This is a genomic window from Haladaptatus sp. DYF46 (assembly GCF_021083305.1).
In the GTDB taxonomy this organism is placed as follows: Archaea; Halobacteriota; Halobacteria; order Halobacteriales; family Haladaptataceae; genus Haladaptatus.
In genome coordinates this window covers 57,672-170,471 of sequence record NZ_JAJFAY010000004.1, presented here as the reverse complement: position 1 = coordinate 170,471, position 112,800 = coordinate 57,672, and the positions used below count along the sequence as shown (strand labels likewise).

At 61.3% G+C, this 112,800-nt stretch carries 113 protein-coding genes and 1 pseudogene (2 of these 114 running past the window's edge); 46 read left to right on the top strand and 68 right to left on the bottom strand.

The window, feature by feature from the left end; translation table 11 throughout:
• Together tuf and LJF34_RS18875 are read left to right on the top strand one after the other, a co-directional pair.
• Positions 1-655, top strand: partial view of a translation elongation factor EF-1 subunit alpha gene (tuf, locus tag LJF34_RS18880; protein ID WP_231186865.1) — the 3' portion only. It extends 611 nt beyond the left edge of the window; 655 of the gene's 1,266 nt are visible here — the last part of the coding sequence; the start codon falls outside the window, past its left edge; it ends in the stop codon at positions 653-655.
• Between the two features lie 627 nt (positions 656-1,282).
• Complete coding sequence (locus LJF34_RS18875) at positions 1,283-1,879, top strand: uracil-DNA glycosylase family protein (RefSeq protein ID WP_231187244.1); 597 nt, start codon at positions 1,283-1,285, stop codon at positions 1,877-1,879.
• Here the strand turns inward: LJF34_RS18875 and LJF34_RS18870 are convergent.
• The 3 genes from LJF34_RS18870 to LJF34_RS18860 form a co-directional block, all read right to left on the bottom strand.
• On the bottom strand, positions 1,845-2,033 hold the full coding sequence (locus LJF34_RS18870) for a hypothetical protein (RefSeq protein ID WP_231186864.1): 189 nt from the start codon (positions 2,031-2,033) through the stop codon (positions 1,845-1,847). The genes LJF34_RS18875 and LJF34_RS18870 overlap by 35 nt on opposite strands.
• 78 nt (positions 2,034-2,111) lie before the next feature.
• Positions 2,112-2,300, bottom strand: coding sequence for a hypothetical protein (locus tag LJF34_RS18865; RefSeq protein WP_231186863.1), 189 nt, complete (start codon positions 2,298-2,300; stop codon positions 2,112-2,114).
• A 37-nt stretch (positions 2,301-2,337) separates the two neighbouring features.
• Positions 2,338-2,712 (bottom strand): hypothetical protein, encoded by a 375-nt coding sequence (locus LJF34_RS18860; RefSeq protein ID WP_231186862.1) that lies wholly within the window; start codon positions 2,710-2,712, stop codon positions 2,338-2,340.
• Between the two features lie 297 nt (positions 2,713-3,009).
• Between LJF34_RS18860 and LJF34_RS18855 the strand changes: the two genes are divergently transcribed.
• Together LJF34_RS18855 and LJF34_RS18850 are read left to right on the top strand one after the other, a co-directional pair.
• Positions 3,010-3,609 (top strand): hypothetical protein, encoded by a 600-nt coding sequence (locus tag LJF34_RS18855; RefSeq protein WP_231186861.1) that lies wholly within the window; start codon positions 3,010-3,012, stop codon positions 3,607-3,609.
• An 82-nt stretch (positions 3,610-3,691) separates the two neighbouring features.
• Complete coding sequence (locus tag LJF34_RS18850; RefSeq protein ID WP_231186860.1) at positions 3,692-4,684, top strand: MBL fold metallo-hydrolase; 993 nt, start codon at positions 3,692-3,694, stop codon at positions 4,682-4,684.
• Between the two features lie 428 nt (positions 4,685-5,112).
• Here the strand turns inward: LJF34_RS18850 and LJF34_RS18845 are convergent, their stop codons facing one another.
• The 3 genes from LJF34_RS18845 to LJF34_RS18835 all read right to left on the bottom strand — a co-directional run bounded on the left by LJF34_RS18845 (position 5,113) and on the right by LJF34_RS18835 (position 7,976).
• On the bottom strand, positions 5,113-5,859 hold the full coding sequence (locus LJF34_RS18845) for a ribonuclease H-like domain-containing protein (RefSeq protein WP_231186859.1): 747 nt from the start codon (positions 5,857-5,859) through the stop codon (positions 5,113-5,115).
• A gap of 276 nt (positions 5,860-6,135) precedes the next feature.
• Positions 6,136-6,504, bottom strand: coding sequence for a response regulator (locus tag LJF34_RS18840; protein ID WP_231186858.1), 369 nt, complete (start codon positions 6,502-6,504; stop codon positions 6,136-6,138).
• Positions 6,501-7,976 (bottom strand): ATPase domain-containing protein, encoded by a 1,476-nt coding sequence (locus LJF34_RS18835; RefSeq protein WP_231186857.1) that lies wholly within the window; start codon positions 7,974-7,976, stop codon positions 6,501-6,503. The genes LJF34_RS18840 and LJF34_RS18835 overlap by 4 nt, the downstream gene beginning before the upstream one ends.
• Positions 7,977-8,306: 330 nt before the next feature.
• Between LJF34_RS18835 and LJF34_RS18830 the strand changes: the two genes are divergently transcribed.
• Complete coding sequence (locus tag LJF34_RS18830; protein WP_231186856.1) at positions 8,307-9,167, top strand: Rieske 2Fe-2S domain-containing protein; 861 nt, start codon at positions 8,307-8,309, stop codon at positions 9,165-9,167.
• A gap of 7 nt (positions 9,168-9,174) precedes the next feature.
• On the opposite strand, the gene LJF34_RS18825 is transcribed toward LJF34_RS18830, so the two are convergent.
• Complete coding sequence (locus LJF34_RS18825; RefSeq protein WP_231186855.1) at positions 9,175-10,308, bottom strand: citrate synthase/methylcitrate synthase; 1,134 nt, start codon at positions 10,306-10,308, stop codon at positions 9,175-9,177.
• A 106-nt stretch (positions 10,309-10,414) separates the two neighbouring features.
• Here LJF34_RS18825 and LJF34_RS18820 point away from each other — a divergent pair, with 106 nt between their 5' ends.
• A complete protein-coding gene (locus LJF34_RS18820; protein ID WP_231186854.1) occupies positions 10,415-10,567 on the top strand; it encodes a hypothetical protein in 153 nt (50 codons plus the stop codon).
• A gap of 181 nt (positions 10,568-10,748) precedes the next feature.
• Entirely contained in the window at positions 10,749-11,741 is a 993-nt protein-coding gene (locus LJF34_RS18815) for a glutathione S-transferase family protein (protein WP_231186853.1), read from the top strand.
• A gap of 11 nt (positions 11,742-11,752) precedes the next feature.
• Here the strand turns inward: LJF34_RS18815 and LJF34_RS18810 are convergent, their stop codons facing one another.
• Both LJF34_RS18810 and LJF34_RS18805 read right to left on the bottom strand, forming a co-directional pair.
• Positions 11,753-12,652: an ABC transporter permease subunit gene (locus tag LJF34_RS18810; protein WP_231186852.1), complete on the bottom strand. Its 900-nt coding sequence runs from the start codon at positions 12,650-12,652 to the stop codon at positions 11,753-11,755.
• Positions 12,649-13,611: an ABC transporter ATP-binding protein gene (locus LJF34_RS18805; protein WP_231186851.1), complete on the bottom strand. Its 963-nt coding sequence runs from the start codon at positions 13,609-13,611 to the stop codon at positions 12,649-12,651. Before LJF34_RS18805 ends, LJF34_RS18810 begins: the two co-directional genes overlap by 4 nt.
• 155 nt (positions 13,612-13,766) lie before the next feature.
• On the opposite strand from LJF34_RS18805, the gene LJF34_RS18800 reads away from it, so the two are divergent.
• The 6 genes from LJF34_RS18800 to LJF34_RS18775 all read left to right on the top strand — a co-directional run bounded on the left by LJF34_RS18800 (position 13,767) and on the right by LJF34_RS18775 (position 19,340).
• A complete protein-coding gene (locus tag LJF34_RS18800) occupies positions 13,767-14,549 on the top strand; it encodes a class I SAM-dependent methyltransferase (protein ID WP_231186850.1) in 783 nt (260 codons plus the stop codon).
• A gap of 55 nt (positions 14,550-14,604) precedes the next feature.
• Positions 14,605-15,162, top strand: a complete 558-nt coding sequence (locus tag LJF34_RS18795; protein WP_231186849.1) for a thioredoxin family protein — start codon at positions 14,605-14,607, stop codon at positions 15,160-15,162.
• A 107-nt stretch (positions 15,163-15,269) separates the two neighbouring features.
• Complete coding sequence (locus tag LJF34_RS18790) at positions 15,270-15,743, top strand: DoxX family protein (RefSeq protein ID WP_231186848.1); 474 nt, start codon at positions 15,270-15,272, stop codon at positions 15,741-15,743.
• A gap of 81 nt (positions 15,744-15,824) precedes the next feature.
• Positions 15,825-17,180: an NADH:flavin oxidoreductase gene (locus LJF34_RS18785; RefSeq protein WP_231186847.1), complete on the top strand. Its 1,356-nt coding sequence runs from the start codon at positions 15,825-15,827 to the stop codon at positions 17,178-17,180.
• Positions 17,181-17,213: 33 nt separating this feature from the next.
• Complete coding sequence (locus LJF34_RS18780) at positions 17,214-19,013, top strand: DEAD/DEAH box helicase (RefSeq protein ID WP_231186846.1); 1,800 nt, start codon at positions 17,214-17,216, stop codon at positions 19,011-19,013.
• Between the two features lie 57 nt (positions 19,014-19,070).
• Entirely contained in the window at positions 19,071-19,340 is a 270-nt protein-coding gene (locus LJF34_RS18775; protein ID WP_231186845.1) for a CDGSH iron-sulfur domain-containing protein, read from the top strand.
• Between the two features lie 471 nt (positions 19,341-19,811).
• Here LJF34_RS18775 and LJF34_RS18770 read toward each other — a convergent pair whose 3' ends face one another.
• The 3 genes from LJF34_RS18770 to LJF34_RS18760 form a co-directional block, all read right to left on the bottom strand.
• Positions 19,812-20,273, bottom strand: coding sequence for an aldolase/citrate lyase family protein (locus LJF34_RS18770; protein ID WP_231186844.1), 462 nt, complete (start codon positions 20,271-20,273; stop codon positions 19,812-19,814).
• Positions 20,274-20,329: 56 nt separating this feature from the next.
• Positions 20,330-20,611, bottom strand: a complete 282-nt coding sequence (locus LJF34_RS18765) for a hypothetical protein (RefSeq protein WP_231186843.1) — start codon at positions 20,609-20,611, stop codon at positions 20,330-20,332.
• A gap of 160 nt (positions 20,612-20,771) precedes the next feature.
• Entirely contained in the window at positions 20,772-21,251 is a 480-nt protein-coding gene (locus LJF34_RS18760; RefSeq protein WP_231186842.1) for a DUF456 domain-containing protein, read from the bottom strand.
• Positions 21,252-21,332: 81 nt separating this feature from the next.
• Here LJF34_RS18760 and LJF34_RS18755 point away from each other — a divergent pair, with 81 nt between their 5' ends.
• The 4 genes from LJF34_RS18755 to LJF34_RS18740 are packed head-to-tail and all read left to right on the top strand — an operon-like array spanning position 21,333 to position 24,031.
• Positions 21,333-22,211 (top strand): NAD(P)H-binding protein, encoded by an 879-nt coding sequence (locus LJF34_RS18755; RefSeq protein ID WP_231186841.1) that lies wholly within the window; start codon positions 21,333-21,335, stop codon positions 22,209-22,211.
• Entirely contained in the window at positions 22,208-22,894 is a 687-nt protein-coding gene (locus tag LJF34_RS18750; protein ID WP_231186840.1) for a hypothetical protein, read from the top strand. Before LJF34_RS18755 ends, LJF34_RS18750 begins: the two co-directional genes overlap by 4 nt.
• 48 nt (positions 22,895-22,942) lie before the next feature.
• Entirely contained in the window at positions 22,943-23,329 is a 387-nt protein-coding gene (locus LJF34_RS18745; protein WP_231186839.1) for a hypothetical protein, read from the top strand.
• A gap of 54 nt (positions 23,330-23,383) precedes the next feature.
• Positions 23,384-24,031, top strand: a complete 648-nt coding sequence (locus LJF34_RS18740; protein WP_231186838.1) for a hypothetical protein — start codon at positions 23,384-23,386, stop codon at positions 24,029-24,031.
• Here the strand turns inward: LJF34_RS18740 and LJF34_RS18735 are convergent.
• Positions 24,028-24,327: a PadR family transcriptional regulator gene (locus LJF34_RS18735; RefSeq protein ID WP_231186837.1), complete on the bottom strand. Its 300-nt coding sequence runs from the start codon at positions 24,325-24,327 to the stop codon at positions 24,028-24,030. The two genes, LJF34_RS18740 and LJF34_RS18735, sit on opposite strands and share 4 nt — an antisense overlap.
• Positions 24,328-24,695: 368 nt before the next feature.
• Here LJF34_RS18735 and LJF34_RS18730 point away from each other — a divergent pair, with 368 nt between their 5' ends.
• A complete protein-coding gene (locus tag LJF34_RS18730; protein ID WP_231186836.1) occupies positions 24,696-27,677 on the top strand; it encodes an FAD-binding and (Fe-S)-binding domain-containing protein in 2,982 nt (993 codons plus the stop codon).
• Positions 27,678-27,715: 38 nt separating this feature from the next.
• Here the strand turns inward: LJF34_RS18730 and LJF34_RS29040 are convergent, their stop codons facing one another.
• Entirely contained in the window at positions 27,716-27,844 is a 129-nt protein-coding gene (locus LJF34_RS29040) for a hypothetical protein (RefSeq protein WP_255666265.1), read from the bottom strand.
• A 112-nt stretch (positions 27,845-27,956) separates the two neighbouring features.
• On the opposite strand from LJF34_RS29040, the gene LJF34_RS18725 reads away from it, so the two are divergent.
• The gene (locus LJF34_RS18725) at positions 27,957-28,964 is read left to right on the top strand and encodes an LLM class flavin-dependent oxidoreductase (RefSeq protein WP_231186835.1); all 1,008 of its coding nucleotides are present in this window, start codon (positions 27,957-27,959) and stop codon (positions 28,962-28,964) included.
• 44 nt (positions 28,965-29,008) lie between these two features.
• Here LJF34_RS18725 and LJF34_RS18720 read toward each other — a convergent pair whose 3' ends face one another.
• The 14 genes from LJF34_RS18720 to LJF34_RS18655 all read right to left on the bottom strand — a co-directional run bounded on the left by LJF34_RS18720 (position 29,009) and on the right by LJF34_RS18655 (position 43,926).
• A complete protein-coding gene (locus tag LJF34_RS18720; protein WP_342765888.1) occupies positions 29,009-29,317 on the bottom strand; it encodes a DUF6176 family protein in 309 nt (102 codons plus the stop codon).
• Between the two features lie 111 nt (positions 29,318-29,428).
• The gene (gdhB, locus tag LJF34_RS18715) at positions 29,429-30,730 is read right to left on the bottom strand and encodes a glutamate dehydrogenase GdhB (RefSeq protein ID WP_231186834.1); all 1,302 of its coding nucleotides are present in this window, start codon (positions 30,728-30,730) and stop codon (positions 29,429-29,431) included.
• Positions 30,731-30,737: 7 nt separating this feature from the next.
• Positions 30,738-30,881 (bottom strand): rubrerythrin-like domain-containing protein, encoded by a 144-nt coding sequence (locus LJF34_RS18710; protein ID WP_231186833.1) that lies wholly within the window; start codon positions 30,879-30,881, stop codon positions 30,738-30,740.
• A gap of 145 nt (positions 30,882-31,026) precedes the next feature.
• A complete protein-coding gene (locus LJF34_RS18705; protein WP_231186832.1) occupies positions 31,027-33,894 on the bottom strand; it encodes a bacterio-opsin activator domain-containing protein in 2,868 nt (955 codons plus the stop codon).
• Positions 33,895-33,924: 30 nt separating this feature from the next.
• Positions 33,925-34,071: a hypothetical protein gene (locus LJF34_RS18700; RefSeq protein ID WP_231186831.1), complete on the bottom strand. Its 147-nt coding sequence runs from the start codon at positions 34,069-34,071 to the stop codon at positions 33,925-33,927.
• 37 nt (positions 34,072-34,108) lie between these two features.
• On the bottom strand, positions 34,109-35,335 hold the full coding sequence (locus LJF34_RS18695; RefSeq protein ID WP_231186830.1) for an FAD-dependent monooxygenase: 1,227 nt from the start codon (positions 35,333-35,335) through the stop codon (positions 34,109-34,111).
• A gap of 264 nt (positions 35,336-35,599) precedes the next feature.
• On the bottom strand, positions 35,600-36,622 hold the full coding sequence (locus tag LJF34_RS18690; protein WP_231187239.1) for an ABC transporter substrate-binding protein: 1,023 nt from the start codon (positions 36,620-36,622) through the stop codon (positions 35,600-35,602).
• 260 nt (positions 36,623-36,882) lie between these two features.
• Positions 36,883-38,112 carry an ABC transporter substrate-binding protein gene (locus LJF34_RS18685; protein WP_231186829.1) on the bottom strand — a complete coding sequence of 410 codons (1,230 nt, stop codon included), beginning with the start codon at positions 38,110-38,112 and terminating at the stop codon, positions 36,883-36,885.
• A gap of 2 nt (positions 38,113-38,114) precedes the next feature.
• Positions 38,115-39,338 carry an ABC transporter substrate-binding protein gene (locus LJF34_RS18680; RefSeq protein ID WP_231186828.1) on the bottom strand — a complete coding sequence of 408 codons (1,224 nt, stop codon included), beginning with the start codon at positions 39,336-39,338 and terminating at the stop codon, positions 38,115-38,117.
• A 2-nt stretch (positions 39,339-39,340) separates the two neighbouring features.
• Positions 39,341-40,567: an ABC transporter substrate-binding protein gene (locus LJF34_RS18675; protein WP_231186827.1), complete on the bottom strand. Its 1,227-nt coding sequence runs from the start codon at positions 40,565-40,567 to the stop codon at positions 39,341-39,343.
• 216 nt (positions 40,568-40,783) lie between these two features.
• Complete coding sequence (locus tag LJF34_RS18670; RefSeq protein WP_231186826.1) at positions 40,784-41,689, bottom strand: ABC transporter ATP-binding protein; 906 nt, start codon at positions 41,687-41,689, stop codon at positions 40,784-40,786.
• The gene (locus LJF34_RS18665; protein WP_231186825.1) at positions 41,689-42,804 is read right to left on the bottom strand and encodes an iron ABC transporter permease; all 1,116 of its coding nucleotides are present in this window, start codon (positions 42,802-42,804) and stop codon (positions 41,689-41,691) included. The genes LJF34_RS18670 and LJF34_RS18665 overlap by 1 nt, the downstream gene beginning before the upstream one ends.
• A 4-nt stretch (positions 42,805-42,808) precedes the next feature.
• Positions 42,809-43,738, bottom strand: coding sequence for an NAD(P)/FAD-dependent oxidoreductase (locus LJF34_RS18660; RefSeq protein ID WP_231186824.1), 930 nt, complete (start codon positions 43,736-43,738; stop codon positions 42,809-42,811).
• A complete protein-coding gene (locus LJF34_RS18655; RefSeq protein ID WP_231186823.1) occupies positions 43,735-43,926 on the bottom strand; it encodes a hypothetical protein in 192 nt (63 codons plus the stop codon). The genes LJF34_RS18660 and LJF34_RS18655 overlap by 4 nt, the downstream gene beginning before the upstream one ends.
• 260 nt (positions 43,927-44,186) lie before the next feature.
• Between LJF34_RS18655 and LJF34_RS18650 the strand changes: the two genes are divergently transcribed.
• Positions 44,187-45,176: an alpha/beta hydrolase gene (locus LJF34_RS18650; RefSeq protein WP_231186822.1), complete on the top strand. Its 990-nt coding sequence runs from the start codon at positions 44,187-44,189 to the stop codon at positions 45,174-45,176.
• A 134-nt stretch (positions 45,177-45,310) separates the two neighbouring features.
• Here the strand turns inward: LJF34_RS18650 and LJF34_RS29035 are convergent, their stop codons facing one another.
• From LJF34_RS29035 to LJF34_RS18635, 4 genes are all read right to left on the bottom strand, one after another.
• A complete protein-coding gene (locus LJF34_RS29035) occupies positions 45,311-45,442 on the bottom strand; it encodes a hypothetical protein (RefSeq protein WP_255666264.1) in 132 nt (43 codons plus the stop codon).
• Positions 45,432-46,490 (bottom strand): dipeptide epimerase, encoded by a 1,059-nt coding sequence (locus LJF34_RS18645; RefSeq protein ID WP_231186821.1) that lies wholly within the window; start codon positions 46,488-46,490, stop codon positions 45,432-45,434. The genes LJF34_RS29035 and LJF34_RS18645 overlap by 11 nt, the downstream gene beginning before the upstream one ends.
• On the bottom strand, positions 46,487-46,666 hold the full coding sequence (locus tag LJF34_RS18640; protein ID WP_231186820.1) for a hypothetical protein: 180 nt from the start codon (positions 46,664-46,666) through the stop codon (positions 46,487-46,489). The genes LJF34_RS18645 and LJF34_RS18640 overlap by 4 nt, the downstream gene beginning before the upstream one ends.
• A gap of 227 nt (positions 46,667-46,893) precedes the next feature.
• A complete protein-coding gene (locus LJF34_RS18635) occupies positions 46,894-47,619 on the bottom strand; it encodes a helix-turn-helix domain-containing protein (RefSeq protein WP_231186819.1) in 726 nt (241 codons plus the stop codon).
• A gap of 242 nt (positions 47,620-47,861) precedes the next feature.
• Here LJF34_RS18635 and LJF34_RS18630 point away from each other — a divergent pair, with 242 nt between their 5' ends.
• Entirely contained in the window at positions 47,862-49,244 is a 1,383-nt protein-coding gene (locus LJF34_RS18630) for a serine hydrolase (protein WP_231186818.1), read from the top strand.
• A gap of 92 nt (positions 49,245-49,336) precedes the next feature.
• Positions 49,337-50,719, top strand: coding sequence for a serine hydrolase (locus LJF34_RS18625; protein ID WP_231186817.1), 1,383 nt, complete (start codon positions 49,337-49,339; stop codon positions 50,717-50,719).
• A 220-nt stretch (positions 50,720-50,939) separates the two neighbouring features.
• Here LJF34_RS18625 and LJF34_RS18620 read toward each other — a convergent pair whose 3' ends face one another.
• From LJF34_RS18620 to LJF34_RS18595, 6 genes are all read right to left on the bottom strand, one after another.
• Complete coding sequence (locus LJF34_RS18620; RefSeq protein ID WP_231186816.1) at positions 50,940-51,971, bottom strand: ABC transporter ATP-binding protein; 1,032 nt, start codon at positions 51,969-51,971, stop codon at positions 50,940-50,942.
• A complete protein-coding gene (locus LJF34_RS18615) occupies positions 51,968-52,972 on the bottom strand; it encodes an ABC transporter ATP-binding protein (RefSeq protein ID WP_231186815.1) in 1,005 nt (334 codons plus the stop codon). Before LJF34_RS18615 ends, LJF34_RS18620 begins: the two co-directional genes overlap by 4 nt.
• A 2-nt stretch (positions 52,973-52,974) precedes the next feature.
• Positions 52,975-53,874 carry an ABC transporter permease gene (locus LJF34_RS18610; RefSeq protein ID WP_231186814.1) on the bottom strand — a complete coding sequence of 300 codons (900 nt, stop codon included), beginning with the start codon at positions 53,872-53,874 and terminating at the stop codon, positions 52,975-52,977.
• The gene (locus LJF34_RS18605) at positions 53,871-54,836 is read right to left on the bottom strand and encodes an ABC transporter permease (protein WP_255666263.1); all 966 of its coding nucleotides are present in this window, start codon (positions 54,834-54,836) and stop codon (positions 53,871-53,873) included. The genes LJF34_RS18610 and LJF34_RS18605 overlap by 4 nt, the downstream gene beginning before the upstream one ends.
• Positions 54,829-56,529 carry an ABC transporter substrate-binding protein gene (locus LJF34_RS18600; RefSeq protein WP_231186812.1) on the bottom strand — a complete coding sequence of 567 codons (1,701 nt, stop codon included), beginning with the start codon at positions 56,527-56,529 and terminating at the stop codon, positions 54,829-54,831. The genes LJF34_RS18605 and LJF34_RS18600 overlap by 8 nt, the downstream gene beginning before the upstream one ends.
• Before the next feature lie 140 nt (positions 56,530-56,669).
• On the bottom strand, positions 56,670-57,050 hold the full coding sequence (locus tag LJF34_RS18595; RefSeq protein ID WP_231186811.1) for a cupin domain-containing protein: 381 nt from the start codon (positions 57,048-57,050) through the stop codon (positions 56,670-56,672).
• Here LJF34_RS18595 and LJF34_RS18590 point away from each other — a divergent pair.
• On the top strand, positions 57,030-57,323 hold the full coding sequence (locus LJF34_RS18590; RefSeq protein ID WP_231186810.1) for a helix-turn-helix domain-containing protein: 294 nt from the start codon (positions 57,030-57,032) through the stop codon (positions 57,321-57,323). The genes LJF34_RS18595 and LJF34_RS18590 overlap by 21 nt on opposite strands.
• A gap of 903 nt (positions 57,324-58,226) precedes the next feature.
• Here LJF34_RS18590 and LJF34_RS18585 read toward each other — a convergent pair.
• The 5 genes from LJF34_RS18585 to LJF34_RS18565 form a co-directional block, all read right to left on the bottom strand.
• Complete coding sequence (locus LJF34_RS18585) at positions 58,227-58,880, bottom strand: VTT domain-containing protein (RefSeq protein ID WP_231186809.1); 654 nt, start codon at positions 58,878-58,880, stop codon at positions 58,227-58,229.
• A complete protein-coding gene (locus tag LJF34_RS18580; RefSeq protein WP_231186808.1) occupies positions 58,877-60,061 on the bottom strand; it encodes a glycerophosphodiester phosphodiesterase in 1,185 nt (394 codons plus the stop codon). The genes LJF34_RS18585 and LJF34_RS18580 overlap by 4 nt, the downstream gene beginning before the upstream one ends.
• 559 nt (positions 60,062-60,620) lie before the next feature.
• Positions 60,621-61,649 carry a flippase-like domain-containing protein gene (locus LJF34_RS18575; protein WP_231186807.1) on the bottom strand — a complete coding sequence of 343 codons (1,029 nt, stop codon included), beginning with the start codon at positions 61,647-61,649 and terminating at the stop codon, positions 60,621-60,623.
• Positions 61,650-61,863: 214 nt separating this feature from the next.
• Positions 61,864-63,129 carry an ABC transporter permease gene (locus tag LJF34_RS18570; RefSeq protein ID WP_231186806.1) on the bottom strand — a complete coding sequence of 422 codons (1,266 nt, stop codon included), beginning with the start codon at positions 63,127-63,129 and terminating at the stop codon, positions 61,864-61,866.
• Positions 63,129-63,890, bottom strand: a complete 762-nt coding sequence (locus tag LJF34_RS18565; RefSeq protein ID WP_231187237.1) for an ABC transporter ATP-binding protein — start codon at positions 63,888-63,890, stop codon at positions 63,129-63,131. The genes LJF34_RS18570 and LJF34_RS18565 overlap by 1 nt, the downstream gene beginning before the upstream one ends.
• 436 nt (positions 63,891-64,326) lie before the next feature.
• Between LJF34_RS18565 and LJF34_RS18560 the strand changes: the two genes are divergently transcribed.
• Complete coding sequence (locus tag LJF34_RS18560) at positions 64,327-65,070, top strand: hypothetical protein (protein ID WP_231186805.1); 744 nt, start codon at positions 64,327-64,329, stop codon at positions 65,068-65,070.
• Between the two features lie 95 nt (positions 65,071-65,165).
• Here the strand turns inward: LJF34_RS18560 and LJF34_RS18555 are convergent, their stop codons facing one another.
• From LJF34_RS18555 to LJF34_RS18545, 3 genes are read right to left on the bottom strand one after another with little or no spacing between them, the layout of a single operon-like run.
• On the bottom strand, positions 65,166-65,996 hold the full coding sequence (locus tag LJF34_RS18555) for a class II glutamine amidotransferase (protein ID WP_231186804.1): 831 nt from the start codon (positions 65,994-65,996) through the stop codon (positions 65,166-65,168).
• Between the two features lie 14 nt (positions 65,997-66,010).
• Positions 66,011-66,709, bottom strand: coding sequence for a class I SAM-dependent methyltransferase (locus LJF34_RS18550; RefSeq protein ID WP_231186803.1), 699 nt, complete (start codon positions 66,707-66,709; stop codon positions 66,011-66,013).
• 2 nt (positions 66,710-66,711) lie between these two features.
• Positions 66,712-67,656 (bottom strand): NAD(P)/FAD-dependent oxidoreductase, encoded by a 945-nt coding sequence (locus tag LJF34_RS18545; RefSeq protein ID WP_231186802.1) that lies wholly within the window; start codon positions 67,654-67,656, stop codon positions 66,712-66,714.
• Between the two features lie 217 nt (positions 67,657-67,873).
• Between LJF34_RS18545 and LJF34_RS18540 the strand changes: the two genes are divergently transcribed.
• Positions 67,874-68,263, top strand: a complete 390-nt coding sequence (locus LJF34_RS18540; protein ID WP_231186801.1) for a helix-turn-helix domain-containing protein — start codon at positions 67,874-67,876, stop codon at positions 68,261-68,263.
• A 228-nt stretch (positions 68,264-68,491) separates the two neighbouring features.
• Here LJF34_RS18540 and LJF34_RS18535 read toward each other — a convergent pair whose 3' ends face one another.
• Positions 68,492-68,689 (bottom strand): hypothetical protein, encoded by a 198-nt coding sequence (locus tag LJF34_RS18535; protein WP_231186800.1) that lies wholly within the window; start codon positions 68,687-68,689, stop codon positions 68,492-68,494.
• A gap of 184 nt (positions 68,690-68,873) precedes the next feature.
• Between LJF34_RS18535 and LJF34_RS18530 the strand changes: the two genes are divergently transcribed.
• From LJF34_RS18530 to LJF34_RS18520, 3 genes are all read left to right on the top strand, one after another.
• Positions 68,874-70,202: a hypothetical protein gene (locus LJF34_RS18530; RefSeq protein ID WP_231186799.1), complete on the top strand. Its 1,329-nt coding sequence runs from the start codon at positions 68,874-68,876 to the stop codon at positions 70,200-70,202.
• Positions 70,203-70,398: 196 nt separating this feature from the next.
• Complete coding sequence (locus LJF34_RS18525; RefSeq protein ID WP_231186798.1) at positions 70,399-70,725, top strand: HalOD1 output domain-containing protein; 327 nt, start codon at positions 70,399-70,401, stop codon at positions 70,723-70,725.
• Between the two features lie 58 nt (positions 70,726-70,783).
• Entirely contained in the window at positions 70,784-71,020 is a 237-nt protein-coding gene (locus tag LJF34_RS18520) for a hypothetical protein (protein WP_231186797.1), read from the top strand.
• On the opposite strand, the gene LJF34_RS18515 is transcribed toward LJF34_RS18520, so the two are convergent.
• The 3 genes from LJF34_RS18515 to LJF34_RS18505 form a co-directional block, all read right to left on the bottom strand.
• Positions 71,017-71,433: an SPW repeat protein gene (locus LJF34_RS18515; protein ID WP_231186796.1), complete on the bottom strand. Its 417-nt coding sequence runs from the start codon at positions 71,431-71,433 to the stop codon at positions 71,017-71,019. The genes LJF34_RS18520 and LJF34_RS18515 overlap by 4 nt on opposite strands.
• Before the next feature lie 93 nt (positions 71,434-71,526).
• Entirely contained in the window at positions 71,527-73,575 is a 2,049-nt protein-coding gene (locus LJF34_RS18510; RefSeq protein ID WP_231186795.1) for a S9 family peptidase, read from the bottom strand.
• A 107-nt stretch (positions 73,576-73,682) separates the two neighbouring features.
• Complete coding sequence (locus LJF34_RS18505) at positions 73,683-74,828, bottom strand: FAD-dependent oxidoreductase (protein WP_231186794.1); 1,146 nt, start codon at positions 74,826-74,828, stop codon at positions 73,683-73,685.
• 72 nt (positions 74,829-74,900) lie between these two features.
• Between LJF34_RS18505 and LJF34_RS18500 the strand changes: the two genes are divergently transcribed.
• The 5 genes from LJF34_RS18500 (at position 74,901) to LJF34_RS18480 (ending at position 78,736) form a co-directional block, all read left to right on the top strand.
• On the top strand, positions 74,901-75,878 hold the full coding sequence (locus LJF34_RS18500) for an ornithine cyclodeaminase family protein (RefSeq protein ID WP_231186793.1): 978 nt from the start codon (positions 74,901-74,903) through the stop codon (positions 75,876-75,878).
• Between the two features lie 379 nt (positions 75,879-76,257).
• Entirely contained in the window at positions 76,258-77,094 is an 837-nt protein-coding gene (locus LJF34_RS18495; RefSeq protein ID WP_231186792.1) for a ParA family protein, read from the top strand.
• The gene (locus LJF34_RS18490) at positions 77,091-77,501 is read left to right on the top strand and encodes a hypothetical protein (RefSeq protein WP_231186791.1); all 411 of its coding nucleotides are present in this window, start codon (positions 77,091-77,093) and stop codon (positions 77,499-77,501) included. The genes LJF34_RS18495 and LJF34_RS18490 overlap by 4 nt, the downstream gene beginning before the upstream one ends.
• 229 nt (positions 77,502-77,730) lie before the next feature.
• Positions 77,731-78,129 carry a thioredoxin gene (trxA, locus tag LJF34_RS18485; RefSeq protein WP_231186790.1) on the top strand — a complete coding sequence of 133 codons (399 nt, stop codon included), beginning with the start codon at positions 77,731-77,733 and terminating at the stop codon, positions 78,127-78,129.
• Between the two features lie 40 nt (positions 78,130-78,169).
• Positions 78,170-78,736 carry a methyltransferase domain-containing protein gene (locus LJF34_RS18480; protein WP_231186789.1) on the top strand — a complete coding sequence of 189 codons (567 nt, stop codon included), beginning with the start codon at positions 78,170-78,172 and terminating at the stop codon, positions 78,734-78,736.
• A 77-nt stretch (positions 78,737-78,813) separates the two neighbouring features.
• On the opposite strand, the pseudogene LJF34_RS18475 reads toward LJF34_RS18480, so the two are convergent.
• A pseudogene (locus tag LJF34_RS18475) lies at positions 78,814-78,933 on the bottom strand (deacylase); the annotation flags it as partial.
• A gap of 51 nt (positions 78,934-78,984) precedes the next feature.
• Between LJF34_RS18475 and LJF34_RS18470 the strand changes: the two are divergent.
• Positions 78,985-79,581, top strand: a complete 597-nt coding sequence (locus LJF34_RS18470) for a nucleoside phosphorylase (protein WP_231186788.1) — start codon at positions 78,985-78,987, stop codon at positions 79,579-79,581.
• 202 nt (positions 79,582-79,783) lie between these two features.
• A complete protein-coding gene (locus tag LJF34_RS18465) occupies positions 79,784-80,914 on the top strand; it encodes a trypsin-like peptidase domain-containing protein (RefSeq protein WP_231186787.1) in 1,131 nt (376 codons plus the stop codon).
• 353 nt (positions 80,915-81,267) lie between these two features.
• Here LJF34_RS18465 and LJF34_RS18460 read toward each other — a convergent pair whose 3' ends face one another.
• The 5 genes from LJF34_RS18460 to LJF34_RS18440 all read right to left on the bottom strand — a co-directional run bounded on the left by LJF34_RS18460 (position 81,268) and on the right by LJF34_RS18440 (position 88,821).
• The gene (locus tag LJF34_RS18460) at positions 81,268-82,512 is read right to left on the bottom strand and encodes an orc1/cdc6 family replication initiation protein (RefSeq protein ID WP_231186786.1); all 1,245 of its coding nucleotides are present in this window, start codon (positions 82,510-82,512) and stop codon (positions 81,268-81,270) included.
• A 2,031-nt stretch (positions 82,513-84,543) separates the two neighbouring features.
• Complete coding sequence (locus tag LJF34_RS18455) at positions 84,544-85,266, bottom strand: hypothetical protein (protein WP_231186785.1); 723 nt, start codon at positions 85,264-85,266, stop codon at positions 84,544-84,546.
• Positions 85,267-85,541: 275 nt separating this feature from the next.
• The gene (locus tag LJF34_RS18450) at positions 85,542-87,140 is read right to left on the bottom strand and encodes a response regulator (protein ID WP_231186784.1); all 1,599 of its coding nucleotides are present in this window, start codon (positions 87,138-87,140) and stop codon (positions 85,542-85,544) included.
• 143 nt (positions 87,141-87,283) lie between these two features.
• Positions 87,284-88,006 carry a ThuA domain-containing protein gene (locus LJF34_RS18445; RefSeq protein ID WP_231186783.1) on the bottom strand — a complete coding sequence of 241 codons (723 nt, stop codon included), beginning with the start codon at positions 88,004-88,006 and terminating at the stop codon, positions 87,284-87,286.
• 74 nt (positions 88,007-88,080) lie between these two features.
• Positions 88,081-88,821, bottom strand: coding sequence for a phenol hydroxylase (locus LJF34_RS18440; protein WP_231186782.1), 741 nt, complete (start codon positions 88,819-88,821; stop codon positions 88,081-88,083).
• A gap of 95 nt (positions 88,822-88,916) precedes the next feature.
• On the opposite strand from LJF34_RS18440, the gene LJF34_RS18435 reads away from it, so the two are divergent.
• Entirely contained in the window at positions 88,917-89,288 is a 372-nt protein-coding gene (locus tag LJF34_RS18435; protein WP_231186781.1) for a DUF4112 domain-containing protein, read from the top strand.
• On the opposite strand, the gene LJF34_RS18430 is transcribed toward LJF34_RS18435, so the two are convergent.
• Both LJF34_RS18430 and LJF34_RS18425 read right to left on the bottom strand, forming a co-directional pair.
• A complete protein-coding gene (locus tag LJF34_RS18430; protein ID WP_231187234.1) occupies positions 89,282-90,340 on the bottom strand; it encodes a TrmB family transcriptional regulator sugar-binding domain-containing protein in 1,059 nt (352 codons plus the stop codon). The genes LJF34_RS18435 and LJF34_RS18430 overlap by 7 nt on opposite strands.
• 26 nt (positions 90,341-90,366) lie before the next feature.
• Positions 90,367-92,523: an alpha-amylase family glycosyl hydrolase gene (locus LJF34_RS18425; protein ID WP_231186780.1), complete on the bottom strand. Its 2,157-nt coding sequence runs from the start codon at positions 92,521-92,523 to the stop codon at positions 90,367-90,369.
• Positions 92,524-92,628: 105 nt separating this feature from the next.
• Here LJF34_RS18425 and LJF34_RS18420 point away from each other — a divergent pair, with 105 nt between their 5' ends.
• Positions 92,629-94,674, top strand: a complete 2,046-nt coding sequence (locus tag LJF34_RS18420) for a glycoside hydrolase family 15 protein (RefSeq protein ID WP_231186779.1) — start codon at positions 92,629-92,631, stop codon at positions 94,672-94,674.
• Positions 94,675-94,693: 19 nt separating this feature from the next.
• Here LJF34_RS18420 and LJF34_RS18415 read toward each other — a convergent pair whose 3' ends face one another.
• Positions 94,694-95,824 carry an ABC transporter ATP-binding protein gene (locus LJF34_RS18415; protein ID WP_231186778.1) on the bottom strand — a complete coding sequence of 377 codons (1,131 nt, stop codon included), beginning with the start codon at positions 95,822-95,824 and terminating at the stop codon, positions 94,694-94,696.
• A gap of 191 nt (positions 95,825-96,015) precedes the next feature.
• Between LJF34_RS18415 and LJF34_RS18410 the strand changes: the two genes are divergently transcribed.
• Genes LJF34_RS18410 through LJF34_RS18400 form a run of 3 tightly spaced genes read left to right on the top strand, consistent with a single transcriptional unit; the run spans position 96,016 to position 99,381 of the window.
• A complete protein-coding gene (locus tag LJF34_RS18410; RefSeq protein ID WP_231186777.1) occupies positions 96,016-97,317 on the top strand; it encodes an extracellular solute-binding protein in 1,302 nt (433 codons plus the stop codon).
• 7 nt (positions 97,318-97,324) lie between these two features.
• On the top strand, positions 97,325-98,317 hold the full coding sequence (locus tag LJF34_RS18405; RefSeq protein WP_231186776.1) for a sugar ABC transporter permease: 993 nt from the start codon (positions 97,325-97,327) through the stop codon (positions 98,315-98,317).
• Positions 98,314-99,381, top strand: coding sequence for an ABC transporter permease subunit (locus LJF34_RS18400; RefSeq protein WP_231186775.1), 1,068 nt, complete (start codon positions 98,314-98,316; stop codon positions 99,379-99,381). Before LJF34_RS18405 ends, LJF34_RS18400 begins: the two co-directional genes overlap by 4 nt.
• Positions 99,382-99,436: 55 nt before the next feature.
• Here the strand turns inward: LJF34_RS18400 and LJF34_RS18395 are convergent, their stop codons facing one another.
• Positions 99,437-99,658, bottom strand: coding sequence for a hypothetical protein (locus tag LJF34_RS18395; protein WP_231186774.1), 222 nt, complete (start codon positions 99,656-99,658; stop codon positions 99,437-99,439).
• 71 nt (positions 99,659-99,729) lie between these two features.
• The gene (locus LJF34_RS18390) at positions 99,730-100,374 is read right to left on the bottom strand and encodes a cyclase family protein (protein ID WP_231186773.1); all 645 of its coding nucleotides are present in this window, start codon (positions 100,372-100,374) and stop codon (positions 99,730-99,732) included.
• Positions 100,375-100,524: 150 nt separating this feature from the next.
• Here LJF34_RS18390 and LJF34_RS18385 point away from each other — a divergent pair, with 150 nt between their 5' ends.
• The 5 genes from LJF34_RS18385 to LJF34_RS18365 all read left to right on the top strand — a co-directional run bounded on the left by LJF34_RS18385 (position 100,525) and on the right by LJF34_RS18365 (position 104,286).
• Entirely contained in the window at positions 100,525-101,058 is a 534-nt protein-coding gene (locus LJF34_RS18385) for an ATPase domain-containing protein (RefSeq protein WP_231186772.1), read from the top strand.
• An 18-nt stretch (positions 101,059-101,076) separates the two neighbouring features.
• Positions 101,077-102,000, top strand: coding sequence for an ATPase domain-containing protein (locus tag LJF34_RS18380; protein ID WP_231186771.1), 924 nt, complete (start codon positions 101,077-101,079; stop codon positions 101,998-102,000).
• Positions 101,993-102,373, top strand: coding sequence for a response regulator (locus LJF34_RS18375; protein WP_231186770.1), 381 nt, complete (start codon positions 101,993-101,995; stop codon positions 102,371-102,373). The genes LJF34_RS18380 and LJF34_RS18375 overlap by 8 nt, the downstream gene beginning before the upstream one ends.
• Before the next feature lie 153 nt (positions 102,374-102,526).
• Positions 102,527-102,700, top strand: coding sequence for a hypothetical protein (locus LJF34_RS18370; protein ID WP_231186769.1), 174 nt, complete (start codon positions 102,527-102,529; stop codon positions 102,698-102,700).
• A gap of 308 nt (positions 102,701-103,008) precedes the next feature.
• Complete coding sequence (locus LJF34_RS18365) at positions 103,009-104,286, top strand: transposase (RefSeq protein ID WP_231186768.1); 1,278 nt, start codon at positions 103,009-103,011, stop codon at positions 104,284-104,286.
• A gap of 45 nt (positions 104,287-104,331) precedes the next feature.
• Here LJF34_RS18365 and LJF34_RS18360 read toward each other — a convergent pair whose 3' ends face one another.
• From LJF34_RS18360 to LJF34_RS29280, 6 genes are all read right to left on the bottom strand, one after another.
• Positions 104,332-105,072: a DUF6293 family protein gene (locus tag LJF34_RS18360; protein ID WP_231186767.1), complete on the bottom strand. Its 741-nt coding sequence runs from the start codon at positions 105,070-105,072 to the stop codon at positions 104,332-104,334.
• A 103-nt stretch (positions 105,073-105,175) separates the two neighbouring features.
• Complete coding sequence (locus LJF34_RS18355; RefSeq protein ID WP_231186766.1) at positions 105,176-105,829, bottom strand: hypothetical protein; 654 nt, start codon at positions 105,827-105,829, stop codon at positions 105,176-105,178.
• A 40-nt stretch (positions 105,830-105,869) separates the two neighbouring features.
• Complete coding sequence (locus tag LJF34_RS18350; RefSeq protein ID WP_231186765.1) at positions 105,870-107,354, bottom strand: hypothetical protein; 1,485 nt, start codon at positions 107,352-107,354, stop codon at positions 105,870-105,872.
• Entirely contained in the window at positions 107,351-108,625 is a 1,275-nt protein-coding gene (locus LJF34_RS18345) for a DUF58 domain-containing protein (RefSeq protein ID WP_231186764.1), read from the bottom strand. Before LJF34_RS18345 ends, LJF34_RS18350 begins: the two co-directional genes overlap by 4 nt.
• A complete protein-coding gene (locus LJF34_RS18340) occupies positions 108,622-109,296 on the bottom strand; it encodes a hypothetical protein (protein ID WP_231186763.1) in 675 nt (224 codons plus the stop codon). The genes LJF34_RS18345 and LJF34_RS18340 overlap by 4 nt, the downstream gene beginning before the upstream one ends.
• Entirely contained in the window at positions 109,293-110,351 is a 1,059-nt protein-coding gene (locus tag LJF34_RS29280; RefSeq protein WP_231186762.1) for a DUF4129 domain-containing protein, read from the bottom strand. The genes LJF34_RS18340 and LJF34_RS29280 overlap by 4 nt, the downstream gene beginning before the upstream one ends.
• A 101-nt stretch (positions 110,352-110,452) precedes the next feature.
• On the opposite strand from LJF34_RS29280, the gene LJF34_RS18330 reads away from it, so the two are divergent.
• Positions 110,453-111,484: a M48 family metalloprotease gene (locus LJF34_RS18330; protein WP_231186761.1), complete on the top strand. Its 1,032-nt coding sequence runs from the start codon at positions 110,453-110,455 to the stop codon at positions 111,482-111,484.
• A 93-nt stretch (positions 111,485-111,577) separates the two neighbouring features.
• Here the strand turns inward: LJF34_RS18330 and LJF34_RS18325 are convergent, their stop codons facing one another.
• On the bottom strand, positions 111,578-112,800 hold the 3' portion of the coding sequence (locus LJF34_RS18325; protein WP_231186760.1) for an arylsulfotransferase family protein. Its footprint extends 223 nt past the window's final position; 1,223 of the gene's 1,446 nt are visible here — the last part of the coding sequence; the start codon falls outside the window, past its right edge — the gene reads right to left on this strand; it ends in the stop codon at positions 111,578-111,580.

Sequence of the window (112,800 nt, the reverse complement as noted above, 5' to 3'; positions counted from 1 at the left end):
GACCATCCTCGAAGCGCTGAACGACCTGCCGATGCCGGAACCGCCGACCGACGCGCCGCTTCGTCTGCCGATTCAGGACGTGTACACGATTTCAGGCATCGGAACCGTTCCGGTCGGACGCGTCGAGACGGGCATGTTGAACATCGGTGAGTCGGTTTCCTTCCAACCGAGCGATGTGACCGGCGAGGTGAAGACCATCGAGATGCACCACGAGGAGGTTCCGGAGGCGGGACCGGGCGACAACGTGGGGTTCAACGTCCGCGGAGTCGGTAAAAACGACATCCGACGCGGGGACGTCGCGGGTCCGGCGGACGACCCGCCGAAGGTGGCGGACACCTTCACGGCCCAAATCGTCGTGATGCAACACCCGTCGGTCATCACCGCGGGGTACACGCCGGTGTTCCACGCGCACACCGCACAGGACGCCTGCACCATCGAATCCATCGACCAGAAGATAGACCCATCGAGCGGCGAAGTCGTGGAGGAGGAACCGGATTACATCCAGAGCGGCGATGCGGCCATCGTGACCGTCAGACCGCAGAAACCGCTCTCCATCGAACCCTCCTCGGAGATTCCCGAACTCGGTAGTTTCGCGGTTCGGGACATGGGCCAAACCATCGCCGCGGGACGCGTGTTGGAAGTGAACGAGCGGTAGCGGGAGACGACGGGCAGGATGCGGTTCGAACCGCTGTTTTTTCGAGGGACGATTCGAGTCGGAGCGGCGTCTCGGGTGAGAGCGAAGATACGCGAAGCGCGCGGAGTGTCGAAATCGTGCCCGTGCCAGCGACAGCGACCCACACTGCCCCGCGAAGAACCCGATATCGAATAAAGTAAAATTGGAAATTATTCTGGTCGTAGTTCGACGTTCGAACAGTTTTAGTAGAATGAGAACGGTAGATGAGATTCTCAGGGACGATTTTCACCACAAGAACTAAATAGTAACCAACCGTCGTAAAATATGCTATGACATACCAAAAGGGAGGGGAAGAATAAGGTTCGACGTCGCATCCGACATGATCACGGCTTTGCGCCTGTCAAAATCTACAGCTCTGTGTCTGGTTCGGTGCATCACTCAATGCATCTACCATTTTCGGTTACATCCATCAATTCCTGAGAAAGACTCGTTGAACCGTCAGCGAAGCGTTCGACGTACCGACGCGCTTTTTCATACGGGAATGCTATTGAGAATGTGAAGTGGCTCCACGAGGAAGAGCAGGCAAGCAATCCGTTCGGAATGCGACCACCCTGTCGGTGTAACGGTTCGCACGACGGGGACTGTGCAGTGTTCGGCTACGGCGACGCCAACGCGGATTTTCATCTCATCGGCGACCATCCGGGAGTGCACGGCGGTGCCGACTCGAACGTCCCGTTTACCGGCGGGGTCGTCGGCGAGCGTCTCCAACCGGTGTTGAACGAGGTGGGTCTCCTCGGCGACGTGTACAGCGACGAACCGGTCATCGCCAACCTGTTCATGAGCTATCTCCACATGTGTAGGCTTCCCGATGGGCGACAGCCAACGCAGAAGGAGTATGACGACATGGAGCGGTTCTTCGACGCCGAACTCAGGGCCATCGCGGCACACGTCCTGCTTCCGGTCGGCGAGACGGCGACGGAACACGTCTTCCGGGAGTTCACGGCGCAAGCCAACAAACACGGGATGGGTGCCGGCGGAGACGGTCTCGACATGGCGGCGCTCCACGCACAGGAGATCAAAGGACGCGGCTTCCTCGTCGTTCCGATTCGTGACCCCCGCGAGTGGGGACCGGACGACGGCGACCGACTGCGGGAACAGCTGAGCGGAATTCTGTCCACCGACTACCAGCAGACGGTAGATTTAGGACGCTTCATGCCGGGCGCCGATCCGTACGAGGTTCGGTGACGACGCGAACTATTCCGACCACGATTCCCGCGACGAACTCGACTGCGAGGAGCGCGACTGGAAGCACGACGAACGAGGCGGCGAAAAATCCGAGCGCGATGCCACCGATGATGGCGGCGCGTTTCCAGCGCGATTCCGGGCGTTCGAACTCCATGCGGCTGCCGACGGCGAGGAGGCGGGTAAAACACGCTGAGCGTTCGCCCGGTAAGGTGAGCTTACCGCGACCGTCGGATTACGGGAACGGACCGGTCCACTCGTCCAAACAGTCCTCGCTACAGAAGTGAAGCGTTAGGTTCTCCGTTTGGTTGGCGGTGACGCTGTGTCTGACGACCACCGTCGGATGGTACTCCGAGAGGTTCACAAGTTTACCACAGTTGGAACAGGAGACGAACTCCTCGTCCGGACGGGCGCTACTGGGCATGGAATCAACACGACACGGAAGCGCCTAAACGTGTCGCCTAATCGCTATATTCGGGGCGGTCGACTCCGATATTTAGGGCTTCCCGCTCGACGGAAACCGTGTTTTCGACCACGTCACGCACGTCCTGTTCGAGGACGGAAAACGCCATCGCGCGAACGAACACCTCGTAGTCGGCGTGCGTCTCCGTCGCGTCCTCGGCGACGATTTCGGTCACCATCTCGATTTCCGGTTCCCGCTCGGAGAGTTCACAGACGCGAAGCGACACGTCACGGTTCCAGAGGTCCCCCACGCATTCGCCGACCGACCGATAGAGAGCAGAGCGCATGCTCATTCCGGACCCAACTCGTTCCCGAACGTTGCCGGCGAGTCGCTGCACGACTCGCCTGTACTCCCTCCCGTCGAAATTTGCCATCGTCGTGGAAAGCTTCCATTTCGAGATATTAAAACCCCGGCAACGTCCCCTTGGCGAAACAAACATGGCGGGAAAGAACGTACCGTTCTGTGACCGGAAGATAAATTAGAGCTTTATCATCGACACAGACCCAATACCTTTATAAAATGGACAGGAGATATTGAACTACATGGCACGCGAGAAACGAAACGACCGATTACCGAGACGACGGGGAATCTCGGTGCGAAGTAACGGCGTAACTCCCCGATCGAGCGTTCGGGCACACGTGGAAAGCACCGCATACCAGGGCACGAAACGATGAGCGTTAGTTCCGACTCGACGGCGGTAGAGGAGTTCGACCACGCGTCCGACGAATCAGTCGAACCGCTCTCGCGCGACAAGATATTTCATATTCTCCAGACACAACGTCGCCGAGACGCGCTTCGGTTCCTGAAGGACACCGGCGGCACGGTCGAGATGCGCGACCTCGCAGAGCAGGTCGCGGCGTGGGAAAACGACACCACTGTCCAAGCGCTCACATCCGACGAGCGCCAGCGCGTCTACATCGCGCTGTATCAGTCCCACCTGCCGAAACTCGAAAGCGAGGGGATCATCCGATACAACAAGAGTCGCGGCATCGTCGAACGCGGGCCGCTGGCCGACCAGTTCGACCCGTATCTCGACGCTAACGGACGACCCACGGACGACGTGGAGACGACCGAAGAGTTCCAGAGCGAAGACGAAATCCCTTGGCTACGCTACTACCGGGTCCTCACCGCAGTCGGCGTCGCCCTCATGGCGGCGACGTGGATGGGCGTCTCACCGCTCACCGTCGTTCCGGACCTCGTCTGGAACGTCCTCATCGTCGCTTCGTTCGCGGCGCTGTCGCTCGCACAGCTGCTCACGAACGACGAATAACACGAGGTGTGACGCGAACGCAACCTATCGTTATCGAGATAAGCATAAAAAATATCATAAGCATCGGCTCTGAAAAACGGGTGTGAACCGAATTCGACTCGAAAACACGCAGTTCGAGGGGGAAAACAGCATCTACCTCCTCGGTTCCGACGCCGACGCCCCCACGACGCTCATCGATACGAGCGTCAGGAAGCCCGAAACGCTCGATTCGTTGGAGTCCGGGTTGGCCGACTACGACCGTTCGATCGGCGACATAGACGACGTGTTCATCACCCATTGGCATCCCGACCACGCCGGACTCGCGGGAACCATCCAAGAGCGAAGCGACGCCACCGTTTTCGTCCACGAGGAAGACGCCGCGCTCGTCGCCCAATCGGAGTCCGCGTGGGACGCCATCGAGGCCCGCCAACGACGTCTGCTCGACGAGTGGGGACTTCCCGAGCGAATACAAGCCCCGGTGTTCCAGCACGCACAGGACGTCGGTCGTCTCGACGGCCCCGAACCCACCGTCGAACCGTTCGCCGCGGGCGACACGTTCGACGTCGGCGACCTCGAACTCGAAGCCGTCCACCTTCCCGGCCACACCGCCGGCCTCGCCGGATTCGCCTTCGACGGCGACTCGGGTCGCGAACTGTTCTGCGGTGACGCCCTCCTCGAAAACTACACACCCAACGTCGGCGGCGCGGACGTCCGCCTCGAAAACCCGCTCGCCACCTACCTCGATACGCTTTCTCACTTCGTCTCGGAGGAATACACCCGCGCGTGGCCCGGCCACGGCGACTCGCTCGACCCGGCGGAGCGCGCCGACGAGATTTACGCCCACCACCGCGAACGCGCCGAGGACGTCATCGATGTGCTGGAGGACAACGGTCCCACCGACCCGTGGACCGTGGGGTCCCACCTGTTCGGCGAACTGGACGGCATCCACCTCCTCCACGGCCCCGGCGAGTCCTACGCCCACCTTCGGCACCTCGCGGAAGCGGGCTACGCCGAGCGCGTCGGCGACGAGTACGAACTGGTCGAATCCCCGGATTTGGACGACCTGTTCGAAGAACGGATGAAAGCGGGTCGGTGAGCAGGGAGTCCCTTTTCGAGACCGAGAGGGAACAGTGCAGTCATAGCAGTTTTCGGGTAGTCGAGGTCGCGACGCGTTTTCGTTGGAAGCGTTTGAGCCACTACCACTGAGAGACGGACTTCGAAAGCCACACCCTCCCCAACCGATTGCGTTTCTCGGCCTCCGAAAGAGCCCCGCTCTTTCGAGTTCCCCCTCGCTCGCAGGGGAAGACAAACCGCGTCTTCCCGCCCTCGCTCGCGGGAACTCCGGCCTCCGATACTCATCCCTCGCACGCTTCATCGAGGCGTTCCGGCCGAATGCTGGCCGGAACGCCTCGCCAGCGCGCGCCAAATTGGAGATACGAACACTCGGAACTGGAAACCGATTCCACGGAGTTGAAAAAGTCGAAATCGTTCCGAAACGAGCCGAAAATCGCGGTAGTATCGAATTCAGGGAAGGTGACGCGCGAACACGTCGTCGTGGAGCGTCTCGCAGGCGTAATCGAGGATCGTTTCGAGGTTCTGCGTGTCGTACTGGTTGTATCTGACGAGGGTGTCGAGGGCGTCCTCGTCGCCCGCTTCGTACTGGTGCCAGAGTCGAACCGCGTCCTCGCCGCCGATGTCCATGCCGCCGCGACCGATGTCGAGGTCTGCTTCCACCGCGCTGAGGCCGCCGGTGAGACCGAGGCGTTTGCAGACGTACATCAAATCGACGTGGGGCGTGTCGATTGACAAGTCGAACTCGTGTTCGAGGAACGGTTGGTCGAAGCGCTTGCCGTTGAACGAGACGACCAAATCCGACTCGCCGAGTTCGCGCCGGAGGGTCTCGGCGGTCAAATCGTCGCCGCGGACGAGCGTCTTCGTCTCGCCGTCCCGATGGAGGCTGACCGTGGTGACGACGCTCGAATAGTGGCTCAGGCCGGTCGTCTCGATGTCGAAAAAGCAGGTCGAAGAACGGAAATTCTCGTACAGTCGCCAACTCTCGCCGCTGGGAAACGCAGAGGAGAAGAACCCGGAGTTGCCGTCGTCCAAGTGCTCGCTCGCGGTGGCGATGAACGACTCGATGCGGTCGCCGGTCGCATCGCCGACGTGCGACGGGTCGAACTCGTCCCAGTGAGCGACGCCGTTTTGCCAGAGTTTCCGCTCCGTCTTCTCGCCCACCCCGCGGACGGGAATGAAACTGTTCTCGATTCGCATTTGCGAAAGGATACCGCGAGAGCGTTAAAGGCGTTGTCTCTCGCGGACGAGAAGCGTCAGCGCGATGAGCGAAACGAGCGAGACGAGGACGCCGAAACCGGCTGACCGTTGCTCTCGACATTCCCCGTAAGTGCTGGAAACGTGGAGTTCCCGGCCACGGGAGTCGATTCGGCCGTTCGTTCGACGACGTGGTGCGTAGCGTGTCGCCTGTAAATGGACAGCCTATGTCCGTGTTTCTACGTGTGTAGATCCCGATGTTATGAACGCATCAGTGTCTCAGTCCGTATTGAGCATGCCGCGTATCGTCGCGCGCAAGTCGGCCGTATCGACCGGTTTTTCGAGGATGGAGCGAACGCCGCGACTGATGGCTTCGCGTCTGAGGTGCGGCGGCGTCTCGGGAGTGAGAATCACGGTGGGAATTTCGCGTTCGTGGAGGTGCTCACAGCGCTTCCAGAGGTCGGCGGTGTACCCCTCGGTGTCGAGGACGGCGACGGCTATCGAGGCCTCGCCGCGTAACACGGCGTCGAACTCCACGACCGACGTGACCGGTTTCGTTTCACACCCCTCCTCGGAAACGAGGTCGGCAAGGAGCGAGAGGTTGCGCTCGTTCCTGCTCAAGACGAGCACGAATGATGGAGCGGTCATCCATCATCGGGTTCGGGTGCGGATTCGACCCACTCGGGAGCACCCGAGAGGACGCCGCGAAGGCCGATCAGCGGTTCGCCGACTTCGAGGCCGTGTTCGGTGATGCGGAACTCGCGGAGCGTGCGCTCGAAGTCGCTCGTCCGTTTTTTCAACACGCCGATGGCTTTGCGCATCTCGCCGGCAATTTCGAGGTGCCGGAGGAAGACGAGGTTGTCGGCGAGGTAGCTGATTCCCGCCTCCGTCGCCTTGAAATCGCCGGTCACGGTGCCGATTTCGTCGACGAGGATGACGGTCACGCCCATGCTCTTCAGGTACCGCGACAGGGTGTGGAGTTTCCGAACCAACGTCCGTTTGTCCTCGCTACTGACGGAGAGTTTGTACCCCTGTATCCCGTCTATCATCACGATACTGCTGTCGTTTTCCTCCACCTCGTGGCGCACCTTCCTCGCGAACTCCATCGCCGAGTGGTCGAGCGGTTCGACCTCCTCGACCGAGAGCGTCCCCTCGGCGATCATCTCCCCGACCGGGATGCCGATGGCTTTGTTGCGTTGCATGAACGTCTCGGTCGACTCCTCGAACATGTAGATTATCGACCGCTCGCCGCGGTTCGCGGCCTCCCTCATGAACTGCGTTCCGGCCGTCGTCTTGCCGACGCCGGTCGGACCGCTGAGGACCGATACCGTGCCGCGCTCCAAGCCGCCGTGCAGCAGTTCGTCGATTTCGCTGACGCCCGAGGGAATCGGTTCGGCGACGTACTCGCTTCCCTCCTCGTTCGTGATGAGTTCCGGATAGACGGCGAGACCGCCCTCCTCGATTCGCATCGAGTGTTTTCCCTCCCGGATGGACGACCCGCGGAACTTCGGCACCTCGATCGTCCGCCCGCGTTCCGACCGTTCGAGTTGGATGGTCCCGTCGGTCATGTACTGCAAGTCGTCGTCGGGCGAGGTTTCCGTGTTCTCCGACGTGACCAGCACGGTTGCACCCTGCTCTTTCAGGTATCGCATGAACGCAATGACCTGCTTTCTGAACTGGTACTCGCCCGAGGTCAGGTGGCGAAGTTTCGTGAGCGGGTCGATGAACACCCGGTCGGGGTCGGTGGATTCGACCCGGTCGGTTATCGCCTGCGTAAGCGGTTCCTGTTCGACTTCGCTCGGGGTGAAGATGTCGTAGGACTGGTCGTCGACGAACACGTCCGAGTCCGGACTCAAATCGAGAAAATGCACGCCCGAAAGGTCGATACCGAGTGTCGCCGCGTTCGCCCGGACCTCGTCCTTCGACTCCTCCAGATTCACGAACAACACCGTCTCGCCCGACTCGATATTCGCGGTAAGATAGTTGATGCCGAGAATCGTCTTCCCCGTTCCCGGATCGCCCCGAACGAGATAGCTCCGTCCCGGAATAAGTCCGTCGTGCAGTATCTCGTCCAGTCCAGAGACACCGGTCGAAATTCGCGTTGGTGGACCGAGAGTCATACTCTAGTACATAATCGCTCGAACACACATATATCTCTGTTGGGCGTGAAAACAACGAATCGCAAGCAAGCGACGCTGTAGTTCGGAATCCTGTCGCGAAGGAGGGCAAAAATAACAGTTCTTTGAAATTAGACGGCGAGAGGTAAGCCCCGCGAGGAAGGAGGGGAGTGGTGGAAAACCGACACTTACCCATCGGTGTCCGAGGGTAAGGACTGGGCAACGCACCGATTGGCTACCAATAACAAAGCACGGCGGGGACTTAGTCGCGACCGATAGCGTGAATCGCTCGTCCCGTGACCCTGACAGGAGCGAGCGACACGCAGGTGAAAAATGTCTGATTCGGACAAATATCCAGAGGAGTCCTCTCGTCGACGATTCGTCAAAGGCGTCGTCGGCAGCGCGGCGTTAGCGGGAATCGGCACGGGAACGGCGGCGATGATGAAAACCGCAACCGCTCCGTCGGGAGCGGGCGGTGGGACGGTCGAGTACTACGGCGTGGAGAACATCGCCGGACCCGCACCGCGCGGGATGCCCCAGATTCCGGTCGAAATCGACGCCAACGGCGACCTGAAAGGCGTCTGGCCCGAGGTGAAACAGGTCGAACAAGGCAGTAACACCGTCACCGTCGCCGAACAGCAGATGGGTGGAATCACCTACTCCTCGCAGTGGTTCCAGTACTGTGGCGTCCAGACGTATCCCGGCATCAAACCGGACGCGGATCAGGACAACTACTTCCGCTACACCGCCTCGCAGTACACGTGGCAGTCCGAGACGGCCTCGGAGGGAGACAAGGTCAACATCGACGATTTCGACGACTACAAAACGTGGGGCGACGGCATCGGGAAGTCCGGGCTCGGAAAACCCGCCTCCGCGACGTGGCGGTCACAGGACGTGCCGGCGAGCGGGACGATTCCCGTTCAGATAATCAGAAGTACGGCGATCGAAGAGAAGGCGAAGACGAACGAGTGGCTGAAAGCGAGCACGCAGGAAGGGTTCATCGCCATCCTCAACAAATGCACCCACTTCTGCTGCGTGCCGCTGTTCAAGGCCGACCCGGCGAGCGCGAAGTTCAACGCGCAAAACGACATCTACTGTCCGTGCCACCAGTCCGTCTACGATCCGTTCTCCATCGAACGACTGTCGTACGTCGCACTCCCGCGCCCGACGGATTCGACCAGTTCGGAGGTGTAGTCCCGAGTCAGCGCTCCTCGACCGGCACCCACGTTCGGTCGCGCTCCCCGACGTAGGCCGAGCGTGGGCGGATGATTCGGTTGTCCTCCAGTTGTTCCAGACAGTGTGCAGTCCACCCGCCGACGCGGGCGATGGCGAACGTCGTCGTGAACAGTTCCGACGGAATCCCGATGCCGTGGAGGAGGACGGCCGTGTAGAACTCGACGTTCGTCGCCAGACTCAGATCGGGCCGTCGCTCGGCCAACAGGTCGGTCGTGGTCGTCTCGACCGTTTTCGCCGTCTCGAAGAAGTCGCGTTCGCCGCCGGATTCGTAGAACGACTCGGCGGCCGAGGAGAGGACGGCGGCACGCGGGTCCCGGACGTTGTAGACGCGGTGGCCGAATCCCATGATTCGCTCCCCGGCGTCGAGTTTCTCCTCGACGTAGCCCTCGGTGTCACCGGACTCGTGGATGTCGAGGAGCATGTCCAGCACCGGACCGGGAGCGCCGCCGTGAAGCGGTCCCTTCAGCGCACCCACCGCGCCGGTGACGGCCGACACGAGGTCCGTCTCCGTCGAGACGATGGCCCGGCCGCTGAACGTCGAGGCGTTGAGGCCGTGGTCCACGACGGAGTTGAGGTAGGTTTCGAGGCCGCGCGTCTCGGCGTCGGTCGGTTGCTCGCCCGTGAGCATGTAGAGGTAGTTCGCGGCGTGGGAGAGGTCGCCGTCGGGGGCGACCGGTTCGTCGCCGTTCCGGAGTCGCCAGTACGCCGCCACGATGGTCGGCAGTTGCGCGACGAGGAGACAGGCCTCGTCCTCGGGGCCGTCGGTGTCGTGGCCGATGGTCGCCGCCGCGACGCCCATCCGAAGCGCGTCCATCGGGTCGGCGTCGTCCGCCGCGGCCGCCCTGAGAAGGTCGAGCGTGGCGGGGGAGAGGTCGCGGTACGCGGCGAGGTCGGCGCGAAACGACGTCAACTCGTCAGCGTCCGGAAGCCGGTCGTTCCAGAGGAGGTAGACGGTTTCCTCGAACGTCGCGTGTTCGGCGAGTTCTTCGAGCGGGTAGCCGCCGATTATCAGTTCGCCGACGTCGCCGTCGATGTAACTGCGACGCGTTTCCGCGACGGTGACGTTCTCCAGTCCCTCGTTCGTCGGTTGGTCGGTCATGCTTCGAATGAACTACGACCGCCGAGCCATATATACTCCCTATAGTTCCTATTACTGACCGTACTTTCGTGAGGTTTATGCAGTTTTCACGTCGAAAAGCGGTCAGTTGGTTCCCACGGACCGACCGGATTCGAACGGATCGGAAACGGAGCGAAAGAGCAGGACCGACCCGGCGGAAAGCCGGTTGACGATTCGACTTGCTGGTGACGAACTGACGCTCTCGCTGGACGGGGAGATGCGGGTTCGAGACGACGAGTGAAAACATCCGACAGGGGTAAAATCGATGTGTGAGCGAACATCTGACTAGATTTCTGGAAAGCATTCTAGAAAGCTTTCCGAATATATTTCGGGAGAGATAGTCCCGGTGGACCCGTCGGTGGAAACCGGAAGCAACGTGGGGAAACCGCACCGCTAAGGCCGAGAAAAACGTATCGGGCGACATGAACATGCTCGTGGACGGCGAGTGGCGAACCGGCGCGTACGAGAGTACGAACGAGGAGGGCGAGTTCGAGCGGCAAACGACCTCGTTCCGCGAGTGGGTCGAGGACGACCCGGAGAGCGAGTTCCCGGCGGAGTCGGGACGCTACCACCTCTACGTCTCCTACGCCTGCCCGTGGGCGCATCGGACGCTCCTCGTACGGGCGCTGAAGGGACTCGAAGACCACATTTCGGTGTCGGTCGTGGACCCCTACCGTCAAAACGACGGGTGGGAGTTCTCGCCCGACCGGTTAGGATGTACCGCCGACAGCGTGAACGGAGCGGCGTACCTCCGAGATGTGTACACGAAAGCGGATTCGGAGTTCACCGGGCGCGTGACCGTTCCCGTCCTGTGGGACAAGGAGCGGGACACCATCGTCAACAACGAGTCGGAGGAGATACTGCGGATGTTGGACACCGAGTTCGACGCGGTTGCGGACCGGGACGTAACTCTCTACCCCGAAGAGTACCGCGATGGGGTGGACGACACCATCGAGGCGATTTACGAACCCGTCAACAACGGCGTGTATCGGGCGGGATTCGCGGAGACGCAGACGGCCTACGAGGAGGCCGTGGGCGACCTGTTCGACGCGCTCGACCACTGGGAGGGAGTACTCGCCGACCGGCGGTATCTCTGCGGTCCGGAACTGACGGAGGCGGACCTCTGCCTGTTCACGACGTTGGTGCGCTTCGACGCGGTGTACGCGACGCATTTCAAATGTAACGTCCGGCGAATCGTGGACTACCCGAACCTCTGGAACTACCTGAAGGAACTGATGCAACTGCCCGACGTCGCCGAGACGGTCCGGATAGACCACATCAAGGAACACTACTATCGAAGCCACGCGGGAATCAACCCGTCCGGAATCGTCCCCGTCGGCCCGGAACTCGACTTCGAGTCGGACCACGACCGGGAGCGGTTGGTGGGCGGCCCCCCGGAGGAAGTTCGGCACTGAATCGCTCGGTTTTAGTTCAGATCCGCGCGTTGGAACGTTCGGTATCCGATGACCGCCGGAACGACTATCCAGAGGAGCAGTATCACCGGGGCGAACCAGTCCGAGAGGTAGAACGGGACGTGGCCCCCGAGACGGTTCGACAGCATGAGTTTGCTGGTGTCCTGCATCGCGCTCTTGGGGATGTTTTCGACGGTACCCTGCCACCCGAACAGGCCGTAGATGAACTGGTCGGAGATGGAACTCGCCGTTTCGGCGTACAGTTGGAGCGGATTCAGTCGGAGGAGGAAGAAGTACCACGCCGGCGCTTCGAGTCCGGCGAGCTTTCCGTTGACGGCGTAATAGATGCCCGCGACCAGCGGGTGCCAGAGCATGACGAACAGGACGTAGCTGCCGATGGCACCGCCCATGGCCGCCATCCGCGACTCCGTCATCGCGGAAATGCCGACGGCGATGGCGGTGAACGCCGCCCCGAGCAGGAGGGTGATGGCGATGAATCCGAGGAACGACGCGACCGGAAGCGTCCCGAACAGCCCGAGAGCCAACGTGACGGCGGCGGCGCAGGCGATGAGCGTCGCGAAGAGAATGACGCCGATGCGACTCACGAGCTTGCCGACGAAAACGTCGCGTCTGTTGTGCGTCAGCCCGAACAGGATGCGGAGACTCCCGGACTGTCGCTCCCCGACGATAGCCATGTAGCCGACCATCAGCGCGATTATCGGGACCAACAGTTCCCCGCCGATGTTCGTGAACATCACGATGATGTCCATCGGCGAACTGTCCGAGAGGTCGCCCAACGATGCAGAGAGGCCGACGATAGCCATCAGGAGGACGAAAATCCCGACCGCGGCCCACACCATCCGCGACCGGATGGAGTCCTCGAAATCCTTGCCCGCGACCAGCGACCACGTCATCGTCGAACCCCCGTCGGAGCGACGCCACCGTCCGTTGCGACTTTCGTTACGGCATCGTCCTCCGTTTCCGTGAACGCCGAGAAGAGGTCGCCGAGCGTCGCCTCCTCCGTTTCGAAGTCGAGGACTTTCGCGTCGGACTCGACGAGTCGGTGAACCACCGCGGCCTTGCTCTCCGGGGTGGCGTACCCCACTCGCATCCGACCGTCTTCGAATTCGACGTCGGTTACACCGTCGATGGCGGTCACGTCAACGTTCGGCCTCCCGCGGAGGGAGACGACGAGACTGGACCCGACCCCCGCCGTCTCCCGCAGTCCTTCGAGGGTATCGACGGTCACGAGTTCGCCGTCGTTCATGATTCCCACGCGGTCACAGACCGAGGCGACCTGTCCGAGGATGTGGCTCGAAAAGAAGACCGTCTTTCCCTTGTCGGCCTCCTCGCGCACGAGGTGTTGCATCCGCCGGATGCCGTGCGGGTCGAGACCCGAGGACGGTTCGTCCATGATTATCAGGTCGGGGTCGCCTGCGAGCGTCATCGCCATCGCGAGACGCTGGTACATCCCCTTGGAGTAGTCGCCGACCGGCCGGTCCGCATCCTCCCTTTCGAGTCCGACGCGGTCGAGGAGGGCGTCCGGGTCCTCGCTGCCGCCGACGGATTCGAGCGCGAATTCGAGGTGTCGATAGCCGGAGGAGCGACTCCAGAGGTCGAAGCCGTCCGGAAGGACGCCGACCCGGTCGCGAACCGCGTCGGTCTCCGTCTGCGTATCGTGCCCGAGGACGGTCGCGGACCCGGCCGTCGGGCGGATGAAATCGAGGAGGAGGTCGATGGTCGTCGTTTTTCCCGCACCGTTCGGTCCGAGAAAGCCGAACACTTCCCCCTCCGCGACGGTCAAATCGAGGTCGGAAAGTGCCGTCGTGTCGCCGTACCGCTTCGTCAGTCCGGATGTTTCGATACCTGCCATTAAGGGATAAGGGTTTATCGACAGATTATATATTATTTTTGGACTGGATTATCGATATACATTTTCCAGGATCCGTTCGGAAAGTCGGGTGGATGAAAGCGGAGACGGAAAACGGGTTTTTTATTCCAGTGTGAATTCACGGGAAGTGAGGTGTTATGACCGCCGACGATTCGATTCCCTTCGAGAGCACGGAACGACATTACGCCGAATACCGACCCGGATACGGCGAGGCGGCGTTGACGTATCTGGTGGACCGATTCGAGCTGGACGACTCGTCGCGCAGTCTCGACTTGGGATGCGGAGCGGGCCAAATCGCCGTTCCGCTCGCGGAACACGCGGGAGAAGTCGTGGCGATGGACCCGAACGAAACCATGCTCCGACAAGCGCGGCAACGGGCGGAGCGGGCGGGACGCGAAAACGTCGATTGCGTCGTCGGGTCCGATACGGACCTCGGCGAGGAACTCGGCACGTTCAGGCTGACGACCATGGGTCGCTCGTTTCACTGGATGAACGGAAAGTCGACGCTCGAAACGCTGTACCGCCTGACCGAATCCGGTGGCGGCGTCGCGCTCCTCACCGGCCAAGAGTGGCTGACGAAAGGGACCGAAGAATGGCAAGAAGAAGTCTACGAGGTTGCGGGCGAGTACGCTTCCCTCCCCGAACGAACCGGACCGGTCGAGGAGTACGATGATCCGTGGGACGAGTTGCTGGCCGAAGCGGGGTTCGAGGACGTAACGGTCGAGCGGTTCGCGTTCGAGCGCGAATGGGACGCGGACGGAATCGTCGGCTACCTTCGCTCGCTGTCGTTCTGCTCGCCGGACGTCTTGGGCGAGCGGGAAGCGGCGTTCACGTCGGAACTCACCGACCGACTGAACGCGATGGACGGGGAGCCGTTCACTCAAACGGGGACGATAACCGTGATATCCGGCCGGAAGTAGGCCGGACCCTGCGGGGCGGCGAACGTATTTTGAGGCTCGACGGGAATGATGGGATATGGTGATGAAAGAGTCCGAGGAGAAAATCGGACGCGACGACGCCGCACCGAACTTTGAACTCCGCGGAACCGACGAGGAGACGTACACGCTTTCGGATTTCGACGACTACGACGCCGTGTTGCTCGTGTTCACGTGCAACCACTGTCCGTACGCGCAGGCGAAGTTCGACCTGTTGAACGACATCGCGGACGAGTACGACGACGTGGCCGTGGTGGGCGTCAACTCGAACGACGCCGAGGAGTACCCCGACGACTCCTTCGAGGCCATGCAGGAGCGAGTCGAGGACGGAACGATCGGGTACGACGCCTATCTCCACGACGAATCGCAGGAGGTCGCACGGGCCTACGGCGCGGTCTGTACGCCCGACCCGTTCCTGCTCCGCAACGGGGGCGACGGCTTCACGCTTGCCTACCACGGGCGACTGGACGACGCGCTGAATCCCGACGCGGAAGCCACCGAGTTCTACGTCCGCGACGCCATCGACAGCGTCCTCTCGGGCGAGGACGTGGACTTGGATTTTATGCCGTCCCGCGGTTGTTCCATCAAGTGGAAGTGAGTTCGAAATTTGACGGCGGGCGGTAACACTCGTGTCACGCACAGACGTGAGCGTTACCGAATATTTTGGGAACCAGCTATAAGTGAGAAATCGTCGTGAGGTAAACCATGGCAGAACGTAGCGATACGGTGGTGAAATCGACGGGGTTCAGAGTGGCGAGATTGATTTACGGCGGTCTGCTCGCATACATGGGAATCTCCGGGCTCCGGAACATCGAAGCGCAGGCGGGATACGCGGAAGCGAAGGGTGTCCCGATGCCCGAGGCGTCCGTCGTGGCGTCGCACTGGCTCCTCGTGGTCGGCGGCGTCGGAATCAGCCTGTGGAAACTCCCGGGCCTCGCCGCCAGCGCCGCCATCGGCTTCCTCGTCGGCGTCACCCCGTTCACCCACGACTTCTGGAATCAGGAGGGACAGGAGCGACAGAACGAACAGAACCACTTCCTCAAGAACGCCGCCATGCTCGGTGCGGCGTTCGCCTTCCTCGGCATCGCGGAAAGCGAGAAAGAGAAGGCGAAGGAGGAGAAAGCGGAGAAGGAGACGACGAAGGAATCGAAGGGAACGAAGAAGGCGACGGCGAACTGACGGACGGGACGGCGCTTTTTTCGACCGAATTCGCCGAGCCCACGAAGCTTTACGGGCGAATCCGACGAACCCGTGAGCACCGTGGCCAACCTCGAAGACCCGCTCGAAATCGGGGGCGTCGAACTGCCGAATCGCCTCTACCGCGCTCCGCTGCTCGAATGTGCCGGCAACGACGAGGAGACGGTTGACGTCCTGATTCGGGAACTCGAACCCGCCGCCGAATCGGGCGTGGGGCTGATTTGTCAAGGTGCAACCATCGTTCGCGGCGAGGGTGGCTGTGCCGCGCCGGGGATGACGCGAGTACACGACCCGGCGTTCGTCTCGCGCTTGTCCCGCCTCACGGACGCGGTGCACGACCACGGGAGCCGGATTTTCGTCCAACTCGAACACGGCGGCCTGCGGAGCATGGAGACGTGGCACGCGGACTATCGCGCCGAACATCCCGACTTGCGGCAACTCGCGGTTTCGCGGCCACCCACCGTACTTCGATTGCTGGACAGCGTCGGGTTTCTCGACTACAATCCGCACGTCCTTTCGACGGCGGAGGTGTACGACCTCGCGGCCGATTTCGGCCGCTCGGCGGAGTACGCGGTCGATGCGGGCTACGACGGGATTCACATCGCCGGGGCGAACATGGGCATCGTCCAGCAGTTCCTTTCGCCGTTCTACAACCGCCGCGACGACGAGTTCGGCGGGTCGCTCGCCGCCCGTACCACATTCCTGGAAATCGTGTACGAGGAGATTCGCGAGCGCGTCGGTCCCGACGTTCCCATCGTGACCAAAGTACCAGCCGAAACGACCGCCCCGGCGTTCGTCCGGCGACACCTCTCGCTCGCCGACGGCGTTCGGGTCTGCGAGCGATTGGCCGACATGGGCTTCGATGCCCTCGTTCCGGTGCAAGCGTCGGTGTTCTGGGACGCGAGCATCATCCGCGGCGCGTTCCCGGCCCGCGCGTGGCGCGACGAGCGGTTCCGTGAGGGGTATTCGGAAGCGTTCGGGAGCAAACCGCGCGCCGCGCTCGTCGCCCTCCTCAACTGGCTTCAATCCCGGAAATACGACTTCGACCCGGCGTGGAATCGCCCGTTCACCCGCCGCGTCGGGTCGCGGGTGTCGGTTCCGGTGCTGGCCGAGGGCGGGATTCGAACCCGATCCCAAATCGACCGATTGTTGGCCGACGGGTCGTGTGACGCCGTGGGGATGGGGCGGCCGTTTTACGCGGAACCGCGGCTTCCGGCGCGGCTTCTCGGAACGAACTCGTGCGACGACGCGCGCGAAACCGCAGTCGTCTGCGAGAACTGCAACAACTGCACGGTGCCGCAGGCGGCGGGCGCACGCGGCGTCTGTCGCACACCCGGCGTCCTCGAAAAGCGCGGCGAACTCCGCAGGTCGGGGGCCTACGACGGACCGGGGGACCTAGACGGCCGCGAGGAGTCGTAACGGGTATTCGACCCGGGACCCAACAACGGAGCAGTGACCGACGACTACGAGATTTCCGACTTCTACGACGCCATCGAGGACGTCGGGCGGCCGGTGCTGACCGCGGACGAGGTGGCCCGCGCCCTCGACTGTTCGCACGAGGAAGCCAACCGCGTGCTGGAGCGCCTGACCGAGGAGCGCGACGTGACCCGCCTCGACGTGGAGAACGACCCGGTGGTCTGGTTTCCGACCGAGTGGGAGCGGTTGGCCGACCGCGAGCGAATCGTGGTGTTTCCGAAGCGTCGCGAAATCGTCGCGGACCAACCGGAGCAGTTCACGCGGGCCCAACTCTCGCAGTTCGCCCACCTCACCGACACGACGCGGGCGGGAAGCTACAGCTATCGGGTTCGGCAGGAGGACGTCTGGTCCGCCCCCTATGAGTCCCTGAATGACCTGATGCGTACCGTCCGGCAGGTGCTCCCGGAACCGTCGCCGGATTTGGAGTCGTTCATCGAGGCACAGTGGAAGCGCGCGAAGCAGTTCCGCCTCTACACCCACGAGGACGGGTACGTGGTCCTCCAAGCCGCCAGCGACGACCTGATGGGGAACGTCGCCCGGCAGAAGTTGGACGAGAGTCACCTCCGCGCCCCGATTGCGGACGACGAAAGCTGGGTCGCCGAGGACAAGGTGGCCGAAGTGAAGCGAATCCTCTACGAAGCGGGCTATCCGGTGCAGGACGACCGGGAACTGGAAACTGGCGACGAACTGCCCGTCGAGTGCGCCCTCGAATTGCGCGACTACCAGCGCGAGTGGGTCGAGGAGTTCGTTGACCTGAAATCCGGCGTCCTCGTCGGGCCGCCAGGAAGCGGGAAGACGGTGGCCGCGATGGGCGTCCTCGAAGCCGTCGCCGGCGAAACGCTGATTTTAGTTCCCGGCCGCGAACTCGCCGCACAGTGGCGCGACGAACTGCTCACCCACACGAACCTCACGCGGGAACAGATCGGCGAGTACCACGGCGGCGAGAAGAACGTCCGCCCGGTAACGATTGCGACCTACCAAACCGCCGGAATGGACCGCCATCGCCAACTGTTCGACCAACGTCGGTGGGGCCTCATCGTCTACGATGAATGCCAGCACATTCCGAGTCGGGTCTTCCGCCGGAGCGCGAACCTGCAATCGAAGCACCGCTTGGGGCTTAGTGCTACTCCTGTCAGGGAGGATGATAAAGAAAAAGACATCTTCACGCTCATCGGCCCGCCCATCGGCACCGATTGGGACGCGCTGTTCGAGGCCGGGTTCGTCGCGGAACCCGAAGTCGAAATCCGATACGTCGGGTGGGACGACGAGACGTATCACGGCGAATACGCCAGCGCCGACGGCCGCGGGAAGCGCCAAATCGCGGCGACGAACCCCGCGAAGTTGGACGAGATTCGATTCCTCCTCGCGGAACACCCCACGGCGAAGGCGCTGGTGTTCGTGGAGTACCTCGAACAGGGGAACGAAATCGCGGACGCCCTCGACGTCCCCTTCCTGAGCGGCGAGATGCGCCATCCCGAACGCGAGCGACACCTGCAAGCGTTCCGCGACGGGCGGGAGGATACGTTGGTCATCTCCCGGGTCGGCGACGAGGGAATCGACCTCCCGGACGCCGAAATCGCCATCGTCGCGTCCGGCTTGGGCGGGTCGCGGCGGCAGGGCGCACAGCGCGCGGGTCGGACCATGCGCCCCGCCGGACGCGCCCGGATGTACGTGCTGGCGACGCGCGGTACCCGCGAGGAGGAGTTCGCCCGCCAGCAGTTGCGTCACTTGGCGTCGAAGGGCATCCGGATTCAGGAAACCGTGCTGGACGAGTAGGCGGTCCGCCCGGCCGTCGGCAACGGGACTGAAGTGAGCGCGGACCCGAGTTCGAGTATGGTCCGCGAAGTTCGACACGACGCGACCGGCCCGCTCAAAGTGGACGAAGGCGACTTCGACGACGAGAAGGGAAACATCGCCATCTGCTTGTGCGGCCTGTCCGACGAGTACCCCTTCTGTGACGGGTCGCACCGCACGACGCGGGACGAGGAGGCCGACACTGTCTATCGATACGGAGACGGAGAACGGCGAATCATCGAGGAGATAGTGTACCGCGATAGTGGAAGCGACGACGGTAGCGTCAGTGGCGACGGTGACGACGAATAGTGGCGGCGGTAACGGCGAATAACGACGACTGACGGATCGCATCGGCAACAACGAATAACCGATTCCCCGGCGTGCCGACGGTATGCGATCCGGGGAAACCGCGGGGATACTGGGAACGGTGGGAACGCTCGCAGTGGTCGTGGTCGTGGTCGTCGTCGTCGCGGGTACCGGTGTAGTCACAGGCGGCAGCAGTCCGGAGCTCTCGGGAGCAGCGGGATACCAAGCGGTCGGCGTGAACGCCGACATCGACTACACGTGTCGGAACGTGACCGTCTCTGTCGAACCGAAGTGGGTTCGGTACGACCTCGTGGTGTTCTACGAGGACACCGTCACGGGAAAGCAGGGAAAGGCGCTCCTCGGTCCGATGCAGGGGAAAACGGTCGAACCGTACGGCAACGGCATCGTGTTCACGAGCGTCGAGGTGGTGGTCAACGGCGCGACGGTCGAAACCGACACGATTCTCGCGAGATGTTACCCGGACACCAGCGACGCGACGCGCCCCGGAAGGTCGGCAATCGGTACGGCGTCGGGGGTTGCCACATTCGAAGAACGTTCGCGGAATCCGGTTCCGGTCGCGACGCCGCGGACTCCCTCCGGCGGATAGCGCGTCGCGTCGGCGATTCCGCGGGCCTGTGCTTCCGTCTCGACCATCGGAACGATGACACCGGAAACGCCGGTGTCGAGGACGCGTTTGAGTCGAGCGGGGTCGTCGTCGGCCACGCGAACGAGCGGTTCCGTCTCCCCGCTCGCGGCGTCCACCGCACGGGCGAGAGTTTCGACGGTTTCGAGCGACATCGACGTGTGTTCGGCGTCGATGACCACGAAGTCGAAGCCGAGTTCGGCGCTCATCTCCGCGACGGCGGGGTGGCCGATGGATATCCACGACCCGACCACGGCCACACCCGTGCGAACGGCGGTAGCGAACGTACTCATGAAGAGGGCGATGGTCGGGAGGGAAAAATAGCACCGGTTCGGGGAAATACGCGTTCTCAGTCCGCGCCGGTGACGCTGTAGATGACGAACAGATATCCGACCGTCGAGACACCGTAGTTCACCGTGAGGAGCATCCGACTGTTTTCGAAGTCGGTGAGGAACGCGCTGAACGTGGTTGCAATCGCGGCCGCGACGAGAACCGAGAATCCGATCGACAGGGCGAGCATCGACTGACGGGACGTTTGGAGATACGCCCGCATTGCCAAGCCGACCATGGTGAGGCCGGTCGCGGCGAGAACGATGCTGAGTAGTATGTACGTGATTTCGATAGCTTGCATGGAGTGAATCGCCTACGATTTTCGTGAACTACAAATCAAGCAACTGACTTAAAATTATTCAATACTGTAATTCGGCAAACCGATACGGAAAACCGCATCCGATTTTTCGGTCGAAGTCGCCGTTCGTGACAACGAAATGTATTGATAGGAGGAGTCGCACTTAGAACACCGTCGCGGCGAGAAAGCCGACGAGGAGCGTGCCCGTCACGAGCAACTGGAACACCGCCGAGGCAAGCAGGCCGACAACGGCGAAGGCAGCGGTTCGTGCGCCGTGTTCGAAATCCCTCGTTCGTGCCAGTTCGACGGCGAACGTGGCGAGCGCGACGGCGAGAAGCATCCCCAACGGTCCCGTCGTTAGGAGGGCGACGAGGCCGACGATACCCGCGACGACGGCCGACCAGACGGACCCACCGCCCGCCCGTGCGGAAATCGCTCCACCGGCGTACTCGGCGAGGACGGCGGCGACCCCGAGGAGCGTCGCGATCACGACGAAGGGGAGTCCGGGGGTTCCGAACCCGGTCCACCACCAGTAGGCGTAGATGCCCGCGAGAGAGAGCGGAACGCCCGGAAGGAGCGGGACGACGCTCCCGAGGACGCCACCGAGAAGGAGGACGAGAGCGAGAAGGAAGGGCCAATCCATGTAGAACGGATGGCGTTAGTGCGGCATAACCCTTCAGGTTGCCCGATAGTTTTTGAACGATAGCGACCCGAGTTACGGGCGATGACGGTACTCGTGGCCGGAGCGACCGGGTTCGTCGGCCGCCACCTCGTTCCCGAACTCGTTGCGAACGGCAAGGACGTCGTGGCGATGACCCGGAACGCTTCGACGTACGACCCGCCGGACGGCGTCTCGGTCGTCGAGGCCGACCTGAACGACCGTGAGAGCCTTCGCGGCGTCTTCGACGGCGTGGACGCGGCGTACTACCTCGTCCACTCGATGGGCGAGAGCGAGGATTTCATGGCCCATGACAGGGTCGCCGCGCGGAACTTCGTCTCCGCTGCGCGCGAAGGGGACCCTTCTCGGGTCGTGTATCTCTCCGGACTGGGCGGCGAACGCGTCACCCTCTCGGACCACCTCAAATCGCGCCGCGAGGTGGAGTACATCCTCGGCACCGGCCCGTACGAACTGACCGTCCTCCGGGCGGCCATCGTGGTCGGCGGCGACAGCGCGAGTTTCCGCATGGTTCGACAACTGGCGGAACGCTTGCCGCTGATGATAACTCCGCGGTGGGTCGGAACGGACTGTCAACCCATCGCCGTCGAGGATGTGGTGGCCTACCTCGTCGGCGTCCTCGACGTTCCCGAGACGGCGGGGAAGACGTTCGAAATCGGCGGCCCGGACGTACTCACTTACGGCGAGATGGTGCTTCGAACGGGCGAACTGTTGGGTACCCGTTCCACCATGGTTCCCGTCCCCGTCCTCACGCCCAAGTTATCGGCCTACTGGGTCGATCTGGTGACGGACGTTCCGAAGGACGTCGCCCACCCGCTCATTCTCGGATTGAAGACGCGCACCGTCGTCGAGGACGACCGAATACGCTCGCTCGTCCCCGTCGAGTTGACGCCGTTCGACGACGCCGTCCGGCGCTCCATCGCATGAGTCGCCCCGTCTATCGGTGGACGTACGAGAGCATCGTCGATGCGATTCCGGGCGTCACGTTTCCCAACTGGGCCGCGCTCACGATTCAGTTCGTCCTCTTCGAGGGACTGATGGTGCTTCTCGCGTGGCGATACGGCCTCTGGCACGCCGTTCCGGCTGGGACTGCAGCCATCGTCGTCGCCACCGCGGGGAGCGCGCTGATGCTCCTCATCGGACGAAGGATGCGGGATCTGTCGGTTCCGATGGCGTACCGAAAGCTGTTGTTCGGTTCGAGCATCGAGGTGGTCCTCGGCGTCATCGCCTACGTCGCCCTCGTCACGTACCTGCTGGTGTACACCCCGCGGACCGGCGCGCCGCTCCTCGAATCACTTCTGGGGACTTCCCCACCGATTCCGGCGGTGTTTCTCACGCTCCTCGTCCTGTGGGACGTGTGCTATCGCATCGGCACCGCGTGGTGGGCGAGCGTCACCGGGTTCTGGGTCGCGGTTCGGTACCCGACCGAGAAAGCCACCCAGCGGAAACTCCTGCGCGTGGACGCCTTCGTCATCGGGTTCGCGCTGTTGCAACTCGTCCTCGTGCCGTTCGTGTGGGGGTACGACCTGCTGGTGTTCGCGCTGGTCGGACACGTCGTCGCCGTGTTCTGTGTGTCGGGGAGTGCGATTTTCATCCGCACCCGCGGCTGAACTATTTAACGGATGACGGTGTTATTCGGTGGTACAGGTATCACAGTCATGTCCGACAGCGACCCGTCGTTCTCGATTCCACACCGGCCGCGCCGGACGTATCCGCAACAAGGCGGCGTCCGCTACGAGGGAGAGACGTTCTTCCGCCTGTCGCCGAGTTCCGACTCCACCGAGCGCGACCTCCTGACACTCGTCAAGGACGTGCTAGACGGGGAGGCCTACACCTACGGCGATTGGTTCGACCTTCCCGTCCCGATGTACCTCGTCCGCGACCGAGAGCGCGACACCACGTTCCGCGTCGTCGTCAGATACGGGACTATCGAACTGCACGTCCTCCCGGACACGCGTTCGTCGGGTCTGCAGGCCATTTATCACCGACTGATCGCACGGTCCGACATCTCGTGGCGCGTTTCCTGTGAATCGAATCCAACCTGAGATATCGAATTGGAGTACAACCATTATATACCGTCGGCGGGTGAATGGAAACTAATGGTGCTCCAGGTAGACACACGCGATTGGACCCTCCGTACGACGAACAATCGAGACGAAATGTGGACGCTTGCGGACGAGGAAGGAATTCGGGCCGCACGGGCGGCATACCCGTCAGGGTGGCTCTTTCTGACCCGCGACACGGAGACTCGCGAACTGGTTCGACTCGCCGCAGCGACCGGTGGCGAATGGCAGGTAGACGAACTCGCGCGCGAACTCGACTGCGACGTCGATGCGGTCGAACGGAGTTTAGAGGACCTCGTTTCGCTTCGCGTGTTCCGTAAGGAAGAAGAGACGTATCGGCCCAACACCGAAAGCGTCGTCGCCAACGCCGTCGGAGAGTTGCGGAGCGCGGCGGACGAACGCGGCGCATCCGACGGCTTTCGCGACCTCGCACATCCCGAAGAAGTTCGCCTGCTCTTGGACGCCCTCCTCGCCATGGACGAAACGGAGGAGTTCACGCAGGACGACCTGCACGACCACGTCGGACTCTCCCGGAAAGCAGTGTGGATGCACGTCGAACAGTTGGAGGAACTCGACGTCCTCACACCGTCCGGTGATGGCTACAAAATAAACGAATCGAGTTCGGTCTTCGCTCACGTCAGAGCGCTCAACGCCGCCGTCCTCGGCACCGCTCTCTCTCCCTAAGCGGTCTGTGTTTGGCCGAGGTCCGGACCGACGTAGCGTTCTTCCCACTCACGGCGCGCTTCGATTTCGCGCGCACCTCTGCGCGTGAGCGTGTAGTAGTTCGTCCGACGGTCTCGCTGGCCCTTCTCCACCAATCCCTTGTCCACGAGGGAATCGAGATTCGGATACAGTCGCCCGTGATGAATCTCCTTCTCGTAGTACGCTTCGAGTTCTTCTTTGATCGCGAGGCCGTGCGGTTCGTCCAAACCAGCGATGACGTACAGCAAGTCCCGCTGGAAACCAGTCAGGTCGTGCATGGTTCTCCCTATCCCTACAGAATCATGCAACAGACAAAAGAGTGATGGCCGGGACGAGATATACCCGACGCCCGCTTGCGATTTTTTCGATACGCGTCTTTACCGGTCTCTCACCGGAGAGTATTGATAAATCGATACGAACCGGCTCTCCCCAAACTCTATAGATACTCCCGCGCCCGTCACGTCCCGGAGGAGGACACGTCGAAAAAAGGACCGCTCGAACCGCGTGTGACGACAGAAAACGTACGTTTTGGAACCGGTCTACTGTGTCCTCCGATACATCAGGAAGGCAACCGATATATTTCATCATATTACATGCTAACGGATTCAACCGCGGATTTATGTCCGTGTGAACGGTTGGATTTTTCATGGCAATTCGGGACGACCAACCCGACTTCGAGACGTACCGCACCGCTCTCGGACACGAACCCCCCGACGCCCACCCCTCCCTCGCGGACGACTTGCGCAGCGCTATCGACGGGGAGGTCCGGTTCGATCGATACACTCGCGTCCTGTACGCGACCGACGGGAGTATCTATCAGGCCCAACCCGCAGGCGTCGTCCTTCCCACGGATGTGGAGGACGTGCAGGCCGCCGTCAGCGTCGCGGCCGACCACGACATGCCCGTCCTCCCGCGCGGTGCCGGGTCCTCGCTCGCCGGGCAAACCGTCGGGCCGGGGTGTATCGTCCTCGACTGCTCGCGGCACATGGACTCGATTCTCGACGTGGACCCCGACGCCCGGCAGGCGGTCGTGGAACCCGGCGTCGTGCAGGACGATTTGGACGACCACCTCGAACAGTGGGGGCTGAAGTTCGCCCCAGACCCCGCCTCCTCCAATCGAGCGACGATCGGCGGCGGCATCGGCAACAACTCCACGGGCGCACACTCCGTCCGCTACGGCATCACCGACGCCTACACCGCCGAATTGGACGTCGTCCTCGCGGACGGGTCGCTGATTCACACCCGCGACGTCGAACTCGACGGCGAGGAGTGGGACGAAATCGTCGGGAAGGACGACCGGGAAGCCGAACTGTACCGCGCCGTCCGAAAACTCGTCGAGGAGAACGGGGAGGAAATCGAAGCGCGCTATCCGACGCTCAAGCGCTCCGTCAGCGGCTACAACCTCCACAAAGTGATTTTCGAACGGGACGGGACGCGCTACATCAACCTCTCCAAACTGTTCGTCGGCGCGGAGGGAACCTTGGGTGTCGTCGTCCGCGCGACGCTGGATTTGGTGTCGCGTCCCGACGAAACCGCGCTCGCGCTCTACTGCTTCGACGACCTCGTGTCGGCGATGGAGGCGGTTCCGGAGGCGCTGGAGTTCGACGTGAGCGCCGTCGAGTTGATGGACGACGAGGTGTTCCGTCTGGCGCGCAACTCGTCGGAGTTCGCCGCGTACGCCGAACCGATTCCAGAAGGGGCCGCCGCGGCCCTCATGCTGGAGTTCGACGGCGAGATGTGCGACGATTTTGAGGACGCCATCGCGGAGACGAACGCCCACTTCGTCCACGCCGGGGAGGCCTTCGACGTCCTCGAAGCCTACACCCCCGACGAGCAGGCGGACCTCTGGAAGCTCCGGAAGGCGGCGATTCCCCTGTTGATGAGCATGGAGGGCGACCCGAAGCCGTATCCATTCATCGAAGACGCGTCGGTGCCGCCCGAGGAACTCGCCGAGTACGTGCGCGAGTTCATGGACGTGCTCGAAGCCCACGACACGTCGGCGGCCTACTTCGCCCACGCCGGGAGCGGGACGCTCCACATCCGCCCGATTCTGAACCTCAAAGACGCGGAGGGAATCGAGACGATGCACTCCATCGCCGACGACGTGACCTCGCTCGTCCTTGACCACCACGGATCCTTCTCGGGCGAACACGGCGACGGATTAGCTCGGACCGAGTTCAATCCGAAGATGTACGGCCCGCAACTATGGGCGGCGTTTCAGGACCTCAAAACGGCGTTCGACCCGGACTGGCGGCTGAACCCCGGAACCGTCGTCTTCCGCGACGAGGAGGGTGCCGACATGCGCGAACACCTCCGGTACGGACCCGAGTACTCCTCGCTCGAACCGACGACGGTGCAGGACTTCTCCGACGAGGGCGGCTTCTCGCACCTCGTGGAACTGTGTAACGGCTGTGGAACCTGCCGTCAAACCGGTAGCGAGACGATGTGTCCCTCGTATCGCGGCATGAAGGACGAGATGGCGACCACGCGAGGGCGGGCGAACATGCTCCGTGCCGCCATCAGCGGGGAGATTCCGACCGAGGAACTGTACACCGACCGGTTTCAGGAGGAGGTGCTCGACCTCTGTTTGGGCTGTAAGGGCTGTGCCCGCGACTGCCCGACTGGCGTCGATTTGGCGAAGTTGAAAGCGGAGGTGAAACACGCCCACCACGAGGAGCGCGGCCCGAGTCGACGGGATCGCTTCTTCGCGAACGCGGACACGATTTCGGCGCTCGGGAGCGCGCTCGCCCCGGTTTCGAACTGGGCGACGAAACTTCCGGGGTCGGACATCATCGCCGAGAAGCTCCTCGGAATCGCGCCCGAACGGGACCTCCCGTCGTTCAGCAGGGAGTCCTTCGAGGAGTGGTTCGAGGCGCGCGGCCCCCGCGTTCCGAAGGACATCGCCACGGAGCACGTCGTCCTCGTACCCGACACCTTCACGAACTACAGCTATCCCGCACCCGGCAAGGCCGCCGTCCGCGTCCTCGAAGCGGCGGGCGTCCACGTACAAGTCCCCTCGAACCTCGCGCCGAGCGGGCGGGCGGCATACTCCGAGGGCTTTCTCGATACGGCGAAAGAAAACGCGGAGAAGAACGTCTCGGCGCTCGAACCGGCTGTTTCGAAGGGTTGGTCGGTCGTCTTCGTGGAACCCTCGGACGCGGTGATGGTGCAGGACGAGTATCAGGACCTCGTGTCGGACCCCGCCGTCGAGCGGGTCGGCGCGAGCACCTTCGGCGTCTGCGAGTTCGTGGACAGGAAGCGACTCGACGAGGACATCGAGTTCCGCGAGGTGACGGAGTCGCTCTCCTACCACGGCCACTGCAACCAGAAGGCGCTCGGGCGGGACCACCACGCCGTCGGCGTCCTCCGGCGGGCGGGCTACGCGGTGGACCCCTTGGAGAGCGGGTGTTGTGGTATGGCGGGCAGTTTCGGCTACCGCGCGGAACAGTACGACCTCTCGCAGGCCATCGGTCGAATCCTGTTCGAACAGGTGGACGAGAGCGACGCCGAAACCGTCGTCGCGCCCGGCGCATCCTGCCGGACGCAACTCGAAGGCCACGACTCGCGCCCGCCACACCCCATCGAAAAGGTCGCGAAGGCGCTCCCTCGGGGGAGCACGTCGTACTGACTCGGTTCACCGCTTCCTCGACCGTTTTTCGACCGATTTCAGCCGAGGAAGTACATCGCGGCGAAGAACAGGACGAGCAACGCGAGCAACACCATCGCCGGCTTGAACGCGTTCAGTATCGAGCTATCCGGCTTCTTCGGGCCGGAACTGGTGAGTGGACCATCCATAGTTTCGATTTTCCAACTCGTGTGGTAAGTCTTGTGGAGAGGGATACCGAGCGAGTACCACGCGAATTTCCGCTTATAAACCATTAAGATGACAGCGTTCGATTTCACGGGTATGAAACTCGGGACGGGGCTGTTCACCTGTCAGCGACGACCGGACGACGACCGCTCGATGACCGAGATTTACGACGAGATGGTGGAACTCGGCGAAGCTATCGACGACTCCGGCCTCGACAGCATGTGGGTGTCGGAACACCACTTCGCGGAGGACGGGTACCTCCCGGCCACCATGCCCTCGCTCGCGGCGCTCGCCGCTCGCACCGAAACCGTCGAACTCGGGACCTGTATCGCGCTCGCGCCGCTCTACGACGGGGTTCGCCTCGCCGAGGACGCCGCGACGGTGGACTTGCTCGCCGACGGGCGACTGACGGTGGGACTCGCCATCGGGTCGAACCCCCGCGAGTTCGAATCGTTCGGCGTCCCCCGCGAGGAGCGCGTGGAACGCATGACCGACCTGACGGCCCTCCTCCGCGCGTCGTGGTCCGACGGACCGCTCGACTACGACGCCGAGTTCCACGACGTGTCCGCCGACGTGAGCGTGACGCCGAAACCCGAGTCGAAGATTCCGATCATGTACGGCGGGTCGGTCAAACCCGCCGTCCGACGCGCCGCCCGCGTCGCGGACGCATGGTGTGCGCCCTCCTCGCTCTCCATCGAGGGCGTCAGAAAGCGAAAGGAGGACATCGAACGCGTCCGCGAGAAGGAAGACATCGAGGGAGATTTCGAGGTGTACGTCCTCCAGCACGGCTTCATCGCCGACTCGAAGGAGAAAGCGTGGGAGATCATGAAACCCGGTTTCTTCTACATCCAGCGCCGCTACGCCGAAATCTTCTCCGGCGAATCGGTGGACGAACTCGACCCCGAACGGAAGGAAGAACTGAAAGAGCAGGCCATCTTCGGCACGCCCGAGCAGGTGGCAGCGGAGTTGAACGAGTACCGCGACGCGCTGGGCGACGACGTCCACTTCATCTTCCGCACCTACCACCCCGGCATCGGCACCGACGCGATGGTGGAGTGCGTGGAGCGGTTAGGGAACGAAGTTGCACCGGTAGTTCGCGAGTAAAGTACCACACGAGAGGATCACACACCCCCACCGTTTCCGTTGTTTTACGGTCGCTCGGCGACGAACGTGTCGAGGGAGTCCAACAGTTCCGTGCTTCCGTCGACGAGCACCTCCTCCATCACCGCCGCGTGTTCGTCGTCGATGTCGAAATTCGAGTCCTCGACGGCGGCTTTCGATTCGGCGATGTCCGCCGCCTCCATGAAGGTGAACAGGAAATCGCCGTCGGCCGTGGAGCGGAGGAACCGACATTCCGTATAGACACCCTCGTTGTCGAGGGTTTCGAACACCTCCTCTTCCCGCGACTCCAGTTCGGCACACCACTCGCGGAGACGCTCCGTTTTTCCGGGACGGATTTTCCTGTCTGACGAGGACGACGTCGGTCATGGCCGACGCGACGTGTGAACGGAACAATAATTTTCTGCTGGGGGACGGAAACGGACGGACAGACGGACGAACGAAACGCGTCAGGGCCAGAGGCCGCGAACGCGGTGAGCTTCCCCGATACGCGAGAGGGCGACGACGTACGCGGCTTCGCGCCACGTCACCGCCCGCTTCTCGACTTCCTCGCGCACGTCGTTCCACGCGGCGAGCATCTCGGCTTCGAGTTCGTCGTTCACGCGTTCGAGCGACCACTGGCGGCGGTTGATGTCCTGTAGCCACTCGAAGTACGAAACCGTGACGCCGCCCGCGTTGGCGAGGATGTCCGGTATCACCGGGACGTTCCGCTCGGCGAAGACGGCGTCCGCGGACGCCGTCGTCGGGCCGTTCGAACCCTCGACGACGAGCGACGCCCGCACGTCGTCCGCGTTGGCCTCCGTGAGGACGTTGCCGACGGCGGCGGGAACCAATACGTCCACGTCGAGCGTGAGGAGGGCCTCGTTGCTGATGCGCTCCGCGCCGTACCGGGTGACGGCCTCCGGTTCCTCTTCGTGTGACGGGACGTCACCCGTGTCGATACCGTCGGGGTCGTACGCCGCCCCGTTCACGTCGGAAATCGCGACGACCGTCGCCCCCCACTCGTCGAGGAGGCGGGCGGCGTTCGCGCCGACGCTTCCGAACCCCTGTACCGCGACGGTCGTTCCGTCGAGGCCGAAATCGTAGTACTCACACGCCTTGCGGGTTACGAGCGCGACGGAGCGGCCGGGTGCCTCTCCGCGTCCGAACGAGCCGCCGATGACCGGCGGTTTCCCCGTGACGACGCCGGGTTGGGTTTCGCCCTCCTGCATCGAGTATGCGTCCATGAACCACGCCATCGTCTGGGCGTCGGTCCCCATGTCTGGTGCCGGGATGTCGCGGTTCGGCCCGACGGTGTCGCGGAGTTCCTGTGCGAACCGTCGGGTCAGGCGCTCCCGTTCCGTCTCCGAGAGGCGCTTCGGGTTCACGACGAGGCCGCCCTTCGCACCCCCGAAGGGGATGTCCATGACGGCGCACTTCCACGTCATCCACATCGAGAGGCCGATACACTCCTCCTCGGTGACGCCGGGATGGTACCGGAGGCCGCCCTTGTAGGGTCCCCGCACGCTGTCGTGTTGCGCACGATAGCCGGTGAACACCTCCACGGACCCGTCGTCGCGCTTCAGCGGAACGGTAACGCGATGGACGTGTCTGGGGTACCGCAGGCGTTCGACGATGTTCGGGTCGATGTCCACACCCTCGGCCGCGCGATTCAACTGCCGCCTGGCGGTATCGAGCGCCGATTCCGCGGCGTCGTCGGTCGATTCGTCCGCGTCCGATTTCGACCCCGAATGTACGGTGTTGGATGCCATAGGGAAACTATTCGAGGGGCGTCCCTCTGTTACGGAGATGAACGTGGCAGTCGGTGCACGTTCCGGGGTGGTGCGTTGCCGTCACGATGGTACCGCAGCGCGGACATTCGTACTTCGATTCCGTCGTCGGGTCGTGTTCTATATCTCGCATCGGGAAGTCCTCCGGTGGACGACGACCCGCTATCGAAAACGATACGGACAGGTCGACGCCATGCATCGCAATTTTTGCGACGAGGGGAAGTAGGAAGCGGTTGAATAGAGAGGCAGTATTGGACGGGTTGGGCTAGATAGTCAACCTATTCCGAGACGGACCGAATTCCGTCGAACACCGAACCGATGAGTTTCCGCTGGACCTTTCGCACGTGTTCGTAGAACGCAGCGGACGAGATGTCGAGCATGGCGGCGACGGCGGCACCGTCGTTCGTCCGAGGAGAATCGAAGTAGCCGCTGTAGTAGGCCGTCTGGACGACTTCGAGTTGTCTGTGGGTGATCTCGTCCAAGAACCGTTCGCGGAACCGGCCTCCGGTTTCGGGTGGTCGCTCGCGTTCGCGCTGTGCGACGAGTTCGGACGACGGGTAGACGTCCGAGAGAACGTCGTCGATGGTTCGGACCGTGACGGGCGAGGGGACGAATATCGTCGCCGTCGTGTCGCCGTTATCGGAGCGGAGGCGTTCGAGCGTCGCACCCGACTCCGCCAGTCTAGTCGCAACGAACGGCGAGGTGAGCGTCAACTGTACCAATCCGCCCTCGGCGTGGGTCGAAACGACGCGGGCGGATTCGACGGCGACGACGGTATTTGCGGCCGTAACGACGGCGTCCGGCGAAGCGTTCGACACGGAGACGAGGATTCGGGCACCCGGGTCGAGTTCGCGGACGCCGCCCTTCAGTTCGAGGGTGGCGTCCGTCCGCCGCGAGAGCGCGTGCAGGACGCAGGTTTCGTCCGTGATGCGGTAGTCGAGTTCGACGACGGTGTCGCTCACGAGCGCCCGCTTTCGCTCGGCCGACTGAATGGCGGACGCGATGGTTTCCCCGAGTTCGGAGATGACCGTCCGCGCCCTGTCGTCGAACGCGTCCGGACGACCGGCGTACACCGAAAGGGCTCCGTAGGCGGCATCGCCGTGCGTCAGCGGAACGGCGATTATCGACTGGAACCCGCGCGATATCGCTTCCTTCCGCCACGACGTCCCCCGCAAATCGTCCGCGACGTTCGAGACGACCGAGACGGATCCCGTCGCCGCCGTTCTCCCCGCCGGGTCGCCGGATTCGGACAGGTCGACGGCGTCGAGATATCCCCGGTCGTCGCCCGACCACGCACGGGGTTCGATGACGCCCGTACTCGGGTCGATGTCCCCGACCCACGCGAAATCGAATCGGTCGCTCGCGGTCAGGAGTTCACACACTTCGGACTCTATCTCCTCGCGCGAGTCCGCCCGAACGAGGGCGTGATCGATTTCGCGGATTATCCCGTTCGTCCGGTTCAACCGGGAGAGTTGGCGGTTCCGTCGCTGGAGTTCCCGGTCGCGGTCGCGCAGTTCGTCTTCCCGTTCGATGCGGTCCAGCGCCGCCTCGACGGTCGCCGCGAGGAGGTCGATTATCTCCCTCGTTACCGCGTCGAGGGACCCGCGTTCGTCCGCCGCGACGAAGACGCCGTGGTCCCGGAGGGGGATGAAGAGACCGCTCCGTCGTTCGATAGCGGTCGGGGAGAAGACGACGGGGTCATCCGCGTCGTCGAACTCGACCGTCGTCTGTTCGACGAACGCCCGTCCGAGCGCGCTCGGTTCGTCGAGTCGGACCGTCGGCAGCGCACCCGAGAGGGATTCGATGGCCTCCGTCGCCGCGGCGGGCCACAGTTCGTTCGCGTCCGTGTCGAAGAAGTAGACGGCACAGTCGTCCACGTCGAAGATGTCGGTCGCGTCGTCGGTGACGATCGTGGCGATTTCCCGCGTCGTCTCCGCGTAGAGGAGGTCGCGACTCGTCCGATGGAGCGCGGTCAACGCCCGCTCGCGTTCCTTTCGCTTGGTGATGTCGCGGCAACTGTACAGCGTCGTCCCCCCCTGAATCGAGACCCGCTTCACGTTGACGAGGAGCGTGTGTTCGCGCCCCGCTTTATCCGTCGCGGTACACTCGACGTTCGTGAGCAACCCGTGGGAGTCGAGCGCTTCCCGGTCGAAGAGGTCGTCGCCGAGGAGGGCGTCGATGCTCCCGAGGTCCCGAATCTCCTCGACCGAGTAGCCGAAGATGTAGTGGACGTTCGGACAGATGTAGGTGAACTCACCCGCGTCGTCGGTGACGAGGACGGTGTCCGTCATGTTGTTGAGCGTGACCCGGTGGAGTTCCTCCGACTCGCGGAGTTCCCGTTCGAGGTGAGCGCGTTCGCTCACATCGAGCGCTTCGACCACGACGCTGACGACGGCTCCCCCTCGGTCGGTCACCGGACGGAACGAGACGTCGAGTTCGACGGGGCCGTCCGGAGCGTCGAAGGACGTTTCGAACCGCGCGACTGAACCGCCCCTCGCGGTTCGAAAGGCGTCCCGAACCGCCTCGGGGGACACGTCCGACCGGACCCACCACGGCGATTCGGCGAACGGCGTCCCGGCCACCGACTCCGGTGAAACATCGAGAAAGTCGAGGGCGGTGTGGTTCGTCCGCCGAAGCGTTCCGTCCGGGTCGATGACCCACATGAACGACCGGGGGTCGTCGAAGAGCGCGTCGAACTGACGCGCTCTTCGGCGGCGGGTCAGCGCCGTTCGATATTCGACCGCGACCCGGCGAATGCGTCGGAGAAGGTCGTCGGTGAGCGAGGGCCGGGCCTCGACGGGAACGTACTCCGTCACGTCGGCGGCGACGGCTCTGCTGGCGACCGTCGCATCCGCGTCGGCGTCGAGGAGGACCACCGGAAGGTCGGGGTAGAGGGTTCGAACGACTTCCAGAAAGCTCACGCCGGACATATCCGCCAGGTCGGGCGCACAGACGATACAATCGACGTCGCCCGGTTGTGACGTGAGCCACTCGTATCCGTCGTGGCCGCGAACTGCGGTCGTGACGAGGACTTCCTCGGCGGTCGAAAGGCCGGAGACGAGCGATTCCCGCCAGTTCGGGTCGCCGACCACGAGGACCGAAATCGGTCCCGTTGGGGAGTCCGCGGAGCGTCGCGTCGGTTCCATGGTGGGGAGATGGCGCAAGGAGTTGTTAAATCACGTCGGTCTTCGAATCGGGTGCGACCCACGGTCGGCGCACGGCCCGGGGAAGAGTCGCGTGACGGAGGGGACGGTCGAACCGTCTCGTTGTACGAGCGTCGGGGAGAGAAGGCGGACGTTTCCGCCGTCGCTCGAACCGCACATCGGCAGTCGCCGAAACTCACCGGAACCCTTCCAACCGTCACTCCTCGAACAGCGTCCGGTCCACGGACGGTTCGGCGTGGTCGTTCTCGGAACGGGTCGGCAGTCGCGCCAAGAGACTCATCACCGCGGCACCGCCCCGCAACAGGTGCGGCTCGAGGGCGTTCGGGAGACGGTCGCGGGACGAGAGCAGCGAGGACAAGCCTCGACCCCTCGACCGTTGTCCCGCTATCGCCTCCTCGACGGCGGGGCGACGGTTCCCCTCGACGCGCCTCAGGACGGCGTTCGGAATCGGACCATCGCCGCGGGTGAGCGCCGGCGTCAACAGGCGGTGTGCGACGACGGCGTCCTGAATGGCGAGGTTGTTGCCCTCGGCACCGATAGGAGATGCGACGTGCGCGGCGTCCCCGATGAGCAGGAATCCGTCGTCGGTCCACCGGTCCGCGAGGCCGGAGCGTATCGAAAGCAGCGAGCATTGGTCGAAGGACGCCAGGTGTGCTTCCACGCTGTCCGCGATTGCGGGTTCGATTCCCGCGACGGTTCGTCGAAACCGTGCGATGCCACGGTCCCGCATCGCGGGATACCGTCCGGCAGGAATCAGCAACCCGTACTGTGATTCATGCTCGCTGAGCGGGGAGTAGACCAACACTCCTTCGTCCTCGATGCGAATGTGGGTCGTGAAGTCCGCCGCCGCGCGCGGCAGCCTGAACCAGACGACTTCAGCGCCGGTTTCGTCCATTTCCACGCCGATTCCGGCGGCCTTCCGGGTCGTCGAAAACCGACCGTCCGCCCCGACGGCGAGTCGGCTACGGATTTCGTGTTCCTCGCCGCCGGGACGGGATGTGGCGGTGATTCCGGCGACCGCACCGTTCTCGCGGCGAAAGCCGTCGAACGTCGTTCCACTGTGAAAGGTGAACGTATCGAACTCCCGAGCGCGTTCAATGAGGAGTCGGAGCAGCGGCGGCTGTTTCAGCAACAGCACCCGCTCGTCGTCGAAATCGAACACCGGGTACGATTTTCCGTAGGCAACGACCGTTCCGCTGGAGATGGTTTCGTGGGGAAGGGCCTCGACGTCCGCGAGGAGGTCCATCTCCTCGAAGAGCCGCGGAATCGGCGGCCGAAAGCCGTAGCCTCGAAACTCGCGTTCCAACGTGTGCTGCCGTTCGACGAGGACCGTCTCGACGCCGCTTCTGGCGAGCAGGTAGCTCACGACGCATCCGGCCGGGCCGGCACCGACGACGACCACGTCGGCGGACTCGGTGGTCATCGTCCGACCCCCGCGGCGAACCGTCGCATCGAAGGGTAACACCGCAGGAGCGGCGAGTGGCTACGAATTCGCATGAACGAGTGGAAATCGAGACGAGAGGGTAGAAAAGCTTTCGAGCGTGTATAATTCGAAACGGATTATACCGTCTGTCAGCTTCGGAAGTGGTGCTCGCGGTGGAACACTGGACAGCGGGTTTCGAACGTTGGACCCGGGAAGCCGGTGGATTCCTCGGGGCGATATCGGTCTGCCGTCGGTGAACGACCCTCAGAGGTTTCCGTTGACGATGTCCGCGACGCGCTGGCGGTCGAACAACTGCTCGTCCTCGGAAATCTCCGGGTACGGGCCGTCGGTGTACGTCGGCCACTCACCGAAGGCGTCGGGATAGAGCTGTTTGGCCGCCATCTCAGTCTGAAAGAGGTTCATCAACGGACCCTGATTTCGCCCGCCCTGCGTGTGGATGCGGCCGTCCTGCACGGCCGACACCGACTGCGTCGTCGGGTCGCCCTCCAAGCGCTCGCGGGTCTTCGTCACGTGCCGATAGTCGGACATTCCGGCGAGGCAGAGGATAACGTCGGGGTCGGCCTCGATGAGCGCCTCGTAATCGACCGTCGATTCGGTCTGCACGTCGGCAAAGACGTCCGTCGCGCCGAGGGGGCGGGTGTGGGCCGTCAGGAAGCCGGGACCGTTGAGCGCGTACGTGTACATGCTGTCCTCTCCCTGCACGAGGATTATCATCGCCACGGTCGGCCGCTCGTCCTCGGGCGGGATGTTCGATTCGATGTGCGATACCATCTCGGTGTGGATGGAGTTGAGCGCCTCATAACGCTCCTCCGCCCGGAAGACCTTCGCGACCGTCTCGAAAATCTCCCAGAGCGTGTAGTACTCGTAGTTACCGTTCCAACCCGACGGCGGTTCCTTGTGCGCGTTGCTAAGCGCGTTCCCGAACCACGGCGCGACGTTTTCCCCGATTTCCTCCACGTCGTCGGTTGTCCAACCCTGCATCGTCGTCATGTAGGCCGGGTCGGCGAGGTGCAGGTCGCAGTCGAGTTCGTAGAGGAGTTCCTTGCTCGGGTTCCACGACCCCGGCAGGTCCTGCCACTCGACGGAGACGTCCGGAAGGGGGTCGAGGCACTTCCCCCAGATCGTGTCGTTGTACTCGGGGTTGTACAGCATCGCGGCGACGGCGTCGCCGTGTCCGGCCGCGAGCGCCATGTCCGCGTGATGCGGCAGAATCGTAAGCACGCTCTCCGGCGGTTGCTCGAACTCGACGGTACCGGCGGGCGACATCGTGACCGAGTACGGCCCGTCCTCCGACGCGGTAGTCTCGGTTCCCGATGTCGTTCCCGTCGACGTCGATTTCGCACCACTGTCGTCCGTACATCCGGCGAGCAGTCCGCCGCCGATGACCGCCCCGCCGTACTTCAGATAGTTCCGTCGGGTCCGTTCGCTTCGCTCACTTCCCCGACGACTTCCCGCTCGCTCGTGCTCGCGGGAATCCCGGCGCGTCGGTGGCTCGGTCGTACTCGTGTCATTTTCGTCACTCATAATCAGAACTCACCGTTGATGATGTCCGCAACCCGCTGGCGGTCGAACAACTGTTCGTCTTCGGGAATTTCGGGGAACTGTTGCGGGTCAAATTCGCCGAATTCCTCCGGGACGAGTTGTCGTGCCGCCAATTCAGTTTGGAAGAGGTTGACGATCGGCCCCTGCTGGAACGACCCGCCGGGGTAGATGTTTCCTTCTTTAGCCGCCGTGAGTTGACCGCCGACCGGGTGTTCGAGTGTCGGCGTGACGAACTGATCGACGAACGCCTGCCCGTCGAACGTTCCGTCGTCAGTCGACAGTCGGACCCCACTGTGGATCACGATGAGTTCGGGGTCGACTTCGAGCAACTGTTCGTAGTCGATTTCGCCACCCGCGACGGTCTCGGACGAAAAGGCGCTCGTCATTCCGAGGTCGCGGTACTGCTTCATCTCGACTCCCTCGCCGCTGACAGTCATCGGATAAAACGTCCCCTCTCCCGGCGACGAACCGAAGTTCACGAGGCCGATTTCTGGCCGTTCCCTCTCGGCCGGGAGCCGTGACTGAATCTCCGCTTGCATCTCGGCGTGAATGGCGGCGAACGCCTCGTAGCGCTCGCGCTCTCGAAAGAAGTCGGCCAGTCGGTCGAACGCCTCGTAAAGCGAGTAGAGCTCGTAGGTGTGGAATTCCCGTCGCCGGACGATGTTGTTGCCAAAGACGGGCCCGACAGTCTCGACGAGTTCCCGCGTATCCGACTCGTCCCACGAACTGTCGAACGCAGTCAGGTAGTTCGGATCGCCGAGGATGACGTTCGGGTCGAGTTCGTAGAACACCTCGGCTTCCCACTTTCCGTCCGCGTACGCCGCCTCGGTGTCGGTCAGCCACTCGACACCCACCTGCTCGTAGAAGTATCCCGGTGCGTACCACCCCGCCGGTTTAAATCCATCCCGTTGGCCGAGTGCAATCGCCATGTCCGCCCACGGTCCGGACAGGGCCATCCACGTCTCCGGCACTTCCTCGAACGTGAGGCAGCCGACCGGTTCGATGCACGTCTCGTAGGGAGTGTTCGTCTCGGTCGATGACGCCGTCCCCGATTCAGTTTCCGTTTCCGCGGACGGCTCTGTGGTCGTCGAATCCGATTCGGTGTTTGCCGAACATCCGGCGAGCAATCCGCCACCGACGACCGCGCCGCCGTACTTCACATAATCGCGCCGCGTCGGTTCCTCGGTCCTCCTTGTCGTGTCGTTATCGCTCATTGTCAGAACTCCCCGTTGATGATGTCAGCGAGGCGTTGGCGGTCGAACAGCCGTTCGTCCTCGAGAACTTCGGGGAAACGTTCGGGGTCGAACGCGCCGAATTCGTCCGGGTGGAGCTGTTTCGCCATCGCTTCGATTTCGAAGTGTGCGATGATCGGTCCCTGATGCCGCCCACAGCCACGGACGACGGCATCGTTCTTCACGGCCGAGAGTTCCCGTCCGACGGGGTCATCGCTCATCGTATCGATGAATTTCGACTCGAACTCCTGCGGAGAGAGTTGGCTGATCGCCGAATCGACACAGATGTAGTCGGGGTCCATTTCGAGAAGCCCCTCGTAGTCCGTTTGATACGTTTCGGCGTCGGTGAGATCCGCGAACCCGTTCGTAACGTCGAGCACTCCGTACGGGTAGTTCCCAACCCCGGCCGCGGTAGGCGATGCGATGTAGAACGTGCCCTTACTCGGGTCCGATCCCGAGTAGATGATCCCGACATCCGGCTCTGGTTCGGGTGAGCGGTCGGCGATGTCAGCCGTGAACGATTCGAGTTGGCGAGTCCACGCCGACGCTCGTTCTCGTTGTTGGAATATGTCCCCGACGAGGGAAATCGCCTCCGGAAGCGTGTAGTAGGGGAACGAGAACTCCATTCCGAGCGCGTTCCCACTCCACTCCCCGCGGATGTACGACCCGGCAAACGGCCCCACATTGGTCTCTATCCGATCGAAGTCGTCGCCGTCCCATCCCGAATAGCTGGCGACGAGTTGTTTGTCGACGATGTGAACGTCCGCGTCGATTTCGAACAGCTGTTCGGTACTCATCGCACTGACGTCACCGAGATCAGTGACGGCGTTCTCGTCGAACGAGACGTCTGGCAACGACCGATAGTACTGCAATGGGTAGTAGGTCATCGACATCGCTACCGGCTGGTTCCCGAACGCAAAGCCAATGTCTGTCCATGCACCCGAGCCCATCGTGACGTACGTTTTCGGGACTTCGTCGAACACGACCTGACCGTACGGTTCAATGGTGACTTCGTACGGAGAATCCGTCTCGGATGTGGTCGTCGCCTTCCGCTCGGTCGTCGTCTTTTCAGAAGTTTTCAAGGATGTCGTCTCCGATGCGCTATCACTTGCACACCCGGCGAGCAGTCCACCGCCGATGACCGCCCCGCCGTACTTCACGTACTCTCTCCGGGTCGGTGCCTCGGTACTACCTGTCTCGTCGCTCATGGTCAGAACTCTCCGTTAACGATGTTCGTGAGTCGCTGCCGGTCGAACAGCTGTTCTTCTTCCGGAATTTCGGGATACGCGCCGCCCGTGTAGGTTGGCCACTCGCCGAACCGCTCGGGGTACAACTGCTTGGCGGTCATCTCCAGTTGGAACAGGTTGACGAGCGGTCCCTGAAGCCGCGTCCCGAGGGGATAGATGCGGTCGTTTTCCACCGCGGAGATGGCTTGTGTAGCGCCATCGTTTAGCTGCTGTCGCTTTTCGTCCATATCGGTGCCCCCCGCCATTCCGTCAGTGAGGAGGAGGACATCGGGGTCCGCGTCGATGAGTTTCTCGTAGCCCACCGAGGAATCGACCGCGATCTGTTCGAACGCGTCGACCGCGCCGAGCGGTCTCGTATGCGCACGGTAGAACCCAGGTCCGTTCATATTGTAGACGTACACCGCTTTCTCGGCAAGGATGACGTTTGCGACCGTTGGACGGTCTCCCTTCGATGGGAGATTGCTCTCGATATTCGATATCACGTTCCGATGGATCGACGCGAGAGCATCGTACCGGTCAGTCTCGCGGAAGACCTGTGCAACCTTCTCGAACATGTCCCACAGACTGTAGTACTGATAGTCCCCGACCCAGTCGGGCGTGGCGGTGTTCCCGTTGCTGTACATGTTGCCGAAGAACGGGGCGATGTTGTTCCGAACTTCCTTTATGTCGCTACGTTCCCAGGCGTCCATCATCGCGATCATATAGACCGGGTCGGCGAGGTGCAGGTCGCTGTCGAGTTCGTAGAGCAGTTCTTTACCGGGGTTCCACGAAGCAGCCACGTCCGTCCAATTGACGGAAACGCCGGGGAGGCGTTCGAGGAATTTGTTCCAGATATCGTCGAAGTACTCGGGAGCGTAGATCGAATTCACCACATCTCCGTGACCGAGTGCGACCGTCATACCCGCGAGATGGGGACTTACGGTGAAGACGTTCTCCGGCGGCGTTTCGAATTCGACGGTGCCGACCGGTGACATCGTCACCGAGTACGACCCATCCTCGGCCGTCGTCTCGGTCGTCGTTGCGGCCTCCGAGTCAGTGCCGGTGTCTGTCTCGGTCGCTGTCCCTGCCGGGGTCGTGTCCGACCCATTACTGGAACAGCCGGCAAGTAGCCCGCCGCCGACGACCGCCCCGCCGTACTTCACGTAATCCCTGCGAGTCGGTTCGCCCTGACCGTCGTCATCGTCTGACATGGGATTTAGGCTCGCCTAAAATATCTTAACCCTTCCGATTTAGGCAATCCTAAAGCAATCGATATTGTGGCCCTCAGGCGTCATTTGCCCCGATTTACGATGACATGACCCCGACATCACGAAACCGCATCCGATTTCGGCCACGGTGGGTGGTCGTCGAACCCAGGGTACGGACGTGCACGGCGTCCTCTCCACCATGGAACCCTCACTCGCCGCTCATTCGGATTCCCTATCGGAGTCGTGCAGGGGGTGAAGCGGCGTGATTTGCGGCCCGTGTTCCGTTGACGCGACCGTCGCCTCGATTTCGAAGACGTCCGCGAGGAGGTGCTCCGTGAGAACCTCATCGGGCGACCCGCGTGCGTAAATCGACCCGTCCTTGAGCGCGACCATCCGGTCGGCGTACCGCGCCGCCTGTGAGATGTCGTGGAGGACGACGACGACCGTGATGTCGCTCTCGTCCCGGAGCGTTTCGACGATTTCCATCACTTCGAGTTGGTGGTGCAGGTCGAGGAACGTCGTCGGTTCGTCGAGCAACAGGACGTCGGTGTCCTGCGCGAGAACCATCGCGATCCACACCAGTTGCTTTTGACCGCCGCTGAGACTCCCGACCGGGCGCTCGCGGAGGTGTTCGACGCCCGCCAACGAGATGGCTCGGTCGATAGCCGCCTCGTCCTCGGGGGTCATCGACTCGAAAAATCCGCGATACGGATAGCGACCGTGTTCGATGAGGTTTTCGACGGAGAGACTGCCCGGCGAAACGTTCTCCTGCGAGAGCAGGCCGAGTTTGCGAGCGAAGTCCTTCGTCGTGAGCGAGTGGACGTCCGCTCCGTCAAGGAGAACGGTCCCACCGTCGAGCGTGAGTTGGTTGGCGAGCCCCTTCAGGAGCGTGCTCTTTCCGCTGCCGTTCGGGCCAACGAGTGCGGTCACTTCGCCCGGCGAGACGTGAATCGACTCGTCGTCGAGAATCGGCTCGTCCGAAGCGGGATAGCCGATGACGAGGTCCTCACCGCTGAACTCGCTCGCCGAGTCAGCGGCTTTACCGGTCGGTAGATCGGAACCGTCCCGGCGGTCGGTCAGCGATTCCGGCTTCTCGTCCAAGCGCGTCGTGTCCTTGCTGGCCATCAGATTTCACCCATGTTCTCCTGTTTGCGCATCAGGTAGAGGAAGTACGGTCCACCGATGAGACCGGTGACGATACCGACCGGAATCTGTACCGGATTCAATGCGAGGCGCGCGCCGACGTCGGCAGCGACCATCAACGCCGGTCCGACGAACATACAACCCACGATGAGTTTCTTGTAGTCGCTGCCGACGATGTTGCGGACCATGTGTGGAACGATGAGTCCCACGAATCCCACGATACCCGCGACGGCGATGCTCGCCGCGGCCGCCAGCACGGCGATTCCCGACAACAGGAACCGGACCTTCTCGACGTTCATTCCGAGCGATTTCGCCGTTTTCTCGCCGAGCAGGAGGAGGTTGAGTTGTCGGGAACTGATGAGGGCCAGCAGCATGGTGACGACAGTCCACGGGAGGGCCATTCGAACCTGCTCCCAGTCGGTTCCTGTCAAGGACCCGGTCGTCCATGCGATGGCGGACTGAACGACGCCGAGGTCGTCGGCGAAGAAGAAGAGCGCCGTCTGGAGCGACCCGAACACCGTTCCGACGATGACGCCGGCCAGTACGAGTCGAACCGGGGACGTGCCGTTCTTCCACGCGATGGCGTAGACGATGAGGAACGCGACCGCACCGCCGATGGAGGCGATGAGCGGGAGGAACGCCGACAGCCCCGAGAACACGACCAGCGTGAGCAGAATCATCAACCCGGCACCCGAGGAGACGCCGAGAATGAACGGACTCGCCAGTTCGTTTCTCGTCACGGCCTGGAAGATGGCACCCGAGATGGCGAGGTTCATCCCGACCAGAATCGCGACGAACACGCGCGGGAGACGGATGTTCCAGACGATGAGGCTCTGTTTGCCCATCTCCGGGACCTCCGCGCCGAGAAGGAAGGCTTTCCACGCTTGCAAGCTGAAAATCACGTCGGGATTGAACACGGCGTGCCACGCCTCCGCGATGGTCATGCTGAACGCGCCGAAGCTCACTTGGACGAGCGCGCCAGCGACGACGACCAAAACGCTCCCGGCACAGAGGGTGAACAACGACCCGTCGAACCAACCGAGCCACTGCTCTCGGAGGCTCGTCGATTCGGAATTGGAAACCGATTTACTCGCCATCGTCTCAGTCCTCGCTCGTCTCGGACGCTTGCCGCTCGGCCTCGATATCGCGGGCAGCGTCGAGGATGCGGTCGTCGTCGATGTGTTCGAGCAGCCGTTTCTGACCGCGCTCGACTCGTCGGTCTATCTCCTCGTCGGAGAGATACGTCGCGAACTTCCGGTCTATCTCCCGCTCGCGGAGTTCGACCAGACGTTCCTCATCGAAGTCGGGGTCGTCCGGGGTGCGTTCGTCGAACCACTCCCGCCATCTGTCGGGATCGGCCCACTCCCCGGTCAGGTTGGCGTCACGACGTATCCAGTCCCAGTGGTCGGCGATATCGTCGGGGAATCCGCGTTCGCGTCGGACCTCCGCGAGTATCGTCCGGGCGACTCGCGCACCCTGACCGGCAGAAATTATCGCCTGTGCTTCCGCGTCGCCCGCCGGAGCGGCCACGTACAACCCGTCGACCGGCGTCGTTCCGTCCTCGTCCGGGTAGTCCCGGTCGAAGTGTTCGTGTTCCTCGCCGCCGTGACTGTGCGTTACGAACATCTCCTCCGCGTCGTCGAGGGGGCGAAGGAAATCGGCGTCGTATCTGGCGGCCGCCACGACGCGTTCGGCCGTGACGGTATCCCCGTCCTGCGTTTCGACGAGGAAGCCGTCGCCGTCCCGGTCGACCGACTCGACCATGTCCGAGACGAGTTCACAACCGGCTTCCTCGGCGTGGTCGTGCATCAAGGCGTACAGCGTCCCGATGTCGATGCCCGCGGGGAAACCGAGATAGTTCTCCAAGTACGCACACCGCTGAATCGAGGAGTTACCGCGGTCGAAGATGACCGTGTCGAGACCGTATCGCGCGGTGAACAGACCCGCCGAACAACCCGTGGGACCGCCGCCGACGATGACGACGTCGTAGTCGAATTCGGCGTTCCCGTCGGCGGCGTCGACGGTGCTCATGGAGAGAACCCCCCGTCGGTGAAGTCCGCGATGCGCTGCCGGGAAGGTTTCACGGACGAAGGTCGCCTTCCGGCGGAGTGCCGTTCGAAGCTCTCGCGCGGTGTGCCTTCGATTCCGTCCGTCGCCTCCCGTCGAACGTTTGCGGAGTCGCGTCGCGCGGGTATCTCGTCTGTCAGGTCGTTCACCATGGGTTTAGGTCCGCCTAAACCATACAAAAACGTTCCGACTTTTAGGACAGCCAAAAGCCGGAAATCCGTGGCGCACAGAGCACGAGTCAGTACCGCACACCGGTGGTCGTTCTCGGAAAACCGTCGTCGAAATACGCGATCGACGGCAATATCTCTACCGCCACGAATCGACGTTTCCACGGGCGAAATATGGAAACTCGTCCCCTACATCATCCCGACGGGGCAAAAGCGGTTAGTTTCGACCGTCCGAACGACCGCTCATGCAAGCCGATGAAATCGATCCGCAGGCGCGGGCGGCGGTCGAACGGCAAGACCGGCTTCCGCTCCCGCACAGCCGCCGCGGACTGAAGCTCCTCCGCCTCATCAGCCGGGGCGCAATGCGGATACGGAACCGAAACCCGCCCGTCGTCGGCGCGACCGTCGACCGAAGCATTCCCGGTCCCGCAGGCGACCTCGACGTTCGCCTCTACCTCCCGGACGCGGACGGGCCGTTTCCCACGGTCGTCTTCTTCCACGGCGGGGGGTTCGTCCTCGGCAGCATCGCGACGCACGATTGGCTCTGCCGTCACCTCAGCCGGGAGAGCGGCTGTGCCGTCCTCTCGGTCGACTACCGACTCGCTCCGGAACACCCCTTTCCCGCGGCGGTCGAGGACGCGTACGCCGCCGTCGAGTGGGCGGCTGCGAATCCGGACGCCGTCGATGGGAATGGAGACATCGCGGTCGCGGGCGACTCCGCGGGCGGGAACCTCGCGGCCGTCGTCGCCCTCATGGCCGCCGAACGCGACGGATCCGCTTCCGGTGGCGACGGGACGGCGGCCGGTGACTCACCGAATCACGCTGTCCCCGAAGTCTCCTATCAGGCGCCCATCTACCCCGCCGTCGGCGTCGAGGAGGACCAGCGGTCCGTACGAGAACACGCGGGTATCGTCCTCAGCAAAGCCAACATGGAGTGGTACGACCGCTGTTATTACGCGAGCGAGATCCACGAGCGGAACCCGTACGCCGACCCGACGAACGCCGCCGACGTCTCCGGTATCGCGCCGGCGACCGTCGTCACCGCCGGATACGACCCGCTCCGAGACGGCGGGAAGCGATACGCCGAACAGCTCGTCCACGACGGCGTTCCCACCCGCTACGAGAACTACGAGGACATGGTCCACGGTTTCGTGACGTTTCGAGGCGTGGACCGAGCCCGCGAAGCCATCGCCGACGTCGGCGATGATCTCGCGGACGCGCTCGGCACGGACTGACAGTATCGTGTAATCGCTCTCGGTCTCCCACGTCGAGTTCCGGTTCGGGCAGAACTGTGCGACGGAACGGAACGTGTTTGCCGTCGTTACGGGTTCACTGTCGTCCCCACCGTTCCTAAATCGGAAGTCGTCCGTCAATCGGCGGTCGGTCCTTTCGAGAGTAGGGAGATGACGAGGTCGTAGCGGCTCGAACTATCCCTGCCCTCGGCGTCCGTGTCGTGGACGCGCGAACGAGTCGCCTCCCTCCAACCGGTTTTACACGTCACTCGGTGTGACACCGTGTCCGGGACCGGTGATCTCGTGAATCGGCCCGTCGCCGGAGGCAACGACGTCTTCGGCGAGCAGACGATTGCTGTCCAAGTCGACGTACGAGAACGCACCCGTCCCGGCCACCACGTGTGCACCGGTGTGGGTGCCGATCGAACTTTCGAGCATACAGCCGATCATGCAGTCGAGATTCGCACCGCGTGCGATCGCCACGATGTCCGCGACCGCCAGCGGCCCGGACTTGCCGAGTTTGGCGTTTATGATGTCCGCAGCCCCGGCCTCGACGATTCGCACGGCGTCCGCAGGGGTGAACACCGCCTCGTCGGCGGCGATGGGCACGTCGACGTGTCGGCGCACGTCGGCCATCCCCCGAACGTCGGCGGCGGCGACCGGTTGTTCGATGAGTTCGAGTTCGATACCGTCGTCGGCGACGGCATTCGCGAAGGTTCGGGTCTCCTTCGGCGTCCACCCCTGGTTCGCATCCACTTTGATCGCCGCATCCTCGGCGACCTCTCGAACGGCGACGACGCGCTCGACGTCCTCGTGCACGTCGTTCCCGGTCTTGATTTTGAGGTGGTCGAATCCCGATTCGACCGCTTCCTCGGCACGGCGTACGGTCCCTTCGACGGAGTCGATTGGAACCGTTATGTCGGTCTCGACCGGTGCAGGCATCCCGCCGAACAGTTCCGAGAGTACGATATCGCGTTCGCGGCAGAACGCGTCGAGCACGGCCGTTTCGACCGCGAAGTTGGCAGACACCGCTCCTGGAAACGTGCTCCGAAGCGCTTCGACGAGGCGGCGGTAGTCACCGACCGGCCGACCCTCGACCACCGCCGCCGCGGCGCGTGCAGTCGCGAGCGCCGCCTCGCGCGTCTCCCCGGTGACGGGGGGGACTGGTGCACCCTCACCGTACCCGACGACGCCGGACTCGGTTTCGACCGTCACGAGGACGTTCGCCGCCTCGTGCTGGACGCCCAGCGAAATCTCGAACGGTTCGGTCAGCGGGAGGTCGAGCGGTTGCGCCGTGATGTCGACGATCCGACTCATCTGTACTCTCCCGATACGTCGTGATCCGTTCCGGTTCGAGGTCTATTCCGAGCGGTTTCCCACGGTCGGAGGGGGTCTCCCGGTCGTTTCCGCGTCTTCCCGCCGGTCTCACCGAACTCCTCGTCCGCGAGTACGACGGCGGTGGCGGAAGCGCCAAACGGTTCGTGAAGGCTCATACCGACTCATGGCGAGTTCCATCTAAAATCCCACAACCTCCCATAGCAGGTACCATCGCCGTCTCCGTCCACGAACGTATTGGTTTCGTGATCGAACCCTCCAAGGAGAACGGTCTCGTTCGTCATGATCGACGGTTCGGCTTGCTCTCGATAAAACGAGAACCTCACATGAACGGCGGTCTACCCCTCCGGAACGGCGTTTGACCGTTCGATACTCGAACCCGATGTCAGTTCGTCTGCCCGAGAATCTTCGCTTCGGCCTTACGGAGGTGTTCGAGAAACGTGGTCTTCGAGACGCCAATCCGGGCGGCGAGCGCGCTGGCGGAGGTTTCTCGGGGCCAGGTGTAGTATCCCTCCCGTTGGGCGAACTCGAATATCTCCCGCTGTCGCTCGGACAGTTGCGCAGATGGCGTCGCCTGTACGGTACTCGTGTGTGCGGACTTCATTCCCTCGACGGTGATGTCGGCGTCCATCTGGCGGCGAACTTCGTCGAGGCGGGAGTGAATCTCCGAGCGCGGAGCGTCCACGTTAACGGTCCAGTACTCGTAACCGTCGTGGACGCGTATCTTCTCCTCGGGGACGAACCCCCGGGATATCAGGGCGTCGTGGATGCTGTATCGAGGTTCGTACTCGACGAGCAGTTCTTCGGTGGCGTTGCCGGCGGTGGTGGTCCGGAACTTCGACCCGAAATACTCGTTGATGACTTTGACCTCCAGAGTCAGACTCGACTCGCGGATGTTCTCGACGAGTTCGTCGATAGCGTCGGTCGTATCCCCGTATGCCGTCATCCTCGCTTCCAGCACCCCGTCGTGTTCGTAGACGCCGTGGCCGATGAGACCGGCATCGGCGTTCTCCGTGACCAGAAGCGTCCAGCACTTGGGGTGCCAGATACGGAGGGAGATCTGGGAAGTCCGGAACGTCTCCCCCGTACTTTGTTTGATATTCTCACTCATGTCACGTCGTTTCGAATCACCACTATTGATTGTTTCGATAGGGTGGATTTCCCACTCCAACCGGCCCTAAACTGTCGCTCTATCGCGTTACGGGTAGCGCAGAATCCGGCGAAGACGATGTCGCTGGGCGACGGGTTCACCGTCCCGATTTCGCCCATATTTCCCGCTCCGAGCACCGAGATATACGTCCACCCGTCCATGGGAGGCCGTCACTACTTGCGGACCCTTTCGCAGGAGACACCATGGAAACGCTCGCGAAACCGAGGCGTTCCGAAATCGAATCGTTTGTCGCTGACTGGCTGAGCGACGAGCGCATCCCCGGTGCGGCGATTTCAGTGGTCGACCCGAAGGGAACGCTCTACGCCGAAGGGTTCGGCGCTCGGAACCTCGAACGGAACGTGCCCGCGACACCCGATACCCTGTTCGGTATCGGTTCCTGTACGAAGTCCTTCACCGCCATGGCCATCATGCAACTCGTCGAGGCCGGCGAACTGTCCGTCGAGGACCCCATCTCCGAGTACATCCCTCACCTCGACGACGTGCCGGGTGAACCGATTACGATCCACGCGCTGCTCACCCACACCTCGGGGATGCCGAGCGACGGAGCCGAAGTTCCGCTTAGCACCCGGTCGCTCGGAATCGGTCACGTCGAAGTGCCCCTCTCCAGCAAGGACGATTTCCGGCGTCACGTACAGGCGTCGGCCGACCGGCGGGTGACCGACCGCGAGACGTACTTCTACTACAACTCCGGCTATACGATGCTTGGGGAAATAATCGAGGAGGTAACCGGTCAGTCCTACGCGGAGTACGTGAGCGATCGGATTCTCGCCCCACTCGGGATGGACCGTTCGACGTTCGACCGCGAGGAATTCGAGGGCGAAGAGGATCGGATGACGCCGTACATCAAGCCGGAGGGAAACTCCACGGAAGCGGGGTTCCCGTTCGATTCGCTGATCCACGCACCGGGAGGGTTGATCAGTTCCGTCCGGGAGATGGGCGAATACGTGCGAATGTACCTGAACGGCGGCACCCTCGACGGCGCGTCGGTGCTCTCGAAATCCGGGGTCGACGAGATGCGGACGGGGGTCACGGAGTCGGACGTATACATCGACGACCGGACGGTGGAGTACGGGTACGGGCTCACGACTGAGCCGTTCCTCGACGATACGCTCGTCGGCCATGGCGGTTCGATCGTGGTGTCGAAGTTCTGGTTCGGCTACCTCGAAGACGCGAAAATCGGCGTTGCCATCGGTTGTACCACGTCGCCGGAGACGCTCCTTGACGATGTCGGTGCGGCCGTTCTCGCCCTCCTTCGGGACGCCGATCCCACGAATGCGGTCCCGCACTATCGGTTGACCGACGCGCTCGATTCGGTCTGTGGCTCCTACGAGACGTACCGCGACATCGGGTCCGCGATCGTCGAGCGCGACGGCGGCACGCTCGAATTCACACAGAACACGGAGTTCGGGGAGCAAGCGCTCAGTCTCACACCGGTGACGCTGGAGGACGATTTGCTGCTGTGTTCGACGGTCCTCGGCTCCGGACGGCGCTACACGGTACGGTTCGAACTCGACGGCGACGACGTGACCTGCTTCTTTGCGGGCTCCCGATTCGTCAAGGAGTGAGCCGAGACGGGATCGGGACCCCTCTTTCCGTGGGGAGCTTCCCGCCCATGGAAGGTAGTTGCTACTTGTGGTTCTCTTTTCAAGTTCTCCGTATGGATACGCTTGCAGAATCCACGCGATCCGAAATCGAAACGTTCGTTGCTGACTGGATGAGCGACGAGCGCATCCCGAGTGCGGCCGTCGCCATCGTCAATCCGGAGGGAACGCTCTACGCCGAAGGGTTCGGCGCTCGGAACCTCGAACGGAACGTGCCCGCGACGCCCGATACCCTGTTCGGTATCGGCTCCAGCACCAAATCTTTCACCGCCATCGCCGTCCTGCAACTCGCCGAGGCCGGCGATCTGTCCATCGAAGATCCCGTCTCCGAGTACATCCCCCACCTCGACGACGTGCCGGGTGAACCGATTACGATCCGTGAACTACTCACCCACACCTCGGGGATGCCGAGCGACGGATCCGCCGCGCCGCTTATCACCCGGTCGCTCGGAATCGGTCACGTCGAAGTGCCCCTCTCCAGCAAGGACGATTTCCGGCGTCACGTACAGGCGTCGGCCGACCGGCGGGTGACCGACCGCGAGACGTTCTTCTACTACAACTCCGGGTACACGATGCTCGGCGAGATAGTGGAGGCAGTGACGGGGGATACCTACGCGGAGTACGTGAACGAGCGGATTCTCGCCCCACTTGGGATGGACCGTTCGACGTTCGACCGCGAGGAGTTCGAGGGCGAAGAGGATCGGATGACGCCGTACATCAAGCCGGAAGGGAGCTCGACCCCGTCCGACTTCCCGTTCGACCCATTGCTACACGCGCCGGGCGGAATGGTCAGTTCCGTTCGGGAGATGAGCGAGTACGTGCGAATGTACCTGAACGGCGGCACCCTCGACGGCGCGTCGGTGCTCCCCGAGTCGAGTATCGACGAGATGACGACACCCGAGGGGGAGTTCGCCACCTACCTCGATGACAGCAAACTTCGGTACGGCTACGGCATGATGACCGAGTCGTTCCTCGACGACACGCTCGTCGGTCACGGCGGCTCGATATCCGTATCGAACTTCTGGTTCGGCTACCTCGAAGACGCGGAAGTCGGCCTCGCCATCGGTTGTACCACCACCCCCGAAGCCCACCCGTTGCTGGTCGGACCGGCGCTTCTCTCCATCCTGCAGGGGACCGACCCCACCGAGTCGGTCCCGTACTATCGGTTGACCGACGCGCTCGATTCGGTCTGTGGCTCCTACGAGACGTACCGCGACATCGGCACCGCGAGCGTCGAGCGCAACGACGGCATGCTGAAGTTCTCACAACAATCGAGCGTGGGCGGGGTGGAGCTCTACCTCAAGCCCGAGACGATAGAGGAGGACCTGCTGGAATGTTCGAGCGTCGCTGCGCCGGGGATGCGCCATCCCGTTCGGTTCGAACTCGACGGCGACGACGTGACCTGCTTCTTCGATCGAAACCGACTCGTCAAAGAGTGAGACGGGAGATTTTTTGGCGAAGCGTGGAAAGTCGGGTGAGAAAATTTCCCTCGATTCTGCGGCAGAAATCGCCCGCCTCAGCCGACGGAGCGGCCGATCGATGTGGAGTTTGCGGAGAACGGCTACCCGCGTCGGTGACGCCATCGGGTGTTCAAAAACAGATACGAGGTCGAAATCGGTGCAGCGCTTTGCCCGCCGGGATAACGCCCCTCGCCCACCGCTATCCCAGTCGATCTACCGCTCTTTTCTCGTCCGGCCCGTCCTCGGCGGTATCGTAGAGATGGCAGGCGGTGTGGCGTGCTCCGTCAGTCGCCCCGCGCTCCCGTTCCACGAGTTCCGGATTGACCTCCTCGCACTCCGGCATCGCCATCGGACATCGGGTTCGAAAGCGACAGCCGGACGGAGGATCGATGGGGGAAGGGATTTCACCCTGAATGCCACCTCCCCGATCGAGTTCGCCCGGTTCGGGGAGCGTGATGGAGTCGAAGAGTGCCTGCGTGTACGGGTGGTACGGGTCGTCGAACAGCTCCGTCGTGAGCGCGTTCTCTACGATTTCCCCGAGGTACATTACCGATACCTCGTCACAGACCCGGCGGACGACGTTCAGGTCGTGAGTGATAAACAGCAGCGTCAGATCGTACTCGGCTTTCAGATCGTCGATGAGTCCGAGAATCTTGGACTGCACGCTCACGTCCAGCGCCGAGACCGGTTCGTCGAGGACGATGAACTCGGGTTTCACCGAGAGCGCCCGCGCGATCGCGATGCGTTGCTGTTGTCCGCCGGAAAATTCGTGCGGATAGCGGTCGGTGTGTTCCGGCCGCAGGCCGACGTCTTCGAGGCACCGTTCGGCCAGCGACGCTGCATCCGCGCCGGAGGCGACGTCGTGGAACCGTATCGCCTTACGGAGAATCTTCCCGACGGTGTGTTTGGGGTTGAGGCTGTTCCGTGGGTTCTGAAACACGATCTGCATTTTACTGCGGTATGGTCCGAGTTCACGGTCACTCAGTCCGGTTATCTCGGTCCCATCGAATCGAACAGTGCCGGCCGTCGGATCGTGGATGCGCAACAGGAGGTTTCCGAGCGTGCTCTTGCCACACCCGGATTCGCCGACGAGCCCCATGGTTTGGCCGCTCCCGATGTCGAGATCCACGCCATCGACGGCGTGAACCACGTCGTCGGAGAAGAACCGCGCGGCCACCCCCGACCCCGTCGAGAACCGCTTTTCGAGACCACGTGCTTCGATGAGGCTCATTCCGCTTCCTCCTCCACGAGATAGCAGGCGACCTCTCGTTCGCCGACGTCGTACCGAGGCGGGTGGACGTCTCGACAGCGATCATGAACCTTCGGACACCGGTCCGCGAACTGACAGCCGTCGGGCCTGTCGAGCGGGCTCGGAATCTCTCCCTCCATCACGAACAGGTCCTCGTCGGGCCTATCGTATCTGGGAATCGAGTTCAGTAGCGCCTGCGTATAGGGGTTTTTCGGTGACGACAGCACCGTCTCCGTGGGTCCCACCTCCATGATCTTCCCGGCGTACATCACGGCCACTCGATCACAGAGTTTCGCGACGACCGAGAGGTCGTGTGTGATCCAGAGCACCGCCGTGTTCCGTTCCTCGACCATATCCTTGAACAGTGCCAGAATCTGACGCTCGATGCTCACGTCCAGCCCGGTCGTCGGTTCGTCCGCAAGCACGAGTTTCGGGTCACAGAGGAGCGCCATCCCGATCATCGCTCGCTGAAGCATGCCGCCGGAGAACTCGTGCGGATAGTCGGTGTACCGATCCTCGGGGGAGGGGATACCGACGGCGTCGAGCATCTCGATGACCGCTTCCCGACACGCCGCGTCGTGGTCGAGGCCGAGTATCCGTCTGAACGGATGGACCGGCCCACTTCGGTGGCTTCGAAGCACGTCGTGGAGTTGCCGCCCGACCGTCTGTGTCGGGTTGAACGCCTCCTCCGGGCTTTGAAATATCATGGACATCTCTTTGCCACGGAGTTCCGCGAGTTCCGATTCCGTGAGCGAGAGCACGTCTCGACCGTCGTACTCCACCGAGCCGTCCGCGATGCGGCCGGGTCGTTCGACGAGGTTCATTATCGAGTCCGCGGTAACGCTCTTGCCGCTCCCGCTCTCGCCGACGAGACCGACGATTTCTCCGGGCTCGATGGAGAGGTCGATGCCGTCGACGGCTCGAACCGTGCCGCCGGTAGTGTCAAAGTACGTGTGCAAGTCGTCGATATGGAGAATACTCATGGTTACAGTCTCCGTTCCCCGCTGTCACCCTGGGGATCGAGGGCATCTCGAATACTGTCGCCGAGGAGGTTGAATCCGAGAACGGTCGTCATGATGGCAAGCCCCGGGAACAGCGAATACCACCATGCGGAATCGATGTACTCCTGACTCGTCGAGAGCATGATGCCCCACGTCGGTGTCGGCGGCGTGACTCCCAGTCCGAGGAAGGAGAGCCCCGCCTCCGCGATGATCGCGACCGCCAGCGAGAACGTCGCTTGGACGATGATCGGCGTGACACAGTTCGGCAGAATCTCGTCCCGTAAGACGTTTCTGGTCGGATATCCCATCACCTCCGCTGCGGTGACGTACTCCTCGGACTTGACCGAGAGAGCCTTACTCCGGGTGATTCTAGCGAACAGGGGAATGAAGGCGATGCCGAGCGCGAGAATGATGCTGGAGAAGCCACGCCCCAGCGATGCCAACAGGGCGATAGCGAGCAGAATAGCGGGGAACGCCAGCAGCACGTCGACCGCACGCATCCCCACGTTGTCGACGAGGCCACCGTAATAGGCGGTGACGAGTCCCAGCGTCACGCCGACGACGCCTGCGAACGTCACTGCGCCGATCCCGACGACGATACTCGTCCGAGTGCCGTAGATGACGCGTGCGAGGATGTCTCGGCCCTGCTCGTCGGTTCCGAACGGGTGGGCGAGACTGGGCGAGACGAGTCGGTTCTCGGGGTGGAGCACGTACGGATCGTGGAGCAACGTCTTGATGAGTAGGCCGTTGAGCACGAATTCGTCGACGATGGAGAACATCGCGAGCAGAACGCATCCGACGACTATGAGCGCACCGAGGGCCATAACGGGGTCGGACATAGTCCGCCGATACAACCGCAACCGGACGGTCGTTTCGGTGCTCATCGGTCACCTCCTTCGATATCGATGCGGGGATCGAAGCGGGCGTACACCAAGTCGACGAGCAGATTAGCCGCGACGAACGTCACCGCAACCAACATCGTGACGCCCTGAATGACCGGGAAATCCTTGCTGAAGATGGCCCCGACCGTCATCCGGCCGATACCGGGGATGCTGAACACCTGCTCGACGATGACCGCGCCGCCGAGCAGCGATCCCAACTGGAGACCGAGGACGGTTATCGTCGGCAGGATGGCGTTCTTTAGCGCGTAGACGTAGGTCACCTCCCGCGTGTCGATTCCGTACGCTTTCGCCGTCCGGACGTACCCCTCCTGCAGTTCGTCGAGCATACCGCCGCGCAGGAGACGGGTTAGGATCGCCGCCTGTGCGGTACCGAGGGCGATAGCGGGCAACAACGTCGACGTGATTCCCTCGATCGGGTCCTCGGTTATCAGCGTCATCCCGAAGATCGGAAACGCCCGCATCGGAACCGCTATCACCAAGATGAGCACCAAGCCGAGCCAGAAATTGGGCGTACTGATGCCCAGCAGCGCACCAACCCGACTCGCGTGGTCGGCGAACTTCCCTTTCCTGACCGCACCGGTGATGCCGAGCGGAAACGAGACGATAACGGCGATGAGAAGCGCCGAGATCGATAGTTGAGCGGTATACGGGAGCCGCTGGAGGATCATCGTGGTAACGCCCCGATGAGTCTTGAGTGACCGGCCGAAGTCGCCGCGAACCGCGCCCGTGACGAAATCGAGGTACTGGCTGTAGATCGGCTGATTGAGCCCCATCTGTTGTCGGAGCCTTTCCACGGTCTCGGGGGTGGCGCGTTGACCCAAGGCGAACCGTGCGGGATCGCCGGGCGTGAGGTGCATGATACCGAAGGTGACGATGGAGGCCCCGACGAGGACCGGAATCGCCCAGAGTATCCGGCTCACCAGATATCGTAGCAGTCTACTCATCTTTCACGTATATATCCGACCACATGTGGCCGGTCGAACCCTCCAGGTAGTGGTACCCCCCTAACTTCGAACTGAGGGCGATCTCGATCGACGGCGACATGATGGGTATCGTCCCACAGAGCTCCATCACTCGCAGTTGCATCTTCTCGTAGATGTTCGCACGCTCGGCGTCGTCGAGTGTGCTCGCTGCCTCGTTGAGGAACTGGTCGGTCTTGTCGTCTTTGAAGAACTGGACGTTCGAAGCGCCGGCGTACGGCGACGCCAGCATGAACTGCATCACGTCGGGAGTGCCCCAACCCAATCCGGTGTTCAGGAGGTTGGTCTCCCCCTGGGCCATCTGTACCGATGCTTGATTGGACTGAGTAGTCGTGAGGTCGACGTCGAACCCCACCTCACCCAGCATCGCCACGATCTCCTCGGAACTCTGGAGCAATGGCTGCGGGGCGTTCCCCGTCACCATACTGAGTTTGAGCCGCTTCCCGTCCTTCGCGCGGGAGTCACCGTCCTGCTCCCAGCCCGCGTCTTCGAGGAGTTGGCGCGATTTATCCGGGTCGTACTCGTAGCCGATCTCTTCGAGCACGGTCTCGCCCGCCCACGGTCCCTGACCGACGGGCATCGGGGAGTAGTTGACTTCCCCGGCCCCCTTGTAGATGTCATCGACGATCCGCTCCCTGTCGATCGCGTGGGCGATGGCCTGACGGACCCTTCGGTCGTCCGTCGGGGGGAGTCCGTTGTGCGGAGCCAAGTATCGAATCGACGTTCCGGAAAACGAGTGAAACGCCGCCTCGTCGGACTCCTGCAGTTTCGCCCGGTCCTTCGTCGGGGCCGGAAGCACCACGTCCACGTCCCCTGTCAGGAGCCCCTGCGTGCGGGGCGTCGTGGAGGGGATGACTTGGAAGACGATCCGCTTGGGGCGCGGCGGGTCATCGGCCTCCACGACGTCGAGCACCGGCGTCTCGTAGTCGTCGTTTCGGGCCAGAGTGAGGTGCTCGTCTTTTACCCATTCCTCGAGTCGGTACGGGCCGGTACCGACCGGATTCTGCGCGAACTCCTCTTTGGACGCCCCGGCGAGGTCCTCGGGGAGGATGCCGAAGTACGAAGAGTAGGAGGTGTGGATATCGAAGAAGGCGTACGGCTTCTCGAACTGAAAGGTCACCCGTCGGTCGTCGACCTTCTCGACATTCTGGAGCGAGCCGACGGCCCACGGGATCAGCGATTGGTCGCGTAACCGCTCGAAGGTGAACACGACGTCGTCGGCCGTGAACTCGTCGCCGTTGTGGTACGTTATCCCGCTATCGACGTTGAACTCGATAGTCCATTCGGTGCCGTCGTCGCTGATCTCGTATCCCTTTCCGAGCGACTCCCGGATGTTCCGGTCGCCGTCCATCTGCACCATGCTGTCGTAGAGTAGCGCCATCACGTAACTCGCGCCGTTGTCGGTAGTTTGGTGCGGGTCGAGCAAATCGGGGCCCGAGGGAATCGCGATAACCAGTTCCTCCGGGACGGTCACACCGCCGGCCACCGTCCCCCCATTGGTGTCGTTCCCCCCGTTGCTGGAACAGCCGGCGAGCGATGTGCCGAGGAGCATCGTGCCGCCGACTTTGAGCATGTCGATGAACTCCCTGCGGTCCAGCGCAGTGCCCTTCAGGTCCGTTGGGGCCTCTGCGACCGTAATTTCGTCATTTGGATCCATGTGTGGTTTTCACAAACCATCGGAGGATAATCCCACCACCCCACATAGGAGGGTCGATACAGCGGCGGTTACCTGCTGGTTGGAGTGAAGCCACGAGACCCCGCGTTCGTCCGTTCACGACCAACGGGAAAACCGCTCCGTCACTCCGTGTCCGCCAGCAACTCCGTGTCGTACTGCGGCGCGAGTGCTTCGATTTTCTCCAGCTGTGCTCGCTCATCCTCCTCGCTTTGATTGGCGACCGTCGTTGGCCCGACAACCGGGACGCCGACGGCGCGGAAGAACTCGTCCTGACCGGCCGGTTCACAGGTGCACAGCATCTGCGTCGGCCGATCCGTCGCATTCGTGAACTGGTGTGGTGCATTCGCCGGAACGTGAATCGTCCGACCCGCCTTCGCGGTGATAGATTCACCGCGGAACGTTACTTCGATCTCGCCTTCGAGGACCACGAACGTTTCTTCGAAATCGTGGCGATGTGGACCGGGTCCGCCACCCGGCGGAACGTGCACGTAGATGAGACACATCTAGTCGGCGGTGTCTTCGCCCGACAGGAGGACCGTGTACGTATCGCCAACGAGGAACAGGTGCGGGGCGTCTGGATCGTTCGGATCCACAAGGGTGGCATCGCGGTTGGAGTCGTCGAGGCGGTCGAGCGCGGGTACTACGAGAGTCCGCGCCAGTGTACGCTCACGGAACTCGCCGAATCGTTCGGCGTGAGCAAGGACACTGCGAGCGGGATCCTCCACCGCGCCGAACGACGGATCATCAAGCGATTCCTCGGTAAGCCGCCCTTCTGAGCCCCTTGGTTTTGTCGGTGATCGCACGAACCGGAACGTCCTGATTCATCTCTCTTGTATCTGTCTTCGGGTCCTCGTCACTCGACTCTGGAGCGAGCAATTCACAACCTTGGAAGATGAGATTGTTGCGTGCCTTTATTTCTCTATTCTCATTTTAGAAACCGAATCGTAGTCACATGAGACCGTGAGGTCACTAGTTCCCAGAGTCGTCAATCGACGTGATGGGCGTTGCTTGCTCCCAACAGGACCGAAACGACGTCTCGACAGTTTGGACGAACTCCTGATCGTCGATCCGAGTCACTCCGAGGATCGAACGAGGATCGAACGGGTCGGCCACGTACACGCAGAGGTCGGTTTGATCGATCAGATCGATGCTGGTGTACACTTCGTTAGTAATCCGCAGTTCGAATCTCTCGTGATCGGTAATCTCGCGCACAGCCACGTCTTCAAGTAACGCCGACAGTTCGCCGAGAACCCGACATTCACTCGATTTACTCTTGAGTGCGCTGTGGGCGGCCAATCCTTACAGTGCGCTGAATTCGATCGGAGATTGGGAGAAGTGTCGTCATGGTGGTAGTTTGTAGAAATCTAAACGCGGGACCTGTGGCCCTCGGGCGTGTGGAAACGCGCCGGGTGTTCCAGCACTCGGCACTGGTCTTCCGAAATCCAGCGAAAGACCATGAGTACGAAACCACCTGCGGAACTTGGAGCTGACGAGACGGCACAGCAACGCGCACAGAAGACTGATGGAAAAACTCCGGAGAATTGCGACTGTGACGGCCTCGGTGACTTCCCGTGCTGGCCGTGTGTGCGGACGGGACGGAAGGACTTGCCGAACTAACCACCGTTTGGTCCAGACTTGCCATCAAGTCCATTATTACAGTCGACGATAGTATAATTTGATTAGACTACTGATGTAATTCCCCCCAAAAATCCGGCCGTCACGAGAAGCCGTCCGAGACTTCCGAGAAACGTCGCAACCGCGAACTTCGTATAATTCCGTTCGATAACAGCGAATGCGTAGATCGAGAGCGTATCCGGGAAAAAGGGGACAGATAGAGCTATCGCGAGTCCAGCATAGCCGTACTGCTGTACGAACTGGACGAACCATTTCTCCGACCATTCGAGGACGTTCCACCTCGATTGCCGTAACCAGCGGATGATCGGTCCGGATTGTGCGACTTCCTGACCGATGTGTAACGCGAACACACTTCCCGCAGCCTTTCCAGTAGCACTGACGAGCATGATGGTCGAGATATTCGCCCAGTGCGGCACTCCGAGATTGAGCGGCGCGAGCAAGACGATTTCACTCGGACCGGGAAGCGCAAACGCTATCAGAAACGAATACCCGAAGATAATTACTAGCCCGACCCACCCCGTTGCTGATTCGACGAGTGAATGGAGAGCCGCACCACCGGTAACCGCCTGTGCTAAAGAATCAATCCAGCCGGTCGCATTTTGGTGCAAAGCTAATAATGCGATGACAAATGAACCAGTCGTGACAGCGACGAGCAGAAGTCTTTGATTCCTCGTAGTATTTGAGATAAACCCCCTCATTTCTCCCACCCTCTCCCCCAGTAACCTGTGGCGATTATTCTACTCAGGGAAACGTCGTGGAGCCTATCAGTCACTAATTCGCTCACTAACAAAATGGAGTTCCGAGCCCTATTCCAGAGCTTGTTCCCTTTTGTTGCTGACTCGGATTCTGTATACTGGTTGGAAGCTATTCCTTGCCAGTCTAGCGAGGATTTGAATCGCCGAACACTATTCAAAAATGATGCTCCGCGCCATCGACCATCACTCGCTGTAGCCAATGATTTCCCTTTCCACAGAAGGATCGATATTTTTTGTTCCAGCGTTGAATTGGTCCACGTAAAAAAATAGCCTGCACGACTGTTACTGGAGGAATTGATCGAAATCGTACCAAGATTCCCGGCGATTACAGAAATAAAAGCGCCAAGCAGAACAAACGGATACGTAACTCCTCTGAGTGCGATTGGGAGGAGTAAGACTCCAACCTTCCGAAGAGACGGCTGGTCAAATATGGTTCTGCCTTGTGAGGGAGGCGAGGCTAACTGGTCAACGTAGACTAGTCTGTCGGCAATTACACCATCTGCACCGAGCTTCCGACAGATTTGTGCTCCAACGTCAGTATTTATCGTCCACACGAAGATTTTCATTTCCTTCTCGTGTGCTTGCTCAATGAGACTCGTGGATAGGCTGATGCCCCAATGGGGTTGAACGTGAGTGCATCCCAATTTCTCAGCTGCTCTGAGATTTTTCTCTGGATTTATTGCGAAGATGAGCGCAATCGGAATGTTCGGATCAACTCCTCTCACTTCCTGGAGTATCTCCTTATTGGCTGACGAGATTACGACCTGCGAGTCCCAATCCCGAACCGCGTTCACTACATCCTCCGCTAGACCAAGTTCTTTGATCTCAAGGTTGAGACTGACACCTGGAGAAATGATTTCAAGAACGTTAGCGAGCGTGGGCACTCCTTGCCCGGATCCGTGGACGTTAAGATTCGCCAACTCCGTGGCTGAGTAATCAGCTACTTGACCATCTGAGTCAGTTACAGCATCTACAATCCCATCATGGATGACAACAATTTCCCCACTTCGACATCGCCGGAGGTCCAGTTCGACCATATCAGCGTCCTTGGGAACGTTTTGAAACGCAATTTCTGTATTCTCAGGGAAACTGTTCGCGAATCCACGATGGCCAATTATTTTCATTGTATATCTAATAAAATAATGGTCTCCTCGACAACGATTCGATGCAACCTATATGCCTCTCCCTGCACTGTGGCGAGATTCGCATAATGCTTCGTCAAAGCGCGTGTCTCGTTCATTCTCATCCGATTACCCTCATCCATCGGGGATAAATAAACCCGAGAGACCTTTCAATCCAATTCTGGCTTGATATGGCCGTACAACGCCGAATTCTGGATAATTGGGTTGTAATTTTCAGGCCACTGAGTTCGAAATAGTTGCGACTTCTATGGCCGATATGGCCATACACCATTCTCCATTACGGCTGTTACACTGGGTGAACGGTGCTTTATCTTCCCATATTCGCATGGTATGGCTGGAGACGCTCGGTAGCACTGCTACCCGAAACCCAGTGTAGCCGAATTCGAAGACCCATCTTTTCCGGAGTATAGTGGGGTCCAAATATTCGATAGCTTCTGGCGGGCATCTGGAGTGTGAGGAGTATCTAACAACGGCGTCAGATTCAATGCTCACATTAGCGAATGAAGGCAAGGAAGACGATTATAATGGGCATCATGGGGAGCTACGGTGTGAAACCACGGGTGCTGAAGAGACTCGTCACCGCACCGCCTAGAAGGACGGGGACCCAATAACTAATACCACGAAATATTATCACGGCTGTAGTAATGGCTTGAACGCCGAGGGTTGGCATTAGGACTGTCAATAATGCTATTAGCACTCCTTCAATAGCCCCAGCGCCACCTGGGAGCGGCGTAACACCAGCAATGGACGCAATCGGAACGGCGAATAAGGCCACAGAAATCGGGATAGCATAGCCAATGGCGCGAAATGTAATCCACAGCCCAAGTATCTGAAGCAGCCATCCTAAAGTAGAATAACTCAGTGACAGTCCCAAGCTATGGCGATTCGTCGCAACTCGCTCAATTGATTTGAAGAACCTTTCAATCCGACTTTTCATCCCTGATTTAGATATGGGCGAAACCCATGGTAGTTTGCGAGAGGCGATCTTGAGCACGGGAGTGAGGCTGTTGACAATAATTTGCGTAAATTTGTCGCGTCTTTGCCACCCCACGAAGAGGAATGACGGCACAGCGACAGCAAGTATAACTACCGCTATTGCTGCGATTCTCAGTACTCCATGTAACGTAGATGTCAAAAGGAAATAACCGACACCAGACACCGCGAAAAATGTTGATGGGATAAAATTCAACGTGTCGAAACTGGTTATGGCTGCAAGTCCGGTTTCGTACTCTGAATCGGTTGACTGAGAGATCAGGTGAGCCGTGACCGGCTCGCCACCTGCCTGACCGAATGGCGTGATATTGTTGAAAAATATCGTCCCAACGAGCACAAAGAATCCTCTCATTCGCGAGATATTGACATCAAGTGCGTTGAGAATCGTTCGCAGCGCCATTGACCAGGCGATCAACCAACCGAAGATGGCACCGATCACTGAACACAAGAATGTCAGATTCGTACTCTCAATCGCTGCACTGAACCGGTCAACCCCAACGAAGGAAAATAATATTCCGTAAACTCCAATGATGATGAGAAAAGCGATAATTCCCTTTCTGAGATCGAGTCCCAACATCTATACACCCAACCAATGCCGATACCTGACCGTAGGGTGGTTGCAAAGCTTCGATACCGCGTCAGCTCGGCTAGATCCCGGCATATTTCCGTGACGGCCGTAAGGCGTTCTTGCAGGTGTCAGTAATTCTGAATAGATGGTTGGATGGCTAAATTTTGGGCGTTCGGCCCGGGTGGTGCAGTTTTGTGCCGATTCACCACGGTGCAGTTGAATATTATTCGTAACGAAGGGCCTCGATGGGGTCGATTCGAGCGCCGTTCCAAGCTGGGTACAGACCAGCAATGATACCGACGAGCACCCCGACGGCGACGGCAATCCCTGCCCAGTCTATCGGGAAGGTGAACGGAAGAGCGAGGAACTCTGTCGCACCATACCCAGTAAGAGCTCCGAGGATGATTCCAAACACGGATCCGAACAGCCCCAGGATAACTGCCTCAACGAGGAACAACTGAAGGATATCACGGTTCTGGAACCCAACGGCTTTCATGATTCCTATCTCGCGTGTCCGTTCGGTGACGCTCACGAGCATGATGTTAGCGATACCGATCGCGCCGACAATGAGCGAGATGACCGCAATGCCCGTGACGAAGCTGGTGAAGGTATTCACCAAGCTCTGCATTTGCTTGACGGACTCCTCGGTTGTCTGGACACTCACTTCGTACGACGATGGGAGAAGACCCTGCGCATCCGAGTCAGCAGTGAAGTAATCTGTGACACGTTTAGCGACCTGATCAACTTGGTCGTAATTAACTGCTACGACAGTCAACTGCGAGTAGACGTGCTGATTTTCCCCCGTTGCTGGACTAACAAGTCGGGTCTGGTGGAACGGGTCCGTCGGACCGTAGATTCCGGGTTGTTGACTATTATCCGAAGAACCGCCTTCGAGAATGCCGACGACTGTTGCGTTAATCGTCTTACCACCGCTCCGAGTGACTGTGATCGAGTCACCAACAGAGACGTTCTGCTCGAAGATAGTCGCCGCAGCTTCGTTCAGGACGACTTCCCGTTCACCAGGTGAGAAGGGGCCACCAGCGGAGAAATTTCCCGCCTCCGTATGGCTGAAGTAGGCTGGCGTCGTCGCCGTCATTGCTGATTTTGCAATCGACTGTCCGCTATATGTGACGCCTGAGAGTGATACGCTCCCCTCTGGAACGACCGTTTCCACGCCTTTTGTCTCCTGGAGTTGTTGAATGTCGTGCTCGGTGAAGACGGCCTGACCGCCGCCCTCTACCGGTCCATCATCGCCGACGCCCTCCGGTCCGCCATCGGCGCCTTGCGGTTGGTTCGTAACTGTTATCGTCGGAGAACCTGCAACTCCAGCCAGGTCGCCAATTATCGCGGCTTGAAGGCTCGCACCTAATGTGACAAACGTGATAACCGCTCCGATGCCGATGACGACGCCGAGTGTGGTCAGCGTCGAACGGAGACGGTGCCCGCGAATCGTCCGCCATGCCATCCGTAAACTCTCAAAGAGGTCCATTACTCACCACCTCCAACTGTTGGCCGTACAGGCGAGTCAACGATCTCTTCGCGTTCGATTACACCGTCCAGTAGGTGGATGATCTTATCGGCATGCTCGGCGATATCGCGCTCATGTGTCACCATGAGAATCGTGTTGCCACCCTCGTGGAGTTCACTCAATAGCTCCATGATATTGGCTCCAGTTTCCGAGTCCAGATTCCCCGTCGGTTCATCGGCGAGAATCAGTGCTGGGTCGTTGGCGAGGGCGCGAGCGACGGAGACCCGCTGGCGCTGACCACCTGATAGTTCGTTTGGACGATGATCTGCCCGGTCTCCGAGTCCAACACGTTCTAAGAGTTGCTTCGCACGTTCGTTTCGCTCACTTCGTGAAACTTTCTGGGCGACCATTGGCTGCACGATGTTCTCTTGGGCGGTCAGTCGAGGCAGTAGGTTGAAGGTCTGAAAGACGAACCCAATCTCGCTGCCCCGTAGCCGTGTTCGTTCTCTACTGGAGAGTTGAGTCACGTCCTTCCCGTTGACGGTAACTCGCCCCTCCGTCGGAGTGTCTAAACACCCGATGAGATTCATCAGCGTGCTCTTCCCTGAACCGCTCGGGCCCATGACGGCAGTATATGAACCACACTTCAACTTGAGAGACACTCCGTCGAGAGCATGGACGGGGTCTCCCACCTGGTATGTTTTCCGGACATCCTGAACCGCGACTGCTGCCTGATTCGTGCGTTCGTTTTTCCCTACACCAAGTTTATCAGAAGACGACATTTCTGACACCTCTTTGTACCGGGCTCTGTTCTGTTCGTGCACTGGACTGAGAGAATCTGAGTATTAGATCGGTGGTAATTGATTTACCAGCGCGCTTGCGTCCGAGGAACCTATCGATCCCTCCTTGTTCGACAGACGGATTAATCGTCTGTAATGCTGTGGCATCTCTAAATTGCTCATTCAAACCGTGCCTTTCGATTACGCTCATTCGGATAGCCCCTTTCTAGTCGGTGGTAATAAAGGAGACAGACCGTTGTATCGAATATCGTCGCTATATCACCATACAGGCCCAAATTCTGTAGAATTGGTTTGCGGAACTAAAACCACAGAGGCCATGGTGGCTGCGTGCTCTAGGGACGATATAGGTATACACCGATTTTCCAAATACTCCGCTCAATCGTAAATGATAACCTCCTACGGCCTATATCTACACAATATGGCGGGTAAGTCGGCATCACTCCTTACGAAAACACAGCGAACCCGAATAAGGGATGATTTTGATGGTCTTGATGAGGAGAAAAAGCGGCGAGATCAACAACGAATTCGAGAACGGTTTCGGTCTGGTCTGCTAGACTTTCAGCTTCTCGCTGACTATCCAGACCGGCAGTTTGAGATGGCGTTCGACGACCTGTCGGATGACGAACTCCGGACGACACTCGCGTCTACTACCATTGTCGTCGAACGACTCTGCGAACTCAATGGTATTGATCGAGATGAATTGACCACGGACGTCCGTGGCCAGACTGAAGACTACACCGACACAACGACTGCTCCGACCCTCCAACAAATTGATCTTCAGACGACGGCGGAGATTCGCCGCCAGACAAAAGCCGAAGTCGAAGAGCAGTTTGAAGAGAACCAATGGGACAAACGAGCAAGCAAGCTAGGAAAACTAGCAGTGGCTTTTGTCACTCCTTTCCTTTTCCTTGGAGTGTACGATGAGCTAGTTACCGATATCGACCCGACAAGTTTCGATCTTCTGTCCATACCACTTGCAGCCGCCTTTATTATCTGTATATCGGGATGGTTCCTCATTACGGGCTTACAAACATTGAAATATAATATTGTACCTGTTCTGGTAAAGTTTCAGCGTGAACCAAGAGAATTCGTAAAAGCGAAAAGTAGAAGCCTTATCAAAAGCCCAGGGGAGAGAATCCGGCAAGTATGGGATGATTTGTGACCGATAATCACAGTTTCGGAGGATGAAACTGATGCGTGCCTTGCATACAGCCAAAATTCGTTAGAAAATCGGTAGTAAGCGTGTTCGGAAATGTCTCAATCAGTCAGAGCATTTGGTGTGGTCCAGACGGTCATGTCAGGACCGACCCCGACTACCCCGCCGTGTCGGATTCCGGTCCACATTGCAGGGTTATGAGCAGGTTCGCTCGCTAGTAAAAAATGATTAGTCACTCCGTTCCCGACTGCCCACGACCTCTCTTGATCCCCATGATTGATCGTCGGCGCATGGACAAAGAGTGACTTTCCACCCTGATGTCCGATGAGAGTATCACCATCTGAGAGGACGAACGTTAGATATGTTTCATCAGATGGACCGTTGGTATCGTCGTGCATACCACCAGCCAGTTCAGCAACTCGCTCCACGACGGTGCTGATGCTTTCCCAAAGCGCTTCTGGACCGACTTGCCCTGATTCTGTATCGAGGATGCCTGCATCAGCCATCGCGGTCAGGAGTCGGAAAAACAGCACCTCGCTATCCGTGGTACCCACGATATGGGGACGCAGGAACGGTGCTATTTCGTCCAGCAGCGTCGGTCGCAAGTCGTCGAACCCGGCGATATTGCCGTTGTGCGCGAACACCCACCGACCGTACTGGAACGGATGCGTATTCGCGATGGTGTGGTCACCGTGTGTCGCACGACGGACGTGGGCGACCACACAATTCGAGTTGATCTGGTTTGCCAGAGCCGAATATGCGGGGCTCTCAGCGGCCATCTCTGGACTCTTGACGATCTGTGGAACGCCCTGAACGTATTGTGCGACACCCCATCCATGTGGGTTAATCTCGCTCAGCCGTCGAAGCGACCGGTCGGCATCCGTCAACGATTCCTGTACCGGACAGCTAGCGGTGCTCCGCAACGCGAACATTCGACACATCGGAGTTATTGGTCCTCTTGAGGTCCGTAAGCCGACTCTTCATCACTTCGTTCGGCGACCAAGACGCCCACTTGGTCGTGGACGCGCTCGACTGCCGTGACCACGAATCCGACATCAGTGAGCACGTCCACGAGCATCCCGACGGTTGCCCCGTCGACCCCGTGGTCGAATAGCGGTTCTTCAGGGTCGGGTGAGCCGAAGAACATCGCGTCCCCGAGAATGAACCGACGTGCGCCGAGATCGGCGATGACCTCGATAGCCTCGCGTTTTTTCTCGTCGGGGAGGTGGTGCAGGGCAAAGTTTGAGACGACGATGTCGACGCGAGCACCACGAGCGTCGGCTTGGGGCGTCTCCGACGACCCGGTGTCGACGTCGCCGTCGTAGTGCGGGTCGCGGAACTCGCCGTAGCCGAACTCCACGTTCTCGAAACCGTTGTCGGCGGCTTTCGACCGCGCCTGCTCTATCATCCCGTCGCTGATGTCGCGACCGACGACGTGGCCGGCGTCCTCGGCCAACGCGAACGCGATCAGGCCCGTCCCCGTTCCGAGGTCGAGAACGACGTCGTCGGGACCAGGGTTGGCGTGCTCGACGACGAGCGAGGCGCACGCGTTGTAGATCGGCTTCTCGTCGCTGTCGTGTATGTCGTCATACTGATCCGCGACCTCCGAAAAGCGATCGGCGAGCTCCTCTAAGGACATTTCCATAGTTACCACCCCCCTCCGAAGTCTTCCATGGAGAGTTCCCCATTCACGGTTGCCCCGACTGCGTACCCATCCGCGGCGGCCGATGCTATGGAGGGAGGGCCTCCGCTAGAGGCGTCGCCAGCAACGAACAGGCCCTCGACCGATGTCAACCCGATTCCACGCTGGGAGCGCGTTGCATCGACGAGCCCAGCCTCATCCACTTCGAGACCGAGCTGTTCTGGGATCTCGCTGTGTTGCTCCATCGGCGGCGGGTAGAACAGAGCGTGGCGAGCGACCTCGCGGCCATCCGCGAGGGAAATGCTTTCGAGAGCACCATTCGATCCGTTGAGTGCGGTAATCGGTTCGTCCTCGATTTCGATTCCGTGCTTGACGAACAGTGACTGCGATTCTTCGTCGAAGACGTCATACCCATCAGTGAACACGACGAGGTCGTCACTCAGGTTGTAGATGAGCTTCGCGTAGTGGACCATGTGTTCGTCCGTGACCATCACGCCGAGGGGTTCACCACGAACTTCGTAGCCGTGGCAGTAGGGACAGTGGTGCACGCCACTCCCCCAGAATTCCTCGAAGCCGTCGGTATCTGGAAGGTTGTCACTGACACCAGTCGCTAGTACGACTTTCCGGCTTATGACGGTCTCGCCGGAATCCAGGGTACTGGTGAAGCTGTTGTTGTCCCTGCTGACATCCGTTACTTTCGTGTCCCGAAACTCGCCGCCGTATTTCACGACTTCCTCCTGACCGAGCCGACGCAGCTCCTCCGGCGGGATACCGTCTCTCGTCAGGTATCCGTGGGCTTCAGCTGCTGGACCATTGCGCGGTTCGCCGTTATCACAGACCAAGACACTGCGGAGCGAGCGCCCTAACTGGAGGGCTGCACTCAAACCAGCAGGCCCGCCCCCGATGATGAGAACGTCGTATTCCAACTCACAGTCATCAGTTGTTTGCATACTATCTGCAATGAGGCGAGGTGTGATAAGTTCATCGCTGCCGAGAGCGGAACCGATTAATTATTGGATATTGATATTCTATGGCCCCTATGGCCCGTATTCTCCATTATCACGTTTCTACTCTCTCCGCTCAATTTCTTCATGTCGATTCCGAACTCGCGTTTGATTGCATAAGAGTGCAAACCTTATGTGGCGACAGCACTAAGGGTCGATAACAATGCCAGAAGCTGTACAAAAGCAACTTGGGGATGAACGGGAGTGTGAAGGTCTTCTTGACTGTATGTTCGGACTGAGTGAGCTAGACAGAGCCGTATTTAGATTGTTAGCAGAGTCTTCTGAGCCGCTTACCGTGGATTACGTTGCGAAGTTCATCGGTAAAGAGCGGACGACTGCGTACCGTTCAGTCAAACGACTCGAAGAGGCAGGAGTTGTCGTGCAAGAACAGGAAAGTTGTCCGAAGGGAGGCTATCACCACGTGTATAGGGTCTCTGACCCTGACGAGATAGCGAATGAGCTCCAACGAATGCTCAACCAGTGGTACGCTGAGACTGGCCAACTCATTCAGGAATTCCGAGATACATATGTCAAGGACCGTCCTTCTGAATAGATCGATACCTTTCCCCTCGTGACGAATTCGTAGTCGTCTTAGTATAGCGAGATTTGGTATATTCCCAGCTCACGTCGCTAAAAGGACGACGGCACCGGCGGCCAAACCGATACCCGCTACGTCCCGTATATCGACCGACTCGCCGAGGACTACCGCGCCGAGAACGGCCGCGACGACGAAATAGAGCGCGGTGACGATCGTCGAGATCGCGGTATTCCCGCGTAAGCGCTACGTAGTACTGGTGGAACCGATGCCGGAGAACAGGCCGCCAGCGATGGCGAACGTGACTCCCGACCCCGAGATCGAGAGGGGATCGGGTGTGGCTATGTATGCGATCGCGAGGCCGACGCCCACGGTGTAGGATATCGCCATCCACTTCGGGCGCGAGCGTTCGGGTGGCGAAATCGGCAAACAGTGCCCAGACATCTCACGCGAGCATACCGACGAGGGCAAAATATATCGCGGTTCGAACCATGCCGTTCAGGAAACCGTCCACCGACGAAGCCCTTCGGGTTCGGGCGGGACAGGCGGTGCCAACCGAGGGACAGTTACCGCCTGATTCGAGTGCAGGGGAGCTATAACAAATTGGTCATCTCCCGACGAAGGGCACATGGGACGCCCGACGACCCTCGTATTCGCCCTGTTCGTCGCCTCCGCAGTCGGAGCGATGGCGGTAGTGGCGGCCGAACCGCAGTCGAACTCGAAACCTGAAGAGCGCTGGAACGAAACGTACGGCGGGTCCGGCGACGACATCTTCAACGATGTCGCACGGACGGACGACGGCGGTTACGTACTCGTGGGAGAGAAAGAGAGCGAGAGCACCGGCATCGACGGCTGGGTGATGAAAATCGACGGCGATGGAAACAAGCAGTGGGAGCGAACGCTCTCCGGACCGGGAACGGACCGGTTGTACTCCGTCACCGTGATGGACGGCCAGATCGTCGTCGCCGGTCGAACCGACCGCGGCGGAAGCCCGACGGGATGGGTGCTGGAACTCGATGCGGGCGGACGAACGCAGAACGAGCGGACGCCGGGAACGGGCGCGTTTTACGGCGTCGAGCAGGACGGAGACGGATACGTACTCGCCGGTTGGACCCAAGGGGACAGCGGCGTCGGCGGGTGGCTACTGAAGCAAGGTGCGTCGGGGTCGAAGGCGTGGGAACGGACGTACGCGGCTCCGAACGGGAGTACGGGACGCTTCAAGGCAGTCGTTCCGACGGCTGACGGATACCTCGTCGCCGGGGAGGTCGATAGCGGAGGCCAAGACGCGTGGGTTCTCGAGGCCGGAAACAACGGCGAGCGACAGTGGCAACGTACCCTCGGCGGGGCGGACCGGGAAGCCGTCTGGGCGGCGACGGGTGACGAAAGTGGAATCGTCGTGGCCGGCGAGTCCGAAAGCGGAAAATCGCGCGACGGCTGGGTGTTCCGGTACGATTCAAGCGGGGCACTGGACTGGGAGAAGCGGTTCGGCGGCGGGGAAGTCGATTGGCTCGACTCGGCGATGTCGACGGAGGACGGCGGGTACCTGTTCACGGGCGGAACGCTGACCGGTGGAATCGGGAGTGCGGACGGGTACGTGGTGAAAACGGGCGCTGACGGGAACCTTCAGTGGGAAAAGGCGTACGGAAGTACGGGCTGGGATAAACCATGGCCCGCGATACAGGCTCACGACGGAGGTTACCTCCTCGCGGGACAAACCGGCGGGTTCGGCGCCCGAGGCATGGACGGATGGGTGCTGGAACTCGGTCCGGGGTCGATGACGGAAACGACGAACCAGAGCACAACGGAGGAGACGACGGGGGAGAAATCCACGACGACGAATGCGGCTTCAGGTGAAACTGGTTCGTCGTCCGGGAACACCAGTTTGCCCGGGTTCACGGTTCCAGTGGCGTTGGTCGCGCTCCTGCTGTTGGGCTGGTGGCGGGGTGGACAGTCGTAGAGCGGAAAAGGTGAGAACCGAGCGGGGATGAGGAACCGGGACGACGGAAGGAGTCACCCGTCGCGACGCACATTCGAGCCATTTTAAATCTTTTTTCGGACATATCACGGAGAGGTATTAGTTTCAGATACAATCGAGATTCTTTTATTGCTGTAATCAGTTTAACACCCTAACTGAACACTCGAATCGGCATATCATGAAAGAGAATCGATTTACCGAACGGGCGACGGACCTCGACCGAGACGGACGGAAAGCGTATCGAGTCGCGGGAGAGAACGACGACCCGAGCACACGAGTCATCAGAGGAGTGGAGGAGATAGTCGGACAGGGGGCGGAAAAACAGACGTGGCTCTACGATAGCGTCGACCCCGACGCGTTGGATGCGATTTTCGGACAGAAACACGACGGGACGCTACGGACGAACGGTAAGATCACGTTTCTCGCCCGTGGATGTGAGATACTCATCAATGCGGACGGAGAAATAGTCGTGTACGGGCCGGTGGACGAAGACGAAACGGAGTAGGAAACGATTTCGAAACGGTATTGATGCCCGGGCCACGAATGGGGTCAAGAACCGATTGATGACCGACAAAGCACCCGTTACGTTCCGTGAACTGTTCTCCGAGCTGCCGGTACAGACCGGACTGTTCAGTTTCGGACCAGTGTTGCTGGGCCTCGCCCAGTTGTGGAACGGCTACTCACACCAGACCGCACTCTCGTTCCATGCGATGTTCGCCGTCGTGATGGTCGGATTCGCGGTCCTCGTCACTCGATACCATCTCGCATCGTTCCGATTGGACAAACTGGAACGACTTTAAGCCGTTCCGGCGGGCGCGCCCGCTCTCTCCTCACGGCCCGCGTAGGCGTTGTACCCGGCAATGATGGCCACGACGATGCCGGAGATGATGTCGCTCCAGAACGCCGTCGACGCGGTCATGATGAACGGCACGAGTATCATCCAAAGGCCCAACAGTGCGACGAACGACGAACTACCCACGCTCGTCAACATCCCCCGAGACATGCGGTAGTAGTTGTACCCCGCGATGAGGAATATCGCCGCCCCGATGATGAGGTTGTTCCAGTAACTCGTCGTTGACATCGATGGGTAGACGAACGCGGAAATGAATATCCACGCCCCCACGAGCGATACGAAACCGCTCAGCCATTTCAGTCCCGATTCGTCAGTGTCGGTACTTCGAGACGCTCCTTCTCTCGCTTCTGTTTCACTCATCAGTGTTTCCCCGGAGAGGGGTAAGTCGAGCGAGTGAATAAAGCGAGCGACCGTTTAATCGGAAACGGGAATCGTTCAACCGCTAACGTCCCATTACGGCCGTTCGGGGTCGTGAGTTGTGAACCATTCCGTTAGCTGTTCGATGCGGTGTACAGCCCTGTCCGGGTCGCCAATGTTGTGATGCTCGTCGGGGTAAACCACGAGTTTCGCGGGGACGCCCTGCTTTTTGACGGAGATGTATAGCTGTTCGGACTGCGACGGTGGACAGCGCCAGTCCTCGCCGCCAGCCGTGACCAACAGGGGCGTTTCGATGTTGCCGACGTCCGTGATGCTGGAGGAGGAATCGTAGGCTTCCGGGTTCTCCCACGGCAGGCCGAAGTCGTTTTCCCACCAGATGTGAGCGTCGTCGGTTCCGTACGCCGACCGGAGGTCGTAGATGCCGTGTTCGGCGGCGGCCGCGGTGAAGCGGTTCGTCCGCGTCACGAGATAGCCCGTCGTGATGCCGCCGTAGGAGAGGCCGGTGACGAAGGTGCGGTCCGAATCGGCCCACCCCCGATCGACGAGATGCTCGACGCCCGCGAGCACGTCCTCGGATTCGCGGGGACCCCAGTCGCCACGGATGGCTTCGCTGAACGCCCGACCGTATGAACTGCTTCCCCGGTAGTTTGGGCGGAGGACGACGTATCCTCGATCGGCCCAAAAGGCGTACTCAAACGAGAACTCGGGCGCGTCGTAGGCGACGGGACCGCCGTGGATGCTGACGATTAGCGGCCTCGGATCGGGGTCTTCGGGGTCGAAATCCGGAGGATAGTAGACGATGCCCTCGATGTCGTCGCCGGATTCGTTCGGATACACGACGCGCCGACAGTCGGGCATGGCGTGCGTTTGCTCGAAGGATTCGTTACACGCGGTCACTCGAACGGCGTCGCCGGAATCGAGGTCGGCAACGGGGAGGCTGTACAAATCCCCGACGGTTTCGGGGTCCGTGAGGAGCAGTGCAACTGTCCCTCCCGCGCAATCGAACGTTTCGACGGTTCGGTACTCGCCTTGCGAATCGAACGTGAACGTCGGCGAGTCCTCGGCCGCCGAACAGCGAACGAGGCGCGTGCTTCCCTCGTCCCCGACGGCGACGAGGAGCGTCCCGTCGTCTTCCCACCGGAACCGTCCGGAGCGTGCGACGGTCCGGTCGAGCGATTCCGAGACGGACCGGTAGTCGCCGTCCTCGGCGACGTACAACTGGGTCGGGACGTGCGTGTTCGTCGGGTGGTTTCCGGTAAACGCGAGACGGGACCCGTCCGGCGACCAGCGGAGAACACCGGCAGCGAGGTCCGAGTCGGTGACTTTCCGCAGGTCATTCCCGTCGGGTGAGACGGTGTACACGTCCATCGCCTCGGAATCGTCGGGGCGGTCCGTGCGGTTCGAAAGGAACGCGATTCGCTCCGGCCCCCACGCGGGTTGCAGACCCAGCAAGGGTTCGTACGCCCCGCCGCCGTAGGCGTCGTCGAGGCGGCGCGTTTCGCGCGTTTCGGCGTCGACGACGAACAGGTAGGTCGTCACGTCGTCCAGCAGTCCCTTCCCGTCGAACCGGTGTTGCAGTCGTTCGGTTTCGACGGGGCCGCCGTCCCGGAGGTCCGCGAGGTAGTCGCGTTCCTCCTCGGTCGGGTCGCGCGAGGAGATGACGAGTCGGTCAGCGTCGGGTGCCCAATCGAACTCGCGGACGCCCTCCTCCCGATCCGTGAGTTGCCGAGCGTCGCCGCCGCGAACCATGTCGAACAGCCATAGCTGAGGTTTGGGTTCATCGTCCGCGCCGTTTGCTTCGTTCTCATCGTCCTCACCGTCCTCGTCCTCGTTCCCGTCGTCCGTCGTCACCGAGAGCGCGACGTCCTCCTCGCGGGCGGCGAGGAATCCGAGTTTCGCGCCGTCCGGGGACCACTTCGGCGACCCGGCGTTGGACGCCCGCGAGAGCCGATACGGGTCGTCGCTCCCGTCCGCCGGGACGACGAACAGGGACGTTCGTCGGTCGTCCTTCATCCGGTCGAACTCGTCGGCGACGAAGGCGATTCGAGTGCCGTCGGGCGAGAGCGCGAGGTCGCTCACCAGCGTCAGGTCGTAGAAATCGTCCGGCTGAAACGTGTCTGTCACGCATACTTCCTGCCGCGGGATGATAATAATTGTATGTGCGCCAGCAAATCGGACGGTTGCCGGGACGCGACGGAGGGTTCGGTTTTCACGCGACGACAGACCGTCCTTTACGCGACGTTCCGTTCGTCGACGGTACGTCCCTCCGCGAATCTATCCGAATCGAGCATGGAGATGTCCACGAGCGACGCCTCGCCGTCGAAGACGAGTTCCGTGACGAGTTGGCCGGTCGCCGGCGCGTGCTGAAAGCCGTGCCCCGAAAATCCGACGGCGTTCACGAATCCCGGAATCGTCTCCTCGATGATGGGATGGTGGTCCGGCGTGACGGCGTACAGACCCGCCCAACCGCGACGAATCTCGGACTCGGGGCCGAAGTAGGTCGTCCACTCCGCCGCCTTCTCTACGGCCCCGACGGTCCAGTCGAGGTCCGTCGTCCGGTCGTAGGCGTTCGGGTCGGCCGTCGTGTCGCCGCCGAAATGCCCGCCGACGAGCGCGGCACCCTCGCGTTCCGGGCGGAAGTACGACCCCGTATCGAGGTCGATGGTCAGCGGAACCGACTCGGCGACGGGCGTTTCCGGGGCGATGACCGCCATTTGGCGACGTTCGGGCGAAATCGGGAGGTCGAGGTCCGCCATGGCGGCGACCCTGCTCGCCCACGGTCCGGCGGCGTTGACGACGAAATCAGCATCGAGGGGTCCGTCGGTCGTCTCGACGCCCTCGATTCCGGTCGAATCGCCGGGGACGCCCGTCACTTCGACGCCGGTTCGGATGTCGGCACCGACTTCACGGGCGCGGGTGGCGAACGCCTGGAGCGCCAGATGTGGGTCCGCGAACCCGTCGTTCGGGGAGTACGTCGCGGCGCGGAACAGGTCGGCGCGGAGGCCGGGGCAAACCTCGCGCGCTTCCTCGGGGGTGAGCAACTCGCTTTGAACGCCGCGCTCGTTCTGCATCGCGACCGTCTCCGCGAGTTCGTCCGCCGACGCCTCGTCCCTGGCGAGGAAGAGATACCCCGAGCGTCTGTGGGAGATGTCGGCGTCGAACTCCTCCTCGAACCGGTTCCACACGCGCATGCTGGCCCGCGAGAGCGCGACGTTGACGGGGGTCGAAAACTGAGCTCGAATGCCGCCAGCGGAGCGTTCGGTGCTTCCGGCACCGACGTTCGAACGTTCACAGACGACCACTTCGGCCCCGCGTTTCGCGAGATAGTACGCGCTCGAACAGCCGACGATTCCGCCACCGATCACGACGACTCGCATGGCTACCAAAACGGACTCTAGGATAATGGTTCCATCGTCGGGAAATAAGCATGTTCGCGGCCAATGCCCACCATGGTCCGAATACTCTCTGACGATGACGTGGACTCGCTCCTCGAAATCGACGCCCTGCTTCCCGTCGTCCGCGACGCGTTCGTCAAACAGGAACGCGGTGACGTCGAACGACCCGACCGCCCCCACTTTCCGGTCGGTGCGGGGATCGACGGCGACGCGCCGCTCGGAACCGGCCTCGTCATGCCCGCCTACATCCACGGCGAACCCCACTACGCCACGAAATTAGTCGGGGTCCACGGAGGAAACGAAGACCGCGGGCTTCCGACGGTCAATGCCCAAATCGCGCTGACCGACGCCGAGACGGGACTCCCCGCCGCCCTCCTCGCCGGAACGAGAATCACGAACGCTCGAACGGGCTGTATCGGTGGAGTTGCGGCCGCCGAACTCGCCTCGTCGTCCCCGGTGAAACTCGCCGTCATCGGAGCGGGGACGCAAGCCCGCTGGCAAGCCCGCTGTATCGTGACCGCGACGGACGTCGAATCGATTCGGGTCTATTCCCCCAGCGATTCCAAGCGCGAATGTGCAGACGAACTCGAATCGGAATTCGGCGTGCCGACCACACCGGTCGAATCGGCGGATGACGCGGTGGCGGATGCGACGGTCGTCGTCACCGCGACGACCGCGACTACTCCCGTCTTTTCCGGCGAGGCACTCCGCCCCGGAACGCTGGTCATCGCGGTCGGTGCCTACAACGAGGAGATGCGCGAACTCGACCGGGAGACGTTCTCCCGCGCGGATAAAACGGTCGCCGACGTACCGGGAGAAGTCGCCGAAACCGGGGACGTACGGGCGACCGACCTCGAAGCAGACGACTTCGTTCCGCTGGGCGACGTGTTGGACGGAGCGGCCGGCCGGGACTCCGACTCGGAAATCGTCGTCGTCGAAAGCGTCGGGTCGGCCGTACTCGACGCCGCCGCGAGCGAGTTCGTGTTCGAACGAGCGGAGGAGACGAAAGCCGGACGGGAAGTCGAACTGTAACGACCATCGAGGGAGCCCCGTTAGACATATTTGTAGAAATCTTGCCAGAGAGCCATCCAGATATCCGAATAGATTTCCGACGAGCGTATCGGAAGGAGGTGGAGATGTACAGACAGATTCCCGGAGAGATATATAGACAGATAGCTATAGAGAGACATACACAGAAACCCAATCAGAACGAGACCGAGCGCCGCGTTTTGCGAAAACCCGGGTGTGAAACCACATAGCTCCGCTGCCGCCATGCAGGTTTCTTCGTAGAAAACCGATTAGATATCTGGAAATATATCCAGAGAGTTAGCTATCTGTATAGCTATCCGCATAGTTTCGCCCAGTTGTCTGACGAGAATTTATGAGGAGCCAGCGTATATCGACCGATTGTATGAAACGGGCCATCACACTGTGGAGCGAGTCCGGCGGGGTCGGCAAGACGACCATGGCGACGAACGTTTCCGCCGCGCTGGGCCGACAGGACGAGCGGGTTCTCGTTATCGACTTGGACCCCCAACTGGGAAGTCTGACCGACCACGTCGGCTACCAGGAGTTGAAAACCGGCGACCGCGACCACCTCGGGCACGTTCTGCTGGACGACGAAAAGGATATCCGGTCGCTCATCGTCGAAACGGAGGATTTCGACCTCGTGCCGTCTCACGAAGGGCTCGCGAACATCGAGAGCGAGATGGCCGCACGGAACACTTCGCTTCGGGAGTTCCAACTCAGGTCCGCGCTCAAATCCGTCGCATCGGAGTACGATTACTTCATCATCGATCCGCCGGCGACGCTGAACGTGCTCGTGGACAACGCGCTCGTCGCGGCGCGAAACGTCCTCATTCCCATCGAACTCACTCGAAAGGGAAGCATCTCCATCGAAGGGTTGGAAGACACCCTCGACAGCATGGAGCGCGGGTTCAAGAAGTTCGACGACAGCTTCAAACTGGGAATCCTCGCCGTCGTGCCGAACGAGGTCGGCGACTCGAACATCTACCGCGACACGCGCGAGGAACTTGAAACGGACGGGAAACCGGTGACGCCCTTCGGCGTTCGAAAACGTGACGTGCTGAAGGAAGCGTGGAAAAACCAGATGAACCTGTTCGAGTTCGCGGAGAGCGGGGATACGCGCGACCTTCGCGAGTACGAGGAGGACCTGCTCGCGAACTTCGAGCAACTGGCGCGAATCGTCCAGCAGGGGACGGTCGACGCGGTGGAGGTCGAGGCATGACCAAGGACGACAGGTATGGCGCGACGGACGACGATTACAGCGATGATGTCGGCACATACGCCGAATCACCCGCGGATACGGCTTCGAGCGCCGAGGCCGTCGCGACCGAGTCGAGGAGCAGCGAATCGACGCCGACCGAATCGGAACCCGAGACGAGTACGAGTTCCGACCCGCTCCCGTTCATCTTCGCGCGCCGGACCGTGAAAGCCGACCGGGACGCCGTTCCGGTGTACGTGCAAGACCAAACGGCGACGGAAATCGACGAACTGGAACGCGAACTGGGTCAGACCTTCGATGGCGACAAGGTGATGGCGCTTGACGTGCGCGAAGCACTCATCCGAGCGGGGTTGGAGAACGCGGACGACGTCCGCCGCGTGATGGAAGAGTGGGGCTACGGTCGCCGGTAAAAGTCGCTTCTTGCTTGCGGATATCTCGATAGTTTACCGGAGAGAATTATGAATATACAGCTGGAAAGATTTCCAGGGAGATTTGTGAATACATTGATAGACATATTTCCATCAAACAGCTCCGGATGGTTTCCGGAGAGGTATGGGTACGAAACGGGGTATCTGTGACATCTGAATTGTACAAATACTACAAAACCATTAAATCGGAGCGGTCCCTACGCTGGGGTGAATGACGGACGAACTCAGCGAAATACGGGAACGGAAGCGCGAAGCGTTGGTGAACGGCGAATCGGAGACGGGCGGAACGACCGCCGAACAGCCGGTTCACGTCGAGAGCGAACCGCATTTCCGGGAGCTGACGGAGGTGGGCGGAATCGTGCTGGTCGATTTCTACGCGGATTGGTGCGGACCGTGCAAGATGCTCGAACCGGTGCTCGAAACCGTAGCGGCACAAACCGACGCCGTGGTCGCTAAGGTGAACATCGACCAACACCAACCGCTCGCACAGCGACATGGCGTGCGCGGCGTACCGACGTTGCAGTTGTACGTCGACGGTGAACCCGTAAAGCGGTTGGTCGGGATGCAGGACGAGGCGACGCTGACGAACCTCGTCGAACGGTTCGCCTAAACGGAGTTCTTTATTCTGGCGCTGACGATAGGAGTACGAGATGGGTTTTCACACGTTCGACCCCGAGAAGGCGGAAAAGCTCGAAGATTCGGGACGGTATCGGTACGTCTCCCGCGACGAATTGGTAGCGGAACTGGACCTGGCCGACGGCGAAACCGTCGCTGACCTCGGGAGCGGGACGGGATTTTACACCGACGATGTGGCCTCGTTCGGCGACGAAATGGGCGTTTCCGTGTACGCGGTCGACATGCAGGAGGAGATGCACGACCACTATCGGGAGAAGGGCGTCCCGGAGAACGTCGCGCTCGTTACGGCGACGATAGACGACCTGCCGTTCGAGGACGACGAACTCGATGCCGCGTTTTCGACGATGACGTTCCACGAGTTCGCGGGAGCGAATGCGCTCGCGGAGGTGGCACGCGTGCTTCGACCGGGAGGCCGATTGGTCGTCGCCGATTGGAGCGCGAACGGTCGTGACCAAGACGGACCGCCTGTCGACGAGCGATACGACGCGGCAAAGGCACGCGAATTACTCACTGCGGCGGGATTCGAAGTGGAGTTCGGGAATGAGCGCCCGGAAACGTTCATTCTGGTAGCGACGAACTGAGGGAACAATTTTCGACCGTTTTGCGTGTATAAACTGAATATGGCGATATGGTTCCGTTCATGCGAGGTTCGAACGGCCTACGCCGACAACTCGATGGAGCGACGAACGGTCGGGTCGACCTCCGCGAGATGGCACAGCGGGTTTCCGGGATAGACGACGGGATTTTCGAGAACGCCGACGAGGAGGCCGGTAAACGGCGTGACCACTTCGACGCGCTCGCGGAGCGAGCGGACAATCCGATACCGCTCGTGAGGGATTTCGAGGTTCATCCCGTCGACGAGCATGTCGGTGTGGTGGGCGGATTCAGTATCGGTGCGCCAGCGACGGGTACCGTCGCCGAGAACCTCATCGCGGCGGGTGCCGAAGTCCTCTGCATCGTCGGCGGGTGTGGGACGCTCCAGCGCTCGATAGAACCGACCGACGCGGTCATCGCGGACCGAGCGATTCGGGACGAAGGCGTCTCGTATCACTACCTCCCGCCGGAAGCGAATGCGGAACCCTCGCCGGAACTCACCGACCGCCTCGAAGCACGGTTCGACGACAGCGAGGTGACGGCACATCGTGGAACGACGTGGACGACCAGCGCGTTCTACCGCGAAACGGTGGACGAGATCGAACAGTACGCGTCGAACGGCGTCGTCAGCGTGGAGATGGAAGCGGCGGCCCTGTTCGCCGTCGCGGAGTACCGCGGCGTGGACGCGGCCGCCGTGTTCGACATCGGCGATTTGTTGACCGCGGAGGAGTGGGACCCCGGCGTCGAGTACGAGAACGTTCAACCGAAACTGCTCGACCCGGCAATCGATGCGATTCACGACCACCTCGGCGTGCTCGTGGACGGGTCGTGAAAGGTATCGATTCGAAGTCGTCAACGGTGCGCACCGATTGACAAAGAGTGACACACTTAACCGTGTTCAGCACTAACCTAACGTGAATTCGGCCATCGGTCCGTCGCCCTCCACGATTCGTGGTTCGTGTTGTTCGGGATTGGAACTCGGTTCACCGACCGCGAAGCCGATAGTCGGGGAAGTCCGATGGTCGAAGCAATGCATGAACGAGCACGAAACGAACGAACAGTCAACGGGAGAACAGTTGACATACGAGCAGTTGTACAGCGAAACGATTCCGTCAGTCGTGTCGGTGTACGTCACGCCACGCGACGCGAACGGGCCGACGAGGGTCGGTGCGGGGTCCGGGTTCATATACGGCCACGACGGAAACGAAGCGGTGAACGAAGGCGAGACGATGAGTGGAGGCGAGACGAGGAGCGGAACCGGGGCGACGAGTGAGGGTGAGGCGATAAGCCCAGCACGGGTGGAAAACGGATACGTCGTGACGAACGGACACGTCGTCGGTACGGCCGAGGAGGTGGAACTACGATTCAGCGATGGCGATTGGAGAACCGGACGCGTCGTCGGACGCGACGAGGGAACGGATCTCGCCGTCGTGGAAGTGGCCGACCTTCCGGCGTACGCCACGCCGCTTCCCGTCGCGGAGGACGCGCCCGAACCGGGCCAACGGGTCGTCGCGCTCGGGAATCCGATGGGACTCGACGGGACGATAACGAGGGGAATCGTCAGCGGAACGAACCGCTCGCTTCCCACCGGAAACGGCTTCGCCATCCCCGATACGGTCCAGACGGACGCCGCCATCAACCCCGGCAACAGCGGCGGTCCGCTCGTGACCCTGGACGGGGAAGTCGTCGGCGTCAACCGGGCTCGACAGGGTGATGGTATCGGATTCGCCATCTCGGGAGCCATCGTCTCGCGGGTCGTGCCACACCTGATAGAAACCGGCTACTACCGTCATCCGTTCCTCAAGATATCGACGGTGGACGTCTCGCCGCTCGTCGCCGAGGCGAACGAGTTGGCCGAAACTCGCGGCGTTCTCGTCGTGGACGTCCGCCTCGGCCCGGCGAGCGGTGCGCTCGTGGGATGTGAATCGGTTCGAACGCTTCGCGGGCGCGACGTTCCCGTCGGCGGTGACGTTATCGTCGGTCTGGACGGAACTGCAGTGCGCTCACACGAGGAGTTGATGCGACACCTCCTCATCGAGACGCGGCCGGGAGAGCGGATCGAAGTCGAACTCATCAGAGACGGGCGACGGTTGACGGAAACCGTCGTACTGGGTGAACGTCCGAAAACACCCGGACGCGGAGGAATCAGTATCGGAGTGGAGTGAATCGAGGGAGTCGGAGTGGAGTGAATCGTGGGGATCGGTGTCGGGTGAACCGATATAATCTGCGTGGAGTAACTCACGAGAGCCAGCGCGGAAAGGCGTAGAAGCCGGACGAAAATCGAAAAACAGCGGAAATAGAGGTGTGACCAGGGGAAGACGGGGATGAAGCCGCCCTATCGGGAAAACAACGGAAATTGTGGCGTTAATTCGACCGTTGAAATGAGAGTGTAACAACGGAAATAGTGGGGTTAGAGACGTTGATACCGAAGGACCATCAACCACTCGGGTGTACGGTTTCCCGGCCGTCTGATTTCCCGACCGTCTGATTTCCCGATATCCGTCCTCTCCGTCGTCCGTTACCCGTCCGTTCGTTCGTCGAGGAGTGACTGGTAGTACGGGCGGATGCTTTCGTGAACACCGGCGAGTTCGATGGTCTCTTCGAGGGCGCTCACCACGAGGTGGAGGTCCTGCTTGAGCGCGTGTTCGCGGTACTTCCCGCCGGACATCCCCTCGTTTTTCTCGGTCGAGGAGATGACGCCGAGCATCGCGAGGTCGGCGAGATGGTCGCGCATTCGCCGGCTCGTGAGCGCCTCGGTGCCGATGTGATTGCACAGCTGTTCGTACCGTGGTCGAATGTCCCGCGAGCGGGCGGGCGAATTGTCCTCCGCTTCCAGCGAGGTGAGCGCGTAGAGGATGAGACGTGCGTGCTGGGTGAGGTCCGCGACGCCCTCCATGATTCGGTCGCGTTCGAGTTTCCGGCGCGCCTCTTGGACGTGATGGTCGACGACCTGGCCTTCGGCGTCCTTACGCGCGAGGTCCCCTGCTTCGAGAAGCAGGTCCAACGCTTGTCGTGCGTCACCAGCGTCCTGTGCGCCGTACGCCGCACAGAGCGGGACGACGTCCTCCGCGAGGGCGTTCTCGTGAAACGCGACCTGTTCACGCTGAGCAAGCACCTTCTGGAGTTCCGTCGCGTCGTACGGCGGGAACGAGACCTCCTTTTCACAGAGCGAGGAACGCACTTTCGCCGAGAGGGAATCACGAAACGAGAGGTCGTTACTGATGCCGATGAGGCCGATTTTGGCGTGTTCGAGGTAGCCGTTGCTTCGCGCGCGAGGGATTTGGTAGAGGATGGAGTTGTCGTTGATGTGGTCCACCTCGTCCAGAACGATGATGATGGTGCCGTTGAGGTGGTCGAGTTCGTCCCAGAGAAAGCTGTACACTTGCGCTTGCGGGTAGCCCGTGTTGCTGATCTGATCCGCGGGGTCACGGAGCGTGTTGACGAGGCGAACCGCGACCTGATAGCTCGAGTTCAGGCCGTCGCAGTTGATCTCGACGACGGAAAGGGAGATATCGTCGTACCGGGCGGCGTCCTCTTGGAGTTGGTTCAGGAGAAATCGGGTCGCGGCGGTTTTTCCGACTCCGCTTTTCCCGTACAGAAAGATGTTCGATGGTGCTTCACCGTTGATGATCGGTTGGAGTGCAGCGTGGTACTCCTCGAGTTCGTCGTCCCGACCGACCAAATTGTTCGGCGTATACTCCTCCAAGAGAGCGTCGCGGTTCTTGTAAAGGGAATTATCCCGGTCGAAACTGAACGAGGTCATTATACAACGTATTCACAGTCGAGCATATAAAACTGGACCGTCCGTTGTTTCTTTTGTTCCGAACGTTTTAAGTAGTATCGGAGTTTGTGACGGTGCACCGTTTCCGATGTTCAGGCGAAAAGGAGGCGACGGAAAGCGGTGAGAAGTGGACGTGAACCTGGCGTAAAGTCGATGGAAAGTGACGGAGGGTGACGGAGGGTGACGGAGGGTGACGGAGAGTTACTGGAAAGTAGCGGAAGGTGACGAGAGTGACGGAGAGTTACTGGAAAGTAGCGGAAGGTGACGAGAGTGACGGAGAGTTACTGGAAAGTAGCGGAAGGTGACGAGAGTGACGGGAGTGACGAGAGTGACGGAGAGATTGCGAAGAGGTGACGAGAAATCGATGGGAAGTCGATGGGAAGCCGATGAGGGTAACGAATTCGAAACGGAGACGACCGTCCGAGAGACAGACAAACCGAAACGATCGCTCGATAAACAGCGGAAATAGTGGGGTTGTGGAGGGAGCGGCGAGAAGTGACCGTGGGGTAAAGACGGTTGAGAGTCGTAGTAGGCGTTGAATACGGTCGGTTCTCGGAACGGAGACTACAGAGAGATTGACGCCCTTTATAAACACACACCCACCCCACTATTTCCGGAGTCTTTAGGGAAGGATGGTGGTGGGGGGTGAAAAGGCATCTAGGCGACCGATAGCTTTATGGCAGAGCTTATCCAACAATACCCGTAATGTGTACTAATACTTAGTCAGTAAAGTGGTTAAACTAGAATCTAGTTGTTTTGATTCCGTTTTTTGATTCTCACTTTCGTCCGGTTGTTCATTCAATCACTCGCCTATCCATTCTCGATTCCGTCACAGTCTTGACGCTAATCGCGTGGGTAACTTCGGTTTTCCCGGAGTATCATGTCTTCATACCAAATCGTCAATTCCACGCCTATATCTCCGATTTAGACCGTTTCAGTGCGTTTTATCCCACATCGGAACCCCTCCATTTCCGCTGTTCTCCTCGGCTGGTAACTCGTTTCCTGAACACGAGTTTCCTACTCCGAGTTCACCTTCAAGTATTCCCGCCCCACCTGTCCCTTTACTCCCGTCCCCACCCGCCCCTTCACTCCCGCCCACCCCACCCCCACCCTTTCCCACCAAAACAGCGGAAACCATGGGGTGGGTGTCCACCCTTACCCATATCTTTCACAGTCGGACATCTCGGGTTCCGTCCGCCGAACTTCGTCTATCTAACTTCGTTCACCCGGGCCGTTTACCCTCGTCCGTCCAACAGCGGAAATCGTGGGGTATGTAGAACCGTGTACGTCAAGCACCGCGTACGTCAACCATCGTGTCTGTCGATCAATTACTCTTCTCTATCGATGTACCTCGTGCCATGATGCTTGAGTCAAATACTGTATATTATTTCCCGGTCGACTCTCTCATGGCGACTTTCTCACAATGATTTCCCGACAGCGTCTTCCCGACAATGACTTCTCCATATCGAGTCCGACTATCTCCACGGAATAGTGAACTGAATCCCGTTCTCCCCTCTCGGGCGGCTGTCCCCGATGGTAACTCGATATTCGTGAACCGAGGAGCGGGCATCGTCCGACGGAGACCCCATCGAGAGTGGACGAGTTCCGACACTATCCGTTTCGGCAGTGATCGCGTCTCCATCGCACCATCACCGAAATTACCTGCACGAAAACAACGGAAACGGTGGGGTCGTGGCGAAATCCACCCAAACGATGGAAACAACGGAAATCACGGGGTGACTTATACGTTGTTCGAAACCCACTCGTCGTCACTCGGATACGAAGACAGCGGAAAGAGAGGAGTCAACAATACAGTCAATGAAAACAAACACCGGTTGGCTGCCTTTTCGTGCGCTCTCTGCCGTTATTCCTCGAAACTCATCCCCGAAATCGAACGGTCAAAATGAACGTTTCGCGGCGCGAAAACAACGGAAATGGCGGTGTGGTGTTCGATACGGGTTCGATGGAAATCAACCTTCGAACGTCACACGGACGGTGAACGGGTAATTCGTCTTACTCCATTTGTTCGACTTCGAGGATACGCGCATCACACCCTTCACAGGTGGCCGCGACGACCTCTATCGACCGACAGCAGGATTCGACCGTTTCCTGTTCTATCGTGATATCCGCGCCACATTCCGGACACGTATCGAGGAAGATGCGGAGGCCGCTGAGGATGCGGCTCTGGTTGTCGATGGATAGCCGGTCCCACTGGTGGTATCTGTCGCTCAACTCTCGGGCGGCGGCGAGATCCGCGATTAGCGATGGACGCGACTCCCACTGTCCAAGCCGACGTCCGTCGATTGTGGCGATGAAGGCGGAATCGTGTTCCTCGAACTCCAACTCCGACTCGTCCGCGCCGAGAATTCGGCTCAAGTCCCGCTTTTCAGCCCCTTCTTCCATGACACGCTCCATGTTCTCGTGCCATACCGCTCGGAACTCCTCGTTGAGACAGAGGTCGTCCATCTCTTCGCAGGGTCCAACGACGTTTGCTGCGGCGAGAACGGCTTCGGGTTCGTGATCCGTGGCTTTCGGCTCTGCGGTCTGCGGTTCGTGCTTGTCGAACTTGCGAAGCAACCAGTCGGGGAGATATGTTTTCGTGAACCTCGGTGTGCCGGGAACGAGATATCCACGGAGATAAATCGCGACCAGACTGAACACGAAGAACGCGACTCCGAGCGGTATCGCCAGGAAGGTCAGTACCGTACTGGCAACGACGGCGATGCTGACGTTCACTATCGTACACGGAGTGCAGCGGTTCTCACCGGTGTACTCCGGCCGTCGGAATCGATCCATAGTATCTGATAGTTCTGTACTCATTTCGTTTCTATCATTTTATTTCTCATTTATATACTTATTGCTGGTTGGTTTAGACAGTGAACAAAAGACAAGCAATCGAACTGAAACGCGGTCATCGACTGAAACGGCCATGACTGACCGTAACGGGGATTGTCGGGGGGACGACCCGCCGAAAACCGGACCTCGGCCGGGAAAACTGTCCCTCTCGTCAGCTAATCGATCGAGGGATTCGCTTCCTTGAGTCGAATCGTCACGATGCTTCCTCGGGGCTGGTTGGTTCCGAAACGAAGTTCTCCGCCGAACTTGCCGACGATCCAGTTCGTCAACCATAGCCCGAGTCCGCTTCCGTGCTGAAGAGCGGTTTCCCTTCCTTCGATAAGCACCTCTCGTTCCCCCTCCGGAATTCCCGGCCCATCGTCCGTAACGACGATTTTGACCCACCGGCTTTCGTTCGCCTCGATGGTCGATACCGAAAGCGTCACTCTCGGCATCCCCCGATCGTTGTGTTTGATGGCGTTTTCGACGATCTCGTTGATCACCGTATCGAGCGTTTTGTCCCCGTATACCCACACGCTCTCGGGGAGGTCCGCCGAGAGGTCCGCCATGGGATACGTTTCCCGCAGGTCCGAACACGTCCGCTGTATGAGCCCCGTAATTTCGATGGCCGCGCGCGCTCTGCTCGGTTTGTCGAGCGTCCGTCCGACCTCACGTGCTTTTTCACTTACGTCTATCAGTTCGGTTGCCTTTCGTTTGATTATCCGTGCGCTTTGTGCTGCTTCCGGAACCCCCTCCATCAGATTATCCGCGTGACCGAGAACCACGTTGAGGTCGTTTCGGAGGTTGTGACGGAGGATTCGATTGAACACTTGGAGGCGTTGTTCACGACGGAGTAACTCCTGTCGCGTCCGAACGGAGTTGATGGCGTACGCGATACTGTTTCCGAACTTCGAGAGAACGTGGCGTTCGGTCTCGTTGAACGCGTGTGGGTGCCCGGAGTAAAGGTTCAACATACCATACGAGGTGTTTTCGTACTGAAGCGGAATCGTTGCTCTCGAGCGATAGCCACGTTCGAGCGCCTTTCGTTGCCATTTTTGGTCCGTCGAATCGCTTCCGATGTTTTGAATCACCTGTATTCGCTTGCTTTCGAGCGCGCCCAAAAGCGGTGTGTACTGCCGTCCTCCCGGATCATCGCGAAACACATCTTCGAGATAGCCCTCCTCGACTCCCGCGGAAACACGGGGAATAACCGTTCCATCGTCCTCGGTCTTTCCTATCCAGACGAACCGATACGATTCGGATGCGGCGAGACGTTTACACACGGATTCGGCTATTTCCTCCCGCGTCGACGCCTCGTGGAGCGATTGGCTTATTCCCCAGATGAGTTCGTTGATGGCCATCTGTCGCTGGACGGTTTCCTCCGCGCGCCGGTGGGAAACGGCGTTTTCGATTCGGTTTGCGAGGGCGACGAACTGCCGTTTCCCGGTTCCCTTCTTGAGGTAGTCGGTGACGCCGGCGGAGATCGCTTTACTCGCGGTCCTCTCGCTTCCGCCGCCCGTCATGAGTATATAGGGCATCTTCGGCGCCGTCTTTCGCACCGCATCGAGAAGTTCGAGGCCGTCCATTCCCGGCATCTCGTAGTCACTAACGACGCAATCGAACCGTTCCTGTTCGAGACGGGTAAGAGCGTCCGTTGGGACGGTCTCCGTGTGAACGCTCGCATTGGAAAGTTCCTGTTGGAGGACTTCCGATGCGACCGTTCCGAAGAACTTGTTGTCTTCGACATGGAGAACCCGTATCGGGCGACCTTCCATTCTACACTACAGGTCTCGTTTGTGACCAATATATAACTTTGTCCTCTTCTTGTAGGGTAAATTATATTGACCGTGCTTTCTGTTTTATTCACGGCTCCATACTCGAAGAGCCCAACGCCGTGTTATTCGTCCCGTGGACGGCGTTACTGCTGCTCGGGCGATTCCGGAACGTTTCCAAAATCGGGCCGCGGTCCGTTTCCGGACGAAGCCCACTCGACGGCGTTGCCCAGAATCCGTCGGATTTCCTGTTGGCGATAAATCGGGTACGTCTCGTGGCCGGGACGGAAGTAGAAGATCCTTCCCGACCCTCGACGGTAACAACACCCGCTCCGGAACACTTCGCCCCCTTCGAACCAACTGACGAAGACGAGTTCGTCGGGCGCTGGAACGTCGAACCGCTCGCCGTACATCTCCGCTTCCGGAACGACGACCTGTTCGTCGATCCCCTCCGCGATGGGGTGACTCGGTTCGACGACCCACAACCGCTCTCGCTCGCCGTCTTCCCGCCACTTCAGGTCACAACTCGTCCCCATCAACCGCTTGAAGATTTTTGAGAAGTGCCCCGAATGTAGAACCAGGAGGCCCATCCCGTCGAGGACGTGCTGGTGTACTCGTTCGACGACTTCGTCAGCCACTTCGTCGTGTGCCATATGGCCCCACCACGTAAGCACGTCCGTCTCCGCAAGCACCTCCTCCGTCAGGCCGTGTTCGGGTTCGTCGAGCGTCGCCGTTTCGACTTCGAAACCCTGCTCCTCGAAGGCTTCGGCGAGCACCGCGTGAATGCCGTCGGGATAGCAGTCCTCGCTCGCTTTGTCCTCGCGTTCGTGCCGGAATTCGTTCCACACCGTGATGCGCGGAGTGTCCATGTCTCCCGTCTCTCATCCAGTTCGATTGGATGTTTCGGAACGTGGTGGTTACCGTGACTCTTCCCCGCTGGATTTCACTCTTCTGAAACCTCGTCTTCCTCCCATCCTTCGCTGTGTATCTGCTCTTCGGGGACACCGATATCGGTCAGCCTCTCCTCCGTTTCGACGACCATGCCGGGAACGCCACAGCAGTAGAAATCCGTCCCTTCGGGGTCGGGAACGACGTCCTCGACGTGTTCTTGGACGTGGCCCGTTCGGCCGCTCCAGTCCTCGTCGGAAAGCGAGTAAACCACCCGCAGGTCGTCGTGTTCGGCTTCGAGTTGGTCCAACGTCTCGCGATACATCACGTCCTCCTGTGATTTCTCCCCGTAGAGGAAGGTGGCGCGACCGTTTCCGTCCCGAAGGTACTGTTTCACCATCGACATCATGGGGGTAATTCCGGTCCCGGTGGAGACGAAAGCGACGTCGGTATCGAGGTCACGGAGGTAGAGGTTGCCGTCCAACTCCTCGATTTCGATGATGTCTCCGGGGTCGCGTTCGTGCATGTACACCGAGGCGGTCCCGTCGTCGTAGCGCTTTATCGCCAGCGTGATACTGTCCGTTCCCGGCAATCCGGTCGCCGTGTACGGACGAACGACTTCCTCGTCTTCGCTCTCTTCTCCATCGTTCTGATCTCCTTCTCCGTCGCCATCGCGTTCGAAGTGAAGTTGGGTGTGTTGGCCGGGTTCGTACTCGAACGTCTCGTCCGCGACGAGTTCGAACTGTTTTACCCGTGGCGTCATTCGATGTATCGACGTGATTTCGACCTCGCGCATGGTTCTCCCTGACGTGGGTGATTTCCCTAAATGAACTGGCTAGGTAAACCCGACTGCCGGAACACATAACCGGGGAAAGCCCCTGATATATCCCGATGAACCCCCCCAACTTCCCTGAAGAACTCCCCCGTCACAAGCGAAAATCCATGCAGCGGGTTCGGAAAGTGAGCCACCTCCTCGACGAGGCGTTTCGCGTTCCGGGAACGAATTTCCGCGTCGGATTGGATCCGATTCTCGGTTTGCTTCCCGTCGGCGGTGACCTCGCGTCCGCGCTCATCTCGCTGTACATCGCGTTCGAAGCCTATCGAATGGAGGTCCCGCGTCACGTCCTCGCGCGAATGCTCGCGAACGTCGCGATCGACACCTTCGGCGGGTCGGTGCCCGTCCTCGGTTCGATTTTCGACGCGACATGGAAGGCGAACCGAAAGAATCGGAGCCTCCTCGAACGACACATCGACCGTTACTGAGCGAGTTCGAGCGTCACGTTCTCGGCTTCGAAATCCTCGACGAACGACCCGCTTCCGCCGACCGTCACCTCGCCGTCCTCGGTTTCGAGGACGAGGGCCGCTTCGACCGGGAACGCGTTGGACGCCGGTTCGAGCAGCGACTGTCGAACGTCGATGATACTTCCTTCGACCGTCGTGGGGTCCGCCTCCCCGCCGACGGGTCGGCCTCGTACGCGTGCGAGAATCTCGTTTCCTTCCCTGAGGTGGAGCGTCGCCTGCAACACCGCGGAGCGAAAGTCGTCGAACGTCTTCGGCAGCGCCACCGGTTCGGCCGCGTACACCTCGTTCGCCATCGGCCAGTAGTTGCCGAAGAACGACCCGACGAGGACCGGGACGAGTTGTTCCTGTGCGAACGTGATTGCCTGCTTGTCGCTGTTCGACCGGACTATCATCTCCGTCGGAGAGACGAGGCCGAACTGTTTGTCCACCGTGAGCGTCGTCGGCATCGGTTCGCGCCACACGCGGACCGTGCTGGCGAGTCCCTCGAACTCCGACCCGTCCACGTCGTCTTTGTGGACGCCGCTCAGGACGAGCAAGACCAGTACCCCCCGCTCGACTGCGCTTTCGAGTTCGCTCGCGACTTCGGGGAGGTGATCGTACGGTATCGACAGCGTCACTTCCTCGTTCGCCGCGGCGAGCCTGTTCTGAATCCGTTTGATGACGGTGACGCGGGATTTGATGACCTCGAACTGGTCGGGTTCGCTGGTCGTCGCCGAGTAGCGTTCGTCCAGCGCCGGTCGCATGGTCTCCACTCGGTCCGCGAGCGTGCCGATGACCCGCTCCGGCGGGTTCGCCCGAATCATCGTCGGAACGACGTGGTCGTCGACCTCCACGAACCCGCGTTCCGCCAACTTCTCGCTGGTGCTGTAGACGTACCGCTTCGACACCCCGGCATCGTCGGCGATGGTGCTTGCTTTGGCCTCGCCCTGTTCGAGAATCGCGAGATACGTATCGACTTCCTTCTCCGAGAGTCCGAACTGACGGAGCAGTCCTGAGAGCGTGCGGTCGTCCATTTCCTGACTCATGATTTATCGGGTGCCTATTTACTTTCCTCGGTGATTCGAACCACGACGACGTCCGAAACGAGGAGTTCGGTTCCGATGGCCGTCCCGCCACCATCCCGCGTCACGGTCGGAACTGCCTCACCCGTCACGAGGTCCGCCGTCCCGGTTCGCTCGCCGATTCGTACCGCTTCTGCCCGCTCCGAGAAGTTCAGCGCCACGACGACACGTTCGGAGTCCGTTTCGCGGGCGAACGCCACGACGTCCGACGAATCGCTCTCCCATTCGACCCGTTCGACCGTCCCGTCGCGGAGGACGGGATACTCCTCGCGTGCGGCGCTGAGCGAGCGATGGAACGCCGTCAACTCGTCGTCGCCGTCGTCCCACTCCATCGTTCCTCTGTACTCGGTCATGCCGCGTTCCTGTCCGTAGTATATCATCGGCGCGCCGGGGAGCGTGAACGTCGCCGCCGTCGCGGCTTTGAGCGCCGCTTGACCGCACTCCTCGCGGTAGCGCGGTTCGTCGTGGTTCTCCACGTATCTGAGGTGAACCGCGTTGTCGGGGAATCCGACGTGCGCCGCGTCCTCCAGCGCGTCCAAGACGGCGGACGCAGGCTTCTCCCCGCTTCCGATTTCGCGCAGAGTGCCGTACAGCGTGGTGTCGTAGTGCATCGTGAACTCGCCCTCGTGGTAGTCCGGGTCGCGCGGAATCGTCTCGTCGAGGAGCAGGAAATCGTCCGGAACGCGGTCGGCGACTTCCTTCCAGAACTCGTGCGGGACGCCCCACGCCACGTCGCATCGGAACCCGTCCACGAGGCCCGCCCACTCGTCCACCACGTCGAGGAGGAACCGACGGACCGCAAGCGAATCGAAGTTGAAGTTCGGTATCCGTTCCCAGTCGAAGTAGCGCTGGGCTTTCGCCTCTCCCGTTTCCCCGTCGTCCTCCCAGACGTACCAATCGCGGTACTCGGGCACTCCCGCCGCGCTCATCTGGAACGCCGGGTGGTCGCGCGAGGAGTGGTTGATCACGAGGTCGAAGACGACGCGAATCCCGTCGTCGTGGCAGGCGGCGACGAAGGATTCGAACTCGGCGCGCGTGCCGAGGTCCTCGGCCGTCTCGAAGTAGTTCGTCGTGTGATAGCCGTGGTCGGTCGGACTCCCCAAAATAGGCGTCAACCACACGCAGTCCGTCCCGAGCCATTCGAGATACGGAATCCGGCGCTCCAGTTCCGAAAACGTGGTATCGACCGTCTCCCCCGCGAACGACCGGACGAAAATCTCGTACACCGTCGGCGATTCCGCCCACTCCGGCGGGTCGTTCGGATGGTGGACTCGCGCTCGCACCTCCTCGCTTCGCTCGGAACCGTTCGCGTTCGCGCTCGCGCTCGCGGTTCCCGTCTCACTCACGTGCTCGCTTTCCGCCTCGTTTACGCGCTCGTCGTACCCGCGGATCTCCACGCGATCGGCGACGCTGTGGCGCTCGCCGACCGCGACTGCGTGTAACCGAACTCCATCGCCCATTTCGTCGCGTGGGATTCGAACGGTTCGTTCGTGTTCGCCGACGTGACCGAGCGGTTCGTCGTCGGCATAGAACTCCACGGCGAGTTCGCCGTCCGCAAACTCGCTGTCGGGTGCCGACTTCGCGTCGGCCGTGACGACGACGGCTTCGGGCCCTCGCTCCGCGTCGAGTTTGACTCTGGGCCGTCCCGGTCCCGAAACCGTGAGCGTTCCCTGAACCTGCTCGGTGAGGTCGTCGTTCAGCAGGAACCCGTAGGGGTGTTCTCCGGGCGGAAGCTTCGTTTCGTACACGTACGCGCCGTCCTCGTAGGTCGGCCGGTCTTTCCCCACGAGTTGCTCGTTGAACGGCCCCATGACGCAGATGGTCTCCACCTCCTCGTGCGGAATCGGGAGGTCGGACAGCGGCAACTCGAACCGCGCGGTGCGGCGCACGTCGGGAAACGCGCGAACGAGCCGTTCGTACGTGCCGCCGGGTGCGTTGAGTCGAAGTCGATAGACGCCCGGAGCGTCGGGCGCGAAGTGGATGACCGAGCCGTCTCCGGCGACCGCGGAACTTCCTTCGGGTCGCTCTTCGACGTTCCAATCGTACTTCGAATTCGCATCCGGAACGGGGTCGCGTGGCGCGAGTTCCACCGACTCACCGACCGTCGTGAACCGTGGGGGACCTACATCGTGCATGTTTTCCACGCCGTAGGGGAGATGTATCTATCTTGCGCTCTTTTGGTAATCTGTGAAGGATTATTTCACCAAGTCTTTTATCGCCCCTCCTCGTGGTCCTATCCGATGACGCTCCGCGACGCACTTTTCGACTTCAAACGCCACCGCGGGAACGCGACCCGTTTCCCCGGTGAACGCCGGACGACGGCGGGACGGTTCTCCGGTCTCGACGCTCGTCTCGTCCACGTCGGCCCGCACGGGTCGCTCCGCGATTACTCCCTCCCGCTCGGCGGTCGCTACGGCATCGACCGCTCCCGATTCGGCCTTCGACAGAATGGGAAAATCGACTGGTTCGACGCCGTCGAGTCGACACAACGGTATCACGGCGGAACCGGCCTCGTCGTCACTGAACACGAGGGTGACGACTGGTCGGTAGTACAATACGATTTGACGCTCTCCGAGGCCCATCTAACGCATTTCGTGGCGGATAGTGGGTGCCTCCCCGATGACGCCGAACTCGTCGCCTACTTCGGGTTCGCACCGGACGGACGGGACGACAGAATCGGGCAACTCCGCCACGGCGATGTGTTCGAGGTGTTCCACGCCGAGGAACACGACTACCTCGCCACGGAACCCCGTCCGATCCGAATCGACGGTCTCGTCCCCGCGAACTTCGAAACCCTCCTCTCGGACCGCCCGCAGGACGTTCCACCCGTGGGCGATGCCGGGCGATACGAGGAGAGCAGGCTGAGCGGCGAACTCGTCGTTTCGCTCGCGCTCGACGGCGGCGCGACGCTGGTTTCCCTGCTCGCCGATCACGGCGAAACGCCGCGCGATGACGCGCTGTCCCGCGTTCGGGAACTCGCGTCGACGTACGATTCGTCCGAAGCGCTCCGCGCTGCCGCCGAGAACCAGTCTCCCGAACGGAACCTCGATGCGGCGCTCGATACGCGGGCCGTGGACGCCGTCACGGACGATTTGCGCATCCTTTCGTTCCTCTCCGCGGACACCGGGGCGCGAATCGCCGGGCCGGATTTCGACCCGTTCTACCGCTACTCGGGCGGGTACGGCTACACGTGGTTCCGTGACGACGCCGAAATCTCGGGATTCCTGCTCGCGGCCGACGACCACTTCGACCTCTCCCTGTCGGACTGGCACGACCGTAGCGCGCATTTTTACTGTCAAACCCAACACGACGACGGCACGTGGCCCCACCGCGTCTGGCCCCGAAACGGGACCATCGCGCCCGGATGGGCGAACGCCCGCGTCGAGGTCGGAAACGGTGCGGACTATCAGGCCGACCAGACGGGAAGCGTCATCGCGTTTCTCGCGCGGTACCTTCGAATGCGTGACCCCGACTCGGACCTCGAATCGGCGGTTCGGGAGACGCTTCGGGAGGCGCTCGACGGCCTCGACGACACGCTCAAACCCGACGGGTTGCCGATTCACTGCCAGAACGCGTGGGAGAACATGACCGGTCGGTTCGCCCACACCGCGGCGACGTACCTCGAAGCGTACGCAGAACTCGCGCGCGCGCCGGTCGAAGACGACCTCAAAAAACGCGCGCTGGAGGGAACCAACGCGGTCCTCGACGGCCTCGACGAGTTGTGGACGGGCGAGTTCTACGCCCTTCGACTCGTCGACGGCGACCGGGACGAACGACGGGATTCCAGCGCGCTCGCGCTCGCCGCCGCACACAACGCCGCCGCGTCGGTCGTCGACCTCGACGCGGAACAGGTAGACCGCCTCGTCTCCCACACCGAGGCCGTTCTCGACGGTCTCTGGCGCGACCCGGACGAAAGCCACGTTCGCGGTCTCGCCCGATTCGAGAGCGACGACTGGCGGGTCCGCGAACAGAACTCTCCGAAAATCTGGACGGTTTCGACGGCCTGGGGTGCCAACGCCGCGAGCGAACTCTCGGCTCTGCTTTCGGCGCGCGACGACCCCCGCGCCGAGGAGTTCTCGCGCCGCTCCCGTGACCTCCTTTCGCTCCTGCTGCCGGACGGACCGCTCTGTGCGGACAGCGGCTATCTGCCGGAACAGTTCTTCGACGCGGGCGCGGCCGACAGCGCCACGCCGCTCGGATGGCCCCACGCGATTCGATTGGCGACGGTGGCGTCGCTTCACGAACAGGACGCGCTGCAACCGGCGGAACGAGTCGCCGACGACTGAATCGAAAATCGAACCGGTTTCAGACCGACGCTCTGCCCGCCACTTTTTCCGTCTCGCCGACGACCCTCCCACTCTCCCCGTCGAAGACGTGGATGTCGTCCTCTGCAAACGTGACCCGAATCGTGTCGCCGGGTGCCGGTTCCACGTCGGAGTCGACCCGCGCGATGAAGTCCTCGGATGCGTCGAGGTAGAGGTAGTTGTCGCTCCCGATGGGTTCGACGACCTCCACGGTGGTCGTGAGGACGTTTGTGCCCCCCTCGCTCGCCGGGAAGATGTCCTCCGGGCGGATACCGATGGTGAACTTCCCGTCCACGTCCTCGATTCGGTCGGCGAACGCGGCGGAGAGTCGGCAGGAAAACGAACCGTCGTCGTCGGTGAGAACGACGTCCTCGCCCTCACGAGTCGCGCGAACGTCGATGAAGTTCATGCTCGGCGAACCGATGAAGCCGCCGACGAAGCGGTTCGTCGGTCGGTCGTAGACGGCGGTCGGCGCGCCCATCTGCTGTAGTTCGCCGTCACGCAGGATGACGATTCGGTCGCCCATCGTCATCGCCTCCTCCTGGTCGTGCGTGACGTACACCGACGTGATTCCGAGTTCCTGCTGAATCCGCTGGATTTCGGTGCGCATCGTGGTTCGCAACTTGGCGTCGAGGTTCGACAGCGGTTCGTCGAAGAGGAAGATGTCCGGTTCGCGGACGATGGCGCGGCCGAGCGCGACGCGCTGTTTCTGCCCGCCGGATAACTCGTCCGGCTTGTCCGAGAGCAGGTCCTCGATTCCCATCATCTCGGCGGCCTCGTACACCCGTTCGTGACGCTCCTGCTTCGAGAGGTCGGTACTCATCCGGAGGCCGAAGCCCATGTTCTCCTCGACCGTCTTGTGCGGGTAGAGCGCGTAGTTCTGGAACACCATCGCCACGTCCCGGTTCTTGGCGTGAACGTTCGTCACGTCCTCGTCGCCGATGTAAATTCGGCCGTCGGTGGCGTTTTCCAGACCGGCTATCATGCGGAGGGTCGTCGTCTTCCCGCATCCGGACGGGCCGACGAGGGTGACGAACTCGCCGTCCTCGATGTCGAGGTCGAGGCCGTCGACCGCGACGATCTTCCCGCGGTCGAACTCCTTTCTGAGGGACTCCAGTCGAAGCTTTGCCATTACTCGTGTGGTGTCGTACCACGGTAAAGTTCTTTCCCATCGAGCCAAATCTGTGACGGGATATTTCGTACCACTTTCTCAACCGGTGAATTCTCCCTTCTCATCCGTTTTCTCGAATATGTCGATGGGAAAACGACACGAAAATCCCTAAGGATTAAATACGTGAAGTCATATTTCATAACGGATAACAAATGTCGTACCCACGGCGGAAATTCATACAGGCAGGCGGCGCACTGGCCGGAATCACCCTTGCAGGTTGTATCAGCGTCAGCGACGACGGGAAGGACGCGGGCGGCGAGAAGACGTCCGACGGCGGCGGTGGCGGCGACGGAAACGACGCTGACGACGGCGACAACGGCGGTAACGACGGGATGAACGGCGGGACCGCACAGCTCTGGCACGCTCGCTCCGAGGGGCCGAAAAAGAGCCTCGAAGCGAACGTGAAGGCGTTTCAGGACGAGACGGGCAACTCGATACAACTCTCGGAAATCTCGGACCTCCAGAAGACCATCGAGAACAAACTCCCCGCCGGAAAGGGGCCACACCTCTTCCAGTGGGCCCACGACTGGATCGGCGAGTATCAGATGGCGGGTCTCCTTTCCGATCAGAGCGACACCCTCTCCGTCGACCCCGAATCGACGTACACCAGCGCGGCGGCACAGGCGGTCCAGTTCAACGGCGAAACGCTCGGCCTGCCCTACGCCGCGGAAACGGTCGCGCTCCTGTACAACAAAGATTTGGTCGACGAGCCACCCGAAACGGTGAGCGAGATGCAGTCGATCATGGAGGAACACCACGACCCATCCAACGGGAAGTACGGCCTTTCCTTCCCCATCGATCCCTACTTCATCAGCGGCTACGTCCAGTCGTTCGGCGGATTCTACTACGACGAGAAAAAGGACGAACTCGGCCTCACGAAACCGGAGACGCTCAAAGGTTTCCGCTTCGTGCGCGACGAACTGGCGAAGTACTCCCCGCGGGACCAGAAGTACGACCCACAGGCCGCGGTGTTCAACGAGGGCAACGCGCCGTTCGCCATCAACGGCCCGTGGTACCTCGGAACCGTTCGCGACGCCGGACTCGATGTCGGCGTCGCGCCGTTGCCGAAGCCGAAGGGCGGCGAACCGAAACCGTACACCGGCGTCAAGATGTGGTACTTCGCCAAGAAGATGAACGAAGGCGGAAAGAACGCGAAGGCCGGGCGGAAGTTCACCGAGTGGCACACCACGAACACCGACCTCCTCCTCGAACTCGCCAAAGAACACGGGTTCATCCCGGTTCACAAGGACCTCGCGGGAAGCGACGACCTCCCGGCGGCGGTGAAAGGCTTCTCCGAATCCGTCGCCATGGGCGAACCCATGCCGACCGCCCCGCACATGAACAAGGTGTGGGACCCGGTGAAAAATGCCTTCCTCAAGGTGCTCAAGGGCAAGCAGGACGCCAAGCCCGCGTTCGAATCGGCGGAGAAGACCATCGAGCAGAACTGGGAATAAGGTCGAAATGAGTATTCGCTCGACGTTCACACGCGGCGCGCAAGCGCTGGAAAACCCCGTGTTCGACCGGGACGACCTGCCCCTGTTGCTGATACTGCCGGGGCTGTTCCTGTTCTCGGCGTTCATGTTCTACCCCATCCTCTACTCGGTGTACCTGTCCATGACGGACGCGACGAACCTGACGCTGTTCACGGACAGTTTTTCGTTCGTCGGCTTCGAGAACTACGGGAACGTGCTGTTCGGCGCGCCGCATTTCGAACTGGTCCTCTTCGGGACCAGCACCACCCTCCCGCTCAACGAGGGCTTTTGGAACTCGATGGGGGTCTCGTGGCTGTTCGTCGTCACGAGCGTGTCGCTTAAAATCGTGCTGAGCATCGGCATCGCGCTCGTGTTGACCAACCCCTACGTCATCGGTCGGCGCTACATGCGCTCGGTCATCATCGTCCCGATGGGGCTTCCCACCATCTTCACCATCACCGTCTGGCGCGGCATCTTCAGCAACGCACGGTACGGATTGGCGAATCAGGTGTTGAAGGGTCTGCACATCCAGCCGATTCTGTGGCTCGACCAGCGGTGGACCGCGTTTCTGGCCTACAACGTCACCGAGGCGTGGTTGGCCTACCCGTTCATGGTCATCATCATCGTGAGCGCGTTACAGGACGTTCCCGAAGAACTCCACGACGCGGCGATGGTGGACGGTGCCGGCTTCCTGAACCGATTCCTGCACGTCACGCTTCCGTCCATCAAGCGCCCCGTTCTCTTCGCCTCGATTCTGACCGCGGCGGCGTCGTTCCAGCAGTTCCTCATCCCCTACGTGATGAACAAGGGCGGACCGCTTCGGCAGAACGAACTCCTCATCGTGTACGGCTACCGTGAGGCGTTCCGCTTCGACAAGTACGGCAAGGGAGCGGCCATCATGACCGCGACGCTCATCGTCATCAGCGGCTTCATGGTCCTGAACGTCAAACGCGGCCGTCTCGCGGAGGGGGTGAACGAATGAGCGGCGGTATCCTCGGCGGATTCGCGGACGACGCTCGGCACGCGCTCGGCGCACCCGGACGCGCCGCCGAATCGGTCAGGTACACCGTCGTCGGCCTCCGAACCGGCGAGGTGTCGGCGCGCACCGTGGCGGCGAAACTCGTCGCCACCGCGCTCGCGTTGGTGATGCTCGGGGCGCTGTTGTTCCCCATCTACTGGATATTCCTCGCTTCGCTCTCCGGGACCGGCGGGTCGCTCTACAGTACGAGCGGCATCCGACTCCTCCCGAAGCAACCCTCGTTCGACGCGTATCTGTGGGTCCTCGGCGGCATGGAGGTTCCGGGCTACGACATCGCGGTCCACCTGTTCGGGAAACAAATCGCGCTGCACACGCCCGGCATCTCGACCACGGTGGATTGTGCTCGGTTCGGCGGGTGTTCGGACTTTCCGCTGTTCCTCTGGAACAGTTTCACCGTCGCGGTGCCCACCGTCATCCTCACGATGGCGATAGTGATTCCGGCGGCGTACGCGCTCTCGCGCCGGAAGTTCCTCTTCCGGTCGAAGGTGCTCTATCTGTACGTCCTGTTCACGCAGGTCGGCGGCGGACTCGGCGTCGCGGCGCTCATCGCGCTGTACGCCACCTTCGTCCAGTTCGGACTCGACAACAGCAAACTCGCGCTCGCGGCCTACTACGCCGCGACGGCCGTCCCGTTCAACACGTGGCTGTTGAAGACCTACATGGACAACATTCCGACGTCATACGAGGAGGCGGCGATGATGGACGGCGCGCCCTCGTGGCGCATCGTCTGGGAAATCATTATCCCGCTGTCGAAGGCGGGGCTGGCGACGGTCCTTGTCTTCAGTTTCCTCGCCGGATGGACGGAGTTCATCGTCGCACAGCTGCTGCTCGATACGAGCAAGTACACGCTTCCCGTCGGCCTGTACAGCCTCGTCGGGAAGTATTCGACGCCGTGGGCGCGCTTTTCGGCCTTCGCCCTGACCTTCGCGACGCCCATCGTCCTCGTGTATCTGTTCGCCCAGCGCTACATCGAGAGCGGGCTTTCGTTCGGCGGAATGGAAGGCTGACCGGCGAGCGGCCGCGAACGGTTTGAAAGGGCTCGTCCCCTTCGAACACCTCCTCTTACTCGATTTCCGCGTCTTCGGTGTTCGCGTCGTCTTCGTCGCGGAGCTCCCTCCATTGCACGAGGAAGAACGAAAACACGGCCCACACGCCGAAAAAGAACATCGACGTGCCGAGCGCTTTCGCTCCCGTCACTCCGACCGCAATGGTCCCGAGAAACGAGGCACAGACGAACGATAAGAGGACCAGAAGGTCCAGTCGGATTCGGAGGGCGGTATCCATGTGTGCCGATACTTTCTGACGGAATTCAACCTGTCGGTTCGCCAGTTTGTCGCGGTTCCGCTCCGTTCTTTCTATTCTCCGAACTCCGCAACCGCCCGGACCGGCGCGCCGTCGGCGTTTTCCACCGACAGCGGGAACGCCGAAAGCCGGAACCGTCGGGGAAGGCCGTCGAGGTTCGTCAGGTTCTCCACGATGAGGTGATCGGTGCCGAGCAGTTCGTGGTGGGCGGGCACACCGTCGGGTTCGTCATCGCGTGCGTTCTCGGTCGGCGTGGGGTCCACGTTGAGGGCGTCGATGGCGACGTGATAGTCGTGGTCGGCGCACCACGCCGCCGCGTCGGCCGTGAGATACGGGTGGTCGAAGTAGGTGTCGGTTCCCCAGTGAGCGTCCCATCCGGTGTGGAAGACGAGCAGGTCGCCGTCCGTGGCGTCCGGTAAGTCGCCTCCGCCGATCGGTTCGCGCGGCGATTTTCCGCGCACGTCGACGCGGAGTGCGTCGAAGGCGAACGTCTCGACGGGAAACGAATCGAGGGTCCGGCCGTCGGGTTCGGTGTGGTAGGGTGCATCGACGTGGGTCCCGCTGTGGGTTCCGAGTTCGAGTCGGGTGACGCGATACCCGTCCTCCTCGTGTGTCGCGTGCGGAACGCGCTCTACCTGTGGGTCGCCGGGGTACATCGCGGCCGTTGGTGTCAACGATTGAGTACAATCGCGGAACATCCTCGTTCGATCCACAGGTCGCCGGAATAAATTACCAACGTTCGGGAGTCCCTCTTAAACCCTTGTATAGCTACCACCTACCGTTCGATTTTGGGTCAATCGATTCGATAGAAATATACTCTCCGAATCGCTACTTATGACAACGCGTGCATGAGTGGTTCTAATCTGACAAAAATTTCGACCGGAACATCGGGCCTCGACGAGATTTTACGTGGGGGATTCATCGCTGAACGGAGCTATCTCCTCCGCGGTGACCCGGGAACGGGGAAGACGATTCTCGGAATGAAGTATCTCACCGCTGGTACCGAGTCGGACGAGACGGTGCTGTTCGTCAATCTGGAGGAGTCAGAAGACGACATCCGGGACAACGCTTCGACCCTCGATATCGACCTTTCGGACGTCCACTTTCTCGATTTGAGTCCGGACTCGGACGTGTTCGTCGACGACCAGTCCTACGACATCTTCACGCCGAGCGAAGTCGAACAGGAACCGCTCACGCAGGCGATAACCGACCGGGTCGAATCCATCGCCCCCGACCGGGTGTTCATCGACCCACTCACTCGACTTCGTCATTTGACCTCGGACGACTATCAGTTCCGAAAGCAGGTCATCGCGTTCATGCACTACCTGAAAGAGCAGGGCGCGACGGTCCTCTTCACGTCCCAGCACAGCGACGAGTCGTAGGACGACGACCTGCAGTACATGACCGACGGGACGATAGAACTCGAACACTCCTCGTACGGTCGGACCATCAACGTGCCGAAGTTTCGCGGGTCCTCGGTCAACGAGGGCGACCACGCTTTGCGTATTCAGGACGGTGGCATCGTGGTGTTCCCCGAACTCACGCCCGCTGAACACTCGGAACCGTTCGAACTGAAGTCCATCTCCTCGGGCGTCCCGGAGGTGGATCAACTCCTCAACGGCGGTTTCGAGCGCGGAACCATCACCATCCTGAGCGGCCCCACGGGCGTCGGCAAAACCACCGTCGGAACGCAGTTCATGAAGGAGGCCGCGGGCCGCGGCGAACGCTCGGTCATGTACATGTTCGAGGAAACCCTCGAAACGTTCCGCGAGCGAAGCCGGAAGATCAACATCCCGGTCGAACAGATGGAAGCACAGGGAGCGCTCTCCATCGAGGAGATGAAGCCCCTCGACTGCTCCGCGACCGAGTTCGCCCACCGCGTTCGAATGGACGTCGAGGACAACGACGCCAGCATCGTCATGATCGACGGCATCGACGGCTACAAACTGTCGCTCCGCGACACCGATGACCGCGTGTTGGTCCGCAAACTCCACACGCTCTGTCGCTACCTGAAGAACATGGGTATCACCGCCATTCTGGTGGACGAGATCGACACCGTAACCGGCGAGTTCCAAGCCACCGAAGCGGGTATCAGCTATCTGGCGGACAACATCGTTTTCCTTCGGCATCTCGAAATTGCCGGCGAGATGCGCAAGGCCATCGGCGTGTTGAAAAAACGGACGAGCGACTTCGAACGAATGCTCCGCGAATTCGAGATAACCGAACACGGTCTCAAAGTCGGCGAACCCCTGACCGAACTCAACGGTGTACTCTCGGGGTCTCCCGAAGTGGCCCGGGGACGGTCGGAGCCGAATAATGGGTGAGGCGGCGCTCATCCTCGCGCTGGGAAAGCGGGAACGAAACCTCGAACTCCTCGCGGACCTGCTCAAAAACGGCGGTTACGACGTAGAGATAGCGACCAGTATGGACGAGTTCGACGAACTCGTCCACCAGCGTGACGACGTCGCGCTCGCCGTCCTCGACGTCGACGGCTTTACTGAAGACATCTGGAAGCGCTGTGAGCAACTCAACGACCGCGACATCCCGATGCTCGTCCTCGCCGCACAGATTCCGCCCGCGATGCGACAGAAGGCGGTCAGCCGGGGCGCACAGACCATCCTCGAAAAGCCGGTGGACAAGGCCGACTTACAGGCGACGATACGCGGACTGATGGAATATATCCGCATGAACCGCTGATCCGTACCGTCCCGATTTTGGCGATAGCACGTCTCCGATACCTTGCCAGTTTCGACATGAGTGCACGCGAACCTCTCGGTATCACCGGATTGCAGAACGGTGTGGAGGAAGAATGGAGGAGAGATGACGAACGTTCGCGTCCCACCGGAGGCCATGAGGGCAGCAGGGGCGGCTGAGGGCCGAAGCGTGGTCGTCGGAAAAACGACCGTGGGGGGAGGGGGGTGGCCATCGGGAACCGACGGCCATGGGGCGGTTGGGGAGGGCCGAAGCGTGGCCGTTAGGGGAACGACCATCGGGGTGGTGGGGCGCTACTTCGTCATCGTTTAGTCGTACACGGAATGGGTAATTCAGTTCTACTATAATACTATCGATAGTATTGCAACTCTTCATACTATCAATACTCACCATCCAATTTCGACTCTCATTCCTGAATCTACGTAGAATACTATCCCCTCCCGTCGGTCGATTTCGGTCCTTACGGAGATTTGGGGAGAAAGCCTCGCCCTTTAGGGCGGGATGAATCCGACAACGTACCCAGCAACCGCCGACGATAGCAGGGCCGGATATTCCACGGATTCTTTCACTTTCACTCCACACTACGCAAGTATAAGTATTTGTGGTGACATAGGTTACGTATGGCGAATCAGGTCGTTACGCGAACTTATCGTGCCCGTATCTGCAACTACTCGCAGGTGCGCAACGACCTCGATTCGTTTGGATTCGCCGCCAGCAAGCTCTGGAACGTTGGCCGATGGACGGCCCAACGAGTCTGGGATGCCTGCGGCCAGATTCCCGACGCTAACGCGCTTATGGCCTACCTCAAGAACCACGAACGCTACGTCGACCTCCATTCTCAGTCTAGTCAACGAGTTCTCCAAGAACTCGGTGAGGCGTTCAACAGCTGGTACGGCAAGCGCCGAAACGGGGACACGAACGCGAATCCGCCCGGCTACCGCAAACACAACGACGACCATCCACGGTCGACGATCACGTTCAAAGCCGCTGGCTTCAAGCACGACACGCACAACAACCGAGTCCGTCTCTCGAAAGGCAAGAACCTCAAAGAGGATTGGTCGGACTTCGTTCTGTGCGAATACGATGCCATCGGCCCGTCCGAGAGGACTATCGAGAACGTTCAGCAAGTTCGTGCGGTGTACGAACACGGCATCTGGCGGTTGCAGTTCGTCTGTCGCGTCTCGATTGACGAAGCCGAATCGCCCGGTGATGGCGTGGCAGGCATTGACCTTGGCATCTGCAACCTCGCCACCGTCTCGTACGGTGATGAATCCGTGTTGTATCCCGGTGGCGCGCTCAAAGAGGACGAATACTACTTCGCCAAAAAGCGCGCCAAGACGGACAATTCGGCGTCACGCGAAGCCCGCCGTCTCGACACCAAGCGTACCGACCGCCGGACTCACTTCTTGCATACACTCTCGAAGGATATCGTATCCGAGTGTTCCAAAAGAGGTGTCGGGACGATTGTTGTTGGTGACCTCGGTGGCATCCGCGAGGACGAGAACGGCGACTCACGAAATTGGGGGAAGCACGGCAATCTCGACTTGCATGGATGGGCGTTTGACCGCTTCACGTCGATGCTTGAGTACAAGGCCGAAGAACGTGGCATCTCTGTTGTCACGAAGTCCGAGCGCAACACGTCGAAAACGTGTTCAGCGTGCGGTCGGTCAGACGACCGCCAGCGCGTTCAGCGAGGCTTGTACGTCTGTGAGTGTGGATTGGTTGCGAACGCCGATAGTAATGGTGCGGAGAACATCAGACAGAAAGTACTCCCGAATCTCGCCACGGATGGCGGCGATAGGGATAACGGCTGGTTGGCACAGCCTGCGGTTCGCTTGTTCGATTGTAGCGAGGGTCGGTTCGCCCCGCGAGAACAAGTCGTTAACCGCGAACCATAATATCCCAACTCGGGGGAATCCTCGCGCTTTAGCGCGGGGAGGATGTCAAAGTTTGTGCCGGAACGCGTGAAGTACGTCGTGTCCCGTCTCGGTCAGCGTCACCTGTTTCTGTCGCCCGACTTTTCGTACCTCGATATAGCCGTCCCGTTCGAGTGGGTCCACGATGTTCGCGTTCAGCAGGGCGAACTTCGCCTTGTCGTTCGCCGGATTGCTGTCGGCGATGTACGACAAGCCCTCGTCCTCGGAGTAGCCGATGAGGTCCTTTTTCTTCGGCGTGTACACGTCCGTGTTCGCCTCTTCGAGATAGTTCATCACCGACACTTGGTCGTGGGTCGGCGATTCGATGGGATACGTCGGAACCACCTCCTCGCCGACGTACCCGTAGCTCTGGCGTTCGTCCCTGTCCGCGTGTGCATACCCCTCGGGATGGACGTAGTACGCCGTCGCATCGGTCGCCATGCAGGCGATCGCCGCACCGACCGCAGAGAGTTTCGACCCGCTCGCGACGTTCACTCGAACGATGTCGTCTTCGTGTTCGGAGACGAGCGTCGTGACGATCCCCAACACGTCGTAGATGTCCATCAGATCGACCGTCCGCGACCGGACTTCGATACCCTCCGCTTCGAGTTCCTCTTTCAGCGCCTCGTGATAGTCGGGTCGCTCCGACGCCGGTCCATCGTGTTCGAGGAGATAGAGGATATCGACCCCGTGTTGCTTGACGGGACCCAAAATCCGGTCGTACTCGAACCCGAGCGGAGCGATGTGTACCTCGTCGATGGATTGCATAGCGAACCCGTTCGCGTGCGACCCGTTAAAACCGCTAGATCTTCACCGTGATCCACCATCGGCGGGAGAACGGCCTTTCGAACCCCCATTTCGACTTCGAACGTTACAGTCGTACCCAGATGGTCGTCTTCCCGAACGCGGGGACGTGCCACCGCTGTTCGGGTGGCTGGCCGGGTTCCTGTCGGAGTTCGATACGGGCATCGAACAGCGGCGAAAGCGCATCGACGAGCGGATCGTCGTCCGGTTTCGGGAGGTGATAGTGGGCCATTCCGCGGTGTTCGACGACGATCTTGGCCGTTTCGTCGAGAAACCGCTCGATAGACTCGAGATCCTCCTCGGCACCCAAATCGACTCCGACTCTGAGTTCGGAGGGTCCGAGTTCGCCGAACCTGTCGTCGTAGAACTCCGCCGCGGTGGCGATTTCGCGCCGAACCGAATCCAGATCGCAGGGATCGTCCACTGACACGGTATTCGACGCGCTCGCCGGGACCGAGCGCTCTTCGCCGGCCCGGTTGACCACCCATAAATGGTCCTCGTCGATCGAGAGCGACTCCGGAATCCGATTGGTCGCATCGAGGAGTGCGAGAACTCGATACCGCCGACTGCCCTGCCCGAACAGCGTCTGCGTTGCCCGTACCGTAACGTCATCGGGGACGTTTCCCGTGACGAGCAGGTTGCTTCCCCGTTTTTTGAGTCCGTGCAGATAGCGCGCGAACTCGTGCGAGGAGTCGGCGAATCGAGCCCGGCCGGGATCCATGTTATATCAAACTAACGCTGGTTTCGAAATAAATGTTTCGTCATTCCGAGTCGGTTGCGAGGAGTACCGTGAACGATACGACCGCTACCAACAGGAGGACGAGCGCGAGGTAGGCACGCCACGAACTCGTCGGAAGCGACACCGGGCCGACGAACGAAAGCGTCCCGACCGCGAGACCGACGCCGAGACCTGCGACGAGAATTCCACCGGTCGCGTGGGCGATCTCCCCTCGACGCGTTTTCGCGGTTCGGCCGATTTGCAGTCCGACCTCCGCGGCGTGGTCGCCGACGTCGCGGACGACGAGGGCGGCACCGACCGCACAGAAGACGACGACCGGCGGCGCACCCAATCCCGCGGCGACGAGCGCCCCGAGGAAGAGGGCCGCACCGCCGAACGCGAACCCGCTCGCCGAATCGAGGGCGACCCACGGACGGACGGCCAAGACGGCCACGACCTGCACCAACACGAGGAGCAACAGCACGCCGGTCACGCCGCCCGTGATGACCGTCGCCGGACCGAGTTGTTCCACCAGTCCCCACGGTTCCGCACTCGCAAACCTCGCCCCGACGGTCGGGAAGAGTGCCGATGTTACCGCGACGACGGCGGCCAACGCGACGGCGGCGATTCCCCCCGTCGCGAACGCGAGCGTCTGCGGCGGTTCGTCACCCATCCACGCGATGATGACGTGTTGTGCGCCGTGCGCGGCGAAAACGACCAGTTCGAACAGGATGACAGCCCCGACCACGGCTTGAAGCACGCCGGAACCGATCACCGCTCGGACCACGTCGCCCAACACCGACAGCAATGTGAGCAGTCCGTCGAACCAGCGCGGACCCCAACCGGAGAACACCACGATGACCTGCATCGCGAGGAACACCCAGTACGCCGTCGGCACCGTTTCGAGTCGGAACCCGAACGGTTCGAGGATCCGATGGCGGAGGTTCGCCGTCGACGGGAGCCAGTCGTCCAGTATCGGAACGACCCAGTGGAGGAGTTCGACAGCCACCAAACAGCCGATTTGCAGGCTGATGAGCATGGCGAGCGTACTCGATGTGACGGTTTTGACGAGTATCGTGCTCCCCACTCCGCCGAGCGTTCTGAACACCGTCACGTGGATGCACATCGCGAGAAGCGTCCCGACGGCCAACACCGCGAGCGACCGACGGAGCATGAGGTAGACCGGATAGCTGACTCCCGAAGAGAGGGCGACGGTCGCGTTGAGCGCGACTGCCGTCACGCCGAGTCCGAGCAGGAGTGAGAACAACGGCGGTGTCCCCCGACCGAGGCTGATGGTGAGCGCAATCACCCCGGTGATGATGCCGAGGCTCGCCGCCGCCCGTCGCTCGTTCGCCGCCGACTGCATTCCCATCGCGCCGAGCGCGATACAGACCGCGCCGACGACGCCCGCTGCGACGCTGGCGAGGTTGCCGGTCCCCCAACCGAGGAGGATGGCCGCACAGGCCGCGATAACGGCGGCCAGTGCGCCGCCGAAGCGCGTCGAACTGTGGTTCACTTCGCCGTTCATGCGGACCACCTCGCGCTCTTTTCGACCGCCGTCGCGAGCGGTTCGTCCGGCGACCAGTCGATGGTTCGGACGCTGCCCCGTCGAATCTCGTTCAGCCGTTTCGTCCGTGCGATGTCCGACACCGCGCCGCCGGCCGTCTCCGTCCCCGTCAGGTCCGGCGCGACGACCGTCACCGCGTGGCCGTAGGCGTCGAAGCGCTTCGTTACGTCCACGGCGATATCGTCGGTGAGCGGCGTGAGGAATATCACCTGCGTGTCCGAGGAGAGCCGCTTTCGAAGGCGTTTGAACCGCCGCTCCATCGTTCGCTCCTTCCGCCTCGAACCGAACAGCCCGCTGACGCCCGACAGTTCGTCCGGCGTCTCGACTTCCTCCAACGCTCCGCGAACGCGGGCGACCTGCTCCCGTCCGCCGCCGGGCGGGAGATACAACTCCTGTGGCCCGTACAGGGCCAGACCGACGCGGTCGTTCTGTCGGACGAGCGCGTTGGCGATTCGCTCCGCGGCGTACACCGAGAGGTCGATGGCGTCGGGTTCGCCCGACCGGCGAGCGATGCAGGCGGCGGGACGGGCGTCCACGAGAAGTAACACGGTCGCCGCGCGACTCTCCCGGAAGTTCACCGTCGTCAGTTCCCGCGTCCGGGCGAACCGCTTCCAGTCGATTCGGCTCATGGGGTCCGATGGCCGATACTCGCGCGTCGAATGGAACTCGATGCCTTCGCCGCTCGCGTCCGTCTCGATATGTCCCGGCGTCGGGGTCGTCAACTTCGACAGCGGCACGTCCTCGACGAACGTGTCGCAGGTCATCGTCGCGGGAAGGGTCCGTTCCTCGCGGACTTCCTTCGTCCCGCTCGTGGATTTGGCGACGAGCGTCGTCGGCGTGAACTCGTGCGTTCCGCGCTGGCTTCGAACCGTATAGGAGAACGAGACGGTTTCACCGGGTCCGAGGCTCGTCCCGTGGCGCGGCGACCCATCGACCACGGCCAATCGCTCCGGCACGCCGTCGACGATGCGAAGGTCCGCAATCGCGTTCTCGCCGCGATTTTCCGCCGTGAGGGTAACCGTGACGTCCTCGCTCGGCCGCGGCGACCGCTCTTCCACATCGCGGTCGAGTTCGACGTTCAGGTCCGGCGTCCCCGACGTGAACTGGTAGGCCGCGTAGACGAACCCGACGACGGCGGAGAGGAACATCACGGTGTTCCCGGTGACGACGCCCGCCGCACCGGCGAGGAGGGCGACCGTCATTCCGGCGTTCAATTCGGGACCCTTGCTCATCGAGACTCACCCCCGTTTCGGGATTGCAGTTCGGATACCGCCCGTTCGGCGCGGCGGTCGAACGTCTCCCCCCGCGCCCAATCGACGATACGCGTTCGAAGCGGGATGTTCGCGCTCGACGCGCCGAAGAACGCCGTCGCCCGCGGGTCGTCGCTCCACGACCCGTTTTCGATTCGCGCTCTGGCTTCGTTCCTCGTGTAGCCCTCCGAACGGAGCGTCTCTATCGCGGCGCGCCTGATGTGGCGGCGCGTCGTCGCCCGCCGACTGCGGCGCTCTCTGGGTCTCAGTTCGAGGTTTCCGGACAGACCGAGACCCTCGTCCACCTCCGACCCGCTCGTCCGATGCTCGTAGTAGTGCGCCCGTTCGGGATCGCGTTTCGGTCGCCAGACCGCTTCGCGCTCGCTCGTCACGTCGCCGCCGAGCGACCAGATAGCCAACAGTCCACCAACTCCGGCGAGGACGAAAATCGTCGTCGGAGCGGCTATCCACCCAACCAGCGGTTTGACCGTCGCTTCCGGCACGGCCCACGGTGCGAACACCGTGGCGAACGAGAGTACTAGCGAACAGATGCCGAGACCGAGGAGGAGTCGTTCACGGGTCCGACCGTCCCTGAACACCGCTCCGACACGGCCGACGATGCGGCCGACGACGCGCCCGACGGAGCGCATCATTCGTCTCCCTCCCTGAATCGCTCGATTTTGTCCAGCGCCGCGCGGGCGAGTTTCGTCCGCTTCGCCGTCGGCGGGAAACTCCCGTACCGAACTTCACGGAAGGCGTCGGTCAACTGTCGCACCGCGTCGGCGGGATAGCCGCGTTCCGTCGCTTCCCGTGCGTACTCGGCGGGCGTCCTCGTCCGCCGACGCCTGACCGACAGGTGTTCGGTCATGGATTCCCATGCCTCTTCGATGCTCGGCGGTCCGCGCTCCTCGGGTTCCGCCGCGGCGGTTCCCTCGTTCGTCGCGGCTCGATTCCCGGAGTTCCCCTTCGAACGCCCCGACAGGGTCGGACGGGAGAGCGCGCGTGGGATCGAAAACAGGCCGCTTCCGACGCTCCCGATGGCGAGGAGCGTCCCGCTGAAACCCCGTCCGATGACGGCCACCGTCCGTCCGAGCGCCGACCCGAGTCCGACGGTACTCGCGGAGAGGCCGCGTCCGACCTCGGCGAGAAGGTCGAGTGCGTCGTCTGCGAGCCGCGGAATCGACGCCGAAAACCCCACGACGAGGCCCATCGTGCGGGCGGGGATCTTCCCGACGAGTTCGCCGACGGGAACCCCGCGAACGGTGAGGGGTATCGTGCCGGTGCCGTCGAGTGCGACGTTTCCCGTTCGAAAGCCGATGCCGAGGACGACGAGTCCGCCGAGAACCACGAGTCCACCCAGTTTCACCAGCGTTCGCAGCAGCGGCGTACCGCCGGACGAGTCGGGCGACGCATTCGCGACGGTCGTGGTCGTCGTGGTGGCCGTCCCGGAATTGGCCGACCCGTCGCTCGACTCGCTGTCAGTCGTCTGTACCGTCGTCGGTTGCACCGGTCCTGCATCTGACGGGTTCCCGCTACCGGCGGCCGAGTTGCTGCCGGAGTCGGGTGCCCCCGGATTCACGGCGCGATCGCCGCCCCCCGGCCCGGCGGGATACGACCCGAATCCGGTGGCGGGAAACAGCGACGCGCCGAAAACGACCGCGAGGACACAGAGGGCGATGAGGGCGGCGCGGAGGCGATTGCGTTCCACTGGTGTTGGGGTTCTTTCCCATACGGCAAATATCTTCTCCTCACTGAACACATCCTTGAACCAACATTCATGTGGTGTGGGCTCGACAGGTTACGTACGACATGTCACGAGACCCCGCTCTGACTCGGCGAATCGTCGCCACCCTCGCGTGCGTGCTGGTCGCAGACTTCCTGCTCGTGGGCTGTGTCGCGTTCCTCCTCCGTCCGTGGCTCGCTCCGATCGCGACCACCCTCCCGTCCGGTTTGGGATGGCTGGCGCTGGTCGTCCCCGCGACCGCGGTCGTCGCGTGGGCACAACTGCGATACACCCGCCGCGAGGCCCTTTCGGAGGTCGATGCGACCGTCGTCACCGACGAGGAGTATCCGGAGTTGCTCGCCCGCGTCCGACGGCTCGCGACCGGAGCGGACGTCGCCGTCCCGACCGTCGCCGTCACCGAGAGGGACGTTCCGAACGCCTTCACCGTCGGAACCCCCCGACGTGCGACGGTCGTCGTTTCGACCGGCCTTCTCGCCGCGCTCTCCGCGGACGAACTCGACGCCGTACTCGCCCACGAACTCGCACACGTCAAAAACCGCGACGCGACGGTGCTGACCTTGGCGACCTTCCTCCCGGCGCTGGCGGGCGATTACTCCCTGCTCGAAGACCTCGGGTTGGGCCGCTCGGCCCGCCGAACCGCGTGGCTCGTCACAATCGTCCTCCTCTACGTTCCGAGCGCGGCGGTCATCGATGCGCCGTTGTTCGGCGTCCGATACACCGTCACGTACGTCCTCCTCGTCGCCTTCGTCCTGCTGTTCGGCGGGGTCGTGCTGGGATTGCTGGCGATGCCCGTCGTCTCGCTCGCGAGTCGTCTCTCCCACGACCGGGAGTTCATCGCAGACCGTGCGGGGGCGACGCTTTCGGGCAGTCCGGCGTCGATGGCGTCCGCGCTCAGGACGCTCGGCGCGGATGGTCCATCCGCGCCCGACCATGACGCACGCGCCGTCGACGGCGTCAAACAGCTCTGTTTCCTTCCCGGCGGATTCGGAGAGGAGGGCGGCGCGTTCGATTCGCTCCCGATTTCGGTGCGGACCCATCCGGAAATCGAGGACCGCCTCGACGGCCTTCGCTCGCTCGCGGCCGAATCCGACCACTGAACGCTCTCGCCCTCTCTCCCTACCGAAAAATCCGCGGCCAGTACCGCGTTTTTTGCCTTTTACTTGGTGATTCGATTCGCGTGCCGAATCGAGCTACCGCGTTTCGTTCAGCGACTCGATTCGTTGCCGGACCGACGTGAAGACGCCTCGCCACTTCAGTTCGAACAGCCCCCACGTCACGAGTGAGAGGACGCCGATGAGGACGGCGAACAGTTCGGGAACGCCGATCCAGACCGGCGTGATGTACATCAGGCCGTTGAGGTACTTGCCGGGGATGGCGTCCTTCACGCCGATCCAGAACTTGTTGACGACGCCGTTGGACCTCGATTCGAGACCGGCCTTTTTAGCGCTCGGGCCGCCAGCGCTCTCGTCGCCGGTTCCGAGCCGTTCGGCTTCGTACGGGAACGCTATCTGCACGTCCCACACGATTTTACCCTTCTCGTTCACCTCGAAGACCCGATTGCCGTTCGAGTCGGTGATGAGCGTGTGGCCGTTCGGGAGGCGGTCCGCGTCGCGGGGCCACTGCGTCTTCGAATCCTGCCACGTCCACGTCCGCTCCCACGTGCCGTTCTCGCGCTGGTATTCGACCACGCGGTTGTTCTCGGAGTCGGCGACGAGTTCGGCCGGACCGCCCTCGTCCTCCTCGATGAAGTCGGGGTTGTGTTGCTCGTAGAGGATGTCGTAGTTGTCCTCTTCACCGAGCGTCCAGTTCTTCACCAGGCCCTGACCGCGCTTCAGGAACAGCACTCGGTCGTTGTTGCGGGCGCTGACGGCGATCCTCCCGTCGTCGAGGACTTCGACGTTGTTGATGTGCGTCCAGTCGTCCGGGTACGGCCCGCCGGTGTCGCTGGTCGAAAACGCGTCGCTCGCGTTCCACGTCCACTCGACCTGTCCGTCCCTCGTATCCACGATGAACACCCGGTCGAGGAAGATGTCCGCCACGACGAAGTGCGTTTTATTCAGACGGTCCATGTCGTGATAGCGCGTCGCTTCCTTTCCCGGTGTGGCCTCCGACCAGACGTCGGTAACTTCACCCGTGGTCAGGTTGACGCGCTCGATTCCGTTTCGCGTACACGCGCCCACCTCGCCGTGAACCTTCATGTACTCGTTCCACGTCTTTTCGTCGACGTTTCGACGCGAGAGATTCCAGTCGGTCGGACACTCCGCCTTCTTCAGGTGGTCCGCGTACGAGTATTCGACCGTGGCCGTCGTCCCCTTCACGGGGTCCACGTCCCAGTAGCGTGTATGGGAGTCGTTGTAGTACAGAATCGACCCGTTCGGGTTGAACGCGACGAGTTCCGCCCGTGCGCGGGGAC

What these genes read in the sequence shown, in the direction of transcription:
- LJF34_RS18835 (WP_231186857.1), bottom strand. Translation starts at nt 7,976, where the DNA reads ATGACTCTCGGTCCACCAACGCGAATTTCGACCGGTGTCTCTGGACTG.
- LJF34_RS18535 (WP_231186800.1), bottom strand. Translation starts at nt 68,689, where the DNA reads ATGTCTGGGCACTGTTTGCCGATTTCGCCACCCGAACGCTCGCGCCCG.
- LJF34_RS18355 (WP_231186766.1), bottom strand. Translation starts at nt 105,829, where the DNA reads ATGGATCCCGGCCGGGCTCGATTCGCCGACTCCTCGCACGAGTTCGCG.
- LJF34_RS18610 (WP_231186814.1), bottom strand. Translation starts at nt 53,874, where the DNA reads ATGAGCACCGAAACGACCGTCCGGTTGCGGTTGTATCGGCGGACTATG.
- LJF34_RS18685 (WP_231186829.1), bottom strand. Translation starts at nt 38,112, where the DNA reads ATGAGCGATAACGACACGACAAGGAGGACCGAGGAACCGACGCGGCGC.
- LJF34_RS18385 (WP_231186772.1), top strand. Translation starts at nt 100,525, where the DNA reads ATGAGTGGTTCTAATCTGACAAAAATTTCGACCGGAACATCGGGCCTC.
- LJF34_RS18515 (WP_231186796.1), bottom strand. Translation starts at nt 71,433, where the DNA reads ATGAGTGAAACAGAAGCGAGAGAAGGAGCGTCTCGAAGTACCGACACT.
- LJF34_RS18450 (WP_231186784.1), bottom strand. Translation starts at nt 87,140, where the DNA reads ATGGAAGGTCGCCCGATACGGGTTCTCCATGTCGAAGACAACAAGTTC.
- LJF34_RS18710 (WP_231186833.1), bottom strand. Translation starts at nt 30,881, where the DNA reads ATGCGAGATATAGAACACGACCCGACGACGGAATCGAAGTACGAATGT.
- LJF34_RS18420 (WP_231186779.1), top strand. Translation starts at nt 92,629, where the DNA reads ATGACGCTCCGCGACGCACTTTTCGACTTCAAACGCCACCGCGGGAAC.
- LJF34_RS18350 (WP_231186765.1), bottom strand. Translation starts at nt 107,354, where the DNA reads ATGAACGGCGAAGTGAACCACAGTTCGACGCGCTTCGGCGGCGCACTG.
- LJF34_RS18430 (WP_231187234.1), bottom strand. Translation starts at nt 90,340, where the DNA reads ATGGACGACCGCACGCTCTCAGGACTGCTCCGTCAGTTCGGACTCTCG.
- LJF34_RS18810 (WP_231186852.1), bottom strand. Translation starts at nt 12,652, where the DNA reads ATGACGTGGTCGCTGGTCGCGGGCAAGGATTTCGAGGACTCCATCCGG.
- LJF34_RS18525 (WP_231186798.1), top strand. Translation starts at nt 70,399, where the DNA reads ATGAAAGAGAATCGATTTACCGAACGGGCGACGGACCTCGACCGAGAC.
- LJF34_RS18840 (WP_231186858.1), bottom strand. Translation starts at nt 6,504, where the DNA reads ATGACCGCTCCATCATTCGTGCTCGTCTTGAGCAGGAACGAGCGCAAC.
- LJF34_RS18750 (WP_231186840.1), top strand. Translation starts at nt 22,208, where the DNA reads ATGAGTCGCCCCGTCTATCGGTGGACGTACGAGAGCATCGTCGATGCG.
- LJF34_RS18495 (WP_231186792.1), top strand. Translation starts at nt 76,258, where the DNA reads ATGAAACGGGCCATCACACTGTGGAGCGAGTCCGGCGGGGTCGGCAAG.
- LJF34_RS18605 (WP_255666263.1), bottom strand. Translation starts at nt 54,836, where the DNA reads ATGAGTAGACTGCTACGATATCTGGTGAGCCGGATACTCTGGGCGATT.
- LJF34_RS18860 (WP_231186862.1), bottom strand. Translation starts at nt 2,712, where the DNA reads ATGGCAAATTTCGACGGGAGGGAGTACAGGCGAGTCGTGCAGCGACTC.
- LJF34_RS18630 (WP_231186818.1), top strand. Translation starts at nt 47,862, where the DNA reads ATGGAAACGCTCGCGAAACCGAGGCGTTCCGAAATCGAATCGTTTGTC.
- LJF34_RS18480 (WP_231186789.1), top strand. Translation starts at nt 78,170, where the DNA reads ATGGGTTTTCACACGTTCGACCCCGAGAAGGCGGAAAAGCTCGAAGAT.
- LJF34_RS18550 (WP_231186803.1), bottom strand. Translation starts at nt 66,709, where the DNA reads ATGGAAATGTCCTTAGAGGAGCTCGCCGATCGCTTTTCGGAGGTCGCG.
- LJF34_RS18700 (WP_231186831.1), bottom strand. Translation starts at nt 34,071, where the DNA reads ATGTGCGGTTCGAGCGACGGCGGAAACGTCCGCCTTCTCTCCCCGACG.
- LJF34_RS18380 (WP_231186771.1), top strand. Translation starts at nt 101,077, where the DNA reads ATGACCGACGGGACGATAGAACTCGAACACTCCTCGTACGGTCGGACC.
- LJF34_RS18775 (WP_231186845.1), top strand. Translation starts at nt 19,071, where the DNA reads ATGGTCCGCGAAGTTCGACACGACGCGACCGGCCCGCTCAAAGTGGAC.
- LJF34_RS18770 (WP_231186844.1), bottom strand. Translation starts at nt 20,273, where the DNA reads ATGAGTACGTTCGCTACCGCCGTTCGCACGGGTGTGGCCGTGGTCGGG.
- LJF34_RS18580 (WP_231186808.1), bottom strand. Translation starts at nt 60,061, where the DNA reads ATGAAAATAATTGGCCATCGTGGATTCGCGAACAGTTTCCCTGAGAAT.
- LJF34_RS18520 (WP_231186797.1), top strand. Translation starts at nt 70,784, where the DNA reads ATGACCGACAAAGCACCCGTTACGTTCCGTGAACTGTTCTCCGAGCTG.
- LJF34_RS18805 (WP_231186851.1), bottom strand. Translation starts at nt 13,611, where the DNA reads ATGGCAGGTATCGAAACATCCGGACTGACGAAGCGGTACGGCGACACG.
- LJF34_RS18585 (WP_231186809.1), bottom strand. Translation starts at nt 58,880, where the DNA reads ATGAGGGGGTTTATCTCAAATACTACGAGGAATCAAAGACTTCTGCTC.
- LJF34_RS18725 (WP_231186835.1), top strand. Translation starts at nt 27,957, where the DNA reads ATGAAACTCGGGACGGGGCTGTTCACCTGTCAGCGACGACCGGACGAC.
- LJF34_RS18435 (WP_231186781.1), top strand. Translation starts at nt 88,917, where the DNA reads ATGAACCCCCCCAACTTCCCTGAAGAACTCCCCCGTCACAAGCGAAAA.
- LJF34_RS18595 (WP_231186811.1), bottom strand. Translation starts at nt 57,050, where the DNA reads ATGTGTCTCATCTACGTGCACGTTCCGCCGGGTGGCGGACCCGGTCCA.
- LJF34_RS18345 (WP_231186764.1), bottom strand. Translation starts at nt 108,625, where the DNA reads ATGAGCAAGGGTCCCGAATTGAACGCCGGAATGACGGTCGCCCTCCTC.
- LJF34_RS18530 (WP_231186799.1), top strand. Translation starts at nt 68,874, where the DNA reads ATGGGACGCCCGACGACCCTCGTATTCGCCCTGTTCGTCGCCTCCGCA.
- LJF34_RS18365 (WP_231186768.1), top strand. Translation starts at nt 103,009, where the DNA reads ATGGCGAATCAGGTCGTTACGCGAACTTATCGTGCCCGTATCTGCAAC.
- LJF34_RS18675 (WP_231186827.1), bottom strand. Translation starts at nt 40,567, where the DNA reads ATGTCAGACGATGACGACGGTCAGGGCGAACCGACTCGCAGGGATTAC.
- LJF34_RS18800 (WP_231186850.1), top strand. Translation starts at nt 13,767, where the DNA reads ATGACCGCCGACGATTCGATTCCCTTCGAGAGCACGGAACGACATTAC.
- LJF34_RS18765 (WP_231186843.1), bottom strand. Translation starts at nt 20,611, where the DNA reads ATGCAAGCTATCGAAATCACGTACATACTACTCAGCATCGTTCTCGCC.
- LJF34_RS18855 (WP_231186861.1), top strand. Translation starts at nt 3,010, where the DNA reads ATGAGCGTTAGTTCCGACTCGACGGCGGTAGAGGAGTTCGACCACGCG.
- LJF34_RS18660 (WP_231186824.1), bottom strand. Translation starts at nt 43,738, where the DNA reads ATGAGCACCGTCGACGCCGCCGACGGGAACGCCGAATTCGACTACGAC.
- LJF34_RS18570 (WP_231186806.1), bottom strand. Translation starts at nt 63,129, where the DNA reads ATGGACCTCTTTGAGAGTTTACGGATGGCATGGCGGACGATTCGCGGG.
- LJF34_RS18620 (WP_231186816.1), bottom strand. Translation starts at nt 51,971, where the DNA reads ATGAGCCTCATCGAAGCACGTGGTCTCGAAAAGCGGTTCTCGACGGGG.
- LJF34_RS18360 (WP_231186767.1), bottom strand. Translation starts at nt 105,072, where the DNA reads ATGCAATCCATCGACGAGGTACACATCGCTCCGCTCGGGTTCGAGTAC.
- LJF34_RS18740 (WP_231186838.1), top strand. Translation starts at nt 23,384, where the DNA reads ATGGTGCTCCAGGTAGACACACGCGATTGGACCCTCCGTACGACGAAC.
- LJF34_RS18695 (WP_231186830.1), bottom strand. Translation starts at nt 35,335, where the DNA reads ATGACCACCGAGTCCGCCGACGTGGTCGTCGTCGGTGCCGGCCCGGCC.
- LJF34_RS18465 (WP_231186787.1), top strand. Translation starts at nt 79,784, where the DNA reads ATGAACGAGCACGAAACGAACGAACAGTCAACGGGAGAACAGTTGACA.
- LJF34_RS18445 (WP_231186783.1), bottom strand. Translation starts at nt 88,006, where the DNA reads ATGGACACTCCGCGCATCACGGTGTGGAACGAATTCCGGCACGAACGC.
- LJF34_RS18405 (WP_231186776.1), top strand. Translation starts at nt 97,325, where the DNA reads ATGAGTATTCGCTCGACGTTCACACGCGGCGCGCAAGCGCTGGAAAAC.
- LJF34_RS18690 (WP_231187239.1), bottom strand. Translation starts at nt 36,622, where the DNA reads ATGTCGCCCGCCGGTACCGTCGAGTTCGAGCAACCGCCGGAGAGCGTG.
- LJF34_RS18440 (WP_231186782.1), bottom strand. Translation starts at nt 88,821, where the DNA reads ATGCGCGAGGTCGAAATCACGTCGATACATCGAATGACGCCACGGGTA.
- LJF34_RS18415 (WP_231186778.1), bottom strand. Translation starts at nt 95,824, where the DNA reads ATGGCAAAGCTTCGACTGGAGTCCCTCAGAAAGGAGTTCGACCGCGGG.
- LJF34_RS18755 (WP_231186841.1), top strand. Translation starts at nt 21,333, where the DNA reads ATGACGGTACTCGTGGCCGGAGCGACCGGGTTCGTCGGCCGCCACCTC.
- LJF34_RS18505 (WP_231186794.1), bottom strand. Translation starts at nt 74,828, where the DNA reads ATGCGAGTCGTCGTGATCGGTGGCGGAATCGTCGGCTGTTCGAGCGCG.
- LJF34_RS18400 (WP_231186775.1), top strand. Translation starts at nt 98,314, where the DNA reads ATGAGCGGCGGTATCCTCGGCGGATTCGCGGACGACGCTCGGCACGCG.
- LJF34_RS18330 (WP_231186761.1), top strand. Translation starts at nt 110,453, where the DNA reads ATGTCACGAGACCCCGCTCTGACTCGGCGAATCGTCGCCACCCTCGCG.
- LJF34_RS18390 (WP_231186773.1), bottom strand. Translation starts at nt 100,374, where the DNA reads ATGTTCCGCGATTGTACTCAATCGTTGACACCAACGGCCGCGATGTAC.
- LJF34_RS18670 (WP_231186826.1), bottom strand. Translation starts at nt 41,689, where the DNA reads ATGGCCAGCAAGGACACGACGCGCTTGGACGAGAAGCCGGAATCGCTG.
- LJF34_RS18795 (WP_231186849.1), top strand. Translation starts at nt 14,605, where the DNA reads ATGGTGATGAAAGAGTCCGAGGAGAAAATCGGACGCGACGACGCCGCA.
- LJF34_RS18640 (WP_231186820.1), bottom strand. Translation starts at nt 46,666, where the DNA reads ATGAGCCTTCACGAACCGTTTGGCGCTTCCGCCACCGCCGTCGTACTC.
- LJF34_RS18410 (WP_231186777.1), top strand. Translation starts at nt 96,016, where the DNA reads ATGTCGTACCCACGGCGGAAATTCATACAGGCAGGCGGCGCACTGGCC.
- LJF34_RS18425 (WP_231186780.1), bottom strand. Translation starts at nt 92,523, where the DNA reads ATGCACGATGTAGGTCCCCCACGGTTCACGACGGTCGGTGAGTCGGTG.
- LJF34_RS18830 (WP_231186856.1), top strand. Translation starts at nt 8,307, where the DNA reads ATGTCTGATTCGGACAAATATCCAGAGGAGTCCTCTCGTCGACGATTC.
- LJF34_RS18545 (WP_231186802.1), bottom strand. Translation starts at nt 67,656, where the DNA reads ATGCAAACAACTGATGACTGTGAGTTGGAATACGACGTTCTCATCATC.
- LJF34_RS18540 (WP_231186801.1), top strand. Translation starts at nt 67,874, where the DNA reads ATGCCAGAAGCTGTACAAAAGCAACTTGGGGATGAACGGGAGTGTGAA.
- LJF34_RS18560 (WP_231186805.1), top strand. Translation starts at nt 64,327, where the DNA reads ATGGCGGGTAAGTCGGCATCACTCCTTACGAAAACACAGCGAACCCGA.
- LJF34_RS18490 (WP_231186791.1), top strand. Translation starts at nt 77,091, where the DNA reads ATGACCAAGGACGACAGGTATGGCGCGACGGACGACGATTACAGCGAT.
- LJF34_RS18600 (WP_231186812.1), bottom strand. Translation starts at nt 56,529, where the DNA reads ATGGATCCAAATGACGAAATTACGGTCGCAGAGGCCCCAACGGACCTG.
- LJF34_RS18735 (WP_231186837.1), bottom strand. Translation starts at nt 24,327, where the DNA reads ATGCACGACCTGACTGGTTTCCAGCGGGACTTGCTGTACGTCATCGCT.
- LJF34_RS18645 (WP_231186821.1), bottom strand. Translation starts at nt 46,490, where the DNA reads ATGAGTCGGATCGTCGACATCACGGCGCAACCGCTCGACCTCCCGCTG.
- LJF34_RS18555 (WP_231186804.1), bottom strand. Translation starts at nt 65,996, where the DNA reads ATGTTCGCGTTGCGGAGCACCGCTAGCTGTCCGGTACAGGAATCGTTG.
- LJF34_RS18575 (WP_231186807.1), bottom strand. Translation starts at nt 61,649, where the DNA reads ATGTTGGGACTCGATCTCAGAAAGGGAATTATCGCTTTTCTCATCATC.
- LJF34_RS18460 (WP_231186786.1), bottom strand. Translation starts at nt 82,512, where the DNA reads ATGACCTCGTTCAGTTTCGACCGGGATAATTCCCTTTACAAGAACCGC.
- LJF34_RS18870 (WP_231186864.1), bottom strand. Translation starts at nt 2,033, where the DNA reads ATGGAGTTCGAACGCCCGGAATCGCGCTGGAAACGCGCCGCCATCATC.
- LJF34_RS18845 (WP_231186859.1), bottom strand. Translation starts at nt 5,859, where the DNA reads ATGCGAATCGAGAACAGTTTCATTCCCGTCCGCGGGGTGGGCGAGAAG.
- LJF34_RS18625 (WP_231186817.1), top strand. Translation starts at nt 49,337, where the DNA reads ATGGATACGCTTGCAGAATCCACGCGATCCGAAATCGAAACGTTCGTT.
- LJF34_RS18745 (WP_231186839.1), top strand. Translation starts at nt 22,943, where the DNA reads ATGTCCGACAGCGACCCGTCGTTCTCGATTCCACACCGGCCGCGCCGG.
- LJF34_RS18635 (WP_231186819.1), bottom strand. Translation starts at nt 47,619, where the DNA reads ATGAGTGAGAATATCAAACAAAGTACGGGGGAGACGTTCCGGACTTCC.
- LJF34_RS18865 (WP_231186863.1), bottom strand. Translation starts at nt 2,300, where the DNA reads ATGCCCAGTAGCGCCCGTCCGGACGAGGAGTTCGTCTCCTGTTCCAAC.
- LJF34_RS18680 (WP_231186828.1), bottom strand. Translation starts at nt 39,338, where the DNA reads ATGAGCGACGAGACAGGTAGTACCGAGGCACCGACCCGGAGAGAGTAC.
- LJF34_RS18370 (WP_231186769.1), top strand. Translation starts at nt 102,527, where the DNA reads ATGAGGGCAGCAGGGGCGGCTGAGGGCCGAAGCGTGGTCGTCGGAAAA.
- LJF34_RS18500 (WP_231186793.1), top strand. Translation starts at nt 74,901, where the DNA reads ATGGTCCGAATACTCTCTGACGATGACGTGGACTCGCTCCTCGAAATC.
- LJF34_RS18790 (WP_231186848.1), top strand. Translation starts at nt 15,270, where the DNA reads ATGGCAGAACGTAGCGATACGGTGGTGAAATCGACGGGGTTCAGAGTG.
- LJF34_RS18665 (WP_231186825.1), bottom strand. Translation starts at nt 42,804, where the DNA reads ATGGCGAGTAAATCGGTTTCCAATTCCGAATCGACGAGCCTCCGAGAG.
- LJF34_RS18340 (WP_231186763.1), bottom strand. Translation starts at nt 109,296, where the DNA reads ATGATGCGCTCCGTCGGGCGCGTCGTCGGCCGCATCGTCGGCCGTGTC.
- LJF34_RS18705 (WP_231186832.1), bottom strand. Translation starts at nt 33,894, where the DNA reads ATGGAACCGACGCGACGCTCCGCGGACTCCCCAACGGGACCGATTTCG.
- LJF34_RS18375 (WP_231186770.1), top strand. Translation starts at nt 101,993, where the DNA reads ATGGGTGAGGCGGCGCTCATCCTCGCGCTGGGAAAGCGGGAACGAAAC.
- LJF34_RS18565 (WP_231187237.1), bottom strand. Translation starts at nt 63,890, where the DNA reads ATGTCGTCTTCTGATAAACTTGGTGTAGGGAAAAACGAACGCACGAAT.
- LJF34_RS18655 (WP_231186823.1), bottom strand. Translation starts at nt 43,926, where the DNA reads ATGGTGAACGACCTGACAGACGAGATACCCGCGCGACGCGACTCCGCA.
- LJF34_RS18825 (WP_231186855.1), bottom strand. Translation starts at nt 10,308, where the DNA reads ATGACCGACCAACCGACGAACGAGGGACTGGAGAACGTCACCGTCGCG.
- LJF34_RS18650 (WP_231186822.1), top strand. Translation starts at nt 44,187, where the DNA reads ATGCAAGCCGATGAAATCGATCCGCAGGCGCGGGCGGCGGTCGAACGG.
- LJF34_RS18615 (WP_231186815.1), bottom strand. Translation starts at nt 52,972, where the DNA reads ATGAGTATTCTCCATATCGACGACTTGCACACGTACTTTGACACTACC.
- gdhB (WP_231186834.1), bottom strand. Translation starts at nt 30,730, where the DNA reads ATGGCATCCAACACCGTACATTCGGGGTCGAAATCGGACGCGGACGAA.
- LJF34_RS29040 (WP_255666265.1), bottom strand. Translation starts at nt 27,844, where the DNA reads ATGGATGGTCCACTCACCAGTTCCGGCCCGAAGAAGCCGGATAGCTCG.
- trxA (WP_231186790.1), top strand. Translation starts at nt 77,731, where the DNA reads ATGACGGACGAACTCAGCGAAATACGGGAACGGAAGCGCGAAGCGTTG.
- LJF34_RS18815 (WP_231186853.1), top strand. Translation starts at nt 10,749, where the DNA reads ATGAACATGCTCGTGGACGGCGAGTGGCGAACCGGCGCGTACGAGAGT.
- LJF34_RS18730 (WP_231186836.1), top strand. Translation starts at nt 24,696, where the DNA reads ATGGCAATTCGGGACGACCAACCCGACTTCGAGACGTACCGCACCGCT.
- LJF34_RS18395 (WP_231186774.1), bottom strand. Translation starts at nt 99,658, where the DNA reads ATGGATACCGCCCTCCGAATCCGACTGGACCTTCTGGTCCTCTTATCG.
- LJF34_RS18760 (WP_231186842.1), bottom strand. Translation starts at nt 21,251, where the DNA reads ATGGATTGGCCCTTCCTTCTCGCTCTCGTCCTCCTTCTCGGTGGCGTC.